Source organism: Vibrio sp. Y42_MX_L11, from assembly GCF_024181785.1.
GTDB lineage: Bacteria > Pseudomonadota > Gammaproteobacteria > Enterobacterales > Vibrionaceae > Vibrio > Vibrio diabolicus.
Window position 1 is genome coordinate 101,587 of sequence record NZ_JAMZAP010000006.1, and the last position, 115,343, is coordinate 216,929.

At 44.8% G+C, this 115,343-nt stretch carries 106 protein-coding genes and 9 tRNA genes (1 of these 115 running past the window's edge); 62 read left to right on the forward strand and 53 right to left on the reverse strand.

Annotated elements, in window-relative coordinates; translation table 11 throughout:
- Nucleotides 1-2: 2 nt before the first annotated feature.
- The 12 genes from NL643_RS08415 to lolB form a co-directional block, all read right to left on the reverse strand.
- Nucleotides 3-84: transfer RNA gene (locus NL643_RS08415), tRNA-Leu, on the reverse strand.
- A 53-nt stretch (nt 85-137) separates the two neighbouring features.
- A tRNA-Gln gene (locus NL643_RS08420) sits at nt 138-212 on the reverse strand.
- Nucleotides 213-242: 30 nt separating this feature from the next.
- Nucleotides 243-327 (reverse strand) — tRNA-Leu (locus tag NL643_RS08425).
- 54 nt (nt 328-381) lie between these two features.
- Nucleotides 382-458 (reverse strand) — tRNA-Met (locus NL643_RS08430).
- A 77-nt stretch (nt 459-535) separates the two neighbouring features.
- Nucleotides 536-610: transfer RNA gene (locus NL643_RS08435), tRNA-Gln, on the reverse strand.
- Nucleotides 611-642: 32 nt separating this feature from the next.
- Nucleotides 643-727, reverse strand: a tRNA-Leu gene (locus NL643_RS08440).
- 40 nt (nt 728-767) lie between these two features.
- Nucleotides 768-844: transfer RNA gene (locus NL643_RS08445), tRNA-Met, on the reverse strand.
- Between the two features lie 285 nt (nt 845-1,129).
- Entirely contained in the window at nt 1,130-2,221 is a 1,092-nt protein-coding gene (gene ychF / locus NL643_RS08450) for a redox-regulated ATPase YchF (protein ID WP_005393178.1), read from the reverse strand.
- 10 nt (nt 2,222-2,231) lie between these two features.
- Entirely contained in the window at nt 2,232-2,822 is a 591-nt protein-coding gene (pth, locus tag NL643_RS08455) for an aminoacyl-tRNA hydrolase (protein WP_005384112.1), read from the reverse strand.
- A 151-nt stretch (nt 2,823-2,973) separates the two neighbouring features.
- The gene (locus NL643_RS08460; RefSeq protein ID WP_005393176.1) at nt 2,974-3,918 is read right to left on the reverse strand and encodes a ribose-phosphate pyrophosphokinase; all 945 of its coding nucleotides are present in this window, start codon (nt 3,916-3,918) and stop codon (nt 2,974-2,976) included.
- A 27-nt stretch (nt 3,919-3,945) separates the two neighbouring features.
- A complete protein-coding gene (ispE, locus tag NL643_RS08465; protein WP_046874292.1) occupies nt 3,946-4,818 on the reverse strand; it encodes a 4-(cytidine 5'-diphospho)-2-C-methyl-D-erythritol kinase in 873 nt (290 codons plus the stop codon).
- Nucleotides 4,815-5,426, reverse strand: coding sequence for a lipoprotein insertase outer membrane protein LolB (gene lolB / locus NL643_RS08470; protein ID WP_005393172.1), 612 nt, complete (start codon nt 5,424-5,426; stop codon nt 4,815-4,817). Before lolB ends, ispE begins: the two co-directional genes overlap by 4 nt.
- A gap of 161 nt (nt 5,427-5,587) precedes the next feature.
- On the opposite strand from lolB, the gene hemA reads away from it, so the two are divergent.
- The 8 genes from hemA (at nt 5,588) to ybaK (ending at nt 13,375) form a co-directional block, all read left to right on the forward strand.
- On the forward strand, nt 5,588-6,844 hold the full coding sequence (gene hemA / locus NL643_RS08475) for a glutamyl-tRNA reductase (RefSeq protein ID WP_005384104.1): 1,257 nt from the start codon (nt 5,588-5,590) through the stop codon (nt 6,842-6,844).
- Between the two features lie 29 nt (nt 6,845-6,873).
- A complete protein-coding gene (prfA, locus tag NL643_RS08480) occupies nt 6,874-7,962 on the forward strand; it encodes a peptide chain release factor 1 (RefSeq protein ID WP_006743330.1) in 1,089 nt (362 codons plus the stop codon).
- A gap of 3 nt (nt 7,963-7,965) precedes the next feature.
- Nucleotides 7,966-8,820 carry a peptide chain release factor N(5)-glutamine methyltransferase gene (gene prmC / locus NL643_RS08485; protein WP_053807690.1) on the forward strand — a complete coding sequence of 285 codons (855 nt, stop codon included), beginning with the start codon at nt 7,966-7,968 and terminating at the stop codon, nt 8,818-8,820.
- A 40-nt stretch (nt 8,821-8,860) separates the two neighbouring features.
- Complete coding sequence (locus NL643_RS08490; RefSeq protein WP_005382225.1) at nt 8,861-9,244, forward strand: SirB2 family protein; 384 nt, start codon at nt 8,861-8,863, stop codon at nt 9,242-9,244.
- 6 nt (nt 9,245-9,250) lie between these two features.
- Nucleotides 9,251-10,060, forward strand: coding sequence for a SirB1 family protein (locus tag NL643_RS08495; protein ID WP_005384098.1), 810 nt, complete (start codon nt 9,251-9,253; stop codon nt 10,058-10,060).
- Between the two features lie 53 nt (nt 10,061-10,113).
- Nucleotides 10,114-10,965, forward strand: coding sequence for a 3-deoxy-8-phosphooctulonate synthase (gene kdsA, locus NL643_RS08500; RefSeq protein ID WP_005384095.1), 852 nt, complete (start codon nt 10,114-10,116; stop codon nt 10,963-10,965).
- 151 nt (nt 10,966-11,116) lie between these two features.
- A complete protein-coding gene (gene ushA / locus NL643_RS08505; protein WP_253644265.1) occupies nt 11,117-12,799 on the forward strand; it encodes a bifunctional UDP-sugar hydrolase/5'-nucleotidase UshA in 1,683 nt (560 codons plus the stop codon).
- A gap of 102 nt (nt 12,800-12,901) precedes the next feature.
- A complete protein-coding gene (gene ybaK / locus NL643_RS08510) occupies nt 12,902-13,375 on the forward strand; it encodes a Cys-tRNA(Pro) deacylase (RefSeq protein WP_085342950.1) in 474 nt (157 codons plus the stop codon).
- 68 nt (nt 13,376-13,443) lie between these two features.
- On the opposite strand, the gene rluF is transcribed toward ybaK, so the two are convergent.
- The 3 genes from rluF to NL643_RS08525 form a co-directional block, all read right to left on the reverse strand.
- Nucleotides 13,444-14,601: a 23S rRNA pseudouridine(2604) synthase RluF gene (gene rluF / locus NL643_RS08515; RefSeq protein WP_253644266.1), complete on the reverse strand. Its 1,158-nt coding sequence runs from the start codon at nt 14,599-14,601 to the stop codon at nt 13,444-13,446.
- Between the two features lie 95 nt (nt 14,602-14,696).
- Entirely contained in the window at nt 14,697-15,278 is a 582-nt protein-coding gene (gene smrA / locus NL643_RS08520; RefSeq protein WP_005393162.1) for a DNA endonuclease SmrA, read from the reverse strand.
- 132 nt (nt 15,279-15,410) lie between these two features.
- Nucleotides 15,411-15,551, reverse strand: a complete 141-nt coding sequence (locus NL643_RS08525; protein WP_005382236.1) for a DUF3149 domain-containing protein — start codon at nt 15,549-15,551, stop codon at nt 15,411-15,413.
- Between the two features lie 260 nt (nt 15,552-15,811).
- Here NL643_RS08525 and NL643_RS08530 point away from each other — a divergent pair.
- A tRNA-Pro gene (locus NL643_RS08530) sits at nt 15,812-15,888 on the forward strand.
- 319 nt (nt 15,889-16,207) lie between these two features.
- Here the strand turns inward: NL643_RS08530 and NL643_RS08535 are convergent.
- Together NL643_RS08535 and NL643_RS08540 are read right to left on the reverse strand one after the other, a co-directional pair.
- Nucleotides 16,208-16,630 carry a hypothetical protein gene (locus NL643_RS08535; protein ID WP_046874287.1) on the reverse strand — a complete coding sequence of 141 codons (423 nt, stop codon included), beginning with the start codon at nt 16,628-16,630 and terminating at the stop codon, nt 16,208-16,210.
- Between the two features lie 128 nt (nt 16,631-16,758).
- A complete protein-coding gene (locus tag NL643_RS08540; RefSeq protein WP_253644267.1) occupies nt 16,759-17,631 on the reverse strand; it encodes a TraB/GumN family protein in 873 nt (290 codons plus the stop codon).
- Nucleotides 17,632-18,126: 495 nt separating this feature from the next.
- Here NL643_RS08540 and NL643_RS08545 point away from each other — a divergent pair, with 495 nt between their 5' ends.
- Both NL643_RS08545 and NL643_RS08550 read left to right on the forward strand, forming a co-directional pair.
- Nucleotides 18,127-20,784, forward strand: coding sequence for a beta-N-acetylhexosaminidase (locus tag NL643_RS08545; protein ID WP_253644268.1), 2,658 nt, complete (start codon nt 18,127-18,129; stop codon nt 20,782-20,784).
- A 432-nt stretch (nt 20,785-21,216) separates the two neighbouring features.
- Nucleotides 21,217-21,909: an oligogalacturonate-specific porin KdgM family protein gene (locus tag NL643_RS08550; RefSeq protein ID WP_005382004.1), complete on the forward strand. Its 693-nt coding sequence runs from the start codon at nt 21,217-21,219 to the stop codon at nt 21,907-21,909.
- A gap of 55 nt (nt 21,910-21,964) precedes the next feature.
- On the opposite strand, the gene NL643_RS08555 is transcribed toward NL643_RS08550, so the two are convergent.
- Together NL643_RS08555 and NL643_RS08560 are read right to left on the reverse strand one after the other, a co-directional pair.
- Nucleotides 21,965-22,414: a DUF411 domain-containing protein gene (locus NL643_RS08555; protein WP_012842060.1), complete on the reverse strand. Its 450-nt coding sequence runs from the start codon at nt 22,412-22,414 to the stop codon at nt 21,965-21,967.
- A 21-nt stretch (nt 22,415-22,435) separates the two neighbouring features.
- Nucleotides 22,436-25,165, reverse strand: coding sequence for a heavy metal translocating P-type ATPase (locus tag NL643_RS08560; protein ID WP_253644269.1), 2,730 nt, complete (start codon nt 25,163-25,165; stop codon nt 22,436-22,438).
- Nucleotides 25,166-25,644: 479 nt separating this feature from the next.
- On the opposite strand from NL643_RS08560, the gene chiP reads away from it, so the two are divergent.
- The 4 genes from chiP to NL643_RS08580 all read left to right on the forward strand — a co-directional run bounded on the left by chiP (nt 25,645) and on the right by NL643_RS08580 (nt 30,694).
- Nucleotides 25,645-26,766: a chitoporin gene (gene chiP / locus NL643_RS08565; protein WP_006743034.1), complete on the forward strand. Its 1,122-nt coding sequence runs from the start codon at nt 25,645-25,647 to the stop codon at nt 26,764-26,766.
- A 125-nt stretch (nt 26,767-26,891) separates the two neighbouring features.
- On the forward strand, nt 26,892-27,485 hold the full coding sequence (locus NL643_RS08570; RefSeq protein WP_012842058.1) for a DUF2057 domain-containing protein: 594 nt from the start codon (nt 26,892-26,894) through the stop codon (nt 27,483-27,485).
- 178 nt (nt 27,486-27,663) lie between these two features.
- Complete coding sequence (gltX, locus tag NL643_RS08575; RefSeq protein ID WP_046874282.1) at nt 27,664-29,091, forward strand: glutamate--tRNA ligase; 1,428 nt, start codon at nt 27,664-27,666, stop codon at nt 29,089-29,091.
- 640 nt (nt 29,092-29,731) lie between these two features.
- Entirely contained in the window at nt 29,732-30,694 is a 963-nt protein-coding gene (locus NL643_RS08580; RefSeq protein WP_006743033.1) for an OmpA family protein, read from the forward strand.
- Nucleotides 30,695-30,807: 113 nt separating this feature from the next.
- On the opposite strand, the gene NL643_RS08585 is transcribed toward NL643_RS08580, so the two are convergent.
- From NL643_RS08585 to NL643_RS08595, 3 genes are all read right to left on the reverse strand, one after another.
- A complete protein-coding gene (locus tag NL643_RS08585) occupies nt 30,808-31,314 on the reverse strand; it encodes a hypothetical protein (RefSeq protein ID WP_031780328.1) in 507 nt (168 codons plus the stop codon).
- 277 nt (nt 31,315-31,591) lie between these two features.
- Nucleotides 31,592-31,668, reverse strand: a tRNA-Arg gene (locus tag NL643_RS08590).
- 177 nt (nt 31,669-31,845) lie between these two features.
- Entirely contained in the window at nt 31,846-32,979 is a 1,134-nt protein-coding gene (locus NL643_RS08595) for a flagellar assembly protein FlgT (protein WP_005393145.1), read from the reverse strand.
- Nucleotides 32,980-33,148: 169 nt separating this feature from the next.
- Between NL643_RS08595 and NL643_RS08600 the strand changes: the two genes are divergently transcribed.
- Nucleotides 33,149-33,787, forward strand: coding sequence for a FlgO family outer membrane protein (locus NL643_RS08600; RefSeq protein ID WP_005382013.1), 639 nt, complete (start codon nt 33,149-33,151; stop codon nt 33,785-33,787).
- Between the two features lie 9 nt (nt 33,788-33,796).
- Nucleotides 33,797-34,228, forward strand: a complete 432-nt coding sequence (gene flgP, locus NL643_RS08605) for a flagellar assembly lipoprotein FlgP (protein ID WP_005393144.1) — start codon at nt 33,797-33,799, stop codon at nt 34,226-34,228.
- A 112-nt stretch (nt 34,229-34,340) separates the two neighbouring features.
- On the opposite strand, the gene flgN is transcribed toward flgP, so the two are convergent.
- The 3 genes from flgN to flgA all read right to left on the reverse strand — a co-directional run bounded on the left by flgN (nt 34,341) and on the right by flgA (nt 35,971).
- Nucleotides 34,341-34,766 carry a flagella synthesis protein FlgN gene (gene flgN / locus NL643_RS08610; protein WP_046874280.1) on the reverse strand — a complete coding sequence of 142 codons (426 nt, stop codon included), beginning with the start codon at nt 34,764-34,766 and terminating at the stop codon, nt 34,341-34,343.
- A gap of 27 nt (nt 34,767-34,793) precedes the next feature.
- Nucleotides 34,794-35,108 (reverse strand): flagellar biosynthesis anti-sigma factor FlgM, encoded by a 315-nt coding sequence (gene flgM, locus NL643_RS08615; RefSeq protein WP_005382018.1) that lies wholly within the window; start codon nt 35,106-35,108, stop codon nt 34,794-34,796.
- Nucleotides 35,109-35,224: 116 nt separating this feature from the next.
- Entirely contained in the window at nt 35,225-35,971 is a 747-nt protein-coding gene (flgA, locus tag NL643_RS08620) for a flagellar basal body P-ring formation chaperone FlgA (RefSeq protein WP_005393139.1), read from the reverse strand.
- Nucleotides 35,972-36,047: 76 nt separating this feature from the next.
- Here flgA and NL643_RS08625 point away from each other — a divergent pair, with 76 nt between their 5' ends.
- The 16 genes from NL643_RS08625 to NL643_RS08700 all read left to right on the forward strand — a co-directional run bounded on the left by NL643_RS08625 (nt 36,048) and on the right by NL643_RS08700 (nt 53,507).
- Nucleotides 36,048-36,974 carry a chemotaxis protein CheV gene (locus tag NL643_RS08625; protein ID WP_005382022.1) on the forward strand — a complete coding sequence of 309 codons (927 nt, stop codon included), beginning with the start codon at nt 36,048-36,050 and terminating at the stop codon, nt 36,972-36,974.
- A gap of 11 nt (nt 36,975-36,985) precedes the next feature.
- Nucleotides 36,986-37,813 carry a protein-glutamate O-methyltransferase CheR gene (locus tag NL643_RS08630; protein WP_005382024.1) on the forward strand — a complete coding sequence of 276 codons (828 nt, stop codon included), beginning with the start codon at nt 36,986-36,988 and terminating at the stop codon, nt 37,811-37,813.
- Nucleotides 37,814-38,120: 307 nt separating this feature from the next.
- Nucleotides 38,121-38,516 carry a flagellar basal body rod protein FlgB gene (gene flgB / locus NL643_RS08635; protein ID WP_005382026.1) on the forward strand — a complete coding sequence of 132 codons (396 nt, stop codon included), beginning with the start codon at nt 38,121-38,123 and terminating at the stop codon, nt 38,514-38,516.
- Nucleotides 38,517-38,521: 5 nt separating this feature from the next.
- Entirely contained in the window at nt 38,522-38,935 is a 414-nt protein-coding gene (flgC, locus tag NL643_RS08640; RefSeq protein WP_005393132.1) for a flagellar basal body rod protein FlgC, read from the forward strand.
- Between the two features lie 17 nt (nt 38,936-38,952).
- Nucleotides 38,953-39,663 (forward strand): flagellar hook assembly protein FlgD, encoded by a 711-nt coding sequence (gene flgD, locus NL643_RS08645; RefSeq protein ID WP_005393125.1) that lies wholly within the window; start codon nt 38,953-38,955, stop codon nt 39,661-39,663.
- A 30-nt stretch (nt 39,664-39,693) separates the two neighbouring features.
- On the forward strand, nt 39,694-41,007 hold the full coding sequence (gene flgE, locus NL643_RS08650) for a flagellar hook protein FlgE (RefSeq protein WP_005393123.1): 1,314 nt from the start codon (nt 39,694-39,696) through the stop codon (nt 41,005-41,007).
- A 289-nt stretch (nt 41,008-41,296) separates the two neighbouring features.
- The gene (flgF, locus tag NL643_RS08655; RefSeq protein ID WP_005382031.1) at nt 41,297-42,046 is read left to right on the forward strand and encodes a flagellar basal-body rod protein FlgF; all 750 of its coding nucleotides are present in this window, start codon (nt 41,297-41,299) and stop codon (nt 42,044-42,046) included.
- A gap of 18 nt (nt 42,047-42,064) precedes the next feature.
- Nucleotides 42,065-42,853, forward strand: a complete 789-nt coding sequence (gene flgG, locus NL643_RS08660) for a flagellar basal-body rod protein FlgG (RefSeq protein ID WP_005382032.1) — start codon at nt 42,065-42,067, stop codon at nt 42,851-42,853.
- A gap of 30 nt (nt 42,854-42,883) precedes the next feature.
- Nucleotides 42,884-43,663, forward strand: a complete 780-nt coding sequence (gene flgH / locus NL643_RS08665; protein ID WP_006743029.1) for a flagellar basal body L-ring protein FlgH — start codon at nt 42,884-42,886, stop codon at nt 43,661-43,663.
- 43 nt (nt 43,664-43,706) lie between these two features.
- On the forward strand, nt 43,707-44,798 hold the full coding sequence (locus tag NL643_RS08670) for a flagellar basal body P-ring protein FlgI (protein WP_006743028.1): 1,092 nt from the start codon (nt 43,707-43,709) through the stop codon (nt 44,796-44,798).
- A gap of 16 nt (nt 44,799-44,814) precedes the next feature.
- Entirely contained in the window at nt 44,815-45,741 is a 927-nt protein-coding gene (gene flgJ, locus NL643_RS08675; RefSeq protein WP_046874278.1) for a flagellar assembly peptidoglycan hydrolase FlgJ, read from the forward strand.
- Between the two features lie 159 nt (nt 45,742-45,900).
- Nucleotides 45,901-47,841 (forward strand): flagellar hook-associated protein FlgK, encoded by a 1,941-nt coding sequence (gene flgK, locus NL643_RS08680; protein ID WP_012842055.1) that lies wholly within the window; start codon nt 45,901-45,903, stop codon nt 47,839-47,841.
- Nucleotides 47,842-47,854: 13 nt separating this feature from the next.
- Complete coding sequence (gene flgL / locus NL643_RS08685; protein ID WP_005393113.1) at nt 47,855-49,048, forward strand: flagellar hook-associated protein FlgL; 1,194 nt, start codon at nt 47,855-47,857, stop codon at nt 49,046-49,048.
- A gap of 423 nt (nt 49,049-49,471) precedes the next feature.
- Complete coding sequence (locus tag NL643_RS08690) at nt 49,472-50,626, forward strand: flagellin (RefSeq protein WP_006743025.1); 1,155 nt, start codon at nt 49,472-49,474, stop codon at nt 50,624-50,626.
- A gap of 506 nt (nt 50,627-51,132) precedes the next feature.
- The gene (locus NL643_RS08695) at nt 51,133-52,266 is read left to right on the forward strand and encodes a flagellin (protein WP_005393103.1); all 1,134 of its coding nucleotides are present in this window, start codon (nt 51,133-51,135) and stop codon (nt 52,264-52,266) included.
- A 116-nt stretch (nt 52,267-52,382) separates the two neighbouring features.
- Complete coding sequence (locus NL643_RS08700; RefSeq protein ID WP_253644270.1) at nt 52,383-53,507, forward strand: flagellin; 1,125 nt, start codon at nt 52,383-52,385, stop codon at nt 53,505-53,507.
- 80 nt (nt 53,508-53,587) lie between these two features.
- Here NL643_RS08700 and crr read toward each other — a convergent pair whose 3' ends face one another.
- The 5 genes from crr to cysZ all read right to left on the reverse strand — a co-directional run bounded on the left by crr (nt 53,588) and on the right by cysZ (nt 58,518).
- Nucleotides 53,588-54,097 (reverse strand): PTS glucose transporter subunit IIA, encoded by a 510-nt coding sequence (crr, locus tag NL643_RS08705; RefSeq protein WP_005382041.1) that lies wholly within the window; start codon nt 54,095-54,097, stop codon nt 53,588-53,590.
- A gap of 121 nt (nt 54,098-54,218) precedes the next feature.
- The gene (gene ptsI, locus NL643_RS08710) at nt 54,219-55,943 is read right to left on the reverse strand and encodes a phosphoenolpyruvate-protein phosphotransferase PtsI (RefSeq protein WP_005393100.1); all 1,725 of its coding nucleotides are present in this window, start codon (nt 55,941-55,943) and stop codon (nt 54,219-54,221) included.
- A 140-nt stretch (nt 55,944-56,083) separates the two neighbouring features.
- Nucleotides 56,084-56,341 (reverse strand): HPr family phosphocarrier protein, encoded by a 258-nt coding sequence (locus tag NL643_RS08715; protein ID WP_005382043.1) that lies wholly within the window; start codon nt 56,339-56,341, stop codon nt 56,084-56,086.
- 300 nt (nt 56,342-56,641) lie between these two features.
- Nucleotides 56,642-57,610, reverse strand: coding sequence for a cysteine synthase A (cysK, locus tag NL643_RS08720; protein WP_005382045.1), 969 nt, complete (start codon nt 57,608-57,610; stop codon nt 56,642-56,644).
- Nucleotides 57,611-57,774: 164 nt separating this feature from the next.
- Nucleotides 57,775-58,518 (reverse strand): sulfate transporter CysZ, encoded by a 744-nt coding sequence (gene cysZ, locus NL643_RS08725; RefSeq protein ID WP_253644271.1) that lies wholly within the window; start codon nt 58,516-58,518, stop codon nt 57,775-57,777.
- A gap of 251 nt (nt 58,519-58,769) precedes the next feature.
- Here cysZ and zipA point away from each other — a divergent pair, with 251 nt between their 5' ends.
- The 3 genes from zipA to NL643_RS08740 all read left to right on the forward strand — a co-directional run bounded on the left by zipA (nt 58,770) and on the right by NL643_RS08740 (nt 63,750).
- Nucleotides 58,770-59,726 carry a cell division protein ZipA gene (gene zipA / locus NL643_RS08730; RefSeq protein WP_253644272.1) on the forward strand — a complete coding sequence of 319 codons (957 nt, stop codon included), beginning with the start codon at nt 58,770-58,772 and terminating at the stop codon, nt 59,724-59,726.
- A 90-nt stretch (nt 59,727-59,816) separates the two neighbouring features.
- Nucleotides 59,817-61,829 carry an NAD-dependent DNA ligase LigA gene (gene ligA, locus NL643_RS08735; RefSeq protein ID WP_041852978.1) on the forward strand — a complete coding sequence of 671 codons (2,013 nt, stop codon included), beginning with the start codon at nt 59,817-59,819 and terminating at the stop codon, nt 61,827-61,829.
- A gap of 511 nt (nt 61,830-62,340) precedes the next feature.
- Nucleotides 62,341-63,750: a hypothetical protein gene (locus tag NL643_RS08740; RefSeq protein ID WP_006742721.1), complete on the forward strand. Its 1,410-nt coding sequence runs from the start codon at nt 62,341-62,343 to the stop codon at nt 63,748-63,750.
- A 338-nt stretch (nt 63,751-64,088) separates the two neighbouring features.
- Here the strand turns inward: NL643_RS08740 and NL643_RS08745 are convergent, their stop codons facing one another.
- The 6 genes from NL643_RS08745 to NL643_RS08770 form a co-directional block, all read right to left on the reverse strand.
- On the reverse strand, nt 64,089-64,268 hold the full coding sequence (locus NL643_RS08745) for a hypothetical protein (RefSeq protein WP_074191004.1): 180 nt from the start codon (nt 64,266-64,268) through the stop codon (nt 64,089-64,091).
- 324 nt (nt 64,269-64,592) lie between these two features.
- Nucleotides 64,593-65,054 carry an NfeD family protein gene (locus NL643_RS08750; RefSeq protein ID WP_053807089.1) on the reverse strand — a complete coding sequence of 154 codons (462 nt, stop codon included), beginning with the start codon at nt 65,052-65,054 and terminating at the stop codon, nt 64,593-64,595.
- A 3-nt stretch (nt 65,055-65,057) separates the two neighbouring features.
- On the reverse strand, nt 65,058-65,975 hold the full coding sequence (locus NL643_RS08755; RefSeq protein ID WP_005393087.1) for an SPFH domain-containing protein: 918 nt from the start codon (nt 65,973-65,975) through the stop codon (nt 65,058-65,060).
- Between the two features lie 155 nt (nt 65,976-66,130).
- The gene (locus NL643_RS08760) at nt 66,131-66,985 is read right to left on the reverse strand and encodes a co-chaperone YbbN (RefSeq protein WP_048626123.1); all 855 of its coding nucleotides are present in this window, start codon (nt 66,983-66,985) and stop codon (nt 66,131-66,133) included.
- A gap of 479 nt (nt 66,986-67,464) precedes the next feature.
- Complete coding sequence (locus NL643_RS08765; RefSeq protein WP_253644273.1) at nt 67,465-68,292, reverse strand: SDR family oxidoreductase; 828 nt, start codon at nt 68,290-68,292, stop codon at nt 67,465-67,467.
- 40 nt (nt 68,293-68,332) lie between these two features.
- Nucleotides 68,333-69,247 (reverse strand): TIGR01777 family oxidoreductase, encoded by a 915-nt coding sequence (locus NL643_RS08770; RefSeq protein ID WP_005393083.1) that lies wholly within the window; start codon nt 69,245-69,247, stop codon nt 68,333-68,335.
- 252 nt (nt 69,248-69,499) lie between these two features.
- On the opposite strand from NL643_RS08770, the gene NL643_RS08775 reads away from it, so the two are divergent.
- The 6 genes from NL643_RS08775 to yfcE all read left to right on the forward strand — a co-directional run bounded on the left by NL643_RS08775 (nt 69,500) and on the right by yfcE (nt 72,736).
- Nucleotides 69,500-70,234: a DUF1538 domain-containing protein gene (locus NL643_RS08775; RefSeq protein WP_046874270.1), complete on the forward strand. Its 735-nt coding sequence runs from the start codon at nt 69,500-69,502 to the stop codon at nt 70,232-70,234.
- A complete protein-coding gene (locus tag NL643_RS08780) occupies nt 70,231-71,022 on the forward strand; it encodes a DUF1538 domain-containing protein (protein ID WP_046874269.1) in 792 nt (263 codons plus the stop codon). The genes NL643_RS08775 and NL643_RS08780 overlap by 4 nt, the downstream gene beginning before the upstream one ends.
- Nucleotides 71,012-71,362, forward strand: coding sequence for a P-II family nitrogen regulator (locus tag NL643_RS08785; RefSeq protein WP_005393077.1), 351 nt, complete (start codon nt 71,012-71,014; stop codon nt 71,360-71,362). The genes NL643_RS08780 and NL643_RS08785 overlap by 11 nt, the downstream gene beginning before the upstream one ends.
- A complete protein-coding gene (locus NL643_RS08790) occupies nt 71,359-71,766 on the forward strand; it encodes a CBS domain-containing protein (RefSeq protein WP_005393075.1) in 408 nt (135 codons plus the stop codon). Before NL643_RS08785 ends, NL643_RS08790 begins: the two co-directional genes overlap by 4 nt.
- A gap of 150 nt (nt 71,767-71,916) precedes the next feature.
- Entirely contained in the window at nt 71,917-72,126 is a 210-nt protein-coding gene (locus tag NL643_RS08795) for a hypothetical protein (RefSeq protein WP_005393073.1), read from the forward strand.
- 64 nt (nt 72,127-72,190) lie between these two features.
- Nucleotides 72,191-72,736 (forward strand): phosphodiesterase, encoded by a 546-nt coding sequence (gene yfcE / locus NL643_RS08800; RefSeq protein ID WP_074191008.1) that lies wholly within the window; start codon nt 72,191-72,193, stop codon nt 72,734-72,736.
- A 40-nt stretch (nt 72,737-72,776) separates the two neighbouring features.
- Here the strand turns inward: yfcE and NL643_RS08805 are convergent, their stop codons facing one another.
- From NL643_RS08805 to NL643_RS08820, 4 genes are read right to left on the reverse strand one after another with little or no spacing between them, the layout of a single operon-like run.
- A complete protein-coding gene (locus NL643_RS08805) occupies nt 72,777-73,055 on the reverse strand; it encodes a SelT/SelW/SelH family protein (protein ID WP_005382088.1) in 279 nt (92 codons plus the stop codon).
- Between the two features lie 21 nt (nt 73,056-73,076).
- A complete protein-coding gene (locus tag NL643_RS08810; protein WP_053807090.1) occupies nt 73,077-73,832 on the reverse strand; it encodes a sulfite exporter TauE/SafE family protein in 756 nt (251 codons plus the stop codon).
- A 46-nt stretch (nt 73,833-73,878) separates the two neighbouring features.
- Entirely contained in the window at nt 73,879-74,394 is a 516-nt protein-coding gene (gene toxS / locus NL643_RS08815; protein WP_005393067.1) for a transmembrane regulator ToxS, read from the reverse strand.
- A 10-nt stretch (nt 74,395-74,404) separates the two neighbouring features.
- Nucleotides 74,405-75,283 (reverse strand): transcriptional regulator, encoded by an 879-nt coding sequence (locus tag NL643_RS08820; protein WP_046874266.1) that lies wholly within the window; start codon nt 75,281-75,283, stop codon nt 74,405-74,407.
- 271 nt (nt 75,284-75,554) lie between these two features.
- Between NL643_RS08820 and htpG the strand changes: the two genes are divergently transcribed.
- From htpG to hemH, 3 genes are all read left to right on the forward strand, one after another.
- Entirely contained in the window at nt 75,555-77,459 is a 1,905-nt protein-coding gene (gene htpG / locus NL643_RS08825; protein WP_005393063.1) for a molecular chaperone HtpG, read from the forward strand.
- 321 nt (nt 77,460-77,780) lie between these two features.
- Nucleotides 77,781-78,425, forward strand: coding sequence for an adenylate kinase (gene adk, locus NL643_RS08830; RefSeq protein WP_005393061.1), 645 nt, complete (start codon nt 77,781-77,783; stop codon nt 78,423-78,425).
- 169 nt (nt 78,426-78,594) lie between these two features.
- Entirely contained in the window at nt 78,595-79,557 is a 963-nt protein-coding gene (gene hemH, locus NL643_RS08835; RefSeq protein WP_253644274.1) for a ferrochelatase, read from the forward strand.
- Between the two features lie 47 nt (nt 79,558-79,604).
- Here hemH and NL643_RS08840 read toward each other — a convergent pair whose 3' ends face one another.
- Complete coding sequence (locus NL643_RS08840; RefSeq protein ID WP_104971387.1) at nt 79,605-80,993, reverse strand: peptide MFS transporter; 1,389 nt, start codon at nt 80,991-80,993, stop codon at nt 79,605-79,607.
- Between the two features lie 334 nt (nt 80,994-81,327).
- Here NL643_RS08840 and rfaH point away from each other — a divergent pair, with 334 nt between their 5' ends.
- Nucleotides 81,328-81,828: a transcription/translation regulatory transformer protein RfaH gene (rfaH, locus tag NL643_RS08845; RefSeq protein ID WP_005393056.1), complete on the forward strand. Its 501-nt coding sequence runs from the start codon at nt 81,328-81,330 to the stop codon at nt 81,826-81,828.
- A 148-nt stretch (nt 81,829-81,976) separates the two neighbouring features.
- Here rfaH and asnB read toward each other — a convergent pair whose 3' ends face one another.
- The 4 genes from asnB to nagA all read right to left on the reverse strand — a co-directional run bounded on the left by asnB (nt 81,977) and on the right by nagA (nt 87,896).
- Nucleotides 81,977-83,641: an asparagine synthase B gene (gene asnB / locus NL643_RS08850; protein WP_005393054.1), complete on the reverse strand. Its 1,665-nt coding sequence runs from the start codon at nt 83,639-83,641 to the stop codon at nt 81,977-81,979.
- Between the two features lie 230 nt (nt 83,642-83,871).
- Complete coding sequence (locus NL643_RS08855) at nt 83,872-85,461, reverse strand: cation:proton antiporter family protein (protein ID WP_006742714.1); 1,590 nt, start codon at nt 85,459-85,461, stop codon at nt 83,872-83,874.
- A gap of 81 nt (nt 85,462-85,542) precedes the next feature.
- Entirely contained in the window at nt 85,543-86,757 is a 1,215-nt protein-coding gene (locus NL643_RS08860; protein ID WP_006742713.1) for an ROK family protein, read from the reverse strand.
- 2 nt (nt 86,758-86,759) lie between these two features.
- Nucleotides 86,760-87,896: an N-acetylglucosamine-6-phosphate deacetylase gene (gene nagA / locus NL643_RS08865; protein ID WP_047009534.1), complete on the reverse strand. Its 1,137-nt coding sequence runs from the start codon at nt 87,894-87,896 to the stop codon at nt 86,760-86,762.
- Nucleotides 87,897-88,385: 489 nt separating this feature from the next.
- Between nagA and nagE the strand changes: the two genes are divergently transcribed.
- Both nagE and glnS read left to right on the forward strand, forming a co-directional pair.
- Nucleotides 88,386-89,957 carry an N-acetylglucosamine-specific PTS transporter subunit IIBC gene (gene nagE / locus NL643_RS08870; protein WP_006742711.1) on the forward strand — a complete coding sequence of 524 codons (1,572 nt, stop codon included), beginning with the start codon at nt 88,386-88,388 and terminating at the stop codon, nt 89,955-89,957.
- Nucleotides 89,958-90,192: 235 nt separating this feature from the next.
- Complete coding sequence (gene glnS, locus NL643_RS08875; RefSeq protein ID WP_005393044.1) at nt 90,193-91,863, forward strand: glutamine--tRNA ligase; 1,671 nt, start codon at nt 90,193-90,195, stop codon at nt 91,861-91,863.
- 289 nt (nt 91,864-92,152) lie between these two features.
- Here the strand turns inward: glnS and fcrX are convergent, their stop codons facing one another.
- A complete protein-coding gene (gene fcrX, locus NL643_RS08880) occupies nt 92,153-92,602 on the reverse strand; it encodes a ferric iron uptake transcriptional regulator FcrX (protein ID WP_005382141.1) in 450 nt (149 codons plus the stop codon).
- Nucleotides 92,603-92,802: 200 nt separating this feature from the next.
- On the opposite strand from fcrX, the gene NL643_RS08885 reads away from it, so the two are divergent.
- A complete protein-coding gene (locus NL643_RS08885; protein WP_047009532.1) occupies nt 92,803-93,306 on the forward strand; it encodes a DUF4442 domain-containing protein in 504 nt (167 codons plus the stop codon).
- A gap of 50 nt (nt 93,307-93,356) precedes the next feature.
- On the opposite strand, the gene fldA is transcribed toward NL643_RS08885, so the two are convergent.
- The 3 genes from fldA to NL643_RS08900 form a co-directional block, all read right to left on the reverse strand.
- Nucleotides 93,357-93,890 (reverse strand): flavodoxin FldA, encoded by a 534-nt coding sequence (gene fldA / locus NL643_RS08890; protein ID WP_005393040.1) that lies wholly within the window; start codon nt 93,888-93,890, stop codon nt 93,357-93,359.
- Between the two features lie 48 nt (nt 93,891-93,938).
- Nucleotides 93,939-94,160: a DUF2788 domain-containing protein gene (locus NL643_RS08895; RefSeq protein ID WP_005393038.1), complete on the reverse strand. Its 222-nt coding sequence runs from the start codon at nt 94,158-94,160 to the stop codon at nt 93,939-93,941.
- 112 nt (nt 94,161-94,272) lie between these two features.
- On the reverse strand, nt 94,273-95,040 hold the full coding sequence (locus tag NL643_RS08900; RefSeq protein ID WP_253644275.1) for an alpha/beta fold hydrolase: 768 nt from the start codon (nt 95,038-95,040) through the stop codon (nt 94,273-94,275).
- 92 nt (nt 95,041-95,132) lie between these two features.
- Here NL643_RS08900 and seqA point away from each other — a divergent pair, with 92 nt between their 5' ends.
- Both seqA and pgm read left to right on the forward strand, forming a co-directional pair.
- Nucleotides 95,133-95,675 (forward strand): replication initiation negative regulator SeqA, encoded by a 543-nt coding sequence (gene seqA, locus NL643_RS08905; RefSeq protein WP_005393026.1) that lies wholly within the window; start codon nt 95,133-95,135, stop codon nt 95,673-95,675.
- A gap of 92 nt (nt 95,676-95,767) precedes the next feature.
- Nucleotides 95,768-97,414 (forward strand): phosphoglucomutase (alpha-D-glucose-1,6-bisphosphate-dependent), encoded by a 1,647-nt coding sequence (gene pgm, locus NL643_RS08910; protein WP_253644276.1) that lies wholly within the window; start codon nt 95,768-95,770, stop codon nt 97,412-97,414.
- Between the two features lie 62 nt (nt 97,415-97,476).
- On the opposite strand, the gene NL643_RS08915 is transcribed toward pgm, so the two are convergent.
- Nucleotides 97,477-98,250: a DUF1853 family protein gene (locus tag NL643_RS08915; protein WP_253644277.1), complete on the reverse strand. Its 774-nt coding sequence runs from the start codon at nt 98,248-98,250 to the stop codon at nt 97,477-97,479.
- A gap of 232 nt (nt 98,251-98,482) precedes the next feature.
- On the opposite strand from NL643_RS08915, the gene NL643_RS08920 reads away from it, so the two are divergent.
- Nucleotides 98,483-99,241, forward strand: coding sequence for a Nif3-like dinuclear metal center hexameric protein (locus NL643_RS08920; RefSeq protein WP_253644278.1), 759 nt, complete (start codon nt 98,483-98,485; stop codon nt 99,239-99,241).
- A 92-nt stretch (nt 99,242-99,333) separates the two neighbouring features.
- On the opposite strand, the gene NL643_RS08925 is transcribed toward NL643_RS08920, so the two are convergent.
- The gene (locus NL643_RS08925) at nt 99,334-100,623 is read right to left on the reverse strand and encodes a citrate synthase (protein ID WP_005382163.1); all 1,290 of its coding nucleotides are present in this window, start codon (nt 100,621-100,623) and stop codon (nt 99,334-99,336) included.
- A gap of 396 nt (nt 100,624-101,019) precedes the next feature.
- Between NL643_RS08925 and sdhC the strand changes: the two genes are divergently transcribed.
- The 8 genes from sdhC to sucD all read left to right on the forward strand — a co-directional run bounded on the left by sdhC (nt 101,020) and on the right by sucD (nt 110,728).
- Complete coding sequence (sdhC, locus tag NL643_RS08930; protein WP_017634811.1) at nt 101,020-101,412, forward strand: succinate dehydrogenase cytochrome b556 subunit; 393 nt, start codon at nt 101,020-101,022, stop codon at nt 101,410-101,412.
- Nucleotides 101,406-101,750 carry a succinate dehydrogenase, hydrophobic membrane anchor protein gene (gene sdhD, locus NL643_RS08935; protein WP_005382169.1) on the forward strand — a complete coding sequence of 115 codons (345 nt, stop codon included), beginning with the start codon at nt 101,406-101,408 and terminating at the stop codon, nt 101,748-101,750. Before sdhC ends, sdhD begins: the two co-directional genes overlap by 7 nt.
- Nucleotides 101,751-103,517 carry a succinate dehydrogenase flavoprotein subunit gene (gene sdhA, locus NL643_RS08940; RefSeq protein ID WP_005393016.1) on the forward strand — a complete coding sequence of 589 codons (1,767 nt, stop codon included), beginning with the start codon at nt 101,751-101,753 and terminating at the stop codon, nt 103,515-103,517.
- Nucleotides 103,518-103,532: 15 nt separating this feature from the next.
- Nucleotides 103,533-104,243: a succinate dehydrogenase iron-sulfur subunit gene (locus tag NL643_RS08945; RefSeq protein ID WP_005382174.1), complete on the forward strand. Its 711-nt coding sequence runs from the start codon at nt 103,533-103,535 to the stop codon at nt 104,241-104,243.
- A gap of 170 nt (nt 104,244-104,413) precedes the next feature.
- Nucleotides 104,414-107,239, forward strand: a complete 2,826-nt coding sequence (gene sucA / locus NL643_RS08950; protein WP_253644279.1) for a 2-oxoglutarate dehydrogenase E1 component — start codon at nt 104,414-104,416, stop codon at nt 107,237-107,239.
- 28 nt (nt 107,240-107,267) lie between these two features.
- Complete coding sequence (odhB, locus tag NL643_RS08955; RefSeq protein ID WP_005393012.1) at nt 107,268-108,476, forward strand: 2-oxoglutarate dehydrogenase complex dihydrolipoyllysine-residue succinyltransferase; 1,209 nt, start codon at nt 107,268-107,270, stop codon at nt 108,474-108,476.
- Nucleotides 108,477-108,689: 213 nt separating this feature from the next.
- Nucleotides 108,690-109,856 (forward strand): ADP-forming succinate--CoA ligase subunit beta, encoded by a 1,167-nt coding sequence (gene sucC / locus NL643_RS08960; protein WP_054867849.1) that lies wholly within the window; start codon nt 108,690-108,692, stop codon nt 109,854-109,856.
- Nucleotides 109,856-110,728 carry a succinate--CoA ligase subunit alpha gene (gene sucD / locus NL643_RS08965; protein ID WP_005382181.1) on the forward strand — a complete coding sequence of 291 codons (873 nt, stop codon included), beginning with the start codon at nt 109,856-109,858 and terminating at the stop codon, nt 110,726-110,728. The genes sucC and sucD overlap by 1 nt, the downstream gene beginning before the upstream one ends.
- 71 nt (nt 110,729-110,799) lie before the next feature.
- Here sucD and znuB read toward each other — a convergent pair whose 3' ends face one another.
- Both znuB and znuC read right to left on the reverse strand, forming a co-directional pair.
- A complete protein-coding gene (gene znuB, locus NL643_RS08970; protein ID WP_005396067.1) occupies nt 110,800-111,585 on the reverse strand; it encodes a zinc ABC transporter permease subunit ZnuB in 786 nt (261 codons plus the stop codon).
- Nucleotides 111,578-112,366 (reverse strand): zinc ABC transporter ATP-binding protein ZnuC, encoded by a 789-nt coding sequence (gene znuC / locus NL643_RS08975; protein WP_006742704.1) that lies wholly within the window; start codon nt 112,364-112,366, stop codon nt 111,578-111,580. Before znuC ends, znuB begins: the two co-directional genes overlap by 8 nt.
- A gap of 78 nt (nt 112,367-112,444) precedes the next feature.
- Here znuC and znuA point away from each other — a divergent pair, with 78 nt between their 5' ends.
- Both znuA and NL643_RS08985 read left to right on the forward strand, forming a co-directional pair.
- Entirely contained in the window at nt 112,445-113,332 is an 888-nt protein-coding gene (znuA, locus tag NL643_RS08980) for a zinc ABC transporter substrate-binding protein ZnuA (RefSeq protein ID WP_046874248.1), read from the forward strand.
- 201 nt (nt 113,333-113,533) lie between these two features.
- Nucleotides 113,534-115,343: the 5' portion of an AraC family transcriptional regulator gene (locus tag NL643_RS08985; RefSeq protein WP_253644280.1), read on the forward strand. The gene runs 1,568 nt beyond the window's last position; 1,810 of the gene's 3,378 nt are visible here — the first part of the coding sequence; it begins with the start codon at nt 113,534-113,536; its stop codon lies off the right edge, out of view.

Here is a 115,343-nt window from a genome sequence, read left to right on the forward strand (position 1 = left end):
GGTGCGGAAGGAGAGACTTGAACTCTCACACCTTGCGGCGCCAGAACCTAAATCTGGTGCGTCTACCAATTCCGCCACTTCCGCAACTTGATCTGTAGATATCAAGATAATTGGTAAAATCTCAATATCGTTATATATGGCAGGGCTACCTGGATTCGAACCAGGGAATGGCGGCATCAAAAGCCGCTGCCTTACCGCTTGGCGATAGCCCTACATTGCTCTAATAAAAGAGACTTAAATAATGGTGCGGAAGGAGAGACTTGAACTCTCACACCTTGCGGCGCCAGAACCTAAATCTGGTGCGTCTACCAATTCCGCCACTTCCGCAACTTATTCTGTAGTTATCAAGGTAATTGGTAAAAACCTAAATAACGTTGTTCATGGTGGCTACGACGGGATTCGAACCTGTGACCCCATCATTATGAGTGATGTGCTCTAACCAGCTGAGCTACGTAGCCATCTTTTGGAGCGAGACAATATAAACCTTCACGCTCTCAGTGACAACCCCTTTTATAAAGGAATCTCACTTGAATAATGGCAGGTCTACCTGGATTCGAACCAGGGAATGGCGGCATCAAAAGCCGCTGCCTTACCGCTTGGCGATAGACCTGCAGGCAATAGTCACAATGACTATTTAAAATATGGTGCGGAAGGAGAGACTTGAACTCTCACACCTTGCGGCGCCAGAACCTAAATCTGGTGCGTCTACCAATTCCGCCACTTCCGCATCTATTCCTAATTGCTCTGATAAAAAGAACACTTAGGAATGGTGGCTACGACGGGATTCGAACCTGTGACCCCATCATTATGAGTGATGTGCTCTAACCAGCTGAGCTACGTAGCCAAAAACCATATTTTTTGCTCTCAACGCTTTGTTGCCTTGTCGTTGGGAACGGCGCGCATTATGCGAAGTTGAGTGAGATCCGTCAACAGTTTTTTTTAATAAATTTCGGAAAAAACCTCGTTCGCTTCCTTTTTAAACAAAGAGGCGTGTTTATGATCTAAAACTGGAAATAAATTAGCTCGCAGTTAGGTAATTTATTTTTGCTCATTTACTTAAGGTATTAAAAAAGCCAGCTGAGCAGCTGGCTTTTAGTGTAAATGAAGTGTTTAAAATTCATTCATTTAATTAAACATTGAAGCGGAAGTGTACAACATCACCATCTTTTACGATGTAGTCTTTACCTTCTAGACGCCATTTACCTGCGTCTTTTGCGCCATTTTCACCATTGAATTGGATGAAATCGTCGTAACCGACTACTTCTGCACGAATAAAGCCTTTCTCGAAGTCAGTGTGGATCTTACCTGCCGCCTGAGGCGCAGTTGCACCAACAGGGATTGTCCACGCACGTACTTCTTTAACACCTGCCGTGAAGTAGGTGTGTAGAGTCAGTAGCTCGTAACCAGAGCGAATTACACGGTTCAGTCCCGGTTCTTCGATCCCCATATCCGCTAGGAATTCTTCGCGATCTTCATCTTCTAGTTCAGATAGTTCAGATTCGATAGCTGCACATACAGGTACAACGACGTTGTTTTCTTTTTCTGCGAACTCGCGAACCGCATCTAGATATGGGTTATTTTCGAAACCATCTTCGTTTACGTTTGCAATGTACATAGTTGGCTTCAGTGTAAGGAAGTTTAGGTAGCCGATTGCTGCTAATTCTTCTTTAGATAGCTCAACTGTGCGTGCCATGCCGCCTTCAGTTAGTACTGGTAACAGTTTTTCTAGTACGGTTAGTTCAAATTTTGCGTCTTTATCGCCGCCTTTTGCCTTCTTCGCGTTACGTTGAATCGCGCGCTCACAAGAATCAAGGTCAGCCATTGCAAGTTCAAGGTTGATCACTTCGATATCTTCGATAGGTGAAACTTTACCTGAAACATGAACAATGTTTTCGTTTTCAAAACAACGTACAACGTGGCCAATCGCGTCTGTTTCACGGATGTTAGCTAGGAATTTGTTACCTAAACCTTCACCACGTGATGCACCAGCAACAAGACCAGCGATGTCCACGAACTCCATCGTCGTTGGAAGAACTCTCTGTGGGTTAACGATCTTAGCTAGTGCGTCTAGACGTAGATCTGGCACAGGAACCACACCAGTGTTTGGTTCAATGGTACAGAACGGGAAGTTTGCTGCTTCGATACCCGCTTTAGTTAGTGCGTTGAACAGAGTTGATTTACCTACGTTAGGTAGACCAACGATGCCACATTTAAAACCCATGATAGTAACCTTATTCAGCTTTGAACGTGTGGAGGCGATTTTGTGCTTTAGATAGGCCATCCTTAATCAGGATATCTAGACAACGAACAGCCTCATCAGCTGCTGCATCTAAAAGCTCTTGCTCTTTAGCTGGCGCTTTACCTAATACAAAACCCGCCACTTTATCTTTGTGTCCCGGATGACCAATGCCAATACGAAGACGATAAAAATCTTTGTTATTGCCCAGTTTGCTAATGGTGTCACGCAGACCGTTATGTCCACCGTGACCACCACCTTTTTTAAACTTAGCGACACCTGGCGGTAAGTCTAGCTCGTCATGAGCGACCATGATCTCTTCAGGTTTAATTTGATAAAATTTCGCAAGCGCTGCGATCGATTTACCTGATAGATTCATGAAGGTGGTTGGGATAAGCAAACGGAGATCCTGGCCATTGACCATAATGCGTCCTGTTAGACCAAAAAACTTTGGTTCGTTCTTCAGTGTAACGTTGTGAACGCGTGCTAACTCTTCTACAACCCAAGCGCCCGCATTGTGACGAGTTCTGGCGTATTCTGGTCCTGGATTAGCAAGACCAACAAGAAGTTTGATTTGTTGACTCAAGGTTAGGATCTCTCTGGAATCTCAAAAAGCGCAGTATGATAGCACAGAATTCTCGCAGTGGGCGACCAAGGGATTTTCTGGTTATCAGTACAAATAAAAAAACACCCCAAAGAGGGGTGCTTTTGAAATCAGTGTAACTGAAATGTTCGGATTAGTTGAACATTGCAGAGATTGACTCTTCGTTGCTGATACGACGAATCGCTTCAGCTAGCATGCGAGATAGGCTTAGTGTTGTCACTTTGCCTGTTGCAGCCATCTCTTTAGATAGAGAGATAGAGTCAGTTACGATAACTTGGTCAAGAACTGAGTTCTTGATGTTGTCCGCAGCGTTGCCTGAGAATACAGCGTGAGTAGCGTAAGCGAATACACGCTTAGCACCGCGCTCTTTTAGTGCTTCAGCTGCTTTACATAGTGTGCCACCTGTGTCGATCATGTCATCAACGATCACACAGTCACGACCTTCAACATCACCGATTAGGTTCATTACTTCAGAAACGTTTGCACGTGGACGACGCTTATCTACGATTGCGATGTCGATGTCGCCTAGTGCTTTTGCTGTTGCGCGAGCACGAACAACGCCACCTAGGTCAGGAGATACCACAACAGGGTTATCTAGACCGCGAGCCTGCATATCTTCAAGTAGCACTGGCGTGCCGAAGATGTTGTCTACAGGTACATCGAAGAAGCCTTGAATTTGCTCTGCGTGTAGGTCGATAGTTAGAACGCGGTCAACACCAACGTTAGATAGGAAATCAGCAACAACTTTTGCAGTAATTGGCACACGCGCAGAACGTACACGACGGTCTTGGCGAGCGTAGCCGAAGTAAGGGATAACTGCAGTGATACGGCCTGCTGAAGCACGGCGCATTGCATCAATCATAACAACCAATTCCATTAGGTTGTCGTTAGTCGGTGCACAAGTGGATTGAATGATGAAAACATCGCTACCACGAACATTCTCATTGATTTGAACTGCAACTTCGCCATCAGAAAAGCGAGAAACAGATGCATCACCAAGAGAGATGTAAAGACGATCAGCAATACGTTGGGCTAGTTCAGGTGTTGCGTTACCAGCAAATAGCTTCATATCAGGCACGGTGGAAACCTCGGGTTTGCGTCCAGTTTAAATAGGTCGGTGTGAGGCTGATTGGTATTCAGCCAAAGTCTCTTTTAATGGCGAAATATTGCGCCCTTGAGCGACAAATGCCGAGACTTTATCAGAGAGTTGTGCAAGGATAGTTTCTGCTTCAGATTTGCTCGAAAATTCAGCAAAAACGCAAGATCCTGTCCCCGTCAATCTTGACGGCGCGTATTGTAGCAGCCAAGAAAGTTGCTTATCAACCTCTGGGTAGAGCATTCGTACAATTTTTTCGCAATCGTTTACGCTTGGCGTATTTAAAAGTGTTTCTAGATCTCGTTTTGGGGTGTTTCGCGTTAGATCTGGATGACAAAAAACGTCGACGGTTGCGATAGAAACATTCGGTCTGACGACTAAATACCACTTTTCTTCTGGATAAGCGGGGGAGAGTTTCTCGCCAACACCTTCAGCGAAAGCTGCAAATCCGCGCACAAACACGGGCACGTCTGCGCCCAGTTTTAAACCAATTTCAGCCAGTTCATCGTCAGTTAGATTCAGTTGCCATAAGTAGTTCAGTGCCACTAATGCTGTAGCCGCGTTCGATGAGCCCCCACCAATGCCCCCACCCATAGGTAGCACTTTCTGTAGCTCAATATGTGCGCCAAAAGGGCACTCTGAGTATGCTTGAAGTGCGGTTGCTGCTTTCCAAATTAAATTGTCTTGAAGAGGCACACCTTCTATATCTGGAGAAATCGTAATATCACCAGAATGGTTTGCTTGAATGGTGAGCTCATCGCCGTGATCGACGAATTGGAATAAGGTTTGTAACTCGTGGTAGCCATTTTCTGTGCGACCGTTGATGTATAGAAAGAGATTCAATTTCGCTGGTGATGGCCAGCGGGTTGAAAGTTCGATCATTGGGTGATGTTCCATTTTGTGATCACTAGATTTATTTTGACGTCAGCAGTGGTGAGTTTCAGCTTATTTGGCAGTGGTAGAGACTGCTCATGCCATTGAACATCGCCATACCGTTGATAAGCAATACGCCAATCATTTAAACCAATTTGTTTGTTTAACGCTTGCAGTGTATTGGTTGGGGACAATTGGAATTTGTCGGCATCGGTCGGTAGGCCTAATAGCCAGTCAGGCATGTGTTCAACGGGCATCATTAACCCCGTAAGACGGTAAATTAGCTGGTTTGCACTGCGAGAGGAAAGGACCTGATCGTCGTAAGTTTCTACTGTGGCACCTTGTGGGGTGATGGTGAGCTTTAATGCCGTTTGTCCGAGAATCGTAGTTAAACGTAGTTGACTGAGTGCTGAAGAATGTTTCCAGTAGAAATTTAAATTTTGTCTTTGGTCTGGGCCAATATAACCAAGTTTTCCCGTTGCTTGAAAATCTTGGATGGTCTCGAGTCGTTGCTCATGAGCTTGCCATTCAACGCTGGTAACACTTTCAGGAACGGAGGAACAACCAGCGAGCAGTAAGCTCGACAAGAAAAAAAGAATAAAGGAGCGTAACGTCATGTTTGATGGCTTATTAATCAGTTTCGTCGGGAATCGCTCACAACTATAGCATTGAAAAGTCGCAGTTAGGAAAACAAATCCGGCTTACCCTTTCAATAAATGCGTGCTTACAGTAAAATTCTGGACCTATTTTATAACCTATCCCAGAGATACCACGTTAGATGTCCTTGCTTGCTATTGGAATCAATCACAATACAGCGTCTGTCGACTTGCGAGAGAAGGTGGCGTTTGGTCCGGATAAACTCGGCCCTGCACTCGAGCAACTTAGAGAGCACGAAGCGGTTAACGGCAGTGTGATTGTTTCAACCTGTAACCGAACTGAGTTGTACTGCGATGTTAAGCAAGGAGCGCGAAATAAGTTAATCGATTGGCTTGCTCAGTTTCATCAAGTGAGCCGCGAAGATTTAATGCCGAGTTTGTATGTGCATGAAGAACAAGCCGCAATTAAGCATTTGATGCGCGTATCATGTGGGCTAGATTCTCTGGTGTTGGGTGAGCCTCAAATTTTGGGGCAGGTAAAGCAAGCATTTTCTGACTCGCGAGATCATCAAGCCGTCGATGCTTCAATTGATAAACTGTTTCAAAAGACGTTCTCAGTCGCAAAGCGTGTGAGAACAGAAACAGATATCGGCGGTAATGCTGTGTCCGTGGCTTATGCCGCATGTACATTGGCAAAACATATTTTTGAGTCGTTATCTGATTCAACTGTGCTTTTGGTTGGTGCGGGTGAGACGATTGAACTAGTCGCGAAGCATTTAGCATCCAACGGCTGCACAAAAATGATTGTCGCAAACCGTACCAAAGAGCGCGCGCAAGGCTTAGCGGATCAATTTGGCGCAGAAGTGATCAGTTTGAACGAAATTCCTGAACATTTGGCGAAAGCGGATATCGTGATTAGCTCAACGGCGAGCCCATTGCCTATTATTGGCAAAGGTATGGTCGAAACGGCTCTGAAGCAGCGCCGACATCAACCTATCTTGTTAGTCGATATTGCGGTGCCGCGAGATGTAGAGTCGGAAGTCGGTGAACTGAACGACGCATATCTGTATTCTGTTGATGACTTGCAATCTATCATCGACAGCAACATTGAGCAGCGTAAAGTCGAAGCGATTCAAGCTGAAGCGATTGTTAGTGAAGAAAGCGCTGCGTTTATGACATGGTTGCGTTCACTGCAAGCCGTCGATAGTATTCGCGACTATCGCAAATCAGCCAACGAAATTCGTGAAGAGTTACTGAGCAAAAGTTTGCAATCTTTAGCGGCGGGCGCAGATCCGGAGAAAGTGCTGCGCGAGCTGAGTAATAAACTCACCAACAAACTGATTCACGCCCCAACTCGCGCACTGCAAAGTGCGGCAGAGCAAGGCGAACCAGCAAAATTAACGATTATCCGCCAGACACTCGGCTTGGATGATCTATAACTCACGCTTTTTATTAAGAAAACGACACTATGAAAGCCTCTATTCTGACTAAGCTAGAAACGCTAGTAGAACGTTACGAAGAAGTTCAACATCTTCTTGGTGATCCTGATGTTATTGGAGATCAGGACAAATTCCGTGCTCTATCAAGAGAGTACTCTCAGCTAGAAGAAGTAACCAAGTGCTTCCAAGCTTATCAACAAGCGCAAGAAGATCTTGTCGCCGCTGAAGAGATGGCAAACGAAGACGACGAAGAAATGCGTGAAATGGCGCAAGAAGAAATCAAAGAAGCGAAAGCGACTATTGAGCGTCTTACTGATGAGCTACAGATTCTTCTTCTGCCAAAAGATCCGAACGATGATCGTAACTGTTTCCTAGAAATTCGCGCAGGTGCGGGTGGCGACGAAGCGGGTATTTTCGCGGGTGACTTATTCCGTATGTACAGCAAGTACGCAGAAAAGCGTGGCTGGCGCATCGAGGTGATGTCTTCAAACGAAGCTGAACACGGTGGTTACAAAGAGATGATCGCAAAAGTGAGCGGCGACGGTGCGTACGGCGTACTGAAGTTTGAGTCTGGTGGTCACCGTGTGCAACGTGTTCCTGCAACTGAATCCCAAGGCCGTGTGCATACTTCTGCATGTACCGTAGCGGTGATGGCGGAAATCCCAGAGGCGGATCTGCCAGAAATCAAAGCAGCAGACCTGAAAATCGATACGTTCCGTGCGTCTGGCGCGGGTGGTCAGCACGTTAACACCACGGATTCTGCAATCCGTATTACCCACTTACCAACGGGTACGGTAGTAGAGTGTCAGGACGAGCGTTCACAGCACAAGAACAAAGCGAAAGCGATGGCAGTTCTTGCTGCTCGTATCGTTCAAGCGGAAGAAGAACGTCGTGCCGCAGAAGTGTCTGATACACGTCGTAACCTTCTAGGTTCTGGTGACCGCAGTGACCGTATTCGTACCTACAACTACCCACAAGGTCGTGTGTCTGATCATCGTATCAACCTAACCATCTATCGTTTGAACGAAGTGATGGAAGGTGACCTGCAGAGCTTGATTGATCCTGTGATTCAAGAGCACCAAGCAGACCAACTTGCGGCGCTCGCAGAGAACGGCTAATCGATGAGCCAAGTTCAATCAATTGAGCAAGCACTGAAAAGTGCGACGGCGAAACTGGCAGAAGGCGGCAAAGAGTCGCCTTCTCTCGATGCAGCTGTACTCCTCTGCCATGTCCTTGGCAAACCACGAACTTATCTACTGACCTGGCCAGAAAAAGCATTAGAAGCAGAGCAACAAGCAAAATTCGACGCTCTACTTGAACGACGTTTAACTGGTGAACCCGTCGCTTATATTATTGGTGAGCGAGAGTTTTGGTCTCTACCGTTCAAAGTTTCTCCCTCTACCTTGATCCCAAGACCGGATACAGAACGTTTGGTCGAAGTTGCACTCGATAAGACCTATGAGCAAACAGGGCCTATTTTAGATCTTGGAACGGGGACGGGGGCAATTGCTATCGCACTCGCATCTGAAATGCCAAAACGTCAAGTGATGGGCGTAGATCTCAAGCAAGAAGCGAAAGCACTTGCAGAGTACAATGCTGAGCAGCTAAACATCAAAAATGTGACCTTTGCTCAAGGCAGTTGGTTCGAGCCTATTGCAGAGGGTACGAAGTTTGCTTTAATTGTCTCCAATCCGCCGTATATTGATGAAAAAGATCCACATTTATCCCAAGGTGATGTGCGCTTTGAGCCAAAATCAGCATTAGTTGCTAAAGAGAATGGCTTAGCTGATATTCGTCATATCTCGGATCTTGCTCGTCAGTATCTTGAAGTAGGCGGTTGGCTGGCATTCGAACATGGTTATGATCAGGGTGATGCCGTACGTGAGATAATGCGTGGTTTTGGTTACCAACAAGTTGCCACGGAAAAAGATTATGGCGGTAACGACCGAGTAACACTTGGTTGCCTGGCCAGTTAATCATGGAAGTCAGCAAACACTAACTAAAAAGAGAAGAAAAATGTACGTAGCTCTAAAACACATACACTTAGTGACGATTGCGCTCAGCGCGACACTATTATCGATCCGATTCGTGTTAATGATGATGAACTCACCGAAGCGAAATAATCGCTTTTTGAAAGTGTTTCCCCACATCGTTGATACTGCATTGCTAGTGTCAGGTATCGCGCTTATTTTCATTACTGGTTTCATCCCGTTTACTGATGCCGCACCGTGGTTAACAAACAAAATCACCTGCGTATTGGCGTACATTGCACTCGGTTTCTTCTCGTTGAAGCTTGCGAAAAACAACCTACTGAAGATATTTGGCTTTTTCGGCGCATTAGGTTGGTTGGTCATGGCTGCAAACATTGCTGTGTCTAAGAGCCCTACGTTATTTGGATAAGACGTCATGTTAGAGTTTTTTGACGAAGATTTTGACAATATACCGTTGGTGGAAGGTGCGCTTGAGCTAAACAAAGCGATTAACCCAGAAACCAAAGTACATTGGGCGAAACAAGAGTTAGAGCGTCTTTACAAAGATGCAGAAGCCACGCTTGTTCATGAAACCGATGAAGAGCAGCGATTTGATGCATTCCTACGACTGTTTTTCCATGAGTGGGGATTCAAAGGCGACGAGCAGGAATACTTTATTTCGGACAACAGCTTTATCGATAAAGTGTTGGAGCGCCGAAAAGGTATCCCGGTTAGTTTAGGTTCGATTTTATTATATCTAGGTAAAAAGCTGGGTTTCCCGTTGAAGGGAGTCACTTTTCCTACTCAGTTCCTACTAAAAGTCGATTGGATGCATAAAAAGCCAGACTACATTAACCCATTTAATGGTGAGTATGTGGGGGAAAGAATTCTCCAAGCTTGGCTTATTGGCCAAGAAGGGCCGTTGGCTCAGTTAAAGCCAGAACACTTTGAAGAAGCTGACAATCCAACCATTATTGGTCGCTGGTTAGCGTTGATCAAAAGCGCGATGTTACGTGAAGAGCACTACACGCTGGCGTTGCGTTGTACGAACCTTGCGTTAACCTTTGTGCCAGATGACCCATACGAGATTCGTGACCGTGGTTTTATTTTCCAACAGCTAGAGTGCCCTCAAGTGGCGGTGTCAGATTTTCAGTACTTTATTGACCAATGCCCTGACGATCCGGCTTCTGAGCTACTAAAATCACAAGTTAATGTGATGAGTGAAACGCACGTCACACTTCACTAATTTTATCGATGTGCCGAACTGTGGCGTATCGTGGACAGAAAAAGAGAATCAAAATGGAACAGAAAATCGTTAATATCGGCGACATTCAGGTTGCTAACGACAAGCCATTCACCCTATTTGCAGGTATGAACGTTCTTGAGTCTCGTGATCTTGCGATGCAGATCTGTGAGCACTACGTAAAAGTAACGGAAAAACTTGGCATTCCTTACGTATTTAAGGCGTCGTTTGACAAAGCAAACCGCAGTTCTGTTCATTCATACCGTGGCCCAGGCCTTGAAGAAGGTATGAAAATCTTCCAAGAGCTAAAAGACACATTTGGTGTGAAGATCATCACTGACGTTCACACTGAAGCGCAAGCTCAACCTGTCGCTGACGTGGTAGACGTTATTCAGCTTCCTGCATTCCTAGCTCGTCAAACTGACCTTGTTGAAGCAATGGCAAAAACAGGTGCGGTTATCAACGTGAAGAAACCTCAATTTATGAGCCCAGGTCAAGTGGGTAACATCGTTGAGAAGTTCGCGGAATGCGGTAACGACAAGATCATCCTATGTGAGCGCGGCTCTTGCCACGGCTACGATAACCTAGTCGTAGACATGCTTGGCTTTGGTGTGATGAAAAATGCGTCGAAAGGCAGCCCAATCATCTTTGATGTGACGCACTCACTACAGATGCGTGACCCGTCAGGTGCGGCGTCTGGCGGTCGTCGTGAGCAGACAGTTGAACTTGCGAAAGCGGGTCTAGCAACAGGCATCGCAGGTCTATTTATCGAGGCGCATCCAAACCCAGACCAAGCACGCTGTGATGGCCCATCTGCACTGCCGCTAGACAAGTTAGAACCGTTCCTAGCGCAAATGAAATCTCTTGATGATCTGATCAAGAGCTTTGCAGATATCGATATCAAGTAAACGCCAGATGACTGGTGATCAAATGCAATAGCCAACCTCGTGTTGGCTATTTTTTTATCAGGTGGCGCATCATTCTCAGCTTCTTGCTGTAAAGGCTCTAGGCTGCTGGGAATGTGCATCAGTGACTCCCAATAAGAAAAAAGGTAAATAAATGAAGCAGCGTCTGATTATTAAAACTGCGTTGAGTGCCGCTATTTTGGCCTCGTTAGCTGGGTGTGCTACGCAACCTGCACCAGAATGGAATGCCGATACAACCTATAAATTGACCGTGCTACACACTAACGATCATCACGGTCGTTTTTGGCAAAATCGATACGGCGAGTACGGTATGGCGGCACGTAAAACGTTAATAGATGATTTGCGTGAAGAAATACAAGCAGAGGGGGGCAGTGTGTTACTGCTTTCTGGTGGTGATATCAACACTGGAGTGCCTGAGTCTGATTTACAAGATGCGGAGCCAGATTTTAAAGGCATGAGCAAAATTGGTTACGATGCGATGGCGCTAGGTAATCATGAGTTTGATAATCCATTGGACGTGCTATTCAAGCAGCAAGAGTGGGCAAACTTTCCGATGTTGTCTGCCAATATTTACGATAAAAGTACTGGCAAGCGTTTATTCCAACCATACGCGATGTTTAAAAAGCAGGGCATTAAAATTGCGGTCATTGGTCTTACAACCGAAGACACAGCGAAACTTGGCAACCCTGAATTCATTGAACAAATTGACTTCCGTGACCCAAAAGAAGAAGCCAAGAAGCTGATTGCAGAACTGAAAGAGACAGAGTATCCAGATCTGATTTTTGCTGTCACGCATATGGGACACTATGAAAATGGTAATAGAGGCATCAATGCTCCTGGCGATGTGGCGTTAGCTCGTTATTTGAATGACGGCGATCTCGACATGATCGTTGGAGGACACGCACAAGAACCTGTGTGCATGGAAGGGCCAAACGTTATCAAAAAGAACTTTAAACCAGGTGATGAATGTCAGCCCGATAAACAAAATGGTACCTTTATTGTTCAGGCACATGAGTGGGGGAAATATGTGGGACGCGCCGATTACGAGTTTCGTAATGGCGAACTCTCGATGGTGAGCTACGATCTGATCCCTGTAAACTTGAAAAAGAAAGTTAAAGTTGATGGTCAGTCGCAACGAGTCTCTATCCAAGAAGAGATTAAACAAGACGAAATGATGCTTGAGTTTCTTCGTCCTTATCAAGAAAAAGGTCAGGGCAAGCTAAACGTGAAGATTGCAGAATCTAACGGTAAGCTTGAGGGTGACCGCAGTGTGGTTCGTTACCAGCAAACAAACTTAGGTCGATTAATTGCAACGGCTCATATGGAACGGGCAAAAGCAGATTTTGCCGTAATGAATTCTGGCGGCGTTCGCGATTCGATTGCAGCAGGTGACATTACCTACAAAGATGTGCTGACTGTTCAGCCATTCGGCAATATGGTCTCTTACGTTGATATGACGGGCAAAGAAGTATTGGATTACCTAAATGTTGTTGCAACTAAGCCTGTCGACTCTGGAGCTTACGCGCAGTTTGCGGGTATTGCGATGAGTATCAATAATGGTGAGGTAACCAATGTGTTCATTGGTAATAAGCAACTTCGCTTAGATGATAATTACCGCTTTACCGTACCAAGCTATAATGCTGCTGGTGGTGATGGTTACCCTAAAATCGACGATCATCCAGGGTATGTAAATACAGGTTTTACCGATGCTGAGGTTTTGAAGGATTATTTAGAAACACACAGCCCTATTGATGTTAATGAGTATGCCCCTTCAGGTGAAATCACGTATTTAGTTGATACGGCGATTGATCAGTAACACAACAGAGAAAAAGCGATTGACTCAAACTCGCTGATATCATTAACTAAAAGCGCAGATCCAATTCAATCTGCGCTTTTTGTTTTTATGAGGAGAATCTTGATGACTCCGGCCATTAATCTTGCGAAAAAGAAAAAAATTCCACACACGATTCATCAGTATGAGCACGACCCTAGAGCCGATAGTTATGGCTTGGAGGCTGCTGAAGTACTGGGGCAGGATCCGAAAACAGTATTTAAAACCTTGCTGTTCTGCTTGAACGGCGAGCCAAAGAACCTTGCGGTTGCGATTATCCCTGTTGATCAAAAGCTGAACCTAAAACTGGCAGCGAAAGCAGCGAAGGGCAAAAAGGCCGATATGGCTGATCCGGAAATCGCGCAAAAGACCACAGGTTATGTTGTTGGTGGGATTAGCCCACTGGGGCAGAAGAAAGCCTTACCTACTTTTTTGCACGAAAGCGCAGCAGAGCAAGACACAATCTGTGTAAGCGCAGGGAAGAGAGGCTTAGAGATTGAACTCGCCCCGAAAGATTTGCTTGGATTAACTCGTGGTCAGTTTGCACCTCTTTGTTTGTAAACTCATGACAAATAAAAAGGACGCTCATGAGCGTCCTTTTTTGATCTTGCCTGTCAGAGAAGCGTTACTTACTTCTTCAGACTCAATGTACCATCGGTGCGTTTAGCTGGTTTGCTTGGCTTCGCGGCATTTGGGTTCATGTAATGCTGCTTAGGCTTACTCGGTGATTGAGGCTTGTTTGCTGAGTGCGTATTGCTCGATGCATCTGGTTTACGGTGTGATTTTCCATGCTCGCCTTGCGGTCTGCTACGTTCACCTTGTGGTTTCGCTTTGTAATGTTCTTTAGCTGGACGTCCGCCTTCATCGTCACGCTGACGACGCTTTTGTTGACCTTTTTTCGAGTTTGGAGCATGACGAAAATCGTCTGCGTTATTTCCGCGGTAGGTACGTGGCTTTTGATTTCGTCGAGATACCGAGTCTTGGTTTTCTTCACGGCTGTCATATAACTTCGCGTCGGTCGCTTTACGAATATTGCGGCCTTTTGAGTCAACACGAGATGCCTCTTCTGTACCCACCGAACCATCGCACATAGCAAGAATCTCAGCGACTTCATCGTCAGTTAAGTAACGCCATTTTCCGTTCGGAATACCGTCAAGAGAGATATTCATGATTCGAACACGACGAAGCTTAAAGACTTCGTAACCTAGTGCTTCACACATACGACGGATTTGGCGGTTAAGTCCTTGAGTGAGCACAATACGGAAAGAGAACTTAGTCTCTTTCGTTACCTTACAAGGTAGAGTGACGGTATCGAGAATCTTAACGCCGCTCGACATCTGTTTGAGAAACTCACCTGTAATCGGTTTGTCCACGCGCACAACGTACTCTTTTTCGTGGCTGTTGCCAGCACGGAGGATTTTGTTGACGATGTCGCCATCGTTGGTCAAAAAAATCAGACCATCAGAGGGTTTATCCAAGCGGCCGATTGGAAAGATACGTTTTTTGTGACCGATAAAATCAACGATGTTTCCAGGTACATCTCGTTCTGTTGTACAGGTGATGCCTGTTGGTTTATTGAGAGCGATATAAATCGGCTTCTCTTTTGCTGCAACTGGCTTACCATCCACACAAACATCATCACCAGGTAGCACTTTTGTTCCCATTTCAGGCTTGTTTCCATTAATGGTGACACGACCTTGTTCAATCAGTCTGTCTGCCTCACGGCGTGAACAAAACCCCGTTTCACTGATGAATTTATTTAATCGTTTAGCGTTGTCTTGTGACATTTTTGTCTCCTAACGTTTCACAACGGCGAATGAAGTTTCCTTCCCGTGAAAGGGAAGGAAGAATAAGGGCGGGCATTCTAGCATTAGGGTGAAATTTAGCCCAACCGTTTTTGATGACGTTCGCGAGTTTCTAATTTCTTTTCCGCACTTTTTCTAAGTAGAACGTAAACGGCTCCGGTTCCACCGTGAAAGCGTTGCGCACTATGCACGCACTGAACTTCCCTGATTTGTTGTAGCCAGCTGCTAACAAAGCTTTTCATTAGTGCTGGTGGATTTGAGCGTTCTCCTCGGCCGTGGACAATAACGACCGTTCGTATGTCCATTGATAGGCACTGTTTTAAAAACTTTACGACTTCATCACGAGCTTCTTTCAATGTTTTACGATGCAGATCTAGGCGTGCTTGGATTGGATATTTGCCAAGACGAAGCTTCCGGTAAACCCCGTCTTGTACGCCATCACGTTTAAACTCAACAAAGTCCTCTGGTTTCAGCATTTCTGCGTGATCAAGTGACAGGTATTCTGGGTCATCTTCTGTTAGCCAGATTGCCGCTTCTCTCTTGGCGAGCTGCGCTTCGGTTACTTGGTGTACTTTTTTGTGTTCGGCGGTGTCTTGAGTGATCGGCTTTACATCGCCCATCATCTGTTGGAACAGATCAAAATCGTCATCGTGAGACATAGTAGTAATCTCATTAAGAACAGGGAGGAATAATAGGATTATATCAATGAGTGGTGCATTGAGATCAAATAAAAAACCGGAGTAGGCAAGTAACCGACTCCGGTGCAAAGCGTTTCTAGAGCTAAGCGAGATCTAGTGAGGAGATTTGTCGTTCATGATCTTGTATATGAAGAAACCGCCGTAAAATAACATCAGACCAATTGCCCCAAAGATTACTATCATTGACGATAGACCCACTGCATTACCAAATAGGAGATCAAGCCAAAAGTCCATACGTTTCCTCCAAGATGTTCCCGACAGGCCTAAAACTAAATGGCAGTGCCTTGTTGCACACTGATCTGGATCAATTATGTTGCTAAGGTTAATAAACTGTATTTTATTGTGAGTTATCAGTCACATTTTACGTGCTAGTGTTCAGTTATTCATCAAACGAATTAGGACCTAAGGTTTTTTTGTAAAAAGCACTTGCGTCACAGTTCAGAATCCGTAATATACGCATTCGTTGACGGGGACAAGTCCTCAGTTAAACATCTCGGTGAATAGCGCAGTTTGGTAGCGCATCTGGTTTGGGACCAGAGGGTCGGGGGTTCGAATCCCTCTTCACCGACCATATTGAGAAAAAGGCTCTACAGAAATGTAGAGCCTTTTTCGTATTTGGTGATATTTATTTGGAGCCAGAGGGTCGGGGTCTGGTGCGCCAGTCCGATGGAATGCCAGTCCAATCGAATCCCTACTTCACCGGCCACTTTTAGAAAGCCTGCTCAATGAGCAGGCTTTTGTCGTTTTTAGCGCTAGTAATTTTAGACTTCAATAGTATCGAACCAAATGGGTTCACCTGACGTTAGAATATGGCACTTCACCGACACGTATTGAGAGGAAGGCTCTACAGAGATGTAGGGCCTTTTCATTTTTTAGAGCGAGTAAATTTATTACTTGATGTCACACGAGATAGTGCTGATAGGAGTTTCAGAAGTTGTGAAGCAAACATAAGCGGTCTTTGGATGGTTTGGACCAACTTTGATGTAACCTGCTTTTAGTTCGTCTTCATCAAACGTGACAGAGTGAGATTTGCTCGAGCTTCCATCAAAGTAAACAGCTTCAAAGCCTTGATTCATCATATGTGCGACGCGATTTCGGGTATGGTTAGTGGAAAAAGTGATGTTCGCACAACGCATCATTGGTTTTTCGGTAATAAGAAACTGGCCACTCTCTTTATCTAATAGCCCGCCTTTTGCTTCCGGGGTTATATCAATAGCTTGAAAATTTTCTACGTTACATGACGGTTTAGCATAAGCAAGCGATGAAGTGAGCATCATACTGCTCACGCATAGGAATAAAGCTTTAAATTTCATATAAGTTATTATGTATCCACATAGGTTAAAGTCGTTTTAGCAGAGAGAGTAAACCATTGTCAGTGATCGTGTTAGCGTGATGCCTGGCTATTCATCATTGATGAGGCCGGCTGTCTTCAGATAAGTTTCTAAATATTGCACCTAGCTTGGCGGGTTTTACCGAGTGGTTTTATGTCAAAGCCCTTTTTTTTAAGCAGCTCAATCAGATTATCTTTACCAACTAAATGCAAACTGCCGACAACAACGGTATAGCTACCCGAACGTTGAGGTAGGACACTGCCAGTATCAAGCTTTTTTGCCCAATCTCGATTGCGCTCATATAAGAAAGCCTGATTAAAATCTTCTGTTGCTTGATCGGTTAATGATGCCTCAACCAACATGCTACCATCACCGCTCTTCCAACTTTCTATCAAACACTGAACCAATTCTTCCCCACCGTCATATTCTTCAATTGACGAGAGGAGCATCTCTTTACCACCTTCTGATTGACCTGCTATTAAATCAATTTGGAATTGCACGGACTCCAGTGGAATGACCGGGATTTGTTTTTTATCAGCGAGTCCTATTAAGTGCATGTCGACCCCTTTATCAGAGACATACCCCAGTTTGTTGACTAAAGCGAGTTGGATGGTTAATGCAGCCGTCCATGGTGGAGAATTTAAAAGTTGAGTTTCAGGCAACCCTAAATCTTGTGCTATCTCGACTAAGTGGCGACGTTGAGCCTTATCTAAAACATCTTTAGAGAGGATGGTTGCTTGTGGGTAAACCAAGCCTTCAGAGTTTCTGACATCTGCTTCGATAATCAACCCAGCGCTTTGGCTTAAGTGTTGAGTAATAGTTTTAGGGAGTGGGTACATCGTTTTATCGCCCACATGCACAGAGCCAATGATCATCAGCTCGGTTTCCCCTTTTTTTGCTAACCAATGTTGCGGTTCTGCATAAGAGGAAAAGGGAGCAAAGGCAACAAGTAGGGATGATATGAGTGTCAAGAGACGAAACATAGAATGGTCCTCAGGTAAGATACCTTTAAACTTTATACGCAAAAATGCTTGAGGTTAAGTGCAATTTCTCTAGTGGGGATATTCGACAAAATCGTCATTTCTAAAAATATTGACGAGTTTTGACGACGAATAAATGAGAGTCACTTCACGAAAGATAAATAGGTAATTCGCTTACTAATGGTTCACAAAATAATTAGGCGTGATCCAAATCTTACAAAATCAGTCGTAACTCATGAATATGAGTGACCTAGATCGCAGCAAACTCGTCAAAACAAGTTGTTCGATTTTGACGTGGCTTGTAACTTCATGAAAGTTAAGTTTTTATGGTTTTTGCTGAGTATCATTTTTTGAACTAGATCACTTCCTGTTTCTATTTATTTTACGCTTAGAAATAACTGGTTGTATGTTGAATGCAACTGTTAGGCCCCTCGCATTTGAGGAGCCGCGATTTTTATCATTGTCGTTTTGAACCACTGACTTTTTTGGGGAAGTAAGATGTTTAAACCTAGTCTGATTGCTGTTTCTGTTATCACCACATTAGCAGGTTGCTCTGCTCTGCAAAGCTCTGAGCAACAAGTTGTAAATTCACTGGCTAATAACCTTGATATTCAATACCAAGTGTTGACTAACCACGGTGCAAACGAAGGTCTTGCTTGTCAGGATTTAGGGGCTGAGTGGGCGTCTTGTAACAAGGTGAACATGACGCTAGTTAACCAAGGTGAAGCGGTTAACTCAAAAGATTGGGCTATCTACTTCCACAGCATTCGTCTGATTTTGGATGTAGATAATGATCAGTTCAAAATTTCTCGTGTAACGGGTGACCTACACAAACTGGAACCAACAGATAAGTTTGATGGCTTTGCGGCGGGCGAAGAAGTGGTCCTTCCACTAATTGGCGAATACTGGCAGTTATTTGAAACCGACTTTATGCCGGGCGCTTTCGTTGCAGCACCAAACGCAGAACCTAAGATGATCGCTTCTCTTAACACAGAAGACGTTGCGTCTTTCGTGACTGGCCTTGAGGGTAACAACCTAAAACGTACGCCAGATGACAACAACGTATTTGCAAACGCTGTGTCTCGCTTCGAGAAGAACGAAGACCTAGCAAAACAAGATGTATCAACCACGTTACTACCAACGCCAATGTCTGTTGAAGCAGGCAAAGGTACAGTAGATATCGCGGCGGGTATTGCGCTACCTAAAGACGCATTCGATGTGACTCAATACGCAGCAATTCAAGATCGTGCAGAAGTGGTAGGTGTGGATGTTCGTGGTGATCTTCCTGTAAGCATCACTGTTGTTCCTGCAGACTTCACCGGTGAACTGGCAAAATCTGGTGCTTACGAGATGAGCATCAAGGGCGATGGTATTGCGATTAAAGCGTTTGACCAAGCAGGTGCTTTCTACGCAGTACAATCTATCTTTGGCCTGGTAGATAGCCAAAATGCTGATTCTCTACCACAACTGTCTATCCAAGATGCACCTCGCTTTGATTACCGTGGTGTGATGGTGGATGTGGCTCGTAACTTCCACTCTAAAGACGCAATTCTTGCAACGCTAGACCAAATGGCAGCGTACAAGATGAACAAACTTCACCTTCACCTAACCGATGATGAAGGCTGGCGTTTGGAAATCCCAGGCCTACCTGAGTTGACAGAGGTTGGCGCTAATCGTTGTTTCGATACACAAGAGAAAAGCTGCATACTGCCTCAGCTTGGTTCCGGTCCAACGACAGACAACTTTGGCTCTGGCTACTTCAGTAAAACAGACTACGTGGAAATCTTGAAATACGCGAAAGCGCGTAACATTGAAGTCATTCCCGAAATCGATATGCCAGCTCACGCGCGTGCAGCAGTAGTATCAATGGAAGCTCGTTACGACCGCCTAATGGAAGAAGGTAAGGAAGCTGAAGCGAACGAATACCGTCTGATGGATCCTCAAGATACATCAAACGTAACGACGGTTCAGTTCTACAATAAGCAAAGCTTCATCAACCCATGTATGGAATCTTCAACTCGCTTTGTTGATAAGGTGATTTCAGAAGTGGCAGCAATGCACCAAGAAGCTGGCGCACCGCTAACGACATGGCACTTTGGTGGCGATGAAGCGAAGAACATCAAGCTTGGCGCTGGTTTCCAAGACGTTAACGCAGAAGACAAAGTAAGCTGGAAAGGCACGATTGACCTGTCGAAACAAGACAAGCCATTCGCGCAATCTCCACAATGTCAGGCGTTAATCGCAGACGGCACAGTGAGCGATTTTGCTCACCTACCGAGTCATTTTGCACAAGAAGTATCAAAATTAGTTGCTGAGAAAGGCATTCCAAACTTCCAAGCATGGCAAGATGGTTTGAAATACAGCGAAGGTGAGAAAGCATTCGCAACAGAAAATACGCGTGTTAACTTCTGGGACGTTCTTTACTGGGGTGGTACATCATCAGTGTACGAGTGGTCTGAGAAAGGTTACGACGTGATCGTTTCTAACCCTGACTATGTGTACATGGACATGCCATACGAAGTTGATCCGAAAGAGCGTGGTTACTACTGGGCAACACGTGCAACCGATACGCGTAAGATGTTTGGCTTTGCACCAGAGAACATGCCTCAGAACGCAGAAACCTCTGTAGACCGCGATGGCAACGGCTTTACTGGGAAAGGTGAAATCGAAGCGAAACCTTTCTACGGCCTATCAGCACAGCTTTGGTCTGAGACAGTACGTAACGATGAGCAATACGAGTACATGGTATTTCCTCGCGTACTCGCAGCCGCAGAGCGTGCATGGCACCGTGCAGATTGGGAGAATGACTACAAAGTGGGTGTTGAGTACTCGCAAAACTCTAACCTAGTTGATAAAGCATCGCTAAACCAAGACTACAACCGCTTTGCGAACGTACTTGGCCAACGTGAACTGGCTAAGCTAGAAAAATCTGGTATCGACTACCGCCTTCCAATTCCTGGTGCGAAAGTAGAAAACGGCAAGCTAGCTATGAACGTTCAGTTCCCTGGCGTTGAACTGCAATACTCATTAGACGGTCAAAACTGGCTGACTTACGCAGACAATGCTCGTCCAAGTGTGAAAGGAGAAGTGTTTATCCGCTCTGTATCGGCGATAGGGGAAAGAGCAAGCCGCGTAACTAGCGTGAAACAACCTTAATCTTCTCAGCTAAATTTAAGCAAACCCTCAATGTCATGTTGAGGGTTTCTTTATTTTTATGGGAAATTAAGTGTGACCAATGTCTGATTATTTTTCATTGATAAATAAGTTTTAGCTTGTAATGGTCAGGGTTATTGTGAACTGGATCGACTTAATTTGCTAAATGTCAATAAATTACCTGTTTATGATCACACTTCTATTTTTTGAATCATTATAGAAAAATACGGTAAGTACCTGTATTTACCATACTTTTATCAGGGTTGTTGAGCGTCGGTTTGAACAAGATCACTTTTTAAAATGTTTTATTTTCCATCGCGAATTAATTGGAACAATATTGCGATCGCCAAGGAGGCACATTCCAAAGTTTGCGATAAAAGGGAAGAGAAGCCCTTTAAAACCGTCGCATAACGTGAATAAATAAAGGCAGTAATTATGAAAAACATTTTTGCACTGAGTGCTCTTTCTCTCGCTTTCGCTTCTAGCGCTTTTGCTGGTTCTTCTTACGTAACAGGTAACGTTCAATTCCACGATGATGGTCGAATCCATGGTTCGGACGTTACGTCTACACTGGAAGCTGGTCATACTTTTGATAACCAATTTGGTGGCTTTACGGTTTACACCGAGTTTGATGGTATTCAGCTGGGTAAACTGGAAACAGAAAACGGTGGCGCGGGTAACACAACACCAGCAATCACTGTGGGTGGTGAGCAGTCATTTAACATTACCGATCATTTATGGGTTGCAGCGGGTTACCAACACTTGTTCTCTGCTGGCGAGAACGTACAGTACCGTCCATTGGTTAAGATCGGTTACAACTTCGATAACGGTATCTCGCTAAGTAACCGTACTCGTGCGCATATTGATGCGACAGACGCAGATGCGGATACAGATTACCGAATGGATAACCGTATTGGTTACGTGATGAATGAAGATGTGACGCTAAGCTACAACAACGTCTACATGATTGAAGCGGAAACGATGGACCACGAGCTTCGCGCAACGTGGACACGTAAAGGTGTTCAGCCTTACTTTGAGTTCCGTAGCCAAGCACACGGTGCAGAAAACGCAAGTGGTGATAGCCTAGTTAACAATGCGTTTGTATTTGGTGCCTCTTACGGCTTCTAATCTTATATTTGTCCATTAAGAAAAAGCCCAGCAATTGATTTGCTGGGCTTTCTTGTTATTTGTCGTTGCCTTCGTGGTGGCTATATTCGAACACTTGGCCTTTTTCGTTAAAGGCGTAAACAGTGTAGCTGTCTTTTTTATCGCCATACTCCATACCAGGGGAACCCATTGGCATGCCCGGTACCGAGAGCCCTTTTGCGTTACGTGGTGGATTTTCTAAGAATGCTTTAATGTCTTCGGCTGGAATGTGACCTTCGAACACATAGCCGTTGATTTCTGCTGTGTGGCAAGAGTAAAGCTGTTCGTTCTTGATGCCTAGATCGCGTTTTATGGCGTTCATGTCATCGTGCAATTTCTCTTCGACCGTAAATCCGTTCTCTTCCATGTGTTTTGTCCATTCACCACAGCAGCCGCAGTATGGCGATTTGTGGTTAATGACATCAGCTGCCAATACGTTGGCGGATGCGGTCGCAAGCATTGCAAAGGTCAATAATTTCAACTTCATAATAGCCTCAAATATAAGTGGTTATTTTACTGAAAAAAGTCGTAGTCGATTTGCATTACTAACGACAGTAATAGATGACAGCGCCATTGCCGCACCTGCGACAACTGGGCTGAGCAAAAATCCAAATGCAGGATAAAGTACGCCTGCGGCAACAGGGATCCCCAGTGAGTTATAAACGAAGGCTCCAAATAGGTTTTGCTTCATGTTTTTAAGTGTAGCGCGCGACAGTTCAATCGCATGTACCACCGCCATTGGTGACGTGTTAAGGATGGTCATTTGCGAACTTTCAATGGCGACATCACTGCCGCTACCCATTGCAATACCAAGGTTGGCTAACGCGAGAGCAGGGGCGTCGTTAATGCCATCCCCCACCATTGCCACAACATGGCCTTGGGATTGAAGTTGCTCAATGTGCTGAGCTTTCTCATCTGGCATTACTTGAGCGATTACTTCATCAATACCAAGTTCTTGACCGATAGCGTTGGCTACGTGTTGGTTGTCACCCGTTAGCATTACCGTTTTGATGCCTTGCGATTTTAATGCAGAGAGCGCTTGTTTTGCATCCGATTTGATTGGGTCAGCAATGGCGATCAGGCCGACTAACTCACCATCGAGCGCAACGGCAACCGGAGTCCATGCGTTCTGAGCACATTCGTCAATTTCATCCTGAAGAGCCTCTGTTGCAACGTTTTCCGCTTGCATAAATTGAAGCGAGCCAATAAGCAGCGGTTTACCTTGATACGTTGCCAAAATGCCGCGCCCACGAACGTTTTCAAATTTATCGAGAGTCACTTCTTGCGTGTCGTGCTGATTAGCAAAGTCGCATACCGCTTTTGCTAGTGGGTGCTCTGACTGACGCTCGGCGGCGTACGCCAACCCCAACAGCTCTTCTTGGCTGGTGGTGTGAGTAAACACTTGCTGCACACTTGGTTTACCTTGGGTAAGCGTGCCTGTTTTATCGAACACAACCGTATCTATTTTACTCGCTAGCTGCAGGGCATCAGCATCTTTGATCAAAATGCCGAGTTCTGCGGCTTTACCCACTCCCACCGTAACAGAAAGTGGGGTTGCTAAGCCTAGAGCACAAGGGCAGGCGATGATAAGTACGGTTGTGGTGACCACCAGCATATAGCTCGCTTTTGGCTCTGGGCCAACGGCAAACCAAACAAGCGCGGCCAGTATTGCTATGCCTACAACGACAGGGACAAACACCGATGAAATCTGGTCTGCCAGTTTAGCGATGGCGGGCTTGCTGCTCTGAGCGCTGCGCACCATACGAATAATACGTGCGAGCATCGTATTTGCGCCGATTCCGGTAGCCTCTATAGTGAGAGAGCCGTCGGTATTCAATGTCCCTGCGGATACATGTGCCTCTTGTGCTTTTAATACAGGAACGGGCTCACCTGTTAGCATGGACTCATCGATATACGATTCACCATTGATTACCGTACCGTCGACGGGCACTTTCTCTCCCGGCTTGATACGTAACTTCATTCCTAAAGTGATTTCTTCTACCGCGATTTGTTTATCACCTTGCTCAGTGATGACGGTCGCTTGTTGAGGCTGTAAGTTCACCAAAGCCTGAAGCGAGCGCGTTGTGTTTGCTTTCGCTTTGGCTTCTATATAGTGGCCAAGTGAAATCAAACCAATGATCATCGCGCTGGCTTCGAAGTAAACATGACGAGATGCCATTGGGAACCAATCTGGGAAAATCACCACAAGCATAGAATAGAACCATGCTGCGCCAGTACCGAGCGCAACTAAGGTATCCATCGTGGCGCGCTTGTGAGTGGCCGCTAACCAAGCGTTACTAAAGAACTGCTTTCCGGCAGTGGCAAGCAGCAGCAAACACACAATACCGATCGCGCCCCAAACCAATTGGTCATTGGTGTTGCGAATCATCATGTTGCCACCAGCAACACCCCAAATCATCAAAGGGGCACCCACAACAAGGCCAGCAATTGCATCCAACTTAAAACGTTTTTGCTGTTGACGTTGTTGCTGCGCTTGCTTTTCTTGCTGTGTCGCGGCGTCTTGTAAAACCTCGCCTTGGTAACCCGCTTGTTTGACAGATTGCAAAATAGATTGATGTAACGAATCTGAGTCTTCAGTCACAAACACCAGTGCGCTTTGTTCTGCGAGGTTTACCTGAGCTTTTTCAACCCCTTGTACATTAGTAAGGGCTTTTTCTACTGATGCGACACAGCTTGCACAGGTCATACCTTGAATCAACATCTGTAGTTGAGCCGTGCCTGCTGGTTGCTCGTCAGGCGCTGCTTGGTCGCCTTTTTCGCTTTGATGTGTCTGGCTTTGGCGTTGATCGGGAGTGATTGCCTTGTGCTCTTCAGCAACTGAGTTATCAGTAACAGCGCTATTGTTGGCCGTATAGCCCAAGCTGGCAACTAGCTCAATGACTTGTTGCTCGGAGAGTAGGGTACGAATCTCTAAGTGCGTTGTTGAAGCCTCGAAAGAAATAACGTCTTGATGAGAGTCTAATAAAGACGAGAGTTTTTTCACACAGCCGCCACAGCTTAAGCCTGAAAGGTTTAACTCGTACTGATTTCCTGCTTGGTAACCAAGAGATTCAATTGATGAAACAAGCTCTTTAAGCGAGGACTCGGTTTTGACCTCTACTTGCGTTGGGGACAAAGTGAGGATCTCTACATCGTGATTCGCATGTAAAGCACTCTCAACTTTTCTCGCACAGCCCATGCAGTTGAGCCCTGATAAAGGTATGACAAACTGATACATAATCTGCACCTCAATAATAGTGATACATTGAGCTTAAACCTTCCTGCAAGGGTAAGGTCAATACCCATTTTTTGCTCTCAACAATTTCGTCAAAATCGCTTGAATCACAAAAGTTCACTGCCATTTTACTTGCGAGTGATCTCAAGGTTTTTTCTCTCTGAATATAAAGTTCCGTTAAAACACCTAAAAGATGAATGAAGTCGCTCACGCTTTTGAGATGCTCTCAATGTCAGTTCAGTGTCAAAAAGTGCTTTTAACGTTTTTGATTTTTTATATTTAAATTTAAGTTTTTGATTTTTAATTGATTATATTATTTTTGATCTTCTCATTTTGAAGTCGCTCAGATTGCTGTAGGGAAAGTTTTTTAGTGCGAAAAAAGTTTGTCATATTTGCCCCGTCCAAACATTGTTTCAAGTTCCTGCCATGTCCTAGTTAGCGAATTTGAAAATGGAAAAAACTAAAAAATATAGGGGTTAAAAATGTCTTACCTAAAGAAAAGCCTACTTGCTACGGCAATCACAGGCATGATGTTCAGTGGTGCTGCATTTGCTGATGGTGCAAACAGTGACGCAGCAAAAGAGTTCCTAACCAAAGATTCATTCTCTTATGAAGTTTACGGGATCATCGCGATGCAGGCCGCGTACCGCGATTACGATTCTGGCAACAAAGCAACGGACGATGATCTAGGTGGCATGCAGCTAAACAACGAATCTCGCATCGGTTTCCGTGGTAAAAAACAATTTGCTAACTTCGGTCCTACTTTTATTTGGCAAATCGAAGGTGGTTACGTTGACCCTAGCTTTGGCGGCGAGGGTGCAGGTCTTGGTGAACGTGACACATTCGTCGGTTTTGAAAGTGCATCTTGGGGTCAAGTTCGTTTAGGTCGTGTATTAACACCGATGTACGAATTGGTTGACTGGCCTGCATCTAACCCAGGTCTCGGTGACGTTTACGACTGGGGTGGTGCAATTGGTGGTGCTAAGTATCAAGACCGTCAATCAAACACCATTCGTTGGGACTCGCCAATGTATGCGGATAAATTCTCTCTAGATATTGCGGCTGGTGCCGGTGACAAAGCGGGTCTGGGTGAAGGTGATGACTACTGGGGTGGTATCGCAGCGCACTACAAAATTGGTCCAATTCAGTTAGATGCCGCATACGAGGGTAACCGTAACATTAAGATGGAAGGCCAAACGTGGGAAAACAACACATACTTGGTGGGTGCTCAAGGCTGGTTTGATAACGGTATTTCTTTCTTCGCGCAATACAAATACATGGAAGCTGACGCAAGCAACGGCGTGAGTGAGAAGCAAGACGCAATGTCTGCCGCTATCATGTACACCACTGGTGATTGGCAATACAAACTGGCTTACGCAGCGAACTTTGATCTAGAGCGTGATGGTAAGACAATTAACGATACAGCAGACGATGTACTATCTGCACAAGTTATGTATTTCGTAGACCCATCGGCAGTGCTTTACGTACGTGCTCGTACTCTAGACTTTGGCGACGGTGCATATCAACTGGATAAACCAACAGAAGCGCGTTGGAAATCTGCAGACTACGATGAGTTCTCTGTGGGTGTTGAATACTACTTCTAATAAAGAAGCAGCTAAAAGGGCGGAAACGCCCTTTTTGTCTTGATACTGATTCAAATAAGCCTTTGGAATGACTGGCCTGTAAGTTTTAGAGGCTTATCTAAATTGGTATAAAGTGAGAAACCACGATGAAAAAAACAACGACACTTCTCGGACTTTGCGCAATGCTTTCTGCGCCAGCTTTTGCTGCTCAACTGACTCTGCAAGCTGAACTGGTTCCTCGCGTTCTCAACGGTGAGTTCGTGTACCCTGAGTGGATTTCCAAAAATAACAGCATCGAGCTGAAGGACGGGGAAAATCAGTTGGCGGTGACGGTTGGACAAATTGTCTTTGAAGATGGCAAGCGCCGTAAGTTCGATTCGCAGCCACTGGTATTAGAGTTTGAAGCAGAAAAAGACGCCGAGCTATCGCTGACTTACAAAGCGTTCCGTACCATCGAAGAAGCGAAAGCCTTTGAACTCGATCCAAAAGTGGTATTGAAAGACAAACACGGAAAAGAAGTGGCATTCTCTATGGTTCAACTTCGTAAAGGTGGTTTGCAAGGTTTTCGTGATTACGAGCGAGAAGTGGCTGACTATAACAATGCAATGAACAAAGAATCGACCAAGGCAAGCATTGCGTCTTCTCCGGCGGAAACCAAAACAATCAAAGCATCGTTTAATGAGTTAAGCCGTGAAGAGCAGCAAGAATTTATGCAATGGGCGATGCGTAACCTGAAGTAATTTTGTTCTGCACTTTAACAGTAAATAGGAGGGCAGTACCTTTATTGGTGCTGCCCTGTTTGTATTTCTGGTGTCAAACCGATTGTAGAATTGACTTACGGTGGTAAAATGTCGCCACTTTTACCCTTGACATTACAACGAGAGATCTCTCGTTGCTCATTACCCCTAAGGAACTCAAATGACGGTTAAAACTCGTTTTGCTCCTAGCCCAACTGGCTATCTACACGTTGGTGGTGCGCGTACTGCACTTTACTCTTGGCTATACGCTAAAAACCAAGGTGGTGAATTCGTTCTACGTATCGAAGATACAGACCTTGAGCGTAACTCTCAGGAAGCGGTTGATGCAATTCTTGAAGGCATGGAATGGCTAGGCTTGGAGTGGGATGAAGGTCCTTACTACCAAACTCAACGTTTTGATCGTTACAACGAAATGGTTGATAAGCTTCTTGCTGAAGACAAAGCTTACAAATGTTACGCGTCTAAAGAGCTGCTAGATGAAATCCGTGCAGAGCAAGAAGCAAATAAAGAAATGCCTCGCTACGATGCTAACCATCCAAAAATCAAAGCAGCAAACGAAGCGGCAAAAGATGGCGATCCATGTGTTATCCGTTTCCGTAACCCGAAAGAAGGCAGCGTAGTATTTGATGACCAAATTCGTGGCCGTATCGAAATCCGCAACGATCAAATGGATGACCTAATCATTCGTCGTACTGACGGTTCACCTACTTACAACTTCTGTGTAGTAGTGGATGACTGGGACATGGGTATCACTCACGTTGTTCGTGGTGAAGACCACATCAACAATACGCCTCGTCAAATCAACATCTACGAAGCACTAGGTGCGCCAGTACCAACGTTTGCGCACTGTGCAATGATCTTAGGTGATGACGGTGCGAAACTGTCTAAGCGTCATGGTGCAGTATCGGTCATGCAATACCGCGATATGGGTTACTTGCCTGCAGCACTAAACAACTACCTAGTGCGCCTAGGTTGGTCTCATGGCGACCAAGAAATCTTCTCTCAAGAAGAGATGATCAACCTATTCAGCCTAAACGCAGTATCTAAGTCAGCGTCTGCCTTCAACACGGACAAACTGCAATGGTTGAACAACCATTACATCAAAAATTCAGATCCTGCGTACGTTGCAGAGCACCTACAATGGCACCTAGATCAACAAAAACTAGACGTAACGAATGGTCCTGCTATCACTGACGTGATCAAGCTAGTGGGTGAGCGTTGCAACACGCTGGTTGAGCTAGCTGAGCAAATCCGTTACTTCTACGAAGATTTCTCTGAGTTTGAAGCGGGCGCAGCGAAGAAACACTTACGCGGTGTGGCTAAAGAGCCTCTAGAGCTTGCTCTAGCGAAAGCTGAAGCACTGACCGAGTGGACAACAGCAAACATCAAAGATGGCGTTATCGCTGCAGTCTGTGAAGAGCTAGAAATCGGCATGGGCAAAATCGGTATGCCATTACGTGTTGCTGTAACAGGCGGCGGTCAGTCTCCTTCTGTAGATGCAGTAATGGAACTGGTTGGCAAAGAGCGTTGTGTTGCTCGTATTAAGATGGCGCTTGAGTTCATTGCTGAGCGTGAAGCAAACGCATAATTGCTTTGAACTAAACGTTCTTTTGAATAAATAGTCACAAAGCCGCGGTAAACATCCGCGGCTTTTTTGTATCTGAACCTTAGATAATGAGAAATCTTCTCATATGTCGGTGAAGGATGTGGTATTTAGGACCGTAATTAACCTAGGTATGGATAAGATTTTTTAATCCAAATATCTTTGTCGAGAATAAAAAGTGAACGGTTATATATCAAATATATGTCTGATTTTTATCCATGATCCTTAAAGTTCCCTTTTTGTTGTCTCATTTTTAAGAAAAAACTTTGCTTAAGTTGTAGTGTTCCAGAAAATAAAGCAAACGTTTGCGTCGTGATTGTGTGGGGATTTTTTTGCTTAAGATCACATGTTGTTGAGATTTTTGATGACAATAAATTGACAGAATTGGGATTTTTCTCGCGATTTCTTAGCGTTATAGTTCACCCCGTCAGTGATACCGAGATGGCGATATGTATCACTGAACAGGAAATGTACGTAAGTAGCTTCCATAAAAAAAATGCATGTGCATAAAAAGAAGCTGACTAAGTATCTCACTCAAGGAATGAATAAAAAGAATTGAAATACAACGTCAGTCAGACGGCGCATTTCGGCATCTAACAAAAGAACTTCTTTAGAGGAATCAATAATGAAAAAATTAGCAGCGGTAATTTCAGCGTCTCTACTTATGGCTTCAGCAGCACAAGCAGAAGTATACGTTGGTGGTAAGATGGGTAAGTCATGGATGGAAGACGCGTGTGTAGCGGGCCAGGCTTGTGACAAAGACGACTCTACTCTTGGCGCTTTTGTTGGTTACGAAATGAATAAATACTTCGCAGTAGAAGCAGGTTTCGACAACATCGGTGATTTTAACCAAACTTCTTTCGGTGGCCATGTAGAAGCAATCACTCTTGCACCTAAATTCAGCCTACCAATCACCGAAGACATCGCACTTTACGGTAAAGTGGGTGGCGCTTACGTAATGTTTGATGGCAAAGATGATTACTCTTACCTAGGCGCAGCTGGCCTTGAGTTCAACCTAAGCCAAAACGTAACTGCTCGCGCGGAATACCAAACTCTGACTGATATCAGCAACGATGTAACTCGTGCGACAGGTAACACAGCAACACTGGGTGTTTCTTTCAAATTCGGTGGCAACGATGAGCCAGTAATCGTAGAAGAGCCAGTTGTTGTTGAAGAAGTGGTTGTAGAAGAAGTCGTAGAAGAGCCAGTAGTTGTAACGAAAACATTCGAAACTCAAACAATCGGCACTGGTAGCTTTGATCTAAACAGCACAACTCTAAAACCAGAGAGCGCTGCAAAACTTGATAACCTGGTTGCTTTCCTAAACGAGCACCCACAAGCGAACGTTGAAGTTGTAGGTTACACAGATACTTCTGGCCCAGCAGCTTACAACCTAAAAGTTTCTGAGAAACGCGCTGAATCTGTAGCTAACGCACTTGTTGAAAAAGGCATTGATTCATCACGTATTCAAGCGCGTGGCGAAGGTGAAAACAACCCAATCGCTTCAAACGACACTCGTGAAGGTCGTCAGCAAAACCGTCGCGTAGAAATCGTTGTTCCAGAATTTGAATACCAAGTTCAGCAATAAGCTTCTATCCGACCGTAGTGTAGAAGACTAAAGCTGAAAGCCCCAAAGAGTTCGCTCTTTGGGGCTTTTTCATTTCTATTTGAAACGGACTGAAAAGCTAAAAACGGTAAACATCACTTGAGGTCAATGCTGTTTAAGCGCCCCATGAATGTTAGGATTTCCAAGTTGTCTTTATGTGCTTCTAACAACGCTTTTTTGGTTTGCATGTAGGCGGCAAGCTTGCCGTATTTACTAATAGAGCGAACCACCGTTTTGTATTTGTAGTCACCGTCATCATTGAACTCTCGCCACTTAGCGATGTAACACGTATCTCGGTTATCTGGGTTTTCAAGAGTGGGGTTAGGCTTGTGAACAATTTTTGGCTCAACGCTGTGTGGGAGTCTGGTCATGAGGTAAGGATCCTTCAAAAGACGTCGCCAAAATTTGCCCCACATTTGCCGGCCTAATTCGTTTCTCAGCTTAATGGCTTTTTGTAAGCCTTTCTTTTCTCCAATACGAACAAACCCAACCGAGCGGTGCAATACCGTGTCCTCGGGGGTATGGATATGAATCTTAAAGGCAGTCTTGCCTTTAGAAATAAAGCGGTGTCCAGTGTTAGTTATTAAATTGCTCTTAGACATAGTACTAACTAATAATTTTATTAATAGCTAAAAGGGTAAGCAAAACTCATAGATAATTAAAGTAATAAAATACAAAACTGTAAATAGGGCTTGTTGAAATGATTTCAAGGGGAAGAGGTCGGAACAGTAAAAGGTTTTATCTCGTCGAGTAAAGGAGCGAGGCGATCATATTGATTACTGAGGAAATTGTTTCACACGTTACTTGGAAACGCTCTGTGAAGCTCGAAATAGTGGATACAAAAAAGCCTTAGCTCAAGTGGGAGCTAAGGCTATGATATGGCGCCCCCAGTAGGATTCGAACCTACGACCTGTCCCTTAGGAGGGGACTGCGCTATCCAGCTGTGCCATGGGGGCGTAATACCAATAGTTGCAGTTCATTGAACCGTTTTACCGAATGCAAACCTAGCAACTTTGTTTAGGTCTTTATCAGCATCACTTTGAACGACTTACTACGGTCATTGGTATAATCAAATAAGATGCGCTGCCTATGATATTCAAAAGTGAGCATATCTCAAGACTTAATGTTTGCTTTTATAGGATCTTGTTCATTACGTCGCCAATTTGAACACTAGAGGCTAAATTTGGCTGATCAATTGTCAGCTCGGCTTCGTGTTCGTATATACGAGATACCGTCAATGTAATTTCACTTTGCGATACTTTATTTCTTGGTAATCCGTTTTGGTCGATAAATGATGCGGTGTGCCAAAGCTGCAATTTGTCTCCCTCTTTTACGCCATGCATACGGCCGAGATCCATCGTTACTGTATTGCCGAAGACAGCAACGACCTCTGGCAGCGTAATTTTGCAAGACAGCTCTGACTCTAGATCCAGCATGATATTGCGACTAACGCGTAGCATCATCTCGCCATAGGTCGACGCCCAAAAGCGCGCACTGCGAGTATCTACTTGGCTCGTTTTGGCAAATGGCCAACGCGCCACTTCACGGTAGGCTTTGTTGAAGACTTCATGGCCAGTTTTACCATCAAATACTTTCATCTCTAACGCAAACTGACGATTGATGATGTCATCTTGCAGTAGCTGAGATTCGACTGTCGCAGTGAGATCGGTAATGACTCCCCCAATGATGTATTGTGCGCCGTTGTCTTGCGCGATCATTTGAGTACGAGCGGGATAGTTACTGCTAATTGAATAGTCCGTTGTACCCACAGACACAAAGCTGCGAGAGGTTTGATCCAGCTGGCGATTCACCACGCGGCTAAAATCGTCACCCACTTGGTAAATCTGCCCCATCACCGCTTGTTGTGGTGAGGCAACCTCAATATTGCCGACAAGGATCGTCTTTTTGTATTGATCGGTGTGGCAACCCGTTGCCGATGGATAAATATCGACGCGAATTTTTACTTCGACTTTACCTCGGCGTTTACGCTCAGACTCGACCAAAATGTAACGGACTTCATGGTTGGTAAACTGGTACTCGTTACGGCTTTCCTCTAACAGCGGCATCAAATTGCTAATACTGCCAATATCTGCGCCCGAAAAATTGACGGCTTTGAACAGCGCGTCTTCCAACGCATGGAGCCTTGCGGTCTCTTCTGAAGAAACGATAGTGGCAACGCCTGTTACTTCATACCAAGATGCCATTACTTTAAAAGGCACAAGCATCACTAAAGTGATTAAAAACAGACTGTTTAATATTTTTTTCATTGATTACAACCGTTCGGGTATAAATATTGCTTTAACAATTTCAGTGAAGTTTGGTGGATTTTTCTTCGTTAGGCAAACAAAGAAAAGCAAAGACTGTTCCAATATTCACTTTCTTAGAAAGGAATTAATCAAGAACGGTATCACCTAAGATTATCTGGAGAATCAAACCATGAAAAAGTGGCTTGTCGCCGCATCGATGATGACGCTTCTGACATCGTGCGCGTACTCACCGATTTACAATGGTAAAGAACCGTACTCGGGAAGCCAGTTCATGCTTATGGATAGTCCACGTCATACGATGGACTTTTTCATTGAAAGCATGACCGAAGACCTGATGGTTTCTAATGTGGCGGTATCTGCGCGGACACCGATTGCGATTACCTCGTTTGTTGATCTACAAAATATGGATGCAACAAACTGGTTAGGTAACTCGGTCTCGGAAGGTTTTATCCATCAGTTCCAGCGCCGAGGGTTTAAAGTGGTTGATTTCAAAACTACGGGCTCTATCCAAGTGACGCAGCAGGGCGATTTTGCTTTAAGCCGTGATTGGCAAGATCTGGCGCAAGAGCAACAAATTCAGTATGTACTGACCGGCACGATGCTGCGCCAAGAGGGCGGGGTTTTGGTCAATGCACGTGTGGTCGGTATGCAGAGCCGTGTGGTTGTAGCAACGGCGCAGGGTTTCCTTCCGGCTGACCGTATTGGTCGTGACTTAGATACGTTAAACAGTATCCGTACGCAAGATGGCGTGTTGATTCGCTCAGACCCAACCATTCGTCAGCCGTACACTGTGATTCTGCGTCCATAGGATAGAAGCATGAAGAAGTTATTATTTATTATTGCCACACTGATATTAGTGGGGTGTCAGCCACTACAACAGATGCGTCAAGATGAAATCTTAGTGGCAGTGGGTTATGCGAGTGTCAGTGAGCAAACAGGCCGCACAGTAGAAGAAAAGCGCGTACGAGCAATGCGCGCATCAAAAATTGATGCATACCGTGAACTGGCAGAACAAGTGTATGGTATGCGTGTTAGTGGACGTGCAGAACTGCAAGACCAGCGTTTAGGTATTGAGAGCACTACAGGCGCGGTTGATGGTGTGATTCGCGGTGCAGAAGTTGTGCGTAGTTATCTTGTTGAAGACAGTTATGTGACTGAGCTGCGTCTTGATATTCGTAAAATGGATAAGCTACGTGATTACGGAGAAGTTCAACAGGTGCCTGAGAAGCGTCAACAAACCTTGTTCTAATGCCCTAAGCGCATTACTTCAGAAGACCAGATAATCTTTCCCGCGGCTGATTGGCAACAATGAGTCGCTTTTTTATATCTACATTCTAGAGATGGTGGGGTAGGAGTGACGTTTAGGCTTTTATATTGGTGCCAAGTGTCGAAATAGTGTGGGTTTTGCCACCGGCATTGTAGGTCATGCCCACTTTGCCATGAGTTCGCTGAAGCATGTTATTGAGTTTATTAAAACTCAGCTGTGCGCGACTAAGCGATTCACCATTTACTTTGTTGACTTGTTGACAGTCGAGGACGATCGATTGGATTTGAGCAACAACCTGACTTAGGTGCTCATCTTCAGTAAGTTGATTGACGTGCGGGTGAGAGGCGATTCGCTGATCAGTTGTTCTAAGCTGATCAATGAGTGTCATCTTCTGTTTGGCAATACTCTCAATCTCGGTAGAGACACGCGCAGTTATCGCTTGTGTTTCTTGACGCAAAACAGCAGAAAGTGCCTTAGCATTTTCTAGTTGGAAATTGACGAGATCGACTAATGCTGCCATAAAATACTTACCTTTGGCCTAAGTCAGTTAGCTTTTGCCTTGCAATTCGTTTTCAAACTTAATCATGTTGTCGGCCAATTTTTCAGGATCGACTTTGTATGAACCGTTTGTGATTGCCTCTTTGATTGCCGCCACTTTGGCGCTGTCATAGGCCGGAGAAGCTGCCATATCTTTTTGGAGTTTGCTAACGGCTTTGCTTTGCTGGCTGAGTGATACAGCGTCTTGTTGTGCGGGTGCTTTTTTCGATTCAGTCGTGCTGGTAGCATTGGAATCGTTACGCGCAGGTGCACGACTTGTCGTCGTCATCATTTGCCCTGAACGTATATTATCTATACCTGCCATGTTTAACCTTTGCCTTGTATCGTAATACTGGTATCCAGACTATCGACCAGTGCAAAAATAACTTTAGTCATTTTTTGCATTTTTATTGATCAGTTTAAACACGCTACCAGTGGGTGTTAAAAATTAACAGTGATTTCCGCAATGCCAGTCACTATGCCTTCTATTATACGCTGTGACTTATCATTTTTCACTCTTACTTGATCGCCAGCAGCACCATCTTGCAATGCTGTGCCTTGTGTGGTGATTGTCATGCCAGAATTCACCGCTTTAATTGTGACCTTTTCATTCCGGCAAACGACACAGACATCATTACGCTCAACAACATCACCTAAGCGAACGTTGCGTTTTAGCTTTGCGCCAACCACTTGATCGTAGTTAGAAAAGCCATCTTTGCGAAAGCGCTGCAGCTCGATCATAGAAGTGGTGACATCCGATGCGCTGACGATTTCTCCTCTCCCTAGCGTTCGTGTTGCGACGATCATTGGCACCGATACAGAGATCCGTACAGGCACATAGACTTTCCAGTCATCCGGTGGGCATTCCACTAGAACATTGATGTTGCTTCGAGTACTGCTGGTGGAAGAAGCTGACGTATCTAGGGGCACTGGGCAATCCGTTGCTTTTATTCTCGAGTCGATATCTGCCGCATTAACAGATAGCTCGCCACCATCAGGCTGATCAACTGTAGCAAGAATATGTTGTTCTGCTGCCGTTTTTATTTGCTCGATCTGATTATCTGAAGCTGAATGAACAAAAAAGCTAAACATACTGAGCAAAATGCCGATAGACTTAGCGTACTTTGTAATTAGCGCTCTACATATTGTCATAGTCAATGGTGTCGAAGTGAAAGTGAAATACGCCATACTGTCTCCCTGGTATCGTGCTTGCCAGTGGTAGAGTATCATTTAAAAACAAAAAGTTTGAGATGGAGATGAGCATATGACGGGGATTCTTGACTCGGTGAATCAGCGTACGCAACTCGTCGGTCAGAACCGATTGGAATTATTGACCTTTCGACTGATGGGCCGACAGCGCTACGGCATTAACGTATTCAAAGTGAAAGAAGTACTGCAGTGCCCTAAGCTGACTTCAATGCCAAATCTACACCCGCTGGTAAAAGGTATCGCTCATATCCGCGGCCATACCGTGTCCGTTATTGATTTGAGCCTGGCAATTGGTGGCCGCCCAACCACTGATCTGGATAAATGTTTTGTTGTTATCGCAGAATTTAACCGTACGATCCAAGCATTTTTGGTATCATCGGTTGAGCGTATTATCAATATGCATTGGGAAGCGATTTTGCCGCCGCCAGACGGTGCGGGTAAAGCGCACTACTTGACCGCAGTGACGAACATCGACAACGAGCTGGTTGAAATCCTTGACGTTGAAAAAATCCTGGCGGAGATTGCGCCGGTTGATGAAACGATGGATTCCGCTATCGGTGAAGAAATCGCGCAAGCAGAACAAGAAAAGCCTATTGTACGCCGTATATTGATTGCCGATGACTCGACTGTCGCGCGTAAACAGGTAGAGCGTGCGATTACATCAATCGGTTTCGAGGTCGTATCTGTCAAAGATGGCAAAGAAGCGTACAATAAGTTGATTGAAATGGCTCAAGAAGGCAATATCTACGATCAAATTTCGTTGGTTATTTCCGATATTGAAATGCCAGAAATGGACGGCTATACCTTAACGGCTGAAATTCGCAGACATGCCGATTTGAAAGACCTTTATGTTATCCTCCATTCTTCATTAAGTGGTGTATTCAACCAGGCTATGGTTGAGCGTGTAGGTGCCAATACCTTCATTGCGAAATTTAACCCAGATGAATTGGGTAACGCGGTTAAATCTGCATTAACACAATAAAAGAGACATTAATGACTGCTATTACAATCAGTGATCAAGAGTATCGTGACTTTAGCCGTTTTCTAGAATCGCAATGTGGCATCGTGTTAGGTGATAGCAAGCAATACCTTGTGCGTAGCCGACTGAGTCCTTTAGTGACGAAGTTTAAGCTAGCATCGTTATCAGATTTGCTACGTGATGTTGTTACAGGGCGTAATCGTGAATTACGAGTGGCCGCTGTGGACGCGATGACGACTAACGAAACCTTGTGGTTTCGAGATACTTATCCGTTCACAGTTTTAGCTGACAAATTATTGCCAGAAGTAGCGGCAAGCAAGCGCCCAATCAAGATCTGGTCTGCAGCCAGTTCATCGGGCCAAGAGCCGTATTCTATTGCAATGACGATTCTGGAAACGCAACAGCGCAAGCCGGGTTTGTTACCAAACGTGTCTATTACAGCAACAGACATTTCAGCAAGTATGCTCGAGATGTGTCGTGCAGGTGTGTATGACAATTTGGCTCTAGGGCGCGGACTTTCACCAGAACGTCGCCGCACCTTCTTTGAGAATGCGGACGGTGGCCGTATGAAAGTCAAAGACAACGTCAAACGTTTGGTGAACTTTCGTCCACAAAACTTGATGGACAGTTATGCACTGATGGGTAAGTTCGACATTATTTTTTGTCGCAACGTGCTGATTTACTTCTCACCGGAAATGAAATCAAAAGTGCTTAACCAAATGGCGAGCAGCTTAAACCCAGGTGGTTATCTGCTGTTAGGGGCATCAGAGTCGCTAACTGGTCTGACTGATAAATTTGAAATGGTGCGCTGTAATCCGGGTATCATTTACAAGCTTAAATAGCGGTATCTCTTCATTGATAAAAAGCCTGACCTCGTGTCAGGCTTTTTTTGTTTGCTGGTTTCCTGCCTTCGAGTGTTTCCACGTTTTCACTTGCTAAATTGAAGCGCGATTTTGCTTTGTTCCCTCATCACGGTGTATCTTTATTAAGTGAACAAAGTGAAACGACATGACATTCCAGTCACTTTGGCTCACTTATTGCTATTCCAATGGGTGATAGCTATTAAGTAGATAGAGCGATTTATATTTTTGGCATGATAGTTGCTTTTTGGTTATCAATCACGGTCAGTTCTTAATTGTAGAGGCAAACATGGCTATATCTTTTGACAATGCACTAGGCATCCACCAGCACACGGTGGGCGTACGTGAGCGCAATGCTGAGGTGATTTCCACCAACATTGCACAAGCCAACACGCCTGGTTACAAAGCAAGAGGTTTAGACTTTGCGAAGGAATTGCAAGCGGCAACATCTGGGGCAAGCATTGGTCTTAGTCGTACGGATGGTCGGCATATTCCTGCCACTACAACGTTGGTCGGGGACAAGCTATATCGTCTTCCTACGCAGCCTGATACGGGTGATGGCAACACGGTAGATTTGGATTTAGAGCGTAACTTGTTTATGCAAAACCAAATCAGACACCAAGCATCACTCGACTTTCTAGGCAGCAAATTCAAGAACTTAACCAAAGCAATCAAAGGGGAATAATTTAGATGAGCTTATTTAACGTTTTCAATGTGACAGGTTCCGCAATGAGCGCTGAATCCGTTCGTCTGAACACTACCTCAAGCAACTTGGCGAACGCCGACAGTGTCAGCAGCTCTGCGAAAGACACTTATAAAGCGCGCCATGCTGTGTTTGGTGCTGAGTTAAGTAACGCCATGCGTGGCGGTGATACGGTGCCAGTGAAAGTGATGGGTATTGTAGAAAGCGATAAACCGCTGAGTGCGGAGTACAACCCAGACCATCCCCTTGCAAACGAAGAAGGCTACATCTACAAGCCGAACGTGAATGTAATGGAAGAAATGGCGAACATGATTTCAGCTTCTCGCGCATACCAAACCAATGTGCAAGTAGCGGATTCTAGTAAACAAATGCTGCTGCGTACGCTGCAGATGGGTCAATAAGGATAAGGAGGTAGCGTATGGCCGGAATTAACAACGTTGGTCAAAGCGGCTTGTCCTATATCGACCAGCTTAAAAGTCTACAAGAGAGTAACAAGAAGACGGAAGAGAGCACGGGTAAGCAGGACCTAAAACAGGAAGACTTCTTATCATTGCTCACGAAGCAATTGTCTCAACAGGACCCTTTTAAGCCGGTAAGTAATGACCAGATGATTGCGCAAATGGCTTCATTTGCGACCGTTGATGGCATTGGCAAGATGAACACTCAGTTTGAGAGTTTGAACTCGTCAATGACATCAAACCAAGCGTTACAAGCTTCCTCTTTGGTAGGACGTGACGTATTGGTCCCAGGAGCGGCAGGTGTGAAGCAGGACGACGCGCCAATGGCGGCAATGGTTAAGCTTTCACAATCTATCGATAATCTGTTTGTTCGTGTAGAGGATGAAGCTGGCCAACTGGTTCGTACTTTTGAGGTAGGGGCGAAACCAGCCGGCGACACGCGTGTGCTTTGGGACGGTAAAGATGAAAGCGGAAATCCACTACCTGCTGGCAAATACAAAGTGAAAGCGTCTGGCTTGGTTGAAGGGGAGTCGCAAGAGTTCCCAGTATCGACATATGCCAACGTAAATAGCGTATTGCTCGGCAAAGGTGACGGAAACGTATTACTCAATCTGGCTGGTTTTGAATCGCCAGTTCGACTTGCAGAAGTATTGGAAGTTGGCAAAGCGTAGTCATAGCTCGCTAGATTAGGAGATTTTGGAATGTCATATGTATCTTTAAGCGGTTTGTCCGCCGCCCAACTGGATTTGAACACCACCAGTAACAACATTGCGAACGCCAACACGTACGGCTTTAAAGAGTCCCGTGCTGAGTTTGCTGATGTTTACTCTAACTCTTTATTTACTAACGCAAAAACCACGCCGGGTGGTGGTGCGCAAGCAAGCCAAGTGGCGCAGCAGTTCCATGAAGGCTCAAGCATTTACACCAACAACCCAATGGATCTGCGTGTTTCGGGTACAGGTTTCTTCGCCGTGGCGAAGGAGCGTTTGACTCCACAACAGAATGAACTGACACGTAATGGTGCATTCCATTTAAATAAAGAAAACTACATGGTGACCGCGAACGATGAGTTCTTATTAGGTTACCAAGTGGATCCAAGCTCTGGTGAGGTTTCTTCATACGAGCCACAACCTATCAATATTCCTGCTGAATTTGGTAAGCCAAAGCAAACAGCAAACATTGAAGTGGGCGTGAACTTGCCAGCAAACGGCGATTTGAAAGATCCGACTCAGTTTGATTTTTCAGACCCAGATACATACAACCGTTCAACTTCTTCGACTATTTATGACTCGATGGGTCAGTCTTACAAGCTAACGACGTACTACTTGAAAGATCAGACTCAGCCAAACACTTGGAACACTTACTACACCGTGACAGATAAAGAAGGCGAAAAGCCTTTAAATGTTGCGGCAGGTGATGCACAAACGCCAACAGGCCATGTGGGTCATACCATGAAGTTCAACAACGATGGTACGTTGGCGAGCTTGAACAATGGTCAGCCAATTACGTCTGTGGCATTAGGCGATCCGGCGACGAACACGACACCAGTCGATATGAATGGTGCCGATCCTGCGCAGACGCTTAACTTCGGTTTAGGCTCGGCAACACAGTTTGCTGCTCCGTTCGAACTGACTAAGTTCGATGAAGACGGTGCAACAACGGGTTTCCTAACCAAAGTTGACTTCGATGAAAACGGCAGCGTAATGGGGACTTACTCAAACGGTGAAAACGTCACATTGGGTCGTGTCGCGCTAGTACGTGTTCCAAACGAGCAAGGTCTAGATAAGAAGGGCGGTACGCAATGGGATTCAACTCAGTTCTCTGGTGACAAGATTTGGGGTGAATCTAACAAAGGCTCTTTTGGCACCATCAACAACGGTATGCTGGAACAGTCAAACATTGATATGACGCAGGAGCTGGTGGACCTGATTTCTGCTCAGCGTAACTTCCAAGCAAACTCACGTTCGCTAGAAGTGCACAACCAGCTACAACAAAATATCCTGCAGATCCGATAATCTGCATCATCAAGTTAGGCGAGCTTTCGCCGCTTGGCTTGATAACATCATGACATTCATCTGATGCTTAGCCTGAAAATACCTCAGTTCAGGTTAAGCATGCTTTGATCTCTGATTTGCCGCCGTTGCCGCCATGTGGATCAAAACCTTGCCCCTTGTTGCAGTTTTCTGCCACTGAAACCCCTCTTAATTTTTTGTTTCTTATTTAAATATTTGATAAATAAGCTCATTTTATGTTGGCATAACTATTGCTTTTACTCCGTGTACAGAGAAGTTTTTGGAGTAATTTATGGATCGCGCACTGTTTCTCGCAATGAGTGGGGCCAAGCAAAATATGCAGGCACTACAATTGCGTGCTAATAACTTGGCTAACGTAAGCACGACAGGGTTTCGTGCGGATTTAGCGCAGGCTCGCTCAATGCAGGCTTATGGTGAAGGCCATCCTTCACGTGTTTTCAGCATGACAGAGCGTCCAGGGCATAACTTTGCTCAAGGTAGCGTGATTACAACAGGGCGTGATCTGGATGTGACGATTGAAGGCAGCGGCTGGATATCGGTACTCGATCACACGGGTAAAGAAGGGTTGACCCGTAACGGTAACCTAAAAGTCGATCAAAATGGCATGCTTACTAACGCAAGTGGCCATTTGGTGCTGGGTGAAAACGATGCGCCGATTACTTTGCCTATTCCTCTCTCCAAAATTGAAATCGGTCGGGATGGCACCATCTCTGTGCTTCCTCAAGGTGCCCCGGCGGAAGAATTCCAAGCGGTTGATCGCATCAAGCTTGTTAAGCCTAATGATCAAAGCTTATTTAAAGACACCAATGGCTTATTTCGCCATAAAACTCCAAACCAACCTTACGAAGCAGACGCTACTGTTAGCCTCCAGACAGGAGCGATTGAAGGCAGTAACGTGAATGCCGTAGGTGAAATGACCGCATTGATTGACTTACAACGTCAGTTTGAAATGCAAGTCAAGATGATGAGCACAGCTGAAGAAATGGATAAATCTTCAGATTCACTGCTTCGTATGAGTTAACAGAGTTAGAGGTTCACTATGCATCCAGCACTATGGGTAAGTAAAACAGGTCTAGACGCCCAACAAACCAACATTGCCACGATTTCGAACAACTTGGCGAATGCCTCTACTGTCGGCTACAAAAAGAGCCGTGCGGTATTCGAAGATTTGTTCTATCAGAACATCAACCAGCCTGGCGGCCAATCATCTCAGAACACTGAGCTTCCGAGTGGCTTGATGCTAGGTGCGGGTTCTAAAGTGGTTGCGACGCAAAAAGTGCACACGCATGGTAATGCGCAGACAACGACCAACGCACTGGACATGATGGTTGAAGGCGACGGCTTCTTCCAAGTGACGTTGCCGGATGGCAACATCGGTTACACCCGTAACGGTCAGTTCACGTTAAATGGTGAAGGCACGTTAGTCACGTCGGGTTCTGGCTACCCTGTAGAACCTGAAATTGTGATTCCAGAAGATGCGATTTCTATCACTGTCGGTACGGATGGTGAAGTATCGGTTCGCGTCCGTGGTCAGCAAGACAACCAAGTCGTTGGTCAGCTAACCATTACAGACTTTGTTAACCCAGGTGGCCTAGAGCCAATTGGCCAGAACCTTTACTTACCAACGGGTGCTAGTGGCGATCCACAAGAAGGTGTTCCTGGTTTGGACGGTTTGGGTGAAATCCGTCAATCCATGTTGGAAGCGTCTAACGTGAATGTAACGGAAGAGTTGGTCAACATGATCGAAGCCCAGCGCGTTTACGAAATGAACTCAAAAGTGATCTCGTCAGTCGATAAGATGATGAGCTTTGTTAACCAGCAGTTATAACGGTTAAGAGCAAGAATTGAGGAGCTCACGATGAAACGTATTTGTCTACTTGCTTTGATTGCCACGATGTCGGGTTGTGCCATGTTAGAGCCGATTGAAACGGATGAAGTGACGCAAGCAACCACTGTGGTCGACGCAGTAGAAGGCGATAAATCGAAAGAAGAGAGCAGCGGTATCGTGGATACACTGCGTGGCAGAAGCGATCCGGTTGCGGGTGATCCTGCATGGGCTCCGATTCATCCGAAAAAGAAACCTGAGCATTATGCTGCTGCAACAGGTTCACTGTTTAGCGCCGAGCACATTACCGATCTTTACGACGATTCCAAGCCACGTGGTATTGGCGACATTATTACCGTGACACTGGATGAGACTACCAGCGCCACGAAAAGCGCCAATGCCGATTTATCGAAAACCAATGAAGCGCAAATGGACCCGCTTCAAGTGGGCGGAGAAGAGCTGCAAATTGGTGGCAAATACAATTTCTCTTATGACTTAAATAACTCAAACTCATTTGCGGGTGACTCTTCTGCTAAGCAGAGTAACAGCATCAGTGGTTACATTACTGTTGAGGTGATTGAAGTTCTGGCAAATGGCAACCTCGTTATCCGTGGAGAAAAATGGATGACGCTTAATACGGGTGATGAGTACATACGTTTAAGTGGCACTATTCGTCCGGATGACATTAGTTTCGATAATACTATTGCATCAAACCGTGTTTCTAACGCAAGAATTCAGTACTCTGGCACCGGTGTACAACAAGATATGCAAGAGCCGGGTTTCTTGGCACGATTCTTTAATGTAGCGCTATAACACGCCGTGCTGACGGCAATTTGACTGCAAGAGATAAGTAAGCATGAAAAAACTCCTTTTAATACTGATGAGCGTTGCTCTGTTTTCTACCGCTGCCCAAGCTGCACGTATCAAAGACGTCGCGCAAGTGGCAGGTGTACGAAGCAACCAACTCGTGGGTTATGGTTTGGTTTCAGGCTTACCTGGCACAGGCGAAGCGAACCCGTTTACGGAGCAAAGTTTCGCCGCTATGCTGCAAAACTTCGGCATTCAGATGCCGCCGGGCACAAAGCCAAAAATTAAAAACGTTGCTGCAGTCATGGTAACGGCAGAGTTGCCGCCTTTCTCTAAACCAGGTCAGCAAGTAGACGTGACAGTTTCTTCCATCGGAAGTGCCAAAAGTTTGCGTGGTGGTACGCTACTGCAAACGTTCCTCAAAGGTCTCGATGGTCAAGTTTACGCGGTTGCTCAAGGTAACTTAGTGGTGAGCGGCTTCAGCGCTGAAGGTGCTGACGGTTCAAAAATCGTAGGTAACAATCCAACCGTTGGTCTTATCTCTAGTGGTGCGACAGTAGAGCGAGAAATTCCAAACCCATTTGGTCGTGGCGATTACATCACGTTCAACTTGCTTGAGTCAGACTTCACAACGGCTCAACGTATGGCGGATGCGGTAAACAACTTCCTTGGCCCACAAATGGCGAGCGCGGTAGACGCGACGTCGGTACGTGTACGTGCCCCTCGTGATGTCAGCCAGCGTGTGGCGTTCTTATCGGCAATTGAAAACCTAGAGTTCGACCCTGCAGATGGCGCAGCCAAAATCATCGTTAACTCTCGTACCGGTACCATCGTAGTTGGTAAACATGTTCGCCTTAAACCTGCTGCGGTAACTCATGGCGGAATGACGGTCGCAATCAAAGAAAACCTGAATGTTAGCCAACCTAACGGCTTTTCTGGTGGGCAAACCGTTGTCGTGCCAGACTCGGATATCGAAGTCAGCGAAGAGCAGGGCAAGATGTTTAAGTTCGAGCCAGGCTTAACGTTGGATGATTTGGTCCGTGCTGTTAACCAAGTCGGCGCAGCGCCGTCGGATTTGATGGCTATCTTGCAAGCATTGAAACAAGCTGGCGCCATTGAAGGCCAGTTGATCATCATTTAATGGTTAGGAGGTAGGTATAATGAACAATCCTAACGACATTGGTTTTATTCATGACATCAGTTCGCTGGATACCCTGCGTCAAAAAGCAGTGAAGGAAGGTAAAGATGGCGAGCAAGAAGCACTGCGTGCAGCGGCTCGTCAGTTCGAATCTATTTTCACCTCCATGATGTTGAAATCCATGCGAGAAGCCAATGAGGGCTTTGAGTCCAACATGATGAACAGCCAGAACGAGAAGTTCTATCGACAAATGCTGGATGAGCAGATGGCGAGCGAGCTCAGTTCGTCTGGTTCAATGGGCTTGGCCGATATGATTGTTAAGCAATTAACGGCTGGGCAAGGTAACGACAAGAGTGAAACTGCAATGCGTGATGCGGCAAATAATGCCGTGGAATATCGTCGTGTTGACCCGAAAAAAGCGCGTGAGATTGAACAGCGCTTGATTGAATCTGGTCAGCTATCTCGACCAAGCAATGAACCAACTCGATTCGATTCGCCAGAATCTTTTGTTAACTCGATGAAGCCATACGCGGAGAAAGCCGCGAAAGCCCTAGGTGTCGAGCCATCTCTGCTACTTGCGCAAGCGGCTTTGGAAACCGGGTGGGGACAAAAGGTCGTGAAGAACGCGCGTGGCAGCAGCAACAACTTATTTAACATCAAAGCAGATCGAAGCTGGCAGGGTGACAAAGTGACGACTCAAACGCTAGAGTTCCACGATAATACGCCAGTGAAAGAGACGGCAGCGTTTCGCGCCTACTCAAATTACGAAGACAGCTTTAATGATTTTGTGCGCTTTTTAAATGACAACCCACGTTACGAGACAGCATTGCAACAGCGAGGGAATTCAGAGTCATTTATTCGCGGCATCCACAGCGCGGGTTACGCGACCGATCCGAATTACGCAGACAAAGTCCTGCAGGTGAAGCAGAAAATCGAAAGTATGTAATTTACTCTTCGCCAGTTCATGTTGTTTTCGAAGGCTTGCCACAGTGCAAGCCTTTACTTTTTCTGAACATTCACACCTCTCTTTTATTTGGCACACCTTTTGCTTTGATGTGTCTAGGTGATCGGTTTTGCCGATTTTATTTCGTTTTTGGGGGCATGTATGGCGTCAGATCTTCTGAATGTAGGTACTCAAAGTGTGCTTACTGCTCAGAGACAATTAAACACCACTGGTCATAACATTTCTAATGTTAATACAGAGGGTTATAGCCGCCAGTCTGTTATCCAAGGTACGAATGATCCGCGCATGTTTGGTGGTTCTACCTACGGCATGGGTGTGCATGTGGAAAATGTTCGCCGCTCGTGGGATCAGTTTGCCGTGAATGAACTGAACTTGTCGTCAACCAACAATGCCAACAAAACGGATACCCAAGACAATCTTGATATGCTCTCTAGCATGTTGAGCTCAGTTGCATCGAAGAAAATCCCAGAGAACTTGAACGAGTGGTTCGATGCGGTCAAAACCATGGCAGATACCCCGAACGATTTGGGGGCACGAAAAGTGGTATTGGAAAAGGCGAAAATCTTCTCTGATACATTAAATGACTTCCATGAAACCGTACGGTTGCAATCTGACGTCACCAATAAAAAATTGGATATGGGCATTGAACGCGTGAACCAACTTGCCTTGGAAATCCGCGATGTGCATCGGTTAATGATGCGCACACCCGGTCCACACAATGATTTGATGGACCAGCATGAAAAGCTGGTTACTGAGCTATCTGAGTACACCAAAGTAACCGTAACCCCACGCAAAAATGCGGAAGGATTTAATGTTCACATCGGCAATGGGCACACGCTAGTTTCTGGCACGGAAGCAAGCCAGCTCAAAATGATTGACGGCTATCCTGATGTTCACCAAAGACGCTTAGCAATGGTGGAAGGGGATGGCATTAAAGCGATCAAGTCTGACGACATGGATGGCAAAATCGGTGCCTTGCTTGAAATGCGCGACAAACACATTCCACAACTGCAAGATGAAATGGGCCGTTTAGCGACGGGCTTTTCCTACAAAATTAATCAGCTGCAATCTCAAGGTCTGGATCTTAACGGTAAGATAGGTAAAGACGTATTTACCGACGTGAACTCTGAGCTGGTGGCAAAATCTCGAGTTTTTGCTGCGCCTGACTCTCAAGCAGATGTTGCGGTTTACATTGATGATATTTCAGCGATCAAAGGTGGTGAATATTCGCTACGTTATGATGGCGACCAGTATAGCGTGACAACACCGAAAGGTGAGCAAATGTCGTTGAACATTGATCAATCAGATTCTTCGTTTGTTCTGGATGGTATGAAAGTGCAAATCGGTGAAGGTCTTGCCGCTGGTGAGCGCGTATTATTGCGCCCAACACGAAGTGGCGCAGCCATCATAAAGATGGAAACCAATGATGCAAAAGCCATTGCAGCGCAAAGTTATGAAGCTTCAACCACTTTTGCTCAAGGTAACGCCAAGTTCAAAATTCGTGAGGCGGGGGATGTCAAAGAGTTTGAGGTCACCGTACAACCAGCCGACGAGAAACATGATAAGCCATGGTTAAAGATCACGGACAACAAAGGCAATTTGCTATCGGACAAATACTCATACCCGCTAGACAAAGATAACCCGATGATTGAAATCTCAGTGCCGAAAAGTCATCCGCTGTATAAAAACGGCGATGCGACTGTATTTGAGCTGAGCGAAGGTGCGCTGATGAATGACAAGTTCACCGCTAACTTGGTGCCTTCGGAAGGTGGTAATGGCAACTTGAGAAAAATGCAGAAGATCCAAACAGATAAGATGATGGACGGAAAATCCAGTACTTTGATTGATGTTTATCACAACCTCAATACCGAAGTCGGATTGAAATCTTCTACAGCAAACCGATTAGCTTCTGTCGCTCGCTTAGAGCATGAGGCGGCACAAGAGCGCGTTGCTTCTATCTCTGGCGTTAACCTCGATGAAGAAGCGGCCAACATGATGAAGTTTCAACAAGCGTACATGGCTTCATCACGTGTGATGCAAGCGGCGAATGACACCTTCAATACCATTTTACAACTGAGGTAAGGAGAAGAGATAAGTGCTAACCCGAATTTCTAGTTTCCATAACTATCAGTCCGTACAAAATGATTTGCGTCGTCAAGAGAATAAGGTTCACCATAACCAAGAGCAACTTGCTTCAGGGAAAAAGTTACTGAAACCTAGCGACGATCCCCTTGCGTCGCATTACATTCAAAATATTAGTCAGCAACAAGAACAGCTACAACAATATCTTAGCTCGATAGTGTTGGTGCGTAATCGTCTAGAAAACCACGAAGTTAATATTGCCAATGCAGAGAACTTTGCCGACGAGTCGAAGCGCTTAACGATGGAGATGATTAACGGTGCGTTTTCTGCGGAAGACCGACAAGCAAAGAAGCGTGAGCTAGAAGAGATTGCGAACAACTTCCTTAACTTAGTGAACTCGCAAGATGAATCTGGTAACTACGTGTTTGCTGGCACTAAGCCAAAAAGCCAACCATTCTATCGCGATAAAGACGGTAGTGTTCAGTACGCTGGAGACGATTACCAGCGCAAAATGAAAGTCTCCAGCATGCTTGAGATGCCAATGAACGATCCTGGCAGCAAGCTGTTTATGGAGATACCAAACCCATTTGGCGATTATCAGCCGAATTACGATCTACAAAACGGTTCTGAGTTGCTATTAAACAGAGCCACTAACGTTGATACGAAGGATGATGCGGCGTATCGCGTGACATTTGTCGATATGAACAACGGCAAATTTGGTTACCAACTAGAGCGTAACGGTAAAGTCGTGGATGCCGATGAGTTTTCTCCAGAAAAAGGCATTGAGTACAAAGGCCTGAAAGTGCACGTAAAAGGTCAAATTACGCCTGGCGATAGCATCGAGATCGAAAAGCGGGCAGAGTTCAGCATTTTCGATACCTTCAAGGATGCAATGGCGTGGTCAGATAAATCGGTGTCGGATACGTCGGCGACCGCCAAATTGCACCAAATGACAGAAGAATTTCACGCTGCTTTTATCCATTTGAATAAAGCGCGTACTGATGCTGGCGCTCGATTGAGCACGCTCGATATCCAAGAGCAAAACCACGAAGACTTTAATTTGTCTCTGGCGAAAGCGAAGAGCAACTTTGAGGATTTGGATTACTCTAAAGCCGTTATCGAGTTCAGTGAAAACTCGCGAGCGTTACAGGCATCGCAACAAGCATTCGGTAAGACCAAAGATCTAACTCTGTTTAACTATATTTAGTCTGACTTAAGACACACTGTCTGATTTTTGATGCCTTATGTGCAAAGCCTTAAGTGCGATAAATCGACGTAAATTAAGAGTCATGCTATGCGGCACGATTTTATCCAAAGCGGCAATGACGCGAGAGGCAAGTCGGGCGGCAACAAAGTAGCGGTCAATATCTATGAAGCAAGATGAGCCTCATTATCCGGAAATGGTTTAGTGATAACGCTAACTTATTGTTTATGTGCTTCTTTTAAAAGCGGTGAAATAAATTTTATAAGTTGGCACACAAATTGTATTGAAAATATCAGAACAGATTTAGAGATTCTAAACCCTGCGTTTAAGGCAGATTTAGCAAGTAATTTTTACGGTCAGTGCTTATCCAAATGAGAGTAAAGCTGGCCGCTTCGCAAAAGCTTGCGAACTCAAAAGGAGAGCAAAATGGCTGTAACAGTTAGTACTAACGTCTCCGCGATGACCGCGCAGCGTTACCTAAACAAAGCGACTGACGAATTAAATACGTCGATGGAGCGCTTATCTTCAGGACATAAGATTAACAGTGCAAAAGATGATGCGGCAGGTCTACAGATCTCTAACCGCTTAACTGCACAGTCTCGTGGTCTAGATGTCGCAATGCGTAACGCGAACGATGGTATCTCGATTGCACAAACCGCTGAAGGTGCGATGAATGAGGCAACATCTGTCATGCAACGTATGCGTGACCTTGCTATTCAATCATCGAACGGTACTAACTCTCCGGCTGAGCGTCAGGCGATCAACGAAGAGTCAATGGCATTGATTGACGAGCTAAACCGTATCGCAGAAACCACGTCATTCGGTGGCCGTCGTCTATTGAACGGCTCATTCGGTGAAGCGGCATTCCAGATTGGTGCGAGCTCAGGTGAAGCAATGATTATGGGGCTAACCAGCATTCGTGCGGACGATACTCGCATGGGCGGTGTGACCTTCTTATCGGAAAACGGTAAAGATAAAGATTGGGGCGTTGACCCAGCTAAATCGGATCTAAAAATCACTTTGCCAGGTATGGGTGAAGACGAAGACGGCAATGTCGATGATCTAGAAATCAACATTAATGCAAAAGCAGGTGACGACATCGAAGAGCTTGCAACGTACATTAATGGTCAGTCTGATATGATCAACGCGTCTGTAAGTGAAGATGGCAAGTTACAAGTTTTTGTTGCACATCCAAACGTTCAGGGTGAAATTTCAATTTCGGGTGGATTGGCGTCTGAGCTTGGTTTGAGCGATGAACCTCTTAGAACATCAGTACAAGATATTGATATGACAACCGTACAAGGTTCTCAAAACGCTATCTCTGTGCTGGATTCGGCACTGAAATACGTGGATTCACAACGTGCGGACTTGGGTGCGAAGCAAAACCGTCTGAGTCACAGCATCAACAACTTGGCAAACATCCAAGAAAACGTTGACGCGTCAAACAGCCGAATTAAAGACACGGACTTTGCGAAAGAAACCACGCAAATGACCAAAGCACAAATTTTGCAACAAGCAGGTACATCAATTCTTGCTCAAGCGAAACAGTTGCCAAACTCTGCAATGTCACTATTGCAGTAGTTTACTTAGCCTGTACTCAATACATTCAGACGTGGATGGAAATGCAGGCTTTTGGCAAGCAACTTTATAATAGAATGAGCGGCTCTCTCATCTCTCACCTGCCAATCATTTTCAATGTAAAGTTGCACTCGGTATGCCGGAAATGTGTTCATTTCTCTTGATCTCCACATAGGCTCTGGCGACCAACCTAGCCCCAGTTCTCTCAAAGGAAAAGGGGCTTTTTCTTTTCTAATTCTCACGTCTATCGTCTGCGAACTTACCTTTAATTGTTTCCTTTTGCTGGTTTTCTATACAATTTGGCCCTCTCGGCTCGATTTGTGGAAACTTGAGCACTTTTTCTTACTTTTCTTCAATTTTATTAGCTAAATCTCGCAATGTTATTTTTTTAAATTTTTTTCTAAAGCTTCTGAATTTGGTGTCGTTAATAGGGGTAACTTTGAGAGAACTACTTGGTTTTCCGAGACGTCGGAAACCGCTATACCGGAAAATCAATTGGAGAAATCACCATGGCAGTGAATGTAAACACTAACGTATCAGCGATGACCGCTCAGCGTTACCTAAACAACGCAAACTCAGCTCAACAAACTTCTATGGAGCGTTTGTCTTCGGGTTTCAAAATCAACAGCGCAAAAGATGACGCTGCGGGTCTACAAATCTCGAACCGTTTGAACGTACAAAGCCGTGGTTTGGATGTGGCGGTTCGCAACGCGAACGACGGTATCTCAATTGCACAAACCGCTGAAGGTGCAATGAACGAGACCACTAACATTCTTCAACGTATGCGTGACTTGTCTCTACAATCAGCAAACGGCTCAAACTCGAAATCAGAGCGTGTGGCGATTCAAGAAGAAGTGACCGCGCTAAATGACGAACTAAACCGTATCGCAGAAACCACTTCTTTCGGTGGTAACAAGCTACTAAACGGCACACACGGCGCGAAATCGTTCCAAATCGGTGCGGATAACGGTGAAGCCGTGATGCTTGAGCTAAAAGACATGCGTTCAGACAACAAAATGATGGGCGGTGTGAGCTACCAAGCTGAAAGTGGTAAAGGTAAAGACTGGAACGTTGCTGAAGGTAAGAACGACCTAAAAATCAACCTAACGGACAGCTACGGTCAAGAGCAAGAAATCAACATCAGTGCAAAAGCAGGTGACGATATCGAAGAGCTTGCGACTTACATTAACGGTCAAACTGACCTAGTGAAAGCCTCAGTAGACCAAGACGGTAAACTGCAAATCTTTGCTGGCAACAACAAAGTCGAAGGCGAAGTCGAGTTTTCAGGCGGCCTATCTGGCGAGCTGGGTTTAGGCGAAGGTAAAAAAGTAACGGTAGATACAATCGACGTAACCTCAGTTGGTGGCGCACAAGAATCTGTCGCTATCATCGATGCGGCACTGAAATACGTAGACAGCCACCGCGCAGAGCTGGGTGCATTCCAGAACCGTTTCAACCATGCAATCAGCAACTTGGACAACATCAACGAGAACGTGAATGCGTCGAAGAGCCGTATCAAAGATACTGACTTCGCGAAAGAAACGACTCAAATGACCAAGTCACAAATTCTATCGCAAGCGTCAAGCTCAATCCTTGCGCAAGCGAAACAAGCGCCAAACTCAGCGCTAAGTCTGTTAGGTTAATCACCTCAATAAGACAAGATACAAAAGCCAGGCTCATCCCTGGCTTTTTTGCTTATCGGCTATAACGTTTAGATGCGTCCCAACAGGATGTTCGACAAGGCACTCATATCGATTAGATGGTCTCTTTAAATACCAATGTTGCCGCGATGGTGGCGCAGAGACACTTGAGTCAAGCCGCAGCGCAAAACGTCGAATCACAACGCAACCTGACTTCTGGTTTTCGAATTAACTCGGCGAGTGATGATGCGGCAGGTTTACAGATATCCAATACTCTCCATGTGCAAACGAGAGGGCTTGATGTCGCCTTAAGAAATGCGCACGATGCTTATTCGGTCGCGCAAACCGCGGAAGGCGCGTTACATGAGAGCAGTGATATTTTGCAACGGTTACGCTCTCTAGGGCTTCAAGCGGCAAATGGTAGTAACGATACCAGTGACCGACAAAGCATCCAATACGAGGTCGTAGCGCTGCAGGATGAGCTTGATCGTGTCGCGATCACGACAACATTTGCGGATAAAAAACTGTTTGATGGATCTTACGGTTCACAAAGTTTCCATATTGGAGCGAACGCTAATTCAATCTCTTTGACGTTACGTAATATGCGTAGCCATATCCCAGAGATGGGAGGGCAGCATTATGTTGGTGATGCGGTTGATAAAGATTGGCGAGTCACTAAAGATAACCAAACTCTAAAAGTCGAATACCAAGACAGTAAAGGGCAAACCCAAACGGAATCCATTGGGCTCAAATTGGGTGATCGCATAGAACAGGTCGCCACTTACATCAATGCTCAACAATCGGTAGTGAGTGCCTCAGTAACGGAAAACAATGAACTGCAATTCTTTGCCTCTACGATGAATACGCCAGAAGGAGTGGAGTTAGAAGGCAGTTTAGCGGATGAGCTTGATATAAGCACTGGTCAATTAGTCACAATGGATGACATCGATATGTCGACGGCTGGTAAGGCGCAGCTTTCAATTGGGGTGATTGATGCAGCAATTAAGTACGTTGATTCGCACCGAAGTGAAATTGGCAGCTTTCAGAATCGTGTAAATGGTTCGGTGGATAACTTAAATACCGTGAATCGGAGTGTTACGGAATCCAAGAGTCGAATAAGAGATACAGACTTCGCAAGAGAATCTACGGAAATGGTGCGTTCTCAAGTGCTCCAAGATGCGACAACTGCGTTATTGGCTCAGGCAAAACAAAGGCCGAGTTCGGCACTTGGTCTACTCAGTTGAATCTGGTAAGAAAGCATAAACTTCAGGTAATAAAAAACGCTGCCAATGGCAGCGTTTTTTCGTGTTCGGCTAAGTAAAAATTACTTAGTTACACGTAGAACTGGAGTTTCACCAACAGTCACAGAACCAGAAAGCTTGTTCAGCTCTTTGATTTCGTCCATGTTAGAGATAACAACTGGAGTTAGCGTTGACTTCGCTTTCTCTTCTAGAAGAGCTAGATCGAATTCAATTACAGTGTCGCCAGCTTTAACAGTTTGACCTTCTTCAGCGATACGCGTGAAGCCTTCACCTTTTAGTTCAACTGTGTCGATACCGAAGTGAACGAAAAGCTCAACACCGTCGTCAGACTCGATAGAGAACGCGTGGTTAGTTTCGAAGATCTTACCGATAGTACCGTTTACAGGAGCTACCATTTTGTTGCCTGCTGGCTTGATAGCAATACCGTCACCAACGATTTTCTCAGCGAAAACAACATCTGGCACGTCTTCGATGTTTACAATCTCACCAGAAAGTGGCGCGATGATTTCGATAGCACCAGCGTCAGCACTGTCATCAGATACAAGCTTCTTAAGTTTGTCAAACAGACCCATTGTGTCATGCTCCTAAGGTTTGGTTTTATTCTGTCGAATTATAGTATACCAATATAGCGCATTAGACGACTTTTTTCGCCGTCTAATGGCCATTAAGTATTGAATTACTTGGTACTACCGATTACTGAGCTTTCTCAGCAATAAACTTTTCTACCACTGCTTCGATTTCTGCAGCTGTTGGTAGAGAAAGGGCTTCTTCCGCCATTGCTTTCACTTCTGCGAAGTTAGAGTTACGAACTACTTTCTTCACTTTAGGGATTGAAATGCCGCTCATTGAGAACTCGTCCAGACCCATACCTAGAAGTAGAAGCGTTGCACGCTCGTCACCTGCAAGTTCACCACACATACCAGTCCATTTACCTTCTGCGTGAGAAGCGTCGATAACTTGCTTGATCACGGTTAGTACTGCTGGTGATAGTGGGTTGTAAAGATGAGAGATCATCTCGTTACCACGGTCTACCGCTAGCGTGTACTGGGTTAGGTCGTTTGTACCGATAGAGAAGAAAGACACTTCCTTCGCTAAGTGGTGTGCGATCGCAGCAGCAGCAGGAGTTTCAACCATAACACCGATTTCGATGTTTTCGTCGAACGCGTGGCCTTCAGCGCGTAGCTCTTCTTTGTACTCTTCGATCGCTTTCTTAAGCTCACGGATTTCTTCGACAGAGATGATCATTGGGAACATAATACGCAGTTTGCCGTGTGCAGAAGCACGTAGGATGCCACGTAGCTGATCACGAAGGATTTCACGACGATCCAGGCTGATACGTACAGCACGCCAGCCTAGGAATGGGTTCATCTCTTTTGGAAGATCCATGTATGGGAGATCTTTATCGCCGCCGATATCCATAGTACGGATGATCACAGCTTGACCGTTCATTGCTTCCGCAACTTCTTTGTACGCTTGGTACTGTTCTTCTTCAGTTGGAAGTGCAGTACGGTCCATAAATAGGAATTCAGTACGGTACAGACCAACACCTTCACCGCCGTTACGGAGGATACCGTCACAGTCTTTCACTGTACCGATGTTACCGCAAACTTCTACACGGTGACCGTCAGTCGTTTCTGCGTGCAGGTCTTTCAGTTTCGCTAGCTCTTCTTTTTCAGCTAGGAATGCCGCTTTAACCGCTTTCGCTTCTTCTAGTTCAGCTTCTGATGGGTTAACAACAATCTTGTTGTTCATCGCGTCAAGAATCAGCATATCGCCATTCTTAACTTTTTTCGTGATGTCGTTAGTACCAACGATAGCTGGAAGCTCAAGAGAGCGAGCCATGATTGAAGTGTGAGATGTACGACCGCCGATATCACAAGCAAAACCAAGTACGTAGTCTAGGTTAATTTGTGCCGTTTCAGATGGCGTTAGGTCGTAAGCAACTAGGATAACTTCTTCATTGATGTCGCTAAGCGAAACAATGTTGATACCCAGTGCGTTTTTCACAAAACGAGAACCGATATCGCGGATGTCAGTTGCACGTTCTTTTAGGTATTCGTCATCTAGTGACTCAAGAGCACATGCTTGCTCTTCGATAACTGAGTGGATAGCGTGATCCGCAGTCATCTTGTCGTTTTTGATAAGTGCTAGGATCTCTTCTTCTAGCTCTTCGTCTTCAAGAAGCATGATGTGACCTTCAAAGATCGCTTCTTTTTCTTCACCAAACGTTTCAAGCGCTTTTTGCTTGATTGTTTCTAGCTGAGCTGCAGATTTGTTACGAGCGTCGAAGAAACGCTGAACTTCAGCTTCTACTTGATCGTCAGAAATAGTGTTTGTGTTTAGGACAATTTCATCTTCTTGAAGTAGTAGTGCTTTACCGATTGCAATACCAGGAGATGCTAGGATGCCTGAAATCATAGCCTTACCTTAAGTTTGGTCAACTTTATAAAACGGGAGAATAATGGGTGCGCTAACGAATAGTTTTAGCTTAGTTTTGAGCCTATTTCCAACGAAGCCATTTCGCTTTCACAAAATGGCTTCTGGAGTAGGAGACCGGATTAGTGTAGTTGGTCCATTAGAGCAACTAGGTGGTCAACTGCTTGCTGAGCTTGTGGGCCTTCAGCAGAAATAGTTACTTGAGTACCTTTTACTAGGCCTAGTGTTTGTAGTTTGAATAGGCTCTTAGCGCTAGCGCTTTTACCGTTAGAAGTCACAGTGATGTCTGCGTCGAATGCTTTTGCTTCTTTAACAAACTGTGCAGCTGGACGAGTGTGAAGGCCGTTTTCTGCTGTGATTTCTACTTGCTTCTCGTACATGTGATATACCCCAATAAATGTATTTTTTTGTTAGTTTGTGACTAGATTTTAGCTTAACTGCTTTACATCTTGTGCGCTAGCACGGGAAGAGTTCAAAGCGCGTCAGTTCTGATACTAGTCAAAAGTTTGGTAACTACGCAACTGTTTGCGTGCGTAATCACTTTGAAACCTTTTTGTGTTCTGCTTCTTTATTTTGAAGCTAGAAATAAAACACCCTGATATTACCAAAGGTAGGGCAGGGATCAACAAAAAAGCCCCTAAACGGGGCTTTTTTAAACTAAAAATTGATTTGAACACATATTATTGTTGGTTCTCTTTTTCGGTAAAGATACCTGCAAAGAGTGCTGTGCTTAGGTAACGCTCACCTGAACTTGGTAGAACGGTTACAATTGTTTTTCCTTCAAATTCAGGGAGTTCTGCAAGTCGGTTAGCTGCAACAACAGCCGCGCCGGATGAGATGCCAGCTAGGATACCTTCCTCTTCCATTAGGCGACGAGCCATCTCAATCGCTTCTTCTGAGGTGACTTGTTCAACGCGGTCAATAATGTCTAAATCGAGGTTACCTGGGATGAAACCAGCACCGATACCTTGGATTTTGTGCGGAGCAGGTTGGATTTCTTCGCCAGCAAGTGCTTGTGCAATAACTGGAGACTCTGCTGGCTCAACTGCGACAGAAGTGATGGCTTTACCTTTTTCACCTTTGATGTAACGGCTTGTACCTGTGATAGTACCGCCCGTACCGACACCAGCAACGAATACGTCGATTTCACCGTCTGTCGCTTCCCAAATCTCAGGGCCCGTAGTCTTTTCGTGGATCTCTGGGTTCGCAGGGTTGTCAAATTGTTGAAGAAGTAGGTACTTCTCAGGGTTGCTTGCTACGATTTCTTCTGCTTTAGCAATCGCCCCTTTCATGCCTTTCGCCGCTTCAGTCAGCTCAAGGTTAGCGCCCAGTGCTTTAAGTAGCTTACGGCGTTCTAGGCTCATTGATTCAGGCATGGTCAATGTTAGCTTGTAACCGCGAGCGGCCGCTACGAATGCTAGAGCAACACCTGTGTTACCACTGGTAGGTTCTACAAGCTCTACACCTGGCTTAAGAAGCCCCGCTTTTTCTGCTTCCCAAATCATGTTTGCACCGATACGGCACTTAACACTGAAGCTAGGGTTACGCGCTTCAATTTTCGCGAGAACTTTGCCTTTGCTTACTTTGTTTAGACGAACGAGAGGTGTATTACCGATAGTAAGAGAGTTATCTTCGTAGATTTTGCTCATAGTGATGTTCCTTCATTACACGTTGTGTGAATATGGATAGAAGAATATGCGGTATGAAAAAAAGGGAAAAGGATTAAAAAGTTATATCTTATTAGGTTGGCCCAGAACTCGATAAAAGAAAAGGGAAAAGCTGGCGCAGATCCCTTTCCTTAATCTCTAATCGACTATCGTTGGTGCTTAAACTCCGCGACCCACATAGCGGTTGCGCCACATATTGCTACAGGCATGACAATGAGGTTCAAAATTGGGATCGTCGTAAACACAGACACCAATCCCCCAAAGCCATAGGCCTTACCTTGCTTTTGTTTCAATTTGTAACGCATGTCGTTAAATGGGATTTTATGGTTATCAAACGGGTAGTCACAATATTGAATCGCGAGCATCCAAGCGGTAAAGATAAACCATAAAAATGGGCCTACTGTTTGTCCAAGGGCAGGGATGAGCAATAACAGGAATAGGCCTATTGCTTTAGGTAAGATGTAAAGGAGCTTTCTCCACTCACGAGCTAAAACGCGAGGAACATCTTTCAGGACGGCAGTGAAACCATCATCATTTACTTTTTGTCCCGTTAAGTACTCTTCCACTTTTTCAGCTAAGAGGCCATTGAATGGCGAGGCGATAAAGTTCGCGAGCGTGCTGAAAAAATAGGAGAAGGTAGCGAGTATCGTCAGAGCGAGTAAAGGCCAAAGAATGTAAGTTAACCAGGATAAAAACTCAGGCAGCTGCCCAATCCAGTCTTCGATCCATATATTAAGGTTTGAAAATAGATAGAAGATGGCACCACCCACAAGCAAGATATTTGCAAGTAGAGGTAAGATGACAAAGCGTCTGATTTTAGGGGCAAGTGCCAATTGTATCCCGTATAGAAAATAACCGAATCCGGTTCTCTGCTGATTGTTTTGCTTCATGTCTATTTTGGCTTCGTGTAAATGAAAACTCATTGTACCTGTGAGGGCTTTTCTTTCAATGCCCTGACAAATGACGTCTTGTTAAGTGGAATCGTGGCAAGAATCACAACAAAAAACGGAACTTCTTGCATTAAGTTGTTCTAAATCTACATATAGTTTTGGTAAAGTAAACGTATCATTCAGATTTATTGCACTTGGGTTGCTGCTCAAGGAACTGCGAGTAGTAAAAACAAGTATATTGAGAGTAAATAATGCAGGAATTGCGATTCGTACTCATTGTTGTTGGCGCATTAGCCATCGCGGCATTGCTGTTTCATGGTTTGTGGAGCAGTAAAAAAGAAGGCAAAGCAAAGTTTGGTAACAAGCCACTTGGTAAGCTGGATGTTGACCAAGAAGACAAAAATGATCTTGTCGAGAAAGAACGAGACTTCGCTCCCGCTCCTGAAGATGACTTTGAGATCATTCGTAAAGATCGCAAAGAACCAGATTTTGGGATGGCGAGTTCTTTCGACAACAAGTTTGAATCTGACCCGTTATTCGGTGGCCCATCTGAAGTAACACAGACACAGCAGGAGCCGGATGACATCCCTTCATTTGTTGCAGAAAAAGATAAAGAAGAGGACGTTGAGTCTGTTGTTCAAGCACCAGTAGCTGAAGAGCCATTCCAGCCTGCTGTGGAAGAAGAAGCTATTCCCGCCGCGTTTGATATTACTGAGAAAGAACAGCAAGTCGAAACGGGTAGCGACCCTGTAGTTGCACAGCCTAAGGAAGAGCCAAAGCCAGAACCTGAAATGCAAGTGATTGTATTGAATGTGCACTGTGCGGGTGAAGAGCCATTTGTTGGTACTGCTTTATTTGAGAGTATGCAACAAAACGGCTTAATTTATGGCGAGATGGATATTTTCCACCGTCATGTCGACTTGTCCGGTAACGGCAAAGTGCTGTTTAGCGTCGCTAATATGATGCACCCTGGTACGTTTGAGCATGCTGATCCTGCTGAGTTTACAACGAAGGGTATTTCATTCTTCATGACATTGCCTTGTTATGGCGAGGCTGAACAGAACTTCAACTTAATGCTCCGAACTGCGCAGCAAATTGCTGATGATTTAGGTGGCAACGTTCTTGATGACCAGCGTAACTTAATGACGCCAGACCGTTTAGCGTCTTATCGACGTCAAATAGTTGAGTTTAATGCCGCTAACGCATAATCTTAACAGCAAATAATAATAGGGCTCCGGATGGAGCCCTTTTTCTTGGATTTCCCAACCTCACCGATTGAAAATACACGGGGCTTTACTATGTCTGAATCAGTACTTCAGCGATTAGAAGAACTAAAAGAGTCGTTGCATTACCACGCTGTGCGTTACTACGTGGAAGATAACCCAGAGATCCCTGATGCCGAGTACGACCGCTTAATGCGAGAGCTCCTGGATATTGAAGCTGAGAACCCTGATTTAATTACCGTAGATTCACCAAGTCAACGTGTCGGTGGACAACCTCTCTCTGCGTTTAGCCAAGTGACACATGAAGTACCGATGCTTTCGCTTGATAATGCGTTTGATGACAGCGAACTTGATAGTTTCCATAAGCGAGCACAAGAGCGGGTGGGCAGTCAGAGTGTGAAAGAATACTGTTGTGAGCCGAAACTGGATGGACTCGCAGTTAGTTTACTGTATGAGAACGGTGTTTTAGTTCAGGCGGCAACACGAGGCGATGGCACTACTGGCGAGAACATCACAGAAAATGTACGTACGATTAAAGCCATTCCTTTAAAACTCAGGGGTAATGACTGGCCAAATCGTCTTGAAGTTCGTGGTGAAGTCTTTATGCCGAAAGCTGGGTTTGAAAAGCTCAATGAATTAGCAAGGAAGAAAGGCGAGAAAATCTTTGTTAATCCACGTAATGCTGCGGCAGGTAGCTTACGACAATTGGATTCACGCATTACGGCTTCTCGTCCGCTTAGCTTCTATGCATACAGTGTAGGCGTGGTGCAAGGCGCTGAATTGGCGGCAAGTCACTACGAACGCTTCTTGCAAATTAAATCTTGGGGATTACCAATGTGCCCGGAGACCAAGCGAGTTGAAAGTTTGGCGGATGTAAAAGCTTACTACCAAGATATCTTGCAGCGTCGTGATGCCCTTCCTTATGAGATCGATGGTGTCGTCATTAAAATTGACGATATTGCCGTGCAAGAGCGTCTTGGATTTGTTGCTCGCGCTCCACGTTGGGCGATTGCCTACAAATTCCCGGCTCAGGAAGAAATGACGACGTTGAATGAGGTGGAATTCCAAGTCGGTCGTACTGGTGCGATTACACCTGTTGCTAAACTAGAGCCTGTATTTGTTGGCGGGGTAACGGTAAGTAATGCGACGCTTCATAACGCAGATGAGATAGAACGTCTGCAAGTTAAGATCGGTGATCACGTTGTGATTCGTCGAGCGGGTGACGTTATTCCTCAAGTCGTTTCTGTCATCAAAGAGCGTCGACCAGAAACGGCGCGAGATATTATTTTCCCAACTCAGTGTCCGGTTTGTGGTTCGCATGTTGAACGAATCGAAGGAGAGGCGGTAACACGTTGTACGGGTGGCTTAGTTTGCCAAGCCCAACGTAAACAAGCGCTAAAACACTTTGTGTCTCGTAAAGCGTTAGACGTTGACGGTCTAGGCGATAAAGTGATCGAGCAACTTGTTGACCGTGAGATGGTGAAAACTCCTGCTGACTTATTTAAGTTATCTGCGGGGATTTTAACGGTATTAGATCGCATGGGGCCAAAGTCTGCGCAGAACATTGTGAATGCGTTAGAAAAATCAAAAGAGACAACGTTACCTCGCTTTTTGTATTCGCTTGGGATTCGTGAAGTTGGCGAGGCAACCGCCGCAAACCTAGCAATGCACTTTAAAACGTTGGAAGCCATCCAAAATGCTAACGAAGAGCAGTTAATTGAAGTGCAAGACATCGGTGCTGTGGTTGCTCAACATATTACGACTTTCTTCAGTGAAGAGCAGAACCAAGCAGTGGTTAAAGATTTGCTTGAACAAGGCATCCACTGGCCAGAGATTAATACTACTGAGCAGGTAGGGGAGCTACCGTTAGAAGGTAAGACGGTCGTATTGACAGGAACACTTTCTCAATTAGGTCGCACAGAGGCTAAAGAAGCCCTCCAATCCCTAGGTGCAAAAGTGACAGGTAGTGTTTCTAAGAAAACGGATATTTTGTTTGCTGGTGAAAATGCAGGTTCGAAGTTGGCAAAGGCACAAGAACTGGGTATCGAGATCAAAACAGAACAAGACTTACTCGAGTTGATGAATTAAGTCTCATCAAAAAAGCTAAAAAATAACTAAAAGCCCGACATGGTAAGCATGTCGGGCTTTTTTTTGCCCATAATTAAGTGCTTTTTTATTGAGTTTTTTATGCTTTTTATCTTTTCAGTGATCAAGATCTCCCATTGAATTATTAAGGTTTTTTACTTCTTTAGTCTGCGAGTGACTTCAAGTTGGAGTTCTAAGGGGTGATTTAAGTTATTGATATTTAATGTTTAATTGTCTTTTTGTGTTGGTGTTGTTAAAAGTAAGATCTGGATCAACAACTTATATGGAACTTTGGACTGGCTCATATTTTTTTAGAAAAAAAAATAAGTTCCGTTTGGATGTTTTTAGCTGCGAAGTTAGTCTTAATCACGTGGATACACGGTGTGTATGCAGGAACTAATAAAAGCCAAATTAGAAATAATGAGGTTTGATCAGGAATTTACTTCTCTCCTTCGGCGGCCAACTAAAGGTGAGATAGAAAAATACAGCTATATCCATTTTTAGGAGTTTTTCCATGGACAAATTTTTTAAGGTTTCAGCGTTAACCGCAGCAATGTTTGGTGTTGTTGCTGTTGCTCCAGCTACAGCGTCTACTGAAAGTGCAGCAGGTGGCGAGTACGTCGAGAAAGTGAACGAATTTATGCAAGACTCTAGTCTTAATGCATTATTTCTAGTTGATACTCGTTCTCGTACTCGTACAACAGGTAAGCCAGGCGGTGAAAACGGTGACCGTTGGAGTCGTCTAAACTACTCTTCTTACAACGCAATTTTAGACTTTACTTCTGGCTACCACGATGGTTGGGTTGGTGCAGATGTTGCGGCTTACTATTCTGGCGACCTTTACAACGATAGCCTTTACAATTCAAACGAAGGCTACCTATGTAACGAAATTTCAACTTGTAACAACCTAGACTGGGGTGCAGGTGATGGTCAACAGCTTAAAGTTTACAAAGCAGCACTGAAGTTCAAAGCAAACGAAAGCTTCAACGCGCGCTTTGGTATGCTACAAGCGGGTGGTAACGGTACTATTGGTAACGTTTGGAGTTTCGTACCTGGTACTTACCGTGGTTTCGAACTGAACGCTAAACTAGGTGATTTCAACCTAAGCTACTTTGGTGCAGACCAATTTACAGCACCTTGGCTACTTCACGAAGATGACTACGCGCCAGCGCTTTGGTCTGACACTTCATGGAGCTACCTACACTCTCTAGGCCTAAACGGTAACCTAACTGACAGCTTGTTTATGCAACTTGGTTTGGGTCAAGCTACTGGCGTTCAATATGCAAATGGTATCGACTGGGGTGCAGGTCAAGTAACTAGCTACCACAACGAAACTGACAACACTTCTTACAAGGCTTACTTGAAGTACACTGTGAGTGACCGTACAACTCTAGCATTTGATTTCTACGGTGTTGACGATGATGTGAAATACGATGGTCTAGGTTTCCACACTGGTCTATCTTTGAATCAATCTTTCGGCAAGCTAGCTTGGATGTCTGAGCTACGCTACACAGACACAGACAACCGTGCTGACTTCGTTCCACGTACAATTCATACTTACGGTATGAACAACGGTACTTGGTCTCAGTGGTGGGATGCACTGTCTGACTGGAACAAAGCGGGTGAGCTAGCGTGGTACAACCGTCTATCGTACAACCAAGGTAACGGCTGGAACTACTACCTAGGCTTTGGTTACGGTACTGGTGCTGATTCTGCAGCAAGCGGTGCATCAGGTGACTGGGATTACGAAAGTGAATACGCAGTTAACGCGACAGTATCTTACTCTCTACAGAGTGGCGCACTGAAAGGTTCTACGATCCGTCTACACGGTACAATCCTAGAGCGCGATGAGTACGCTGGTGCTGGTGATGCGGATGAAACAGACCTACGTCTACAAGTTCTTATCCCTTACAGCTTCCACTAATACTTAGTGAGATGATAAAAAGGAGCCGCTAGGCTCCTTTTTTATTTTACTTCTCGACCATCATATATTTTGCAATATAACGGCGGTAACATATGCACGTTACCGTTTGGTAACTCACACTTTATCTCTGGGGCTAGCGTACGTCCACCTGAAGCACCATTGGCATGAGTAGTTAATGGAGCTAGGGCAAAACATGCTAACAATAGACCAGCTAAAAATCTCATAATCATCACCTTAATGTAGACATTGAATATCTACTTGCTTGGGTAAATAATGACTTTACTGAAAAGTAAGGTATCAATAGTTTACTTATATCGAACTAACTACTGACTTCTATATTAGTTCCATTCTCCGCCTCTAAATCGACACATTTCACTTGGAATATTAGTGACATCACCACTTGGCAATTTACATTCGACTATCGGTCCTAAATTAGTTGTACCACCATTTCCGTTGGTGTAGGCAAAGGAAGAAAAAGAAAAGATACCGCATAACATTAAAAAGAGAAGTTTCTTCATAGTACATCCTCTTACTTACCAAATAAAAAGCATTCAACTTAAATGCTTATGCGTTAAGTATGTATGGGGGGGCAAAAAGATCAAAAAATAATTCAATAAAGTTTTATTTTTTAAAATAAATTTATAAAGATAATTTATATCGATATATTTCTATCTTATTGATTATCGTATGATGAATAATTAAATTATTGGAAGGATAGGGTAGGATATTAATAATATTGCTGCTACTTATTTTTTGTTCGATTTTAATTAAATCAATGAAATGAAAGCGGTTGTTTAGATTAAAGTAATGGAGCATAGTTTGCCCCATTACTTTGGCATAAATTACTTAGAATCAGGCTCAATGATTAAAATAATACCATCGATATCTTTTATTTTAACGCGCGTTCCTGCTGGAAGTGCTTGATCCGACTGCGCCGACCACGTGGTATCGGCAACCTTGATACGATTGAGTCCAACAGAAAAGTCCTCTTCAATGGTAAGTGTGCGTCCGATTAACTGCTTATACTTTTGGTTCAGATCTCTTTCTTGGTCTTCTTTCTTGTCTTGAGACCATTGTCGTCGCCACCATAACCAAGTGGTGATTAAGCTGAAACTTGCAAAGCAAAGCCATTGTAATTGCCAGCTCATTGGCAAAACGGTCATTAGTGCTCCAACGATAAGTGCAGAAACTCCGAGCCAGAGAAAATATCCCGCAGTCCCAAGTAGCTCTACCGCTAGAAGTGCAAAACCGAAGGCTAGCCAATGCCAGAAAGAGATACCTTCCAGCAAACTGAAAAAGTCCATAAGTTATTCTTTATCTTGTTGTTTAAACATCTCTGCTATCCCTGCAACCGAGCCCATTAGTCCGGTCGCTTCTAATGGAAGCATAATGATTTTGCCGTTTTCGGCTTGACCAATGCTTTTGATCGCTTCGGTATAGCCTTGAGCAATGAAGTAATTGACGGCTTGCATATCGCCTTTGGCAATCGCTTCAGAAACCATATAAGTCGCTTTTGCTTCTGCTTGCGCGGCGCGTTCACGAGCTTCAGCATGGAGAATAGCAGACTGCTTTTCGCCCTCAGCTTTTAATATCTCCGACTGCTTATGACCTTCAGCCTTTAAAATTTCAGCTTGGCGTACCCCTTCTGCTTCGAGAATCTCCGCACGTTTATTTCGCTCGGCTTTCATTTGAGCATTCATCGCCGCCGTTAGATCGGATGGTGGCTGTACATCTTTTATTTCAATTCGTGTGACTTTTACACCCCATGGGTTGGTGGCTTGGTCAACAATTGCCAGCAGCTTGGAGTTGATCATGTCACGCTGACTCAGCATTTCGTCCAACTCCATTGAGCCTAAAACGGTGCGGATATTGGTGAGAGTTAAATTTCTAATGGCATGTTCCAAATCGTTGACTTCATAAGCGGCTTTGGCAGCATCGATGACTTGAACAAATCCGACGGCATCAATAACTACGTTAGCGTTGTCTTTTGAAATAACTTCTTGCGCTGGAATATCAAGAACGCGCTCCATCATGTTGACTTTTTGCCCTATCTTATCAACAAATGGGATGATCAAGTTTAAGCCGGGTTTTAGCGTATGGGTGTAGCGTCCGAAGCGTTCGACTGTCCAGTTATTTCCTTGTGGCACCGTCTTAATGGCTGAAGATAAGATAACTACAGCAAGAACGACGAAAATACCGATGGTAATCAGTGAATCAATTGGCATGAGATATTCCCTTAAGTGCATAATGTCCGATTCATTTTTACCTATTTATAGACAATAGACAATTGAAGTTCTGAGAACCTTAAGAGGTTATTGGTTTTTTATATAACAAAGGCCGGAATATCCGGCCTTTAGTTGAAGTTTCGCTTTTCAGCGAGTTAGTACAGAATCGAATACAGCTGACGGCGATATTTGCTTGCTAATGCGTTGCCTTGACCTAGCGCGCTGAGAATATCCATAAAAGTCTTCTTCACTTCACCGTCTTGGGCGCCCAAGTCTTTTTTAAGAATATTCCACAGCAGTTCCAGCGCTTCTTCATCACGACCCACTTGGTTGTACTGTACCGCCAATTCACAAGCAAGTTCGAAGTTTGCCATGTCTGCTGCGTATGCTTGTTCTAGTCGTTGTAACTCAGGGCTATCTGCAGCCTGCAAATGCAGCTCGAGCTTGGCTATTAGACTCTTGTAGTAGTTATCTTGATACTCAAGAGGGATAGCGTTCAGTAGCTCTTGGGCGACATCAAATTGTTTGGTTTCTAATAAACAATCAGCCATCGCGAGTTTCACATCACCACGCTCTTGCAGTTCTGGCGGCAAAGTGTGGATGATGCTTAAAGCCTGAGCATGCTCACCTTGCTGAAGAAGTTCACTGACTTGCTTTAATAGCTGTTCATCTGGGCTTGGCAAATGCTTTTGTAGCATGGTTGCAATGGCATCAATTGGCTGAGGGCCACCCAATCCATCGACGGCTTGACCATTTATAAACAGCGCGATAGTTGGCAATACTTGCACACCAAATTGAGACGCTAGAGCCGGCTGATCTTCACAATTTAATAAAGCAAGCGTAAATGCACCGTTGTACTGTTGAGCAAGAGATTGCAACTCAGGGAGTATCTGTGCGCTTTCTGGTTGAGCATTGGCCCAAAAGTGGATCAGAACGGGCGTGTTCATTGATCCTTCAAGCGTTTCGCGAAAGTTCTGTTCTGTTATCTCAACGATAAATGGGGATTGCATCAGAGTATCCTTGCTTTGTGTCTTGTCGTTGATAATAGATATGGAGTTGATTTAAGGGAAATTCAAGCGATGGTTGCTAATCGTCATCAATAATGAATCATTCTATTTTGTGAAAGGATGCGGTAAGAGAATGGTGTTACTGCTGAATAGGTGTAAGGCAAAAAGAAAACGCTGCCGAAGCAGCGCAGTTCTAATGCTATTTGTTAGTGCGGTATCAAAATAGGATGAACATGGTCAACACTACACCCACACTAAGCCAGTTAAGCTGATTTAATGTCATTGTTGCCTCGCAGTAGTAAAAACATTGCTACAAAACGTAATGGGTGGCGATACCAAATCTAAGCAACTCATTCACTTTAGGTTGAATAGTGCTCACTGAATTGCGTAGAAATTGATTCGTTTGCTTGAGGTTTTTTTAACCTACATGCTCATAATGACATCACATTGTTACGATGAAATTACATTGTGACAAAACTTTTTTATGCAGCTTGTCGCAAAATTTTATCAAGCACACGGGTTGGTAATAACCTTTTCAAGATTGCGAATAATTTAGTCGGCGTAGTAATTCGATAGCGAATTTTAGGTGAAGCGCTAGTTAATGCATGAAGAACAGGTGCGACGCAGGACTCTGCAGGTAAAACAAATCGATTATTAGATTTGTCTTTGTTGAGTCGCTCTCTTTGTCCTTCATAGGCGAGGCGGTGAGGGCTGGATTCAATATCAATCCACTTCTCGAAGGCTTTTAATGCATTGTTTCTAAATTGAGTTTCGATAGGCCCAGGTTCTATCAATGCCACTTTGATATTCGTATCCGCAAGCTCTAGCCGTAGTGTGTCAGTCCAGCCTTCTAGGGCAAACTTTGACGCATTGTAGGCGCCGCGGTATTTCATTGCAGCAAAGCCTAGAACGGAACTGTTTTGTATTATCCGTCCTTCGCCTTGTATGCGCATGTGAGGAAGCACTTCTCTGACTAACTGGTGCCAACCAAAAAAGTTGGTCTGAAATTGAGCTTGAAGAGCCTCGGTGGGCAAGTCTTCCAATGCACCGGGCTGGCCATAGGCACCATTATTGAACACGGCATAAAGCTTACCCTCTGCTAGCTTTAATGCTTGCTTCACGCCCGAAGAAATACTTTCAGGGCTGTTTAGGTCTAGCTTGATGCAGGTTAGCCCTTCATTAATTAGACGTTGGACATCTTGCTCTTTCCTACAAGATGCTATGACATGAAATCCCTCGTTTTGCAGGGCGTGAGCGCACACGTAACCGATACCGGATGAGCAACCCGTAATAAGAATCGACTTTTTCATAAATTAAGCCTCAAGCAACATTGAATGAGGTCATCATTCATCAGCTCCGGTCATGAAGCAAGTGCTTGAGTGCTGGCTCTATTCTGGAGTAGCTAAATTTGAAGCCAAGTTCGGTGAGCTTTTTGGGTTTGGCTCTCATGCTATCGAACAATAAGCAGGAAGATTCACCCATTAGGAGTTCCATTGCCCATTTAGGCGTGAACAAGATATGTGGTCGTTTGAGCGTTTTTGCCAACGTGCCGCTAAAGATACGGTTAGTCACAGGGTGAGGTGCGCACATATTGAACGCACCGTGGGCATGTGGTGTTTCAAGCAAGTACATGATGGCGCGGACCATATCCAGAATGTGAATCCAAGGCATGTACTGGTTACCGTTCCCGAGCGGGCCGCCTACGCCAAGTTTGTAAGGTAAGAGCATTTTCGCCAAAGCCCCGCCATTAAGGCCGAGCACCACGCCAGTTCGCAATAGACAAACACGTGTTTGTTCAGACTCTGCGCGTTTGGCTATTTGTTCCCATTTTGCACAAACCTCGTGAGGAAAGTCTTCACTGTTAACATGCAGGCACTCATCAAACGGGTGGTCTTGTTGATCGCCATAGTAACCAACGGCCGAGCCACTAATAAAAACTGCGGGAGGCTCTGTGCTGGCGTGGATCAGCTCAACGATTTGTTCGGTAATTTTCCAGCGACTTTTGCAGATTTTTTCTTTCTGCTCGCTGGTCCATCTTTTATCTGCGATAGGCTCACCCGCAAGATTAATTATGGCATCAATGTGATTGAGATCGGCGAATGACTCAAGCGAGTCAAGGTATTCGATATTACCCAAATCAGCGTGTTGGAGGCGTTGTTTTGCTTGCTCCGGAGAGCGTGTAAGTAGCATAACTTGGTGAGTGGATAGCAGCTTGAGCAACTCCGAACCAATAAACCCAGTGCCACCTGTGAGTAATATCTTCATGTTATCTCTTTGAATGTACACGTATTAGAACATTATAGTCGTTTTGTGCTGAGCTTGATCATCTCAACACTATTATTTCTAGGATAGTGGCAAGCCTGTAGCGAGGCTACTGACTTCACATATTGAAAAAATGTAACTAAATGTTATGCATGGCGCTAATTCGTTCACGGTAGGAGAACTAAATCTATGCCAGACTAAAAACATCGCTACCGGAACAAGCGTAATCAGTTTGCACCATCAAGGAGGATAGGTATGGAAGCATTTGTTGCTCTTTTTCGAGCGCTCCTTAATAGTGCTCGCGATCTGCTACCCATCGTTGTTGTTATCACTTTTTTTCAATTAGTTGTTTTGCAAGAGCCACTTCCTAATCTCATCTCCATTCTTTTTGGCTTATTGCTTGTGGTTTTAGGGTTAACGTTTTTTATTTTTGGTCTAGAGCTTGGTCTTTTTCCTATCGGAGAGAGTATGGCTCAAGCCTTTGCAAAAAAAGGTAGCGTGTTCTGGTTGTTAGTTTTTGCGTTTTGTTTGGGGTTTGGCACCACGATCGCAGAGCCAGCATTAACGGCCGTAGCAGAAGAAGCATCAGAAGTTGCGGCAGAAGGCGGGATGATCACAAACTCAGAACAATCCATGCAGGACTATGGACAAGGGCTACGAGTAACGGTGGCACTTTCTGTGGGGATCGCCATCGTTATTGGCGTTCTGCGCATCTTAAAAGGGTGGCCAATTCATTACATGATCATCGGCGGCTACGTCGGCGTTGTAGTCCTGACGTGGTTTGCACCGGAAGCCATTATTGGCGTTGCTTATGATTCTGGAGGTGTGACGACGTCGACTATCACCGTGCCTTTGGTCACTGCACTAGGGGTTGGTTTAGCATCGGCGATTAAAGGGCGCAACCCCATGGTGGATGGTTTTGGTTTAATCGCTTTTGCCTCGCTACTACCGATGATGTTTGTGATGGTTTACGGAATGGTCGTAACATGATTTCAATTGAACATTTCCTAGACACTTTATTATCGACCGTTCGAGATGTCATTCCCATCGCCAGCATTATTTTTGGTTTTCAGTTAGCGGTGTTAAGGCGTCCAGTTAACAACCTTAAGAAGGTTTTGCTTGGGTTTGTTTATGTGATTCTTGGGCTCGCTCTTTTTTTGCTCGGATTAGAAATGGCTCTGTTTCCGCTCGGAGAGACCATGGCCGTGCAACTGACGGCGCCGGAATTTTTACAAGAGTTTAAAGTCTCTGTGGGAAAAGCCTTAGTGTGGGTCGACTACTATTGGGTGTATACCTTCGCCTTTTTTATCGGTTTTAGTACCACGATTGCTGAGCCTTCTCTAATCGCTGTAGCGATAAAAGCAAACCAAGTTTCTGGTGGCAGTATCAGTATTAACGGTTTACGCGTGGCCGTTGCATTTGGGGTGGCCATTGGCATCGCGCTAGGGAGCTATCGGATTGTTGTCGGTGACCCTATTCACTATTACATCATTGCGGGTTACATCGTGGTTGTGATTCAAACGTTTTATGCGCCAAAGCTTATTGTTCCACTCGCCTACGATTCTGGAGGCGTCACGACTTCTACTGTCACTGTTCCGCTTGTAACCGCACTAGGGCTGGGGCTTGCTTCTACCGTCCCAGGAAGAAACCCAATGATTGATGGCTTTGGCTTGATCGCCTTTGCCAGTCTGTTTCCTATGATCTCTGTGATGGGCTATGCGCAAATAACCCAATGGCTGAATAAAGATGTCTCGGAGGACGAAGAAAATGCGCTTTAAATTGATACTTGCGTTTGTTGAAGACAGCAAAACAGACAAGGTACTGGACGCTGCTCGCGAAGCTGGCGCGACTGGTGCGACGGTGATTAATAACGCTCGTGGACAAGGTTTAAATCAAAAGCGAACGTTTTTTGGCTTAACGCTGGAAGTACAAAAAGATGTGCTGCTGTTTGTCGTTGAGGAGCACCTTTCTCGACACATATTAGAAACCATCAATGAAGTTGGTGAGTTCGACCGAGAGTCGGGGCAGGGCATTGCTATTCAGATCGATATTGAGGATGCAGTCGGTGTCGCGCATCAAGTAGAGACGTTGACCAAAGTGGTCGAGGATGAGTTATGAGCAGTCAAACGATAATTAGAGTTCGAGATGTAATGGCGGCTACTTATGTCATGGTTGATGGGCTAATGACAGTTTATGAAGGCATAACGTTGGCTAAAAAATACCAAGTCAAAGCGCTGGTGGTGAAAAAGCGAGATGACAACGATGAATATGGCATCGTCTTGATGAATGATATCGCCAAAAAGGTGCTGGCGAATAATCGCTCTCCACAGCGCACGAATATTTATGAGATCATGACCAAGCCCGCTTTGTGTGTCGACCCTGATATGAATGTGAAATATTGTGCGCGCCTATTTGAACGATTTGGCATTAGCCGAGCTCCTGTCATTGAAGATGGGGAGGTCATTGGCATGGTGAGTTATAACAATATTGTCATCAATGGCATGGTGCGAGAAGAAGTGTAATAGGTTGATATAAATGAAAAATCAACGCATTTTTTTCTCAAGTCAGCGACTGTTACAAAGAACTAAAATATTTAATATATGTTAGGTTGCATATGTGTTAATTCACCATTATTCTTTGCGCCCTAAGTCTATTGTCGAGGAATTTGTATCATGCCTTTAGTCTCTTGCCCTGTGTGTGAGAAACAAATCTCAAAGCGCGCTCACGCATGTCCAGGATGCGGAGAGCCAGACCCGCTGCACCACCTAGCTAAGTCAAAATTTATGTCGATGGTGTTTTGGATACTGGTGTTGGTTGGAACTGCGTATGCAGCATGGTTCTATATTTTGCCTATGGTCATTGAATCATTGCGCTATCAGTAGTCGTTGGTTGAGCTGTCATAAAAATGCCGTAGAATGACCTCGTACTTTGTGAGGAGACGATGTCGTGAAACTATTTTTTGCCTCAGATCTGCATGGCTCTTTGCCAGCAACTAAAGAAACTATTGAGCTATTTTTATCCTCTGGTGCGGAGCACCTGATTTTGTTGGGGGATACGCTAAACCACGGGCCAAGAAACCCGATTCCAGAAGGTTACAACCCACCGCAGGTGGCGGAGCTATTGAACCAATACAGTGAGCAAATTATTTCTGTGCGTGGTAACTGCGATAGTGAAGTGGACCAAATGCTATTGAAGTTTCCAATGATGATGGATTACTCGTGGGTGCTACTTGAATCTGGCAAGAGAATCTTTTTGACTCATGGTCACTTGTATAACTCTGAAAAACGGCCGCCACTGCGTGAAGGTGATATCATCGCCCACGGTCATACGCATGTTCCTGTCGCAGAGATGCAAGATGGAGCCATTATATTTAACCCAGGCTCGATGACATTTCCACGTAATGGTTTACCAAGAAGCTTTGGTACTTTAGAAGACAATACGCTAACGGTAAAAACGCCAGAAGGCGAAGTATTAGCACAAACCATGATTTAACGGTTTTACTAAGTAAAAAAATAGGGAGCGAATTGCTCCCTTATTTTGTGTCTGAATGGCCTAGATCTCGTTCTGGGTCGATAATGTCTCTTACGCGCTGTTTTAGCACCTTTGCTTCAGGAAAGCCGCTGTCTTTTTTCCGTTCCCAAATTTGCTGGCCATTGCAGAAAATTTCGAAGCGACCACCCGTATCTGGGTGCAAGCTGATCGTTTCTATTTCTTCGCTAAAAGTATGCAGTAGTTCTTGCGATAGCCAAGTTGAACGCAACATCCAGTTGCACTGGCGGCAGTAATAAATATCAATGATTGCTTTATCCATGAAACTTTCCTTTTAATCGGTTTAAACTAGCAACTTGATACCCACGGCAAACGTGAGAATTTCGAATGCAATTTTAATCACTCGGTTGCTGTATCGAGTCGCGGCCCATGCGCCTAAACTGCCGCCTAGAAATGAGCTTAACAATAAAACAGGCAACCAAGCCCAATGTATCGGAGCGCCAGCTTGGACGACGGCAATGCCTCCAATGCCATTCCAAAACAGGCCGACACAAATCATGGTGTAAGCAACGGCTTGTTTATAGTTATACCCAAACCAGCGAACTAAAAATAATGTCACGAGCAGACCAGAACCTGCGGTCAGCGACCCGTTGATGATACCGATGAGCATTAGTCCGACACCGCCGATGACCCAACCGATTGGGTGACGGTTACGTATTATTTCTGATTGGCCTAACGATTTCTTAAATCGTGAATAGATGCCGAGCGCGAGAATCATGCTCCCTAGCATTTTTTCCGCCATACCATCAGGTATTTGGACAATTAAGTTCGCCCCTAAGACTACGCCAATGCTGCCAGAGACTATAAGGTAGAGCGCGACCTTCCATTTAATTGTGCCTGCTTTTAAGTGTGTGCTTGCTGCCCCTAAGCCTAAAGCGACGGAAGCCACTTTATGTGTCCCCAGCGCAACCGAGAATGGCAAGCCGAGAAAGATGAGCAAAGGGAATTGAAGTAAGCCTGCACCGCCGCCAGAAAGCGAAGCCAGAGTATTGGCGATAAGTGAGCCGAAAAAGAGGGTGAGGGTATCTAGCCAATCCATAAGCAAAATAAAGGGGGCGTTTTGCCCCCTTATCATCAAATCAAAGTTAGTTTTTAAACAGCACCGAAGAACCGTGGTTCAAGCTAGTGAGCAATAGCGTTTTTTCGTTCACGACATCAATACGGCGACTTTGCTCGGCATCAAGCTTAAAGATTTGAGTGATCAAACGTAGCTGTGCTTCGGAGAAGTCTTTTGATTGAGAAGATGAAATATCTTTAAACTCAGAAGGCGAAACCAACAAATAGTTGTCACTTACTTCCCAGCGCCCTTTTTCCGAGATATTAATCGTGGATTCTGCCGTTGAACCTTGAGCGAATAGTTTGATATTTGCTACGCGAATATAGTCTCCATTAGGGAGATATTTCACATTTGATTCAACATTAACACGACGCAGTGGGCCGACAGGATCGTCAGGCAAGCTGTCTGTAATGACCGTCACCATGGTTGACTGCCACTCATTGGCAGTGAGGACCTGTTCCACTTTTAGGTCGCTACCCCAATATAACCAACCACTGAAAAGAACGGATACGGCCAAAACCGCAGATGCTAATTTTATCTTCATTCTGGCCTCCTTATTTACAGATATCGGTTGGGTCATTTTGACCAGCGAAAATACGCAATGTCACGTTCTCATATGAATGTTGACTGTCATGAATGTAGTTCAGAATCAGCTGATTGTTCTGGCCACCTGTAGCAATCACTTCTACCGGCATTGAATCTTCTGCATGGTATTTTACGTAGCGTTCAATGCACTGCTCAATGGACGGCAACCAACTATTGATTTGCGGGTGGTTCACTGGCGTCATCACAGGTACATTTTGATACTCACCAATCTGACGGAATTGGGATTCTGCAGGATTGGTGAATAGCAATACACAAATAGGAAGCAGCAGAGACAAAAGAACGATCATACGCGGCAGCCAGTTATTAGTGTTAGCTGCTGGTTTTGGCTGTGCCTTAGGTAGTTCTACTTGAGGCTCTACTTCAGTCGTGGTGTCTGTCGCCGCTTCTGTTGACGGCGCGTCACTTGTTTCTATTTCAGCAGCGTGCACTTCATTTTCAGAAGTGGCTTCTTCAACGTCAGTATTAGAGTCAGCAGATAATGGGCTTAAGCGTTCCACTGAACAAATGAGTTGATAACCGCGTTTAGGAACCGTTTTAACAAACTCTGGAGATTTTGTTGAGTCCTTCAACATCTTACGCAGAGTAGAGATCGCTTGAGTCAGGCTTGAGTCATCCACCTCAAAACCTTGCTCACGCCAAACAAACTCGTGAAGCTCGTTACGGGTTAAAACTTCGTTTGGTCTCTCTGCCAACATCAGAAGTATACGGCTTTCGTTGCTTCCTAATCGTACAACGTCGTTGCCGTTTTGTTGGTCAGCGAGCGAATTACTATTTGGATCAAAGGTGAACCTTTGAGCAAGTAGAAATTTGGTGCCGATGTTAGTCATTTAGTTCTTCTTAGATGGATGATGTTGTAATTATAGTGATTTATGTCACAAAATTACCGAAGCGCATGGAGTGCGCACGACATTTTAGATGCTTTTAGGCTGGTAGGATAATTAAATTTTTCTAAAAAAACACCGTTTTTAGCAATATTGACCTTGAATTTACATTTGTCAGCCACATGTTAAATGACATCTCAGTAAGGTAATTTCAAGGGGAAAGTCACAAACTTATCTCCATGAAAAAGCCAATTAGTTTAGATGTTATGGAGCACACATGAGCGAAACCGTATCTCAAAACAAAGAAACTCGTGGTTTTCAATCAGAAGTAAAACAACTACTGCATTTAATGATCCATTCTCTTTATTCAAATAAAGAGATCTTTTTGCGCGAGCTGATTTCTAACGCATCAGATGCATCGGACAAGCTGCGCTTCCAAGCGCTATCTAACCCAGACTTATATGAAGGTAATGCAGACCTTTGCGTGAAACTGTCGTTTGATGAAAGCGCAAATACCTTAACCATTTCTGATAACGGTATCGGTATGAGCCGCGATGATGTGATCGAGCACTTAGGTACGATTGCAAAATCCGGGACCGCGGAGTTTTTCTCAAAGCTGTCTGAGGAGCAGAGCAAAGACTCTCAGCTTATTGGTCAGTTTGGTGTTGGTTTCTACTCGGCGTTTATCGTTGCTGATGCCGTCACCGTACGCACTCGTGCTGCGGGCCTAGCCGCTGATGAAGCAGTACAATGGCACTCAGCCGGTGAAGGTGAGTACACCATCGAAAACATCACTAAAGAATCGCGTGGTACTGACATCATTCTTCATATGCGTGAAGAAGGTAAAGAATTCCTAAATGAATGGCGTCTACGTGATGTGATCAGCAAGTACTCGGATCACATTGGCATCCCAGTTTCAATCCAAACTGTTGTTCGCGATGACGAAGGCAAAGAAACGGATGAGAAGAAGTGGGAGCAAATCAACAAAGCTCAAGCACTGTGGACGCGTAATAAATCGGATATCTCAGATGAAGAGTATCAAGAGTTCTACAAGCACGTATCACATGACTTTGCTGATCCATTGGTTTGGAGCCATAACCGTGTCGAAGGTAAAAACGATTACACGAGCTTGCTTTACATCCCATCTAAAGCGCCATGGGATATGATGAACCGCGACCACAAATCAGGCTTGAAACTGTACGTACAACGCGTGTTCATTATGGACGATGCAGAGCAGTTCATGCCGTCTTACCTACGTTTTGTACGAGGTTTAATAGACTCCAATGATCTGCCACTCAACGTATCGCGTGAGATCTTACAAGATAACAAAGTGACTCAGTCTCTACGTAATGCTTGTACTAAGCGTGTGCTAACGATGTTAGAGCGCATGGCTAAGAATGATGAAGAGAAATACCAATCATTCTGGAAAGAGTTTGGTCTTGTGATGAAAGAGGGTCCGGCAGAAGACTTCGCAAACAAAGAGAAAGTTGCAGGCCTATTGCGCTTTGCTTCAACTGAAGTGGATTCTGCGGAGCAAACCGTGGGTCTAGCTGCTTACGTTGAGCGCATGAAAGAAGGTCAAGATAAGATCTACTACTTGACCGCAGACAGCTATGCAGCTGCGAAAAACAGCCCTCACTTAGAGCAGTTCAAAGCGAAAGGCATTGAAGTTATCTTGATGTACGACCGCATTGATGAGTGGCTGATGAACTACTTAACTGAGTTTGACGGCAAGCAGTTCCAGTCAATCACAAAAGCTGGGCTCGATCTAAGTCAGTTTGAAGATGAAGCAGAAAAAGAGAAGCAGAAAGAAACTGAAGAAGAGTTTAAGTCGGTTGTAGAACGCACGAAGTCTTACCTAGGTGATCGTGTGAAAGAAGTTCGTACGACCTTTAAACTCGCGTCTACACCTGCTGTTGTGGTAACGGACGATTACGAAATGGGCACTCAAATGGCGAAGCTTCTTGCAGCGGCGGGTCAGGCAGTGCCAGAAGTGAAGTACATCTTTGAGCTAAACCCTGAGCACGAGCTGGTTAAGCGCATGGCTGACGAAGCGGATGAAGAGGCATTTGGTCGTTGGGTAGAAGTCCTGCTTGGTCAAGCAATGCTTGCAGAGCGAGGCTCAATTGAGGACCCAACGGAGTTCTTAGGAGCTGTTAATAAACTTTTGACTAAGGTGTAATAACCTCAGTACATCAAAAAGCTCGCATTTCGCGAGCTTTTTGTTTGTTGTCGCAAAATTTTGCATCTCAGGTGTTGAGTTAATAATCAATAGGGCGTGAAAGAGGGTATCGTTAACATTCTTTAGTCTTAATACACTCTTTGCGCGGCGAACCTGTGATAGAATCTGCGACTTGAATGTGAGTAATAAGGCGTGTATTTTTGCTCGCCTATATACGTTATACCGAAACTTATCGTTGCGAGTGCTTCTCGGGTTTGATGTCTAAGAAGCCCAGCTATTGTGAGCTTCGGTATAAATCTTAAATATTAAAGAGGATAAATCATGCGCATCATTCTTCTAGGTGCTCCAGGTGCAGGTAAAGGCACACAAGCAAACTTCATCATGGAAAAATACGGTATTCCACAAATCTCTACTGGTGATATGCTTCGTGCTGCTATCAAAGCAGGTACAGAGCTTGGTAAACAAGCTAAAGCTGTTATCGACGCTGGTCAGCTAGTTTCTGATGAAATCATCCTTGGACTTATCAAAGAGCGTATCGCTCAAGAAGACTGTGCGAACGGTTTCCTACTAGATGGTTTCCCACGTACTATTCCTCAAGCTGACGGCCTAAAAGAAATGGGCGTTGATGTAGACTACGTTATCGAATTTGACGTTGCAGATGATGTGATTGTTGAGCGTATGGCAGGTCGTCGTGCTCACCTTCCTTCTGGTCGTACTTACCACGTTGTTTACAACCCACCTAAAGTGGAAGGTAAAGATGACGTAACTGGTGAAGATCTTGTTGTTCGTGATGACGACAAAGAAGAAACAGTACGTGCACGTCTAGGTGTTTACCACGAGCAAACTGCACCACTAATCAACTACTACGGTAAAGAAGCTGAAGCAGGCAACACTAAGTACCTTAAGTTTGATGGTACTAAGCAAGTAGCTGAAGTTAGTGCAGATATCGAGAAAGCACTCTCTTAATTTGCTGAAGTCAAAAAATTAATATTTTGATATATTGAAAGCGACCCAAGTGGTCGCTTTTTTTAGTTTACTCGTAAACATATATCTAAATAACTTCAAGCTGCAGCGATGCAGCACTTTGAGGCTATTTAAGTATATGAACCAAGCCGTTTACCATGAATAGGATGTTATGAAAGAGAATAATAAACAGGGTGTACTCCTCGTGAACCTGGGTACTCCTGACGCACCAACCGCTCCTGCCGTAAAGCGCTTTTTAAGTCAGTTTCTTCATGATCACCGAGTGGTAGACATGACTCGATGGCTTTGGTGTCCGCTATTGCACGGCGTTATCCTTCCAATCCGAGCTCCCAAGGTTGCTAAACTCTATCAATCAGTTTGGATGGAAGAGGGCTCGCCACTGATGGTGTACTCTAAGCGTCAAACAGAAAAGTTGGCTCAAAAGCTTGATATGCCAGTCGAACTTGGCATGACTTATGGAAATCCAAGTTTGCAATCAGGTTTTGAAGCGCTGTTGGCTAAAGGGGTAGAGGAAGTCATCGTTTTACCTTTGTATCCGCAATACTCGGGCACAACAACGGCAGCGGTTTCTGACGGAATAACTAAAGCGTTTAAAAACCTGCCCGTGATGCCGGGCTTTAGCTTTATTCGGGATTACTACAATCACCCGAAATACATTGAAGCGTTAGCGCATTCAGTTCGTGAACATTGGCAAGAGTATGGTAAGGGAGACTACTTGCTATGTTCTTATCACGGTATTCCAAAACGTTACGCTGATAATGGAGATGTTTACCCTCAGCACTGTGAAGAGACGACTCGCTTACTCGCTGAAGCGTTAGGGTTAAACGAGCAACAGATAGGTATGACGTATCAGTCTCGATTTGGCCGAGAAGAGTGGTTACAGCCCTATACCGATAAAACCCTAGAGGCACTTCCTGCAAAAGGGGTAAAAAATATCAATGTAGTGACACCAGCATTCTCTTCGGATTGTTTAGAAACGTTGGAAGAGATCTCGGAAGAGTGTAAAGAGATTTTCCTTGAAGCAGGTGGTGAAAGCTTTACTTACATTCCTTGTTTGAACGATAGTGAGCTTCATATAGAAATGATGGCTGAGTTAGTTCACTCTAAGCTTTAGGTACAAAAAGGGTCGCAAAAGCGACCCTTTCATTTTTTGTAGAACGATCAAGCGACTTGTACTTGCTGCTCTTCTACTTGTTCTGCTGTGCTGTGAGTATTCTCTGCACCATGCATCCAGCGAACGAGCGTATTCGAGAATAGAAGTAGGATGACACCACTCACGGTAGCGCTGACGGCAATGCCACTAAAGATAGCCATTGCGCCCAATTCTCCTACGTGAGATCCCACATAGCCCGCAACGTAGTTTGCAATCGCATTACAGCCAAACCATGCACCCATCATGAGTGAAGCTAAGCGAAGCGGTGCTAACTTGGTCACTAGTGAAAGACCAATTGGAGATAAGCACAGTTCGCCTAATGTATGGAAGAAGAAAGCTCCCACCAGCCACAACATTGATGTTTTTACCGTTGTGTCTCCACCTTGTTCTAGCACAGCGCCAACCATACATAGGAAGCCAATTGCCAAGAAAAATAGTGCCATCGCAAATTTCACTGGCGACGTAGGTTCGCGTTTACCCAGTTTTACCCAAAGGACAGCCAGAACTGGCGCTAGAGTAATAATGAAAAATGGGTTTAGTGATTGGAACCACGCAGCAGGTACTTCAAAGCCACCAATCATACGATCAGTATATTGTTGAGTGTAGATGTTCATCAGGCCACCGGCCTGCTCAAAGCCAGCCCAGAAGACGATAGTGAATAAGCTCATGACCAAAATTACTTTTAGTCGGTTTACTTCTTCTTTCGTGAGTGGCTGCTTCGTGGTGGCGTTTTTGTTGTTTAGATCTCGTTTCGCCGCCGGTTCGCGGCCAATATCACCAAGCCATGATTGAGCTAGCACCATTTGCATCACTAGGCTAATAATCATACCTACACCTGCGGCCACAAAACCAGCTTTCCAACCGTACGAGGTTGTCACAGAGCCAGAAACGACGCCGGCAAGTAACGCACCTAAGTTGATACCCATATAAAAGATAGTGAATGCGCCGTCACGACGGTTGTCACCCTCTTTATATAAATCGCCAACCATGGTTGAGATATTCGGCTTAAAGAGGCCGTTACCAGTGATAAGCAGACCAAGACCTAAATAGAAACTGTGTAGCGAACCAATACCCAGAGCGTCAGCAGGAAGTGCGAGTGTAAACTGGCCGATAGCCATTAACGCGCCACCAAGCAAAATTGAACGGCGTTGACCTAGATAGTTATCCGCTAAGTAACCTCCGATGAGAGGTGTGATATACACAAGACCAGTATAAATACCGTATAGGTCTAGTGCGTCTTTGGTTGACCAGCCAAGGCCGCCATTCATCGTTGTATCTGTAAGGTAAAGTACTAGAATGGCGCGCATTGCGTAGTAAGAAAAGCGTTCCCACAGTTCAGTACCGAACAATAAGAACAAGCCACGAGGATGGCCGAAATATTGATGTTGGTTTGACATAAGCTCTTCTAATAATAGTTATTACATTTTTTAACGACTTCTACGTATACATTGCAATTTAATGAGTGACAAACAATAAAATTTTGCATTACGACTAAAGTTGTTTGTTAAGTGACTGTTTTTGAGTGTATTTGCAGATGATATGATGGTGTGTTGGCTGTGTTACAAACTTAATTTCCATTTTTGTCTATGGACTTCTTCTCGTAAGTTCTTGAAAAAATACCGTTAATGCGAGCGATGTATAATCATACTTTTATAGATAAACTGAATGTCAATGACTCAACTTTGGCTTAATGCTAGGATAAAAACAAAATAGAATTGGCTAGTAAAAAAGATGAAACGTTGGTATCTACTTTATTGTAAACGTGGGGAGCAGGTTAGGGCGAAACAGCACCTTGAAAACCAAGGTGTAGAGTGCTTTTATCCAACTGTAGAAGTTGAGAAGATTTTGCGCGGGAAAAGACAAAAAGTCGAAGAGCCGCTGTTTCCTTGTTATGTGTTTGCTTACTTTGATTATGAACAGGGACCTAACTTCACCTCAGTCCGCTCCACTCGAGGGGTTGTTGATTTTGTGCGTTTTGGTGCTCAACCGAAAGAAGTACAAGGTGACTTAGTCTTTGAATTGATGCAGCTAGAAAAATGCTGTAATGAAAATACCGCTTCTGAGTGTATGCCAAAACCAGGTGATCAAATCCGAGTTAAGAGCGGTCAGTTTGCTGGTATAGATGCTATCTTCCAAGAGCAAGATGGTGAGAAACGCTCAATCATGTTAGTGCAGATGATCACTAAACGAGTGCCTGTCAGTATTGATAACAGCGATTTAGACTTGAAATAGCTAATGTGTACAAACAAAAAAAGAGGTGCTTTGGCACCTCTTTTTTAATCTTGCTGGTAATCACCAGCAGTGGGACGCTGTTTAGCGAGCTTAGCAAAACAACGATGGTTACCGATTAGGAGTAGGGCATGACACCCTACTTAGTCGCTTAGTAAGCGTCGTTATGGACGGTTTGCACCGCACGACCTGACGGGTCTACACAGTTTTGGAATGACTCATCCCATTCAATCGCTTTCGCTGATGAACAAGCTACTGAAGGACCACCTGGCACACACTCAGCCGCTGAAGGTAGTGGGAACAGCTCTTCAAAGATTTCTCGGTACACGTAACCTTCTTTTGTGGTTGGCGTGTTGTATGGGAAGCGGTATTGAGCCGTTTCCATCTGCTGATCCGTCACTTTTTGCTCTGCGACTTCTTTCAACGTATCAATCCAGCTGTAACCTACGCCATCAGAGAACTGTTCTTTTTGACGCCATGCGATCGACTCTGGCAAGTAATGCTCAAAACACTCGCGTAGAATGTGTTTTTCCATTTTGCCGTTGCCACACATCTTATCTGCTGGGTTTAGGCGCATTGCAACGTCGATAAACTCTTTATCAAGGAACGGTACTCGGCCTTCAACCCCCCATGCCGCTAGCGATTTGTTTGCGCGCGCGCAGTCAAACATGTTCAGAGCAAGCAGTTTACGTACCGTTTCTTCGTGGAACTCTTTCGCGTTTGGCGCTTTGTGGAAGTACAGGTAGCCGCCAAAGATTTCGTCAGCGCCCTCACCAGACAATACCATCTTGATACCCATCGCTTTGATCTTACGACCCATTAAGAACATAGGTGTGGATGCGCGGATGGTGGTCACATCGTACGTTTCGATGTGGTAAATCACGTCGCGAATCGCGTCGAGACCTTCTTGAATTGTATAAGTCATTTCATGGTGAACGGTACCGATTTGGTCGGCAACTTCGCGAGCGGCTTTCAGGTCAGGCGCGCCTTCTAGACCCACAGCAAAAGAGTGCAGTTGTGGCCACCAAGCTTCTGACTTTTCATCGTCTTCAATTCGCATCGCTGCAAAGCGTTTTGCTACCGCAGATGTAATAGAAGAATCTAGACCACCTGAAAGAAGTACACCGTAAGGCACATCCGTCATTAGTTGGCGTTTAACCGCTGCTTCTAGTGCTTCAGTCAGTTCTTCTTTGCTGGTGGTGTTACCTTGAACGGCAGCGTATTCGTTCCAGTCACGAACATAGTAACGCGTTGGCTCGGCATCTTTTGAACTGTAGTAGCTACCAGGAGGGAACTCGCTCACTGTTTTACATACTGGAACAAGTGCCTTCATCTCTGATGCAACATAGTAGTTGCCATGCTCATCATGACCTTGATAAAGAGGGATAATGCCAATGTGGTCGCGACCGACTAAGTATTCGTCTTTTTCTTCATCGTACAGAACAAAAGCGAAAATACCGTTTAGTTCTTCAAGGAGATCTGCACCCATATCTTGGTACAGTGCAAGAATGACTTCACAGTCTGAATCGGTTTGAAACTCGTATTTTCCTTCGTAACGAGCACGAATTTCTTTATGGTTGTAGATTTCACCATTGACTGCAAGGATGAGCTTTTTATCAGGGCTGTATAGCGGTTGTGCACCACTATTTAGACCAACAATCGCCAAGCGCTCATGCGCTAAAATAGCGCGCTCTGAAGAGTAAATCCCAGACCAGTCAGGGCCACGATGACGAAGTTTTTTCGACATTTCTAATGCGATAGGGCGCAATGCGGCTGCATCGCTTTTAATGTCTAAAATGCCAAATACTGAACACATACTACATCCTTACTAAACTAAATAATTTCTAATCGGTATGGCTTCAATTTGCCATTACTAGTAAAAAAAGCAACGTTTTGTGATTATAAAAATGATAAAAAGCCTTGTTGTGTAAATATTATTTAATTTAATGGCTGGTTTGGTGAATGGAATCAAGGTTTGGTATAAAAACCATACAAAAAAGCCTTTCTATTGATAGAAAGGCTTTTAAAAAATATTAGTATGGTTGCTTATTTTATTGGTGTGAACTGAGGTTCGAGTTGTTTACACACATGTCGAGCAAAACCGCTACCTGCTTCACTGTATATATTGAATGCGGCGTCAACTCCGCTTTCCAGCAAACCTTCCAACTGATCTGGGTACTCGGCGATAGCAGCTATTTGCCCTTTATATTTTCTGCGTTTAAGCTGCTCAAGTGCGGTTTGGTTACCTTGATGATGAGGCATGGCAAGCAGCACCAGTTTAACATGACCTGTATCTAAAATTCGTTCCCAAAAATCTGGGTCTGTGGCATCGCCAGCGATCACGTTTCTTCCCTCTGAACGGTGCTGATGTGCTGCATCTTCACGAATTTCTATGCCTAGTGAAATTTTGCCATAGCGCGCACGTAATTCATCATAGGCCCCAGTCCCGATGCGCCCCATGCCTAAGATCAATACCTGGGCATGCCCAGGGTTAATGAGTTGGTCACGCTGGTTAAGCTTTTCTGCGGCTGTCTCTTGCAGCCACTTGCCGGAGTGTTGATAAATTTTGTGGCTAAGGCGGTTAAGTGGCGCAGAAATAATAAAGGACACAGACACCGCAACCGCAATCGCAGCGAGCATATCGCTTGGCATCCAGCCCATTTTATAGGCCAACCCTGCGACAATAAGGCCAAACTCACTGTAGTTGAACAGCGATAAAGAGGCGAGCAAAGAGGTACGTACTCGAAACTTAAAGTGATTAATCGTGACGAAGTACAAGAGCCCTTTTATTGGTAGCAGTAAGATAAATAGTAGGGCGAGTACGACGCCATTGACGCTCAATGAAGCGGACAAGCCAATGTTTAAAAAGAAGCAGACTAAGAACAGCTCCTTCATATTGAATAGCGATTTGGATAGCTCTGAAGCTTTAGGGTGGCCAGCGAGTAGCATGCCTAAAATCAGCGCGCCCAAGTCTGGTTTCATTCCGACCAGTTCGAATAGCCCTGCCCCAACAACAAGCGCGAAGAAAATACCGAACAGCACCAGCATTTCGCCGTGGCCAACTTTATCTAACAGTTTATAGAATAGTGGACGAAGGAAAGGCAATGCGAACAAACCAATGGCATACCATTCTGGGACTTTGCCGGTTGAAGCAGTCAGGAATACCACGGCAAAAATATCTTGCATAACCAAGATACCGATCGCGAGTGTGCCGTAGGTCGCGTTCATTTCCCCTTTTTCTTGCAATGCTTTTACGGCAAAAACGGTACTGGAGAACGATAGTGCAAAAGCTAAAAGTAGGATTTGACCGCTATCCATACTGGCGAGCGAAGTTAAGCCCAGTAGTTTTAAACCTGATAGCGCTAGTGCAAAAAAAGCGGTAGACAGTATGTTGTGGGCGGTCGCTCCTCCCCATATTTCTTTGGACAGTAGCGTTTTGACATCAAGCTTGAGTCCGATCGTGAATAGAAGAAGAGTGACACCAAGATCTGCAAGAGTGACGATAACGTCATTGCTTTGATAGCCAAATGCATGCAAACCAAATCCTGCCAGTAGAAAACCAACGAGGGGAGGGAGGCTACATTTAAGCGCAATAAAGCCAGCTAAAAAAGCTGTTGTAATTAGAATAATTTCCATACTGTTGAGCTGTATTCCTGATATACAAAAACGGGCTGTGAAAACACAGCCCGAGATTGTAACTCAATTAGTTGTATAAACTTAGTCTTCAAGTAACTTTTGTAACAAAACTCCGTTTAGCATTGCGCGTTTAATCATCGCAAATGCGCCCATCGTTGGCTGCTTATCAATGTGTGAAGCCACGATAGGAAGGTCGTTATGGAAAGTTTTGAGAGATTGATTTTCGACATTACGTTGAATTGCAGGGAAGACTATGTCTTGTGCAGCAGTAATGTCGCCCGCAATGACAATTTTCTGAGGATTAAACAAGTTAACGGTAATTGCAATCGCTTTACCTAACTGGTTACCCACTCGCACTAAACTCTGCTTTGCAAGTTCGTCACCATCCATTGCATGCTGACACACTGCTTCAATCGTGATGTTTTCAAGGTCAGTCAAGCTTGACTCATAGCCTTGAGCAATCAGTTGTTTTACTCGTTGGATAATGGCTGGGTTCGCTGCTACGGTTTCTAAGCAACCAAAGTTCCCACATTGGCACTGTTCACCAAGCGGATCGATTTGAATATGACCAATTTCACCGACGTTGCGGTTAAAGCCAAGAAAAACCTGGCCGTTAACGATAATACCTGCGCCAGTACCGCGGTGAACGCTAACTAAAATGGAGTCCTGACAGTCTTGGCTTGCCCCAAAGTAGTGCTCCGCTAACGCCATGCCACGTACGTCATTCCCAACAAAGCATGCGGTATTAAACTTCTCTCCAACAATTTCACCCAGCGCCAGATTATCGATATCGGTATTCGGCATGTACTCAACCACGCCTGTTGTTGGGTTTACAAGGCCCGGTAGCGTAATACCAATTGCGATGAGCTGATCAATTTTGTCTTCGCAACGGTTTACGAAGTCTTTAAGTAAATCGATAAGCCCAGCGATCAAGTCAGCTTGGTTGGTGTAATGCAGTTCGTGTTGATCTTCCGCAAGTGCAGTGCCACCTAAATCGTACAAACAAAATTGTACGTAATCTCGACCTAAACGAACCGCAATAGAGTGGAAGGGTTTGACTTCGGTGGTCAGAGAGATTGCACGACGACCACCAGTTGAAGCTTGCTGGGCGACCTCTTTAATAAGGCCGCGCTCTAAAAGTTGGCGGGTTATTTTGGTAACACTAGCAGGTGCGAGCTGGCTCACATCTGCGACTTGAATACGGGAGATAGGACCTTGCTGATCAATCAGCCTATATACCGCAGCGCTGTTAAGCTGTTTTACTAAATCTACATTACCAATCTGTCCGCCATTCATGCTTAATTTTGCTCGTATTGTCCGTTAACAACCGTCGCTTTTACTTTGAAGTCACGATCGAAAATGGTTAGGTTTGCAACCATCCCTTTTCGAACTCGGCCAAGGCGATCCTCAACACCAATTGCAGTTGCTGGATATAACGTGGCCATTCGTAGAGCTTCGTCTAAAGCGATCCCCGCGTGCTCAACTGAATTCTGAACTGCTTCTATCATTGTCAAAGCTGAGCCGCCTAGTGTGCCGTTTTCATCAACACACTTACCATCTCGGTAATATACTTTCTTACCGACAAAAATAAAGTGATCAATGTTAGCACCTGCTGGAGCTGTGGCATCCGTCACCAAAACAAGCTTTTCACCTTTGATTTTATGAGCAATTCGGATGTTTGCGTAGTCTACGTGGAAACCATCAGCAATAATGCCAGCATAAACGTCAGGAGTATCGTAAATTGCACCAACAACTCCAGGTTCACGACCAACCATTGGTGTCATCGCATTAAATAGGTGTGTGGCAAAAGTAATACCTGCTTCAAAGCCTTTACGCGCTTCGGCGTAGGTCGCATTTGTATGACCAATAGAAACCACGATGCCGGCTGCTTTTAATCGTGCAATATGCTCTGGATCGTTTTGCTCTGGTGCAAGCGTTACTTTAGCGATGATATCGGCGTTTGCGCAGATAAGATCAATCATGCTTTCATCTGACGGGCGAATAAAATCGACGTTGTGGATACCTTTTTTCGCGACGTTAAGATAAGGACCTTCTAGGTGTAGACCAAGTGATTGGTTTTGATATTGGTTATGATATTCACGAGCGGCAGAAATTGCAGTTCGCATATCTTCGTCTGATGAAGTAATGAGCGTTGGTAAGAAGCTAGTACAGCCGGACTTGAGGTTTGCTTCGTGCATGATTTGCATGGTTTCCGGTGTGATTGCATCGTTTAGCATTACACCGCCACAGCCATTCAGTTGCAGGTCGATAAAGCCCGGACTTAGGTTTGCGCCTGCGAGGTCTTTCACTTCGATGCCCTGAGGTAGCTCTGCAACCGGCACAATAGATTGAATAAGGTCGTTTTCGATGATGACCGCATGATCGGTAAGAACATCACTACCGGTATAAATTTTACAGTTACTTAGCGCGTACATAGTCAGCTAGTCCTTATAGATGAGAATTCAATTTCTATATCGTTACCTAAGTGGAGACTGCTTTAGTCATATGGGTACTTAGTTTGTATCACTGAATTAGATAACGAGTCACATACAGCAAGTCGCGTTTTATCGATGTTATTGTCATAGTAACTAACTGAAAAGTAATGATTGTATGGTTTTTTATGATTCTTTTTCAGAGCAAAGTTACAGTGATTTACCCGCCTAGATACCAAAATAACACTGATTCTGCCTTGCATAAAGTGCGAGAATATTATCTTTAAAACGCCATTTTTTCGTATAATAAAATAAGTTTTATGATCTCGCTAGCAAAAACCTTCCGAAAGGGCAAATTGTGGTGATTATGATCACAAACGGTGAGCTTTTAATTTGCGGAGCAAAATTAATGTCATAAACTGAGGATGACTAAATTGGACGACTGAAATAAGTCATTCAACATAACATCTAATCCTATAGGGGGAACTTAAGGTGAATATTCTCGGATACGCGCAGAAGTTAGGTAAAGCTCTTATGCTTCCTATTGCGACTTTGCCAATCGCAGGCTTGTTACTGCGCTTGGGCCAGCCGGATGTTTTTGACATCGCATTTATGGCACAAGCAGGTAACTCAATCTTTTCTAACCTTCCATTGTTATTTGGCCTTGGTATTGCGATCGGTCTATCTAAAGACGGTCAAGGTGCAGCTGGCCTTGCTGGTGCAGTTGCGTACTTTGTACTGACAGCGACAGCGTCAACAATTGATGCATCAGTAAACATGTCGTTCTTTGGTGGTATCATCGCAGGTATTATTGCTGGCCACTCTTACAACGCTTTCCATGCTACACGTCTTCCTGAGTGGCTTGCTTTCTTCTCTGGTAAACGTTTAGTGCCGATTATGGCAGGTTTATTCGCTTTAGTTGCTGGTGCAGTTGGTGGCATTGTATGGCCAACAATTCAAGGTGGTCTAGATGCGCTTGCGCATGGTATCTCAACTTCTGGCGCTATTGGTCAGTTTATCTACGGTACACTGAACCGAGCCCTTATTCCTGTAGGTCTACACCACGTACTTAACTCATTCTTCTGGTTTGGTATGGGGTCTTGTCAAGAAGTGCTAGTAACTGGTGCAAATGCTGCGGGTCAAGCGCTTCCTGCTCTACAACAACTGTGTGTGGATCCTGCGCTAGCGAAAACGCTTGTGGCTGGTCAAACTCATACATTTGAATTCGCTAACTCTGTCACTCCTGAAATCACTGCAACAGTGAAGGAAGTAACTGAAACAGTTAAATCTGGTGACCTACACCGTTTCTTCGGCGGCGATAAGAGCGCTGGTGTGTTCATGAACGGTTTCTTCCCAGTAATGATGTTCGGTCTACCTGGTGCGGCGCTTGCTATGTACCTAGCGGCTCCTGCTGAGAAACGCAGCCAAGTTGGTGGTGCATTGTTCTCTGTTGCATTCTGTTCATTCCTAACTGGTATCACAGAGCCTCTAGAGTTCATGTTCGTATTCCTAGCGCCTGCACTATACGCTATTCACGCAGTGTTCACTGGTCTGTCGCTAGTTGTTGCTAACATGCTTGGTACGCTACACGGCTTCACATTCTCAGCTGGTCTAATTGACTACTTGTTGAACTACGGTCTAGCAACTAAACCGCTACTACTTGGTGCAGTTGGTCTTGGCTTTGGTGCTCTATACTTCTTCACATTCAGCTTCGCAATCCGCGCATTCAACTTGAAATCGCCTGGTCGTGAAGATGACGACAGCGAAGCAGCAGCGCCTGCTGGTGAGAAGAAAAGTGGTGACCTAGCTCGCCAATACTTAAAAGCACTTGGCGGTCATGACAACCTAACTTCAATCGACGCATGTATCACTCGACTACGCTTAACGCTAAAAGATCGTTCAGTCGCTGATGAGGAAGTACTGAAGAAATTGGGTGCGAAAGGTGTGGTTAAACTTGGTGAAAACAACCTTCAAGTTATCCTTGGTCCTCTAGCTGAAATCGTTGCTGGCGAAATGAAAGCAATCGGTGCTAATGAAGACCTATCGAATGTAAAACTGCCTTAATTACATCGAACTGATATCTGACTAAGACCTCCCTCGGGAGGTCTTTTTTTGTTTTGGCACTTTGAATCTGCTGTGCTTTCGCACTAACTCGATAAATATTGTCGTTTTAGCGCGAGTTATTGTTGTCTAATTGCTTAGAATTGTGGATCATTAGAAACAATGTACTCTGCAAAACCATACTTGGATGCAGAGTTCCGTTTTCTCTGACAATACTAATATTTTTGAGGTGCTATAGATGAGTGAAGCTGATGCTCGTCCATCAAACTTTATTCGCCAGATCATTGATAAAGATCTAGCGGATGGTAAACACACTAGCGTGCATACTCGATTCCCGCCGGAGCCAAATGGCTACCTGCATATCGGTCATGCTAAGTCTATCTGTTTGAACTTCGGTATTGCTCAGGACTACCAGGGTCAATGTAATCTACGTTTCGACGATACGAACCCTGAAAAAGAAGACATCGAATACGTTGAGTCTATCAAGAAAGATGTAAACTGGTTGGGCTTTGAGTGGAGTGGTGAAGTATGTTACTCATCAAACTACTTCGATAAGCTTTACGAATATGCAATTGAATTGATTAACAAAGGCTTAGCGTACGTAGATGAGCTAAGTCCAGAGCAGATTCGTGAATACCGTGGCACGCTAAAGGCGCCAGGTAAACCAAGCCCATACCGTGACCGTTCTGTTGAAGAGAACTTAGCGTTATTTGAAAAAATGCGCGCTGGTGAATTTGAAGAAGGTAAAGCGTGTCTTCGTGCCAAGATTGACATGGGTTCTTCATTCATGGTTATGCGCGATCCAGTTTTATACCGTGTGCGTTTTGCTACGCACCACCAAACTGGTGATAAGTGGTGCATTTACCCAATGTACGACTTCACGCACTGTATCTCTGATGCATTAGAAGGCATTACACACTCTATCTGTACGCTTGAGTTTATGGATAACCGTCGTCTGTACGACTGGGTTCTGGACAACATCACGATCGAAAGCCGTCCACATCAGTACGAGTTTAGTCGCCTAAACCTTGAATACACGGTGATGTCTAAGCGTAAGCTTAATCAACTCGTCACTGAAAAACTGGTTAACGGTTGGGATGACCCACGTATGCCAACAGTCTCAGGTCTGCGTCGTCGTGGCTTCACGCCAGCATCTATCCGTGAGTTCTGTAAGCGTATTGGTGTAACGAAGCAAGAAAATATGATCGAGTTTAGCTCACTAGAATCTTGTATTCGTGATGACCTAAACGAGAACGCTCCGCGTGCAATGGCTGTGCTGGATCCTGTTAAAGTTGTTATCGAAAACTTTGAAGAAGGTGCAGTAGAAAACTTGACGGTTGCTAATCACCCAAACAAACCAGAGATGGGTGTGCGTGAAGTACCATTCACTCGTGAGTTGTGGATTGAGCGTGAAGACTTCCGTGAAGAGGCGAACAAAAAGTACAAGCGTTTAGTGCTAGGTAAAGAAGTTCGCTTACGTGGTGCTTACGTGATCAAAGCAGAGCGCGTTGAAAAAGATGCCGAAGGCAACATCACGACTATCTTCTGTTCTTACGATGCAGACACACTAGGTAAGAACCCGGCTGATGGCCGTAAAGTAAAAGGTGTGATTCATTGGGTATCAGCTGATAAAGCATTACCAGCGGAAATCCGTCTTTACGATCGTCTATTTACGGTTCCAAACCCGGGTGCAGCAGAAGACTTTGCTTCTACAATCAACCCTGAATCATTAGTTGTGATCAATGGTTTTGTAGAGCCTAGCTTAGCATCAGCAGAAGCAGAAAAAGGCTACCAGTTTGAGCGTATGGGTTACTTCTGCGCAGACTCGAAAGATTCTTCAGCAGATAAACTAGTATTCAACCGCACGGTTGGTCTACGTGATACTTGGGCAAAAATTGAGAACCAATAATCTCGATTAATGCAAAAACCGATAAAAATGCCAGCAAATGCTGGCATTTTTTTATTCTCATTATCGTAATGCGGCGGTTATAGGTACTGTAGGGAGTTGCTTAAGAACGAGGGACGTTTGATAAATGTTCGGTTTGGAAGCAAAACAATGATGTTTATTAAGGTTTGAATTGGTAAGTCTAATCGACGCTTTACAAAAGTTGGTACGGCAATTCAGCTATTGAAAGATATCGCCCTCAGAAACAAAAAACGCCAGCATGAGCTGACGTTTATTTTAAATCAACAAACCGTTATTTTTTTGGTTTGTGTGCATCTGGATTGTCTTTACAACCACCATCACTGCACTTGCCGTACAAGTATAAGCTGTGGTTTGTTAGCGTGACATTGTACTTAGCTGCAATCTCTTTTTGACGTTCTTCAATAAGATCGTCAGAAAATTCAATTACCTCACCACAGTCTAGGCACACTAGATGGTCGTGGTGATGTTGAGTCGATAATTCGAAGACTGACTTACCACCTTCAAAGTGGTGACGAGTTACAATACCAGCATCATCGAATTGGTTTAGAACTCGGTAAACAGTTGCTAGGCCAATCTCTTCACCTAGATCAATCAACTTTTTGTACAAATCTTCAGCACTGATGTGCTGGCAGTCTGGCTGCTGAAGTACTTCTAGAATTTTTAGCCTTGGAAGGGTTACTTTTAAACCCGCATCCTTCAGCGCCTGATTATTATCTGACATATACTTTCCCGTTGGATCATCTGCAGCGATTTAACAGAATTCAATCTTCCTACCATTATAGGATAAGCGCTCAGAACATTAAACCACGAACTTCAAAGGGTTAATAGAATCTTTTTGTAAATTAGAAACAGGTCGATTATATTACAGATCTGACCAGTTACAACTTTGTAACATTGAGCTTAGAGAGGGCACGGACTGCGATGAATAAGCGACTTGCGAAGATATACAAACCAGGAATTGTAAAATTCGCACTCAATATTTGGCCACCTTTTTGGGGCGCTGGTATTAAAATCTTACATATTTCTGAAGACTTTCGTACCGTGAAGGTGCGTTTGAAACTTCGCTGGTGGAATAAAAACGCCAATCGTACTCAGTATGGTGGCAGTATTTTCTCTTTAACTGATCCCATTTACTCGTTGATGCTGATGGGGATTCTACGCGAGGAGTATTACGTGTGGGATAAAGAGGCGAGTATTAACTTTATTAAGCCAGGGCAAAGTGATTTATATGCAGAATTCGAAGTTACTGAAGGGATGCTAGAAAACATTTATCAAATGACACGGAATGGGGAAAAGTGTTTTCCTGAATTTATTACCCATGTAAAAGATAAACAGGGGAACGTGGTTTCAGAGGTTCAACGCAAGCTTTATGTAAGAAAGAAACCTCAGTATCGTGAAGAGGAAGTGCTCACCGATGCTTTGTGAAAATATACAAAAAGACCTCCAATCGGAGGTCTTTGCATAATTCGATTTATTTAGCCTTCAAGCTCAGCTAAACACATTTCTTCGTAAATCTGTTTAACCCAGTTCTCAACACGCTCGTCAGTCAGTTCCGGTTGACGGTCTTCATCGATACATAGACCTACGAATTGGCTGTCGTCGCCTTCAACAAGTGCTTTAGACGCTTCAAATTCGTAGCCTTCTGTTGAAGTATGGCCAAGAATTGTGCCGCCTTTAGACTCAACGATATCACGTACTGTGCCCATCGCGTCACAGAAATATTCTGCGTAGTCCTCTTGGTCGCCACAGCCAAAGATAGCCACTAGCTTAGTAGAGAAGTCGATTTGCTCAAGTTCAGGGAAGAAATCATCCCAATCACATTGTGCTTCACCGTAGTACCAAGTTGGGATACCTAGAAGAAGAAGATCGAAGTTATCAATGTCTTCTTTGCTGCTTTTCGCGATGTCTTGAACGTGAACTAGATGCTTACCTAGTTGCTTTTGAATCATCTTTGCAACGGCTTCAGTATTACCTGTGTCGCTACCGAAGAAGATACCTACACTTGCCATAGAGTCTATACCTTTACATTGTTTGTTATTGGCGATGGTACTAAGGGTTTAACCTAACCCAGAGCCTTCCCAAGTTAGCTGAATTACACCTTTTGCAATAAAGCCAGCACAGCCTAGGAAAAGGACTAACCACACAATACGACGACCAAAAACAGGTACATTGCCTTGCTTTAGCACATCTTTTATTGCCATCCCGATGAAAAAGAAGATAGCAGCAAAAAGAAGATCGAGCCCAATAGACTCGAGCATATCCATATAGTCGTAAAGCATTTTAGCCCTTCATGCCGAAAAATCTTGGGCGCACTATACCACTGTTAAACGGTAAAGTTAATGCACTACAAGAAGGGTTATTTCAATAATCTATTGTTGCTTTTCGAATTTGTTAACTCGAAATGTATTTCCGAATGACTCTCATTACTTCAGCCGGTTTTTCGGCGTGAAGCCAGTGGCCAGTATTAGCGATAATATGTGCTTTTGCTTGTTTGAACTGTTTTTGCACCGCAGGTTGGTGCTCTGGCATTAAGTAATCGGAATCACCACCTTTAACAAACAGAGTGGGTATGTCTGTTGGGGCAATTTCCTGCCAGCCGATAATTTGTGCGTAATTCTCATAAAGGCTCGGTACGTTAAACCGCCAGTCCATTTTATCGCCATTTTTGTATAGTGACTTAGAGAGAAATTGTCTTACACCGTCGATCTCAACATGTTGAGCTAGGATATCCATCGCTTGTTGACGGCTTGCTGGCTTTTCGTTAATTACTGCGTGTAAACCGTTAAACACATTGTTGTGACGGTTTGCTGTGTAGGCGACAGGTGCCATGTCGAGTACAACCAACTGTTTGACGAGCTCTGGAGCAATGTCCACCAGTGTCATCGCGACCTTTCCACCCATTGAATGCCCAATAATAATAGATGGATCTACATTTAAGTGTTGTAGGAGTTGCGCCACATCTTTTGCCATGTCGGCGTAATTATGAATGTTTGAGTGAAAAGAGAGGCCGTGATTTCTCAGATCAATACTGATCACCGTGTGATCTTTAATAAGATCGCGGGCTAGTAGACCCAGATTACTTAAACTACCAAACAATCCGTGAATCAAAACAACTGTTTGGCCTTGGCCTTCCTGCTTATAGTTGAGTAATGCTGACATTTTATCTTATTCGTGATGGGTTTAACGTGGAGTATCCGAGAGGATCTCGTTATAATCCCCCAGAGTTTAAACATTGAGAATGTGAAAAGCGAATGAAAACAATTGAGGTTGATGAGGATCTATACCGTTACATTGCTAGCCAAACTAAGCATATCGGTGAAAGCGCCTCGGATATTTTGCGACGCCTTTTAAACCTTGATGGTCAGTTGCAGGAAGCTGAAGCCGCGCCTGTAGTAGAGAAGCCACAAGGGATTGTAGTAAGTAAAGATGCGGGTAAAACGGAATCTGTTGATGTAGTGAAAGAAATGCGTTCGCTGCTTATTTCTGATGAGTTTGCCGGTCTAAAAAAAGCGATTGATCGCTTTATGTTAGTACTATCGACCTTACATAAATTAAATCCAGAAGGTTTCGCGCAGGCTACGAATGTAAAGGGGCGTAAACGCGTGTACTTTGCAGATAATGAAGAAACCTTGTTGGCAAATGGCAACACGACCAAGCCAAAAGCCATTCCTGGCACACCGTTTTGGGTTATCACGAACAACAATACCAGTCGTAAAAGACAGATGGTTGAACAAGTGATGACACACATGGGGTACCAACCTGACTTAATAGAAAAAGTAACAGGTTCAATCTAAGAAACCTGATAGAAGCCTCATAATGTGTCGCAGTTAGCGGATATTATGAGGCTTTTTTAATTTTATTTGTATTTAAAGAAAGGATGTCAAACATGGCTATGCACCCTCGTGCTGGGCAAAAAGCGCAGCAGGAAGATCTTCATAATATTCCGGCACTTGTTGCCAATTACTTCTTGCTTCAACCTGATGCTAAGAACCCCGATCACAAGGTTCAATTCGGCACATCAGGTCACCGTGGTACCTCTGATAAGCATACATTTAACGAAAACCACATTTTGGCTATTGCTCAAGCGGTTGCAGAAGTTCGTGCCCAGCAAGGGACCACAGGTCCTTTGTTTGTCGGTAAAGACACGCATGCTTTGTCTGAACCTGCATTTTCTAGCGTGATTGAAGTTTTGATTGCGAATGGCGTAAAAGTCATCGTACAGCAGGATAACGGCTACACGCCAACACCAGGTATCTCGCACGCAATTCTGACTTACAACATCAAGCACGATGAAAAAGCAGACGGTATTGTGATTACACCATCTCATAACCCACCACAAGACGGCGGTATCAAATACAATCCGACTCACGGTGGTCCAGCAGAAGCTGAGTTGACTCAAGCTATCGAAGATCGTGCGAACGCGCTGATTGCCGAAGGTTTACAAGGTGTTAAACGCTTACCACTAGCAGAAGCAAAAGCATCGGATCTGTTTGTGGAGATGGACTTGGTTAAACCCTATATCGATGATCTGGTGAACGTTATCGATATGGAAGCAATCCAAAAAGCAAATCTGAAGATTGGTGTAGATCCATTGGGTGGCAGTGGCATCGATTACTGGCGTCAAATTGGTCAGGCATACAACCTAGACCTAACGCTAGTAAGTGAAGCGATTGATCCTTCTTTCCAATTCATGTCTCTCGATAAAGACGGCGTTGTACGTATGGACTGTTCTTCTCCATACGCAATGGCGGGTCTATTGGCACTGAAAGACGAATACGATTTAGCATTTGGTAACGATCCTGACTACGACCGTCACGGTATCGTTACGCCAAAAGGTTTGATGAACCCGAACCACTTCTTAGCCGTTTGTATCGACTACCTATACCGCCATCGTGACGCATGGGGTAAAGATGTAGCTGTTGGTAAAACACTAGTATCAAGTGCACTGATTGACCGTGTTGTTGCGGATCTAGGTCGTGAGCTATGTGAAGTACCAGTAGGCTTTAAATGGTTTGTTGATGGTCTGTACACTGGTAAATTCGGCTTCGGTGGCGAAGAAAGTGCCGGGGCATCTTTTCTTCGTAAAGATGGTACGCCTTGGTCAACAGACAAAGACGGCATCTTGTTATGTCTTCTAGCGGCAGAGATCACTGCGGTAACGGGTAAGAACCCACAAGACTACTATGAAGAGCTAGCGGCGAAACACGGTGAGTCGAAATACAACCGTATTCAAGCTGTAGCGAATGGCCCTCAAAAAGACGTACTGAAGAAGTTGTCACCAGAAATGGTCGCGGCTGAAACACTAGCGGGTGATCCAATTACGGCTCGTCTCACGCATGCGCCTGGTAATGGTGCTGCAATCGGTGGTCTAAAAGTAACGACGGCAAACGGCTGGTTTGCTGCTCGTCCATCAGGCACAGAGGACATCTACAAGATTTACTGTGAAAGCTTCAAAGGTGAAGAGCACCTAAAACAAATCGAAGCAGAAGCACAAGAGATCGTTAATCAAGTGTTTGCAGCTGCCGGCCTGTAAACCATCCAATAGTCGATTTAGAAAACAAAGGGTTGATGTGCAAGCATCAACCCTTTTGCGTTTTAAGGTTCCTGAGCTGAGTTGTTTCCGGGCCAGGAATCCGGTACCACAAACCAGAATTGACCGTCCTCCGTTTGTGCATGTACAAATCGGTCCGAAGGCTTTTCAATGGGTTGAGAGAAATCGTCCGTACCAATCGCCCAGCATGGTTTGTGTAAATGATAAAGTGGCTTACCGATTAACTCCCATTGGCTCTGGTAGCACCAGTAACCACTAATCTGACTTGGATTTAGTTCATAACCCAAGCACTCGCTAGGATTTGGCTCTGGAGTAAACGGATTAATATAGAGTCGTCCTTGCATCAATAGACGTTCTTGTGGAGCGTCGTTTAACGGAATTATTTTTTGAAATTCCGGGCGATCGCTCATTTTCAACTGATGAGTAAGCATTCTATTCAGTTTTGTATGCAGCTGGTCGTGAGCATTCGGACCATACCAAACGCCGTTATAAAGAAGATAAAACTTAATCGCTACTTCCCAGTGTTCTATTTGATTTGATTCTGTATTCCGCAACACCAAGTCGATAGCACCAATAGTCTTACCTTCGATGTCGTTTAACTGAACCTCTTCCGCGATAACCTGATATCGTTCTGAACTAGAGAGAACTGCAGTGCATAAGTGCTGATATAAAAAGCCCAATCTTGGATTACCATTGTATTGCTCAGCGTTATTTAAAGGCGTTACCGAAAGATCCTCTAAGGTTGTAAACGGAGGGCGTAACTTGAAAAGAGGAGGTGAAGTGGCGATCCATTGGTAAAAGTGTTGCAGTTGGTTCATCCGTATCCCTATATGTATGGTGAGGCGACAAGCTTTGTTATTGTAACTAAATTTGCTTTTGAGGGTAGGGTGGCTAGCATCGATATTAGGGTTCGAGATACACTTTAAATACCTAAATGATATCAAGGTGCCAGATGTCAAAACGTTGTTGTATCAACTAGGTTGCACACTCTCGGTCTGATTTCATCGAGAGGTTATTTAGGTTTACATGCGCTAGAAATTGGAAGTAATAATGAATAACTTAAAGCTAGAACAGATTCTTAATGACAAACTGTCACCGCAGTTAATTAAAGATTACGCACCAAACGGGTTACAGGTAGAAGGGACGCTAGCCGTAAAGCGTATTATCACTGGCGTAACTGCCTCTCAAGCCTTAATCGATAAAGCGATTGAGCTTAATGCAGACGCATTACTCGTTCATCACGGTTATTTTTGGAAAGGTGAACCTGAGCCAATTCGTGGTATGAAAGGTAAACGAATTCGTAGTCTGATCAAAAACGATATCAACTTATATGGTTATCACCTTCCTCTGGATATTCACCCAGAGCTAGGCAACAACGCCGAATTAGCTCGCTTACTTGAAATCGAAGTAGAAGGTGGACTTGAAGGACATCCTCAATCAGTAGCCATGTTTGGACGCTTGAAAAAACCGATGTCTGGTGCTGAGTTTGCGAGCAAGATCAATCAAGTTCTTGATAGAGAACCACTGCATATTGCTCCAGAGAATACCGATAAGATGATTGAGACGGTCGGTTGGTGCACTGGTGGAGGGCAAGATTTCATTGAGCTTGCTGTACAACACGGATTAGATGCGTTTATCTCTGGCGAAATTTCTGAGCGTACAACCTATACTGCGCGAGAAATGGACATTCATTACTTTGCTGCAGGTCATCATGCTACTGAGCGTTATGGTGTTCAGGCTTTAGGAAAATGGCTAGCGGATGAATACGGCCTACATGTCGAGTTTATCGATATTGATAATCCGGTTTAGTGTTCGCTATTCATAACGTGAAACGCTGAAAAGAAAAAAGGGTTGAGACAAAATCTCAACCCTTTTGTTTGTTTATCTTCTAACTAAAAAGATCATTCACGTTCGTGAAGTGGAGAAAACTCACGCTGTGTCTCACCAGTGTATAGCTGACGAGGACGACCGATGCGGTTCAGTGGATCGCTGTGCATTTCGTTCCAGTGAGCAATCCAACCGATGGTACGAGAAATCGCGAAGATAACCGTAAACATAGAAACTGGAATACCAATCGCTTTAAGAATGATACCTGAGTAGAAGTCTACGTTCGGGTACAGCTTCTTAGAAACGAAGTACTCATCAGAAAGCGCAATGCGCTCAAGTTCCATTGCTACATCTAGTAGAGGGTCTTGAATGTTTAGCTCTTTGAGAACTTCATGACACGTTTCGCGCATTACTGTCGCACGTGGATCGTAGTTTTTATAAACGCGGTGACCAAAGCCCATTAAGCGGAATGGGTCATCTTTGTCTTTCGCTCGGTCTACATACTCAGGGATGTTATCGACGCTGCCAATCTCTTCTAGCATTCTCAAGCACGCTTCGTTTGCACCACCGTGAGCAGGTCCCCAAAGTGATGCAATACCAGCGGCAATACATGCAAATGGGTTAGCACCAGAAGAGCCAGCTAGACGTACAGTTGACGTCGACGCATTCTGTTCGTGATCCGCGTGTAGCGTGAAGATTTTATCCATCGCACGCGCAACGACAGGGTTTACTTCATACTCTTCGCAAGGGTTTGCGAACATCATGTGTAGGAAGTTTTCTGCGTAGCTCAAATCGTTGCGTGGGTAGATAAATGGCTGACCGATAGAGTATTTGTAACACATTGCAGCCAGTGTTGGCATCTTCGATAGCAGACGGTACGCCGCGATCTCACGGTGCTCGTCGTTGTTGATGTCAAGAGAGTCGTGGTAGAAGGCTGCAAGTGCACCGACTACACCACACATTACTGCCATTGGGTGAGCATCACGTCGGAAGCCATGGAAAAAGCTTGCGATTTGCTCGTGGACCATAGTATGACGCGTTACGGTCGTCTTGAATTGCTCGTATTGTTCTCGGGTAGGGGCTTCACCATAAAGAAGGATGTAACATACTTCTAAGTAATCTGCGTTATTGGCTAATTGATCAATCGGGAAACCGCGGTGCAAAAGAATACCTTTGCCGCCATCGATGTACGTGATTGATGATTCACAAGATGCAGTGGCAAGAAAACCTGGGTCAAAAGTAAAGTAACCATTGGCTCCCAGCTTACGAACGTCAATTACAGGTGTACCTAGCGTACCGTCCATAATTGGCAGTTCGATTGGCGCTTGACCTTCAACATGAAGGGTCGCTTTCTTATCCGCCATAACAATCTCCTTTGTTTATTATTTAATCCGTCCAGGATGTTTATGTGCCATTTTTGTACTGTTGTTAAAGCTTAAAGTCAATTTTTCTCCATCTTTGTGTGCACTTGTTATGATTTTTCTCATGAAAATCGTTAAAAATCTGTTCTATGTAGCATAATTTGTTACACCAATTGTATTAGAATGTTGCTCGCCGTATATTGGCTAAGAAAATTTTAGTTAAATCCTTATAAATTCGGGGCTAGAAACAAAGAGTGAGGTTTGTTGCTGGACTCCGATTGTTAACAAGTTGTTTACAATTATCTGGGTGGTTACTCGCGATATTTGTTAAATAGATGTTAACTTTTGTACGTTTGGAAGCTGAAATTGGTTATAACAATAAATGCTCAATGGAGCTGAGTGAGCAAGCCCGTGAAAGAAAGAAAGTCAAGACCTGTTAATTTAGATTTACAGACCATCCACTTTCCTATCACAGCAATCGCATCCATCCTACACCGTGTGTCTGGGGTAATTACGTTTGTTGCGGTGGGTATACTACTGTGGTTACTGTCCATTTCTCTGTCATCCCCAATGGGTTTTATGGAAGCCGCTGACATCGTCGATAGCTTCTTCGTAAAATTCATCCTGTGGGGAATTCTTACTGCACTTGCCTACCACATTGCAGGTGGTATCCGTCACTTGTTGATGGATCTAGGTCACTTTGAAGAGCTAGATTCTGGCACGATGAGCGCTAAAGTCGCGTTTGGTGCAACAGCAGTATTATCATTATTGGCGGGGATCTTGGTATGGTAAAACACGTATCTTCATTTGGTCGTAATGGTGTACACGATTTCCTACTAATTCGTGCAACTGCAATCATTATGACGCTATACACGATTTATCTGATTAGCTTCTGTGCATTTTCAGATATCTCTTACGCATCTTGGACCCAATTCTTTGGTGGTACCTTCACTAAAGTATTCACCATGTTGGCACTTGTCTCGATCCTGATCCACGCATGGGTCGGTTTGTGGCAGGTATTAACGGATTACATTAAGTGCGCGAAACTGCGTGGCGCACTGCAACTTGGTGTTATTGCCGTGCTATTCGGCTATGTCTTCTCTGGTCTATTTATTCTGTGGGGTGCGTAAGTGTCTATTCCAGTTCGTGAGTTTGACGCCGTAGTAATCGGCGCTGGTGGTGCAGGTATGCGCGCTGCACTACAAATTTCAGAACAAGGCCTATCATGTGCTTTGTTGTCAAAAGTATTTCCAACGCGTTCTCATACTGTGTCTGCACAGGGCGGTATTACCGTTGCTCTGGGTAACTCGCACAAAGACGATTGGCAATGGCACATGTATGATACCGTTAAAGGTTCCGATTACATCGGTGACCAGAACGCGATTGAATACATGTGTAAAAATGGCCCTGAGTCCGTTATCGAACTAGAAAAAATGGGTCTTCCATTCTCTCGTTTTGATAACGGTACTATCTACCAACGTCCATTCGGTGGTCAGTCAAAAGAATTTGGTGGTGAGCAAGCTGCACGTACAGCAGCAGCTGCGGACCGTACAGGTCACGCGCTTCTGCATACGCTTTACCAACAAAATGTGAAACACAAAACCACCATTTTCTCGGAATGGTATGCACTAGACTTGGTGAAAAACCAAGACGGCGCCGTAATGGGCTGTACTGCGATTTGTATGGAAACAGGCGAAATCTGTTACTTCAAATCAAAAGCAACGATTCTAGCAACAGGTGGTGCAGGTCGTATTTACGCGTCGACCACTAACGCACACATCAACACTGGTGACGGTGTAGGTATGGCATTGCGTGCGGGTGTACCTATGCAAGACATGGAAATGTGGCAGTTCCACCCAACGGGTATCGCTGGTGCAGGTGTTCTTGTAACAGAAGGTTGTCGTGGTGAAGGTGGTTACCTTCTAAATAAAGATGGCGAACGCTTCATGGAGCGCTATGCTCCTAACGCGAAAGACCTTGCAGGTCGTGACGTAGTTGCACGTTCAATGATGATCGAAATTCGTGAAGGCCGTGGTTGTGATGGTCCTTGGGGTCCACACATTAAGCTGAAGTTGGATCACCTTGGTAAAGAAGTGCTTGAGTCACGTCTGCCTGGTATCTGTGAGCTGTCTCGTACTTTCGCGCACGTTGATCCAGTGAAAGAGCCAATTCCAGTAATTCCAACCTGTCACTACATGATGGGTGGTGTACCAACTCAAGTGTCTGGCCAAGCAATCAAGCAAAAGGCTGACGGCAGCGAGATGGAAGTACAAGGTCTATATGCATGTGGTGAGATTGCTTCTGTATCAGTACACGGAGCAAACCGTCTAGGCGGCAATTCATTACTAGACTTAGTCGTATTTGGTCGCGCGACTGGCTTGCATCTTGGCGAAACGCTCGCAGCGCAAGCTGAGGCACGCCCTGCAACTGAATCTGATATAGAAGCATCTCTAGCGCGTACCATGCGTTGGGAAAATAGTACTGGCGGTGAAGATCCAGTTCAAATCCGTAAAGACCTACAAGCTTGCATGCAAAACAGCTTCTCGGTATTCCGTGAAGGCGATGCAATGGCAACGGGTCTAGAAGAGTTGAAAGTAATTCGCGAACGTCTGAAAGATGCGCATCTAGCGGACAAGTCTTCTGAATTCAACACGCAACGTATTGAGTGTCTAGAGTTAGACAACTTGATGGAAACAGCATTCTCTACAGCCGTAGCGGCGAACTACCGTACTGAAAGCCGTGGTGCACATGCTCGTTTCGATTTCCCTGAGCGTGATGATGAGAACTGGCTATGCCACTCTATCTACAACCCGGAAACAGAAGCGATGACTAAGCGTGATGTGAACATGACGCCAACGCATCGTGAAGCTTTCCCGCCGAAAGTACGTACATACTAAAGGGAGGATACGACTATGAAATTGAACTTCTCTTTATACCGTTACAATCCGGATGTGGATACCAAGCCTTACATGAAAGAGTATACCCTTGAGGTAGACGAAGGCTCAGACATGATGGTGCTTGATGCATTGATTCTGCTAAAAGAGCAAGATCCAAGCATCGCGTTCCGTCGCTCATGCCGTGAAGGGGTATGTGGTTCTGATGGTTTGAACATGAATGGTAAAAATGGTCTAGCGTGTATCACACCGTTATCTGCTCTACAAGGCGATAAGATAGTTATTCGTCCACTGCCAGGGTTACCTGTCGTGCGCGATCTTATCGTTGACATGACGCAGTTCTATGATAACTATGCGAAAGTTAAACCATTCTTGATTGATGATGGTGCATTACCACCATCACGCGAGAACCTACAATCGCCTGATGATCGTGCGCATTTAGATGGATTGTACGAATGTATCATGTGTGCATGTTGTACAACGTCTTGCCCATCATTCTGGTGGAACCCTGACAAATTCATCGGTCCAGCTGGTCTTCTTGCGGCGTACCGTTGGCTAATTGATAGCCGCGATACGGCAACAGATGAACGTTTGTCTGATCTTGATGATGCATTTAGCGTTTTTCGTTGCCATGGCATCATGAATTGTGTAAGTGTTTGTCCTAAGGGATTAAATCCGACGAAAGCCATCGGCCATATTAAGTCGATGCTGGTTAATCGCTCGGTTTAATTTACTCGCTCTTAGGAATGTCGCAGTGTTGCGGATCACCCGATATGACCGCTTCACTGCTTCAAGAATATTTCGAGTAAAGAATACAAAAATTGCCGACTAGTTCTGGTCGGCTCTTATAGCTCGGCAAAGACCGAAGCAAACGTGAAAACTACTGGTTAAGGGAAAATATGCACAACGGCGTGATGAAGGCATGGCTCGAGTCTTCACACTTGGCTGGCGCCAATGCAACGTATGTAGAGGACCTCTACGAACTGTATCTAAGTGATCCCGATCTGGTAAGTGAGGAGTGGAAACGTGTTTTTGAAGGCTTACCTAAGCCGTCAGAAGAAGTGGCAGAACAACCACATTCACGTGTCCGTGACTACTTCCGTCGACTCGCTAGAGAAACAAAGCATTACAATGTCCAAGTTAGTGACCCAGATGTCGATGCAAAACAAGTAAAAGTTCTACAGCTAATCAACGCATACCGTTTCCGCGGACATGAAGCTGCAGAATTAGACCCACTAGGTCTATGGCAACGCCCAACCGTGGCGGAGTTAGACCCTGCTTTTCATAATCTTACCGAAGATGACTTCGAAGAAACTTTCAACGTAGGTTCTTTTGCTGTTGGGCAAGAAACCATGAAGTTGAAAGACATCTATGAAGCCCTCAACAAAACTTACTGCGGTTCCATCGGTGCTGAATACATGCACATGACTGACACAGAGCAAAAACGTTGGATCCAACAACGTCTTGAGTCTGTCGTAGGCCAGCCATCATTCAACAAAGATGAGAAGCGCACATTCCTAGAAGAGCTAACAGCCGCTGAAGGTTTGGAGCGTTACCTCGGAGCGAAATTCCCAGGTGCAAAACGTTTCTCTCTAGAAGGTGGTGACGCACTGATTCCGATGACGAAAGAGTTGATCCGTCACGCGGGAACAAGTGGGATGCGTGAAGTGGTTATCGGTATGGCTCACCGTGGTCGTTTGAACATGCTGGTGAACGTGCTTGGTAAGAAGCCTCAAGATCTGTTCGATGAGTTTGCCGGTAAACACGACGAAACTTGGGGCACGGGTGATGTGAAATATCACCAAGGTTTCTCTGCCGACTTTGCTACCCCAGGTGGTGATGTTCACTTAGCTCTTGCATTTAACCCATCGCATCTAGAAATCGTCAACCCAGTAGTCATGGGGTCGGTGCGAGCACGCCAAGATCGCTTGGGTGATAATCAAGGTAGCAAAGTGCTTCCTATCACTATCCACGGTGACTCTGCAATCGCTGGTCAGGGTGTGGTTGCCGAAACGTTCAACATGTCACTGGCTCGTGGTTTCCAAGTCGGTGGTACGGTGCGTATCGTTATTAACAACCAAGTTGGCTTTACGACGTCTAACCCTCGTGACACGCGTTCAACGATGTACTGTACAGATATCGCTAAGATGGTTCAGGCGCCAATCTTCCATGTGAATGCCGATGACCCAGAAGCAGTTGCTTTTGTTACTCGTATTGCTTTGGATTACCGCAACGAGTTCAAGCGCGATGTCGTGATTGATTTGGTGTGTTACCGTCGCCACGGTCACAACGAGGCCGATGAGCCAAACGCGACTCAGCCTTTGATGTACCAAAAAATCAAAAAACACCCTACACCACGCAAATTGTATGCGGATATTCTGATCGATAAAAACGAATCAGATATCGAGACAGCGACTCAGTTAGTCAATGAGTACCGCGACGCATTAGACCGCGGTGAAGTGGTGGTTAAAGAATGGCGTCCAATGGCGTTGCACTCTGTAGACTGGTCCCCTTACTTAGGGCATGAATGGGATATGGAGTGGGATTCAAAATATGACAAGACGCGTCTTATCGAGTTGGGTAATCGTCTTTGTCAGTATCCAGAAAGCCATAAACTGCAAAGCCGTGTTAATAAGCTTTACAACGATCGCCTAGCAATGATGACCGGTGAAAAAGCAATCGACTGGGGTATGGCCGAAACATTGGCGTATGCAACATTAGTTGATGATGGTAAGCGTATTCGCCTTTCTGGTCAGGATTCGGGTCGTGGTACTTTCTTCCACCGTCACTCGGTTCTTCATAACCAAACAGATGCAAGTACGTACATTCCATTAGCGAATATTCATGACAATCAGGGGCCATTCCAAGTGTTTGACTCAGTACTGTCAGAAGAAGCGGTATTGGCATTTGAATACGGTTACGCAACAGCAGAGCCAGGTGGTTTGAATATCTGGGAAGCGCAGTTTGGTGACTTTGCCAACGGCGCGCAGGTTGTGATTGACCAATTCATCTCGTCAGGTGAGCAGAAATGGGCACGCTTGTGTGGTCTCACAATGCTTCTGCCTCACGGTTACGAAGGTCAAGGCCCTGAGCACTCCTCTGCACGTCTAGAGCGTTACCTTCAGTTGTGTGCTGAGCAAAATATGCAGGTTGTAGTTCCTTCAACACCGGCTCAGGTATACCACATGATTCGTCGTCAAGTTGTACGCCCAATGCGTCGACCTCTGATTGTTATGTCGCCAAAATCTTTGCTGCGCCATCCTCTATGTACTTCGACAATTGAAGACTTAGCGGACGGTACATTCCAATCTGCAATTCCAGAAGTAGATGATTTAGACCCAAGCAAAGTAAAACGCGTCGTGTTCTGTTCAGGTAAGGTTTATTTTGACCTACTGGAGCAGCGCCGTAACAACGAGCAAGACGATGTCGCTATCGTGCGTATCGAGCAGCTTTATCCATTCCCGATGGAAGAAGTACAAGCAGCGATTGCTCAATACACTAACGTTGAAGACTTCGTGTGGTGTCAGGAAGAGCCTCAGAACCAAGGTGCTTGGTACTGTAGCCAACACAACTTCCGTGCCGCTATTCCTGCAGGTGCAGATCTTAAATACGCAGGTCGCCCAGCTTCTGCTTCGCCAGCAGTTGGCTACATGTCGGTGCACTTGAAACAACAAAAAGCGTTGGTTGAAGACGCTCTGAACGTGAACTCAAAAACTTCGAATTAAGAACTAGAAGTTAAAGGAAGAAACAGATATGACAATTGAAATTCTGGTTCCAGATTTACCTGAATCAGTTGCTGATGCAACCGTAGCGACATGGCACAAACAACCAGGCGACGCAGTAGAGCGTGACGAGGTTTTGGTTGACATCGAGACAGACAAAGTCGTGCTAGAAGTGCCAGCTCCGGAAGCAGGCGTTTTGGAAGCTATCGTTGAAGAAGAAGGTGCGACAGTACTTTCTAAACAAATCATTGCTAAATTGAAGCCAGGTGCAGTTGCAGGTGAGCCTACCGCAGACAAAACAGAAGGTACGGAAGCATCTCCTGATAAACGTCATAAAGCTGCGCTTAGCGAAGAAAGCAATGATGCACTAAGCCCAGCAGTACGTCGTTTATTGGCTGAACATGGCTTAGAAGCAAGCCAAGTGAAAGGCACTGGTGTTGGTGGTCGTATTACGCGCGAAGATATTGAAGCGCATCTTGCGAACGCTAAAGCTGCGCCAAAAGAAGAAGCACCAGCAGTGGTTGACGTGCCGGCAGCGGCTCGTAGCCAAAAACGTGTTCCAATGACTCGCCTGCGTAAGACAGTCGCTAACCGTCTGCTAGAGGCGAAGAACAACACGGCAATGCTAACGACGTTTAACGAAGTGAACATGAAACCAATCATGGACCTTCGTAAACAGTACAAAGATCAGTTCGAAGAGCGTCACGGTATTCGTTTAGGCTTCATGTCTTTCTACGTGAAAGCTGTAACAGAAGCGCTTAAGCGTTACCCAGAAGTAAATGCTTCGATTGATGGCGATGACATTGTTTACCACAACTACTTCGACATTAGCATGGCGGTATCAACGCCACGTGGTCTAGTTACACCAGTCCTAAAAGACTGTGACAAGCTTGGTTTCGCTGATGTTGAAAAAGGCATCAAAGAACTGGCTATCAAAGGTCGTGATGGCAAGCTAACGGTAGACGAGCTAATGGGTGGTAACTTCACTATCACAAACGGTGGTGTGTTCGGTTCACTAATGTCTACACCAATCATCAACCCACCTCAATCAGCGATTCTTGGTATGCATAAGATCCAAGAGCGCCCGATGGCAGTGGATGGCAAAGTTGAAATCTTGCCGATGATGTACCTAGCGCTGTCTTACGATCACCGCCTAATTGATGGTCGCGAGTCTGTTGGCTTCCTAGTGACTATTAAAGAGTTGCTAGAAGATCCAGCACGTCTCCTATTAGACGTTTAATATCGCTAAAACGTCTAGTTATCGTAGGTAGCTAGACGTTAAAAATTTCAATGGCTAGACTAGCTCAACGTCTGGCCTTCATTTGAATCCCACACCATGAGTACTCGTGATGAGGGATTGATTTGAGAAGACCCTACAGACGTACAAGCAGCCAAGACTGCAGCGTTATGGAAATAATAAATCCCTTAAGGGAAAAACAAACGGAATATCGAAATGAATTTGCATGAATACCAAGCCAAACAGCTGTTTGCAGAATTCGGTTTGCCTGTGCCAGAAGGCTACGCGTGTGATACACCACAAGAAGCTTTTGAAGCTGCAGGCCGTATCAGTACAGAAAAGAAAGTAGTTAAATGTCAGGTTCACGCTGGTGGCCGTGGTAAAGCGGGCGGTGTAGAGCTGCACGATACAAAAGAAGGCGTTAAAGAGTTTGCACAAAAGTGGTTAGGTAAAAACCTAGTGACTTACCAAACTGACGCTAACGGTCAGCCAGTTACAAAAATCCTTGTTGAAGAAGCTTCAAACATTGCAAACGAATTATACCTAGGTGCGGTTGTTGACCGTGCAAGCCGTAAGATCGTTTTCATGGCTTCAACAGAAGGTGGTGTGGAAATCGAAAAAGTTGCGGAAGAAACGCCGGAGCTTATCCACAAAGCAGCAATCGATCCACTAGTAGGCCCACAAGCTTACCAAGGTCGCGAGCTTGCGTTCAAACTTGGTCTTGAAGGTGACCAAATCAAACAATTCGTTAAGATCTTTATGGGTCTTGGCACTATGTTCTCTCAGTACGACCTTGCTCTGCTAGAGATCAACCCACTTGTGGTTACTGGTGAAGGCAACCTGCTATGTCTTGATGGTAAGATCAACATCGATTCAAACGCTCTTTACCGTCAGCCTAAGCTTCGTGAAATGCATGATCCATCACAAGAAGATGAGCGAGAAGCGCACGCAGCTCAGTGGGAACTGAACTACGTAGCACTAGACGGTAACGTTGGCTGTATGGTTAACGGTGCTGGCCTAGCAATGGGTACGATGGATATCGTAAACCTACACGGCGGCAAGCCAGCTAACTTCTTAGATGTAGGTGGCGGCGCGACGAAAGAGCGTGTTGCTGAAGCATTTAAGATCATCCTATCTGATGACAACGTGAAAGCGGTACTTGTTAACATCTTCGGTGGTATCGTACGTTGTGACATGATCGCAGAAGGTATTATCGGTGCGGTTAAAGAAGTAGGTGTAAGCGTACCTGTTGTTGTTCGTCTAGAAGGTACTAACGCTGACCTAGGTCGCGAAGTTCTTGCTAATTCTGATGTTGATATCATTGCTGCTGAGTCGCTAACGGATGCTGCTCAGAAAGTTGTTGCTGCTGCGGAGGCTAAATAATGTCTGTATTAATTAACAAAGACACTAAAGTAATCTGTCAGGGTTTCACTGGTGGTCAAGGTACTTTCCACTCAGAGCAAGCTATCGCATACGGCACTCAGATGGTTGGTGGTGTGTCTCCAGGTAAAGGTGGCCAAACTCACCTAGGTCTACCTGTATTCAACACAGTTCGCGAAGCAGTAGAAGCAACTGGCGCAACAGCGACAGTAATCTACGTTCCAGCACCTTTCTGTAAAGATGCAATTCTAGAAGCGATTGATGCGGGCATCGAGCTAATCGTAACAATCACGGAAGGCATCCCTACAACAGATATGATCGACGTGAAAGTGAAGCTAGAAGAAACTGGCGTTCGCATGATCGGTCCTAACTGTCCGGGTGTTATCACTCCTGATGAGTGTAAGATCGGTATCATGCCTGGTCACATCCACAAGAAAGGTAAAGTAGGTATCGTATCTCGCAGCGGTACTCTAACTTACGAAGCAGTTAAGCAAACAACTGACGAAGGTTTCGGCCAGTCTACTTGTGTTGGTATTGGTGGTGACCCAATCCCAGGTTCAAACTTCATTGATATTCTAAAACTGTTCCAAGAAGACCCTGAAACAGAAGCGATTGTTATGATCGGTGAAATCGGTGGTACTGCAGAAGAAGAAGCAGCAGCATACATTAAAGAAAACGTAACGAAGCCAGTGGTTTCCTACATTGCTGGTGTAACTGCTCCTCCTGGTAAACGTATGGGCCACGCTGGTGCGATTATCTCTGGCGGTAAAGGTACTGCTGAAGACAAATTTGCTGCACTAGAAGCGGCGGGCGTTAAGACTGTGAAATCTCTAGCAGAGATCGGCCAAGGTCTACGTGAAGTAACGGGCTGGTAATTTCCAACTCGAAGCTTAAAGCTAAAAAAGCCTAGCAATTATTGCTAGGCTTTTTTGTATCAAGGTACTTTTTACGATTTTTGGCGAATAAATTGGCTAAGCATAAACAGAGATGTTGCGCTGATTACTACTGATGGGCCAGCCGGAGTATCGAAGTGCCATGATAGGCTAAGCCCCATCAGTACTGCCACAGAGCCAATAATGGATGCGAACAATGCCATTTGCTCTGGTGATGAAGAGACTTTACGTGCTGTTGCTGCTGGGATAATTAGGAGCGAAGTCATGATCAACGCGCCAACGAACTTCATACCTACGGCAATCACAACACCTACCATAAGCATTAACACCAATCTAACCAAGTCTGTATTGACGCCCTCGACGGCAGCAAGCTCTTCACTAACTGTGCTCGACAATAAAGGTCGCCAAAAAACGTAAAGACACACGCTAACAGCAACGACACCTGCGTAAATGAACATCAGATCTTGCGGAGATACTGCGAGTAAGTCACCGAACAAGTAACTCATCAGATCTACACGGACATTATCCAAGAAACTAACAGAAACTAGACCAACAGATAATGCGCTATGGGCGAGTATACCCAGAAGCGTATCGGTTGCGACCAGTTGTTGTTTCTGCAATGTCACGAGCAATACGGCGAGTGCTAAACAGCAAACGAGTAGTGCAAGATAAAGGTTCACGTTGAGCAGAAAGCCTAATGCCAAACCCATCAATGAAGCATGTGCCAGGGTATCACCGAAGTAAGCCATTTTGCGCCAAACGACGAATGACCCAAGAGGACCTGCAATGATCGCGATGCCAATACCAGCAAGAATAGAAGGTAGAAGAAACTCAATCATGGTGATGATGTCCGTGTTTATGGTTGGAGCATGATGTCGCATCGCCAGTTACTGGCGTTCCGGATAAATCGTGATGATGATGCTCGTGGTCGTGATGATAAAACGCGAGCGATTCTCTCGCTGCATTGCCAAATAGCGCGATGTAAGAAGGGTGCTGAGTAATCGTGGCAGGTGAACCAGAGCAGCAAACATGGTGATGCAGACAAATGACATCATCTGTTTTGGCCATTACTAAATGTAAGTCGTGTGACACCATAAATACACCGCAATCGAATCGGTGACGAATGCTTTCAATTAGATCGTAGAGATCGATTTGACCTTGAATATCCACACCCTGCGCAGGTTCATCTAGCACTAACAGCTCTGGGCGTTGAAGCAAAGCACGCGCAAGTAATACGCGTTGGTTTTCACCACCTGATAAGCGATGCATGTTACTACTAATTAAATGCTCAGCGCCAACAAGCCTTAATGCATCAATACATTCTTGTTTACTGTATTTTCCTGCTAAATTTAGAAAACGGGTGACATTCAATGGAAGAGAGTCATTGAGTTTCAATTTTTGAGGAACATAACCAATTTTTAGTTTTCTTTGTCGGTTTAATTTGCCGCTAGTCGGTTTTTGAAGGCCTAAAATGACTTTGACTAACGTTGATTTTCCCGCTCCATTGGGACCAATTAGGGTTGTTATTTTGCCCTTTTGTAATTCCATACTAATGTTATCGAGAACTCTGCGGCCATCGAACTCGACGCATAAGTGCTCAAGATGGACTAAGGAAGACATGAATGAAACTCATTTGCAAATCAATAATGTTATAATGTAACATTATCACACTTTCTACACCATATCCCAAGTAAAACTATGAAAAGAGCATTAATTCTTGCTGCGTCAGCGATGCTAACGTTGCCAGCACACGCAGTAACGGTACTAACGAGTATCAAACCGATTCAGTTATTAGTGACAGAACTTACTCAAGGTGTGACTTCGCCAGATGTATTACTGCAGTCCAACACTTCACCCCATGATTACGCTTTACGCCCATCGGATGTTAAGAAAATCGCTTCTGCTGATTTAGTTATTTGGTACGGACATGATCTCGAACCGTTTCTGGAAAAAGTCGTGTCAGACAGATCGAATATTCTGACTATTAGTCAAATTCCAGATCTAGATTTGCGTGAGTTTGATAGTGAGCACAATCATGACCATGATGGCCACGATCATGGTTCACATGATCCGCACTTTTGGTTAGGTGTAAGTCAAGCACAACAAGTTGCCAAGGCTGTCGTGAATCAACTGGGATCACTTGATCCGGAAAATGCAGCACAGTACCAAGAAAACCTTAAAAAATTTGAAACTGAGCTCAGCCAGACGGACCTAGAGATCAAGAAGAAATTATCGCCAGTGAAAGACAAAGGTTACTTTGTGTTTCACGATGCTTATGGTTATTTCGAAGAGCGTTATGAGTTAAATCAAATGGGGCACTTCACCGTGAGCCCGGATCGTAAGCCGGGCGCAAAAACCTTAATCCAAATTCGTCAAAAGTTAAGTTCAGGAGATGTAGCCTGCGTGTTTTCTGAACCTCAGTTTACTCCAGCTGTCGTTCAGAGCGTGATGCGAGGTAGCAAAGTTGCCAAAGGTGAACTTGACCCATTAGGGAGCACAATTGAAGCAAAACCGGGCAGTTACTTTACTTTTCTCAACAATATGGCGAATAATTTTGAGCAGTGCTTGAGCCAAAAGACGGATTAAGTAGTGTTGTTGTGTAGGAATAGTCCTTTTAACGTGATCCAGTAGTAAGAATTACAACCTTTGGCAAGGCGAGCCTTTTCTCAAACAGTAATTGAGATATCATTATCAATAATTAGCAGCTCAAAATAACCGTATAAGTCCATGCTGTAGAAGATATGGACGGTGAGCGCCGAGCACAAATTGATATAAAAGGTTTTCGTCTTGCTACGCCAATTAGCCCTTGTCTTGTTGGGCTTTTTCCTATCTTTCCAAGCATTTGCTCTTCATAATGCGAATGCCATCTTTTACCCTTTGCCGACTCAGGTTAAGGGTACTTTTATTGCGGCTAAAAAATTGTTCTTGGGTGAGCAAGGGGGCTTGTGGATTCACGACGTGCATGGGCGGGTGTTGTTTTATGATGGCCAAAATATCCTACCTAAATCAGGCAGTTTTTTACAAACGTCTGCCAAGCAACTGGCTTATCATGAAGGCTCGTTCTGGACCTTTGTTGAGAATGAGGTGTATCAAACTTATCCAAATCAAGAAAGACGTTTAGTCTTTAGCTTAAACCCCGGGTCGCAAATAAGAAAAATCGGTTCTTCTGAAGATTATATTTGGGTTAGTGATGGCGCACATTTCTATACTTACAACATCGATACTAGCGAGTTAAAGTCCTTTTCTTTGTTGCAGCTCTATCAACATAGCAACAATAGCTATGTTTATATTAACGATGCAGTTCTGCTCGAAGAGAAGTGGGCACTTGCTACAACTTCTGGCTTTTATCTTTCAGAAGGAGATAAGTTTGACCATGTAGTCGCTTCAGGTCAGAACTACATTGAAAAGATCTACTACTCACACACGCGCAGAGAAATTCTGGTAGGAACGTTGCGTGGGGCATTAATTTTCAATATTTATCAACCTGATAAAGAGGTGATTAAGATTGGCGGCTCTCATGTGTTGACTTTCGCTGAGACAAATCAAGAGTACTGGGTGGGGACTGAGCATGGTCTGTATTTATACTCATTCTTGTCAGGTGAAGTGACAGAAGTCGAGCCTGCAAGCTTTCTTGAACTGGAGCTGGATAATACAAAGATCTATTCGCTACTGAGTGACAACATGGGAGGGATGTGGATCGCGACTAACCAAGGCATTCGTTATTACTCCTTGTTTAGTAAAAAGTTTGAACGAGTAACTTTCAGTAGTTATGACTCGCAAACCTTATCAGGGCGAATTCGACAAACCTCCACAGGACCTGATGATGCGCTTTGGTTCGCGGATGACCGAAAGCTTTATCGGACAGGTGAGAGTGGCAATATCAAAGTCTTGGAGCTTGATTCGCAGATCAATGAATTTGCATTTCAAGGTGGGATGCTTTGGCTTGCGACCTCTAAAGGGCTCGAAATATTTGAGTTGAATGGTCTTAACAAAGTGACATTTCCTTATTTACAGGTTATGGCTGGACACGGAGTGGAGCATGTGACTGTAGATGGTAATGAGCGTCTCTGGGTATCAAGCGGATACCATCTTTACAATGTTGATATAACCAAGCAAAGCGTAAGAAACTTTGGAAGTGAGTGGCTAGTAAGTCAGTACTTACCAGCTAAGGTTACGCGTTTATACGACACTGAAGACTCTCTATTGATAGGGACCGATCATGGGGTTTATCAATACAGCAATGAAAACATCCAGTTCATCCGCTATTCCGAAAAATTTGGTGAATCATTAGACATGGTCACGGCGGTTGATGGCAGTCAGTGGTTTGCGTCATCTTACGGCGTTTTTAAAACGATTAAAGGAAGTGACGAGAAACGTGTTGTTGAAATGAGTGTGCCCAACGCGCGACCTGCTTGCTTGATCAGAGACAGGCAAGGCGTGTGGTTAGCCTCTTCTGTCGGACTAAGCTATTACCACCTTTCGGGTGAATTAGTGAAACATTATTCATCAGCGTCTGGCTTAATGAACAACGAGTTTCTACCAGGAATTTGCAGTGTTATACAGTACACAGAAGATGGTGAGCGAGAGCTCGTCCTAG

Bases quoted from the DNA above. Each gene is read 5' to 3' on its own strand.
- ychF (WP_005393178.1), bottom strand. From the start codon at position 2,221: ATGGGTTTTAAATGTGGCATCGTTGGTCTACCTAACGTAGGTAAATCA.
- ispE (WP_046874292.1), bottom strand. From the start codon at position 4,818: ATGATCGAACTTTCAACCCGCTGGCCATCACCAGCGAAATTGAATCTC.
- lolB (WP_005393172.1), bottom strand. From the start codon at position 5,426: ATGACGTTACGCTCCTTTATTCTTTTTTTCTTGTCGAGCTTACTGCTC.
- hemA (WP_005384104.1), top strand. From the start codon at position 5,588: ATGTCCTTGCTTGCTATTGGAATCAATCACAATACAGCGTCTGTCGAC.
- prfA (WP_006743330.1), top strand. From the start codon at position 6,874: ATGAAAGCCTCTATTCTGACTAAGCTAGAAACGCTAGTAGAACGTTAC.
- prmC (WP_053807690.1), top strand. From the start codon at position 7,966: ATGAGCCAAGTTCAATCAATTGAGCAAGCACTGAAAAGTGCGACGGCG.
- NL643_RS08490 (WP_005382225.1), top strand. From the start codon at position 8,861: ATGTACGTAGCTCTAAAACACATACACTTAGTGACGATTGCGCTCAGC.
- NL643_RS08495 (WP_005384098.1), top strand. From the start codon at position 9,251: ATGTTAGAGTTTTTTGACGAAGATTTTGACAATATACCGTTGGTGGAA.
- kdsA (WP_005384095.1), top strand. From the start codon at position 10,114: ATGGAACAGAAAATCGTTAATATCGGCGACATTCAGGTTGCTAACGAC.
- ushA (WP_253644265.1), top strand. From the start codon at position 11,117: ATGAAGCAGCGTCTGATTATTAAAACTGCGTTGAGTGCCGCTATTTTG.
- ybaK (WP_085342950.1), top strand. From the start codon at position 12,902: ATGACTCCGGCCATTAATCTTGCGAAAAAGAAAAAAATTCCACACACG.
- rluF (WP_253644266.1), bottom strand. From the start codon at position 14,601: ATGTCACAAGACAACGCTAAACGATTAAATAAATTCATCAGTGAAACG.
- smrA (WP_005393162.1), bottom strand. From the start codon at position 15,278: ATGTCTCACGATGACGATTTTGATCTGTTCCAACAGATGATGGGCGAT.
- NL643_RS08525 (WP_005382236.1), bottom strand. From the start codon at position 15,551: ATGGACTTTTGGCTTGATCTCCTATTTGGTAATGCAGTGGGTCTATCG.
- NL643_RS08535 (WP_046874287.1), bottom strand. From the start codon at position 16,630: ATGAAATTTAAAGCTTTATTCCTATGCGTGAGCAGTATGATGCTCACT.
- NL643_RS08540 (WP_253644267.1), bottom strand. From the start codon at position 17,631: ATGTTTCGTCTCTTGACACTCATATCATCCCTACTTGTTGCCTTTGCT.
- NL643_RS08545 (WP_253644268.1), top strand. From the start codon at position 18,127: ATGTTTAAACCTAGTCTGATTGCTGTTTCTGTTATCACCACATTAGCA.
- NL643_RS08550 (WP_005382004.1), top strand. From the start codon at position 21,217: ATGAAAAACATTTTTGCACTGAGTGCTCTTTCTCTCGCTTTCGCTTCT.
- NL643_RS08555 (WP_012842060.1), bottom strand. From the start codon at position 22,414: ATGAAGTTGAAATTATTGACCTTTGCAATGCTTGCGACCGCATCCGCC.
- NL643_RS08560 (WP_253644269.1), bottom strand. From the start codon at position 25,165: ATGTATCAGTTTGTCATACCTTTATCAGGGCTCAACTGCATGGGCTGT.
- chiP (WP_006743034.1), top strand. From the start codon at position 25,645: ATGTCTTACCTAAAGAAAAGCCTACTTGCTACGGCAATCACAGGCATG.
- NL643_RS08570 (WP_012842058.1), top strand. From the start codon at position 26,892: ATGAAAAAAACAACGACACTTCTCGGACTTTGCGCAATGCTTTCTGCG.
- gltX (WP_046874282.1), top strand. From the start codon at position 27,664: ATGACGGTTAAAACTCGTTTTGCTCCTAGCCCAACTGGCTATCTACAC.
- NL643_RS08580 (WP_006743033.1), top strand. From the start codon at position 29,732: ATGAAAAAATTAGCAGCGGTAATTTCAGCGTCTCTACTTATGGCTTCA.
- NL643_RS08585 (WP_031780328.1), bottom strand. From the start codon at position 31,314: ATGTCTAAGAGCAATTTAATAACTAACACTGGACACCGCTTTATTTCT.
- NL643_RS08595 (WP_005393145.1), bottom strand. From the start codon at position 32,979: ATGAAAAAAATATTAAACAGTCTGTTTTTAATCACTTTAGTGATGCTT.
- NL643_RS08600 (WP_005382013.1), top strand. From the start codon at position 33,149: ATGAAAAAGTGGCTTGTCGCCGCATCGATGATGACGCTTCTGACATCG.
- flgP (WP_005393144.1), top strand. From the start codon at position 33,797: ATGAAGAAGTTATTATTTATTATTGCCACACTGATATTAGTGGGGTGT.
- flgN (WP_046874280.1), bottom strand. From the start codon at position 34,766: ATGGCAGCATTAGTCGATCTCGTCAATTTCCAACTAGAAAATGCTAAG.
- flgM (WP_005382018.1), bottom strand. From the start codon at position 35,108: ATGGCAGGTATAGATAATATACGTTCAGGGCAAATGATGACGACGACA.
- flgA (WP_005393139.1), bottom strand. From the start codon at position 35,971: ATGGCGTATTTCACTTTCACTTCGACACCATTGACTATGACAATATGT.
- NL643_RS08625 (WP_005382022.1), top strand. From the start codon at position 36,048: ATGACGGGGATTCTTGACTCGGTGAATCAGCGTACGCAACTCGTCGGT.
- NL643_RS08630 (WP_005382024.1), top strand. From the start codon at position 36,986: ATGACTGCTATTACAATCAGTGATCAAGAGTATCGTGACTTTAGCCGT.
- flgB (WP_005382026.1), top strand. From the start codon at position 38,121: ATGGCTATATCTTTTGACAATGCACTAGGCATCCACCAGCACACGGTG.
- flgC (WP_005393132.1), top strand. From the start codon at position 38,522: ATGAGCTTATTTAACGTTTTCAATGTGACAGGTTCCGCAATGAGCGCT.
- flgD (WP_005393125.1), top strand. From the start codon at position 38,953: ATGGCCGGAATTAACAACGTTGGTCAAAGCGGCTTGTCCTATATCGAC.
- flgE (WP_005393123.1), top strand. From the start codon at position 39,694: ATGTCATATGTATCTTTAAGCGGTTTGTCCGCCGCCCAACTGGATTTG.
- flgF (WP_005382031.1), top strand. From the start codon at position 41,297: ATGGATCGCGCACTGTTTCTCGCAATGAGTGGGGCCAAGCAAAATATG.
- flgG (WP_005382032.1), top strand. From the start codon at position 42,065: ATGCATCCAGCACTATGGGTAAGTAAAACAGGTCTAGACGCCCAACAA.
- flgH (WP_006743029.1), top strand. From the start codon at position 42,884: ATGAAACGTATTTGTCTACTTGCTTTGATTGCCACGATGTCGGGTTGT.
- NL643_RS08670 (WP_006743028.1), top strand. From the start codon at position 43,707: ATGAAAAAACTCCTTTTAATACTGATGAGCGTTGCTCTGTTTTCTACC.
- flgK (WP_012842055.1), top strand. From the start codon at position 45,901: ATGGCGTCAGATCTTCTGAATGTAGGTACTCAAAGTGTGCTTACTGCT.
- NL643_RS08690 (WP_006743025.1), top strand. From the start codon at position 49,472: ATGGCTGTAACAGTTAGTACTAACGTCTCCGCGATGACCGCGCAGCGT.
- NL643_RS08695 (WP_005393103.1), top strand. From the start codon at position 51,133: ATGGCAGTGAATGTAAACACTAACGTATCAGCGATGACCGCTCAGCGT.
- NL643_RS08700 (WP_253644270.1), top strand. From the start codon at position 52,383: ATGGTCTCTTTAAATACCAATGTTGCCGCGATGGTGGCGCAGAGACAC.
- crr (WP_005382041.1), bottom strand. From the start codon at position 54,097: ATGGGTCTGTTTGACAAACTTAAGAAGCTTGTATCTGATGACAGTGCT.
- ptsI (WP_005393100.1), bottom strand. From the start codon at position 55,943: ATGATTTCAGGCATCCTAGCATCTCCTGGTATTGCAATCGGTAAAGCA.
- NL643_RS08715 (WP_005382043.1), bottom strand. From the start codon at position 56,341: ATGTACGAGAAGCAAGTAGAAATCACAGCAGAAAACGGCCTTCACACT.
- cysK (WP_005382045.1), bottom strand. From the start codon at position 57,610: ATGAGCAAAATCTACGAAGATAACTCTCTTACTATCGGTAATACACCT.
- cysZ (WP_253644271.1), bottom strand. From the start codon at position 58,518: ATGAAGCAAAACAATCAGCAGAGAACCGGATTCGGTTATTTTCTATAC.
- zipA (WP_253644272.1), top strand. From the start codon at position 58,770: ATGCAGGAATTGCGATTCGTACTCATTGTTGTTGGCGCATTAGCCATC.
- ligA (WP_041852978.1), top strand. From the start codon at position 59,817: ATGTCTGAATCAGTACTTCAGCGATTAGAAGAACTAAAAGAGTCGTTG.
- NL643_RS08740 (WP_006742721.1), top strand. From the start codon at position 62,341: ATGGACAAATTTTTTAAGGTTTCAGCGTTAACCGCAGCAATGTTTGGT.
- NL643_RS08745 (WP_074191004.1), bottom strand. From the start codon at position 64,268: ATGAAGAAACTTCTCTTTTTAATGTTATGCGGTATCTTTTCTTTTTCT.
- NL643_RS08750 (WP_053807089.1), bottom strand. From the start codon at position 65,054: ATGGACTTTTTCAGTTTGCTGGAAGGTATCTCTTTCTGGCATTGGCTA.
- NL643_RS08755 (WP_005393087.1), bottom strand. From the start codon at position 65,975: ATGCCAATTGATTCACTGATTACCATCGGTATTTTCGTCGTTCTTGCT.
- NL643_RS08760 (WP_048626123.1), bottom strand. From the start codon at position 66,985: ATGCAATCCCCATTTATCGTTGAGATAACAGAACAGAACTTTCGCGAA.
- NL643_RS08765 (WP_253644273.1), bottom strand. From the start codon at position 68,292: ATGAAAAAGTCGATTCTTATTACGGGTTGCTCATCCGGTATCGGTTAC.
- NL643_RS08770 (WP_005393083.1), bottom strand. From the start codon at position 69,247: ATGAAGATATTACTCACAGGTGGCACTGGGTTTATTGGTTCGGAGTTG.
- NL643_RS08775 (WP_046874270.1), top strand. From the start codon at position 69,500: ATGGAAGCATTTGTTGCTCTTTTTCGAGCGCTCCTTAATAGTGCTCGC.
- NL643_RS08780 (WP_046874269.1), top strand. From the start codon at position 70,231: ATGATTTCAATTGAACATTTCCTAGACACTTTATTATCGACCGTTCGA.
- NL643_RS08785 (WP_005393077.1), top strand. From the start codon at position 71,012: ATGCGCTTTAAATTGATACTTGCGTTTGTTGAAGACAGCAAAACAGAC.
- NL643_RS08790 (WP_005393075.1), top strand. From the start codon at position 71,359: ATGAGCAGTCAAACGATAATTAGAGTTCGAGATGTAATGGCGGCTACT.
- NL643_RS08795 (WP_005393073.1), top strand. From the start codon at position 71,917: ATGCCTTTAGTCTCTTGCCCTGTGTGTGAGAAACAAATCTCAAAGCGC.
- NL643_RS08805 (WP_005382088.1), bottom strand. From the start codon at position 73,055: ATGGATAAAGCAATCATTGATATTTATTACTGCCGCCAGTGCAACTGG.
- NL643_RS08810 (WP_053807090.1), bottom strand. From the start codon at position 73,832: ATGGATTGGCTAGATACCCTCACCCTCTTTTTCGGCTCACTTATCGCC.
- toxS (WP_005393067.1), bottom strand. From the start codon at position 74,394: ATGAAGATAAAATTAGCATCTGCGGTTTTGGCCGTATCCGTTCTTTTC.
- NL643_RS08820 (WP_046874266.1), bottom strand. From the start codon at position 75,283: ATGACTAACATCGGCACCAAATTTCTACTTGCTCAAAGGTTCACCTTT.
- htpG (WP_005393063.1), top strand. From the start codon at position 75,555: ATGAGCGAAACCGTATCTCAAAACAAAGAAACTCGTGGTTTTCAATCA.
- adk (WP_005393061.1), top strand. From the start codon at position 77,781: ATGCGCATCATTCTTCTAGGTGCTCCAGGTGCAGGTAAAGGCACACAA.
- hemH (WP_253644274.1), top strand. From the start codon at position 78,595: ATGAAAGAGAATAATAAACAGGGTGTACTCCTCGTGAACCTGGGTACT.
- NL643_RS08840 (WP_104971387.1), bottom strand. From the start codon at position 80,993: ATGTCAAACCAACATCAATATTTCGGCCATCCTCGTGGCTTGTTCTTA.
- rfaH (WP_005393056.1), top strand. From the start codon at position 81,328: ATGAAACGTTGGTATCTACTTTATTGTAAACGTGGGGAGCAGGTTAGG.
- asnB (WP_005393054.1), bottom strand. From the start codon at position 83,641: ATGTGTTCAGTATTTGGCATTTTAGACATTAAAAGCGATGCAGCCGCA.
- NL643_RS08855 (WP_006742714.1), bottom strand. From the start codon at position 85,461: ATGGAAATTATTCTAATTACAACAGCTTTTTTAGCTGGCTTTATTGCG.
- NL643_RS08860 (WP_006742713.1), bottom strand. From the start codon at position 86,757: ATGAATGGCGGACAGATTGGTAATGTAGATTTAGTAAAACAGCTTAAC.
- nagA (WP_047009534.1), bottom strand. From the start codon at position 87,896: ATGTACGCGCTAAGTAACTGTAAAATTTATACCGGTAGTGATGTTCTT.
- glnS (WP_005393044.1), top strand. From the start codon at position 90,193: ATGAGTGAAGCTGATGCTCGTCCATCAAACTTTATTCGCCAGATCATT.
- fcrX (WP_005382141.1), bottom strand. From the start codon at position 92,602: ATGTCAGATAATAATCAGGCGCTGAAGGATGCGGGTTTAAAAGTAACC.
- NL643_RS08885 (WP_047009532.1), top strand. From the start codon at position 92,803: ATGAATAAGCGACTTGCGAAGATATACAAACCAGGAATTGTAAAATTC.
- fldA (WP_005393040.1), bottom strand. From the start codon at position 93,890: ATGGCAAGTGTAGGTATCTTCTTCGGTAGCGACACAGGTAATACTGAA.
- NL643_RS08895 (WP_005393038.1), bottom strand. From the start codon at position 94,160: ATGCTTTACGACTATATGGATATGCTCGAGTCTATTGGGCTCGATCTT.
- NL643_RS08900 (WP_253644275.1), bottom strand. From the start codon at position 95,040: ATGTCAGCATTACTCAACTATAAGCAGGAAGGCCAAGGCCAAACAGTT.
- seqA (WP_005393026.1), top strand. From the start codon at position 95,133: ATGAAAACAATTGAGGTTGATGAGGATCTATACCGTTACATTGCTAGC.
- pgm (WP_253644276.1), top strand. From the start codon at position 95,768: ATGGCTATGCACCCTCGTGCTGGGCAAAAAGCGCAGCAGGAAGATCTT.
- NL643_RS08915 (WP_253644277.1), bottom strand. From the start codon at position 98,250: ATGAACCAACTGCAACACTTTTACCAATGGATCGCCACTTCACCTCCT.
- NL643_RS08920 (WP_253644278.1), top strand. From the start codon at position 98,483: ATGAATAACTTAAAGCTAGAACAGATTCTTAATGACAAACTGTCACCG.
- NL643_RS08925 (WP_005382163.1), bottom strand. From the start codon at position 100,623: ATGGCGGATAAGAAAGCGACCCTTCATGTTGAAGGTCAAGCGCCAATC.
- sdhD (WP_005382169.1), top strand. From the start codon at position 101,406: ATGGTAAAACACGTATCTTCATTTGGTCGTAATGGTGTACACGATTTC.
- NL643_RS08945 (WP_005382174.1), top strand. From the start codon at position 103,533: ATGAAATTGAACTTCTCTTTATACCGTTACAATCCGGATGTGGATACC.
- sucA (WP_253644279.1), top strand. From the start codon at position 104,414: ATGCACAACGGCGTGATGAAGGCATGGCTCGAGTCTTCACACTTGGCT.
- odhB (WP_005393012.1), top strand. From the start codon at position 107,268: ATGACAATTGAAATTCTGGTTCCAGATTTACCTGAATCAGTTGCTGAT.
- sucC (WP_054867849.1), top strand. From the start codon at position 108,690: ATGAATTTGCATGAATACCAAGCCAAACAGCTGTTTGCAGAATTCGGT.
- sucD (WP_005382181.1), top strand. From the start codon at position 109,856: ATGTCTGTATTAATTAACAAAGACACTAAAGTAATCTGTCAGGGTTTC.
- znuB (WP_005396067.1), bottom strand. From the start codon at position 111,585: ATGATTGAGTTTCTTCTACCTTCTATTCTTGCTGGTATTGGCATCGCG.
- znuC (WP_006742704.1), bottom strand. From the start codon at position 112,366: ATGTCTTCCTTAGTCCATCTTGAGCACTTATGCGTCGAGTTCGATGGC.
- znuA (WP_046874248.1), top strand. From the start codon at position 112,445: ATGAAAAGAGCATTAATTCTTGCTGCGTCAGCGATGCTAACGTTGCCA.